Source organism: Gordonia alkanivorans NBRC 16433, from assembly GCF_000225505.1.
Lineage (GTDB): Bacteria > Actinomycetota > Actinomycetes > Mycobacteriales > Mycobacteriaceae > Gordonia > Gordonia alkanivorans.
Genome location: NZ_BACI01000117.1, coordinates 1 through 115,343, shown reverse-complemented (window position 1 = coordinate 115,343; position 115,343 = coordinate 1). Strand labels below are relative to the sequence as shown.

Annotated in this window: 103 protein-coding genes, 1 tRNA gene, 1 rRNA gene, 3 pseudogenes and 1 riboswitch (1 of these 109 running past the window's edge); of the genes and pseudogenes, 48 read left to right on the top strand and 60 right to left on the bottom strand. The window is 68.1% G+C overall.

Annotation, left to right across the window (positions count from 1 at the left end; genetic code table 11):
• A protein-coding gene (locus GOALK_RS21430; protein ID WP_035752541.1) for a PaaI family thioesterase crosses the window boundary here: on the bottom strand, positions 1–527 show its 5' portion. The gene continues 133 nt to the left of window position 1, outside the view; 527 of the gene's 660 nt are visible here — the first part of the coding sequence; the start codon lies at positions 525–527; the stop codon falls past the left edge of the window.
• 72 nt (positions 528–599) lie between these two features.
• On the opposite strand from GOALK_RS21430, the gene GOALK_RS21425 reads away from it, so the two are divergent.
• Positions 600–1,442: a crotonase/enoyl-CoA hydratase family protein gene (locus GOALK_RS21425; protein WP_006360937.1), complete on the top strand. Its 843-nt coding sequence runs from the start codon at positions 600–602 to the stop codon at positions 1,440–1,442.
• 2 nt (positions 1,443–1,444) lie between these two features.
• Here GOALK_RS21425 and GOALK_RS21420 read toward each other — a convergent pair whose 3' ends face one another.
• A complete protein-coding gene (locus tag GOALK_RS21420; protein WP_006360936.1) occupies positions 1,445–2,374 on the bottom strand; it encodes an N-acetylglucosamine kinase in 930 nt (309 codons plus the stop codon).
• Positions 2,375–2,434: 60 nt separating this feature from the next.
• Between GOALK_RS21420 and GOALK_RS21415 the strand changes: the two genes are divergently transcribed.
• Positions 2,435–2,914, top strand: coding sequence for a nitroreductase family deazaflavin-dependent oxidoreductase (locus tag GOALK_RS21415; protein ID WP_005198266.1), 480 nt, complete (start codon positions 2,435–2,437; stop codon positions 2,912–2,914).
• A gap of 16 nt (positions 2,915–2,930) precedes the next feature.
• Here the strand turns inward: GOALK_RS21415 and GOALK_RS21410 are convergent, their stop codons facing one another.
• Entirely contained in the window at positions 2,931–3,914 is a 984-nt protein-coding gene (locus GOALK_RS21410; RefSeq protein ID WP_006360935.1) for a hypothetical protein, read from the bottom strand.
• Between the two features lie 34 nt (positions 3,915–3,948).
• A complete protein-coding gene (gene htpG, locus GOALK_RS21405; protein WP_006360933.1) occupies positions 3,949–5,937 on the bottom strand; it encodes a molecular chaperone HtpG in 1,989 nt (662 codons plus the stop codon).
• A 233-nt stretch (positions 5,938–6,170) separates the two neighbouring features.
• On the opposite strand from htpG, the gene GOALK_RS21400 reads away from it, so the two are divergent.
• Positions 6,171–6,926: a PIG-L family deacetylase gene (locus GOALK_RS21400; protein WP_006360932.1), complete on the top strand. Its 756-nt coding sequence runs from the start codon at positions 6,171–6,173 to the stop codon at positions 6,924–6,926.
• A 3-nt stretch (positions 6,927–6,929) separates the two neighbouring features.
• Here the strand turns inward: GOALK_RS21400 and recD are convergent, their stop codons facing one another.
• The 5 genes and pseudogenes from recD to GOALK_RS21375 form a co-directional block, all read right to left on the bottom strand.
• Positions 6,930–8,804 carry an exodeoxyribonuclease V subunit alpha gene (gene recD / locus GOALK_RS21395; protein ID WP_006360931.1) on the bottom strand — a complete coding sequence of 625 codons (1,875 nt, stop codon included), beginning with the start codon at positions 8,802–8,804 and terminating at the stop codon, positions 6,930–6,932.
• Complete coding sequence (locus GOALK_RS21390; protein WP_006360930.1) at positions 8,801–12,250, bottom strand: UvrD-helicase domain-containing protein; 3,450 nt, start codon at positions 12,248–12,250, stop codon at positions 8,801–8,803. Before GOALK_RS21390 ends, recD begins: the two co-directional genes overlap by 4 nt.
• A complete protein-coding gene (locus GOALK_RS24685; protein WP_006360929.1) occupies positions 12,247–12,594 on the bottom strand; it encodes a hypothetical protein in 348 nt (115 codons plus the stop codon). Before GOALK_RS24685 ends, GOALK_RS21390 begins: the two co-directional genes overlap by 4 nt.
• 105 nt (positions 12,595–12,699) lie before the next feature.
• Positions 12,700–15,623: pseudogene (gene recC / locus GOALK_RS21380) on the bottom strand (exodeoxyribonuclease V subunit gamma); the annotation flags it as partial.
• Between the two features lie 66 nt (positions 15,624–15,689).
• Positions 15,690–16,166, bottom strand: a complete 477-nt coding sequence (locus GOALK_RS21375; protein WP_006360927.1) for an acyl-CoA thioesterase — start codon at positions 16,164–16,166, stop codon at positions 15,690–15,692.
• A 167-nt stretch (positions 16,167–16,333) separates the two neighbouring features.
• Between GOALK_RS21375 and GOALK_RS21370 the strand changes: the two genes are divergently transcribed.
• Both GOALK_RS21370 and GOALK_RS21365 read left to right on the top strand, forming a co-directional pair.
• Entirely contained in the window at positions 16,334–16,942 is a 609-nt protein-coding gene (locus GOALK_RS21370; RefSeq protein WP_006360926.1) for a GNAT family N-acetyltransferase, read from the top strand.
• 216 nt (positions 16,943–17,158) lie between these two features.
• Positions 17,159–18,682: an NAD(P)/FAD-dependent oxidoreductase gene (locus GOALK_RS21365; RefSeq protein WP_006360925.1), complete on the top strand. Its 1,524-nt coding sequence runs from the start codon at positions 17,159–17,161 to the stop codon at positions 18,680–18,682.
• Positions 18,683–18,718: 36 nt separating this feature from the next.
• On the opposite strand, the gene GOALK_RS21360 is transcribed toward GOALK_RS21365, so the two are convergent.
• The 7 genes from GOALK_RS21360 to GOALK_RS21330 all read right to left on the bottom strand — a co-directional run bounded on the left by GOALK_RS21360 (position 18,719) and on the right by GOALK_RS21330 (position 23,939).
• A complete protein-coding gene (locus GOALK_RS21360) occupies positions 18,719–19,462 on the bottom strand; it encodes an urease accessory protein UreD (RefSeq protein WP_006360924.1) in 744 nt (247 codons plus the stop codon).
• Between the two features lie 2 nt (positions 19,463–19,464).
• Positions 19,465–20,151 (bottom strand): urease accessory protein UreG, encoded by a 687-nt coding sequence (gene ureG, locus GOALK_RS21355; RefSeq protein ID WP_006360923.1) that lies wholly within the window; start codon positions 20,149–20,151, stop codon positions 19,465–19,467.
• 48 nt (positions 20,152–20,199) lie between these two features.
• Entirely contained in the window at positions 20,200–20,874 is a 675-nt protein-coding gene (locus tag GOALK_RS21350) for an urease accessory protein UreF (protein WP_040004408.1), read from the bottom strand.
• Complete coding sequence (locus GOALK_RS21345) at positions 20,874–22,592, bottom strand: urease subunit alpha (RefSeq protein WP_006360921.1); 1,719 nt, start codon at positions 22,590–22,592, stop codon at positions 20,874–20,876. Before GOALK_RS21345 ends, GOALK_RS21350 begins: the two co-directional genes overlap by 1 nt.
• Position 22,593: 1 nt before the next feature.
• The gene (locus GOALK_RS21340; protein WP_006360920.1) at positions 22,594–22,983 is read right to left on the bottom strand and encodes an urease subunit beta; all 390 of its coding nucleotides are present in this window, start codon (positions 22,981–22,983) and stop codon (positions 22,594–22,596) included.
• 45 nt (positions 22,984–23,028) lie between these two features.
• The gene (locus GOALK_RS21335) at positions 23,029–23,331 is read right to left on the bottom strand and encodes an urease subunit gamma (protein WP_006360919.1); all 303 of its coding nucleotides are present in this window, start codon (positions 23,329–23,331) and stop codon (positions 23,029–23,031) included.
• Between the two features lie 185 nt (positions 23,332–23,516).
• Positions 23,517–23,939, bottom strand: a complete 423-nt coding sequence (locus GOALK_RS21330; protein ID WP_006360918.1) for a PaaI family thioesterase — start codon at positions 23,937–23,939, stop codon at positions 23,517–23,519.
• 320 nt (positions 23,940–24,259) lie between these two features.
• On the opposite strand from GOALK_RS21330, the gene GOALK_RS21325 reads away from it, so the two are divergent.
• The 9 genes from GOALK_RS21325 to GOALK_RS21285 all read left to right on the top strand — a co-directional run bounded on the left by GOALK_RS21325 (position 24,260) and on the right by GOALK_RS21285 (position 35,672).
• A complete protein-coding gene (locus tag GOALK_RS21325) occupies positions 24,260–24,658 on the top strand; it encodes a BlaI/MecI/CopY family transcriptional regulator (RefSeq protein WP_006360917.1) in 399 nt (132 codons plus the stop codon).
• A 47-nt stretch (positions 24,659–24,705) separates the two neighbouring features.
• Positions 24,706–25,656: a M56 family metallopeptidase gene (locus tag GOALK_RS21320; RefSeq protein ID WP_006360916.1), complete on the top strand. Its 951-nt coding sequence runs from the start codon at positions 24,706–24,708 to the stop codon at positions 25,654–25,656.
• Positions 25,657–25,752: 96 nt separating this feature from the next.
• On the top strand, positions 25,753–27,210 hold the full coding sequence (gene gnd / locus GOALK_RS21315) for an NADP-dependent phosphogluconate dehydrogenase (RefSeq protein ID WP_006360915.1): 1,458 nt from the start codon (positions 25,753–25,755) through the stop codon (positions 27,208–27,210).
• Positions 27,211–27,226: 16 nt separating this feature from the next.
• Positions 27,227–28,660 (top strand): GMP reductase, encoded by a 1,434-nt coding sequence (guaB1, locus tag GOALK_RS21310; RefSeq protein ID WP_006360914.1) that lies wholly within the window; start codon positions 27,227–27,229, stop codon positions 28,658–28,660.
• A 1-nt stretch (position 28,661) separates the two neighbouring features.
• Positions 28,662–30,083 (top strand): hemolysin family protein, encoded by a 1,422-nt coding sequence (locus GOALK_RS21305; protein ID WP_006360913.1) that lies wholly within the window; start codon positions 28,662–28,664, stop codon positions 30,081–30,083.
• Positions 30,076–31,149, top strand: coding sequence for a hemolysin family protein (locus GOALK_RS21300; RefSeq protein WP_006360912.1), 1,074 nt, complete (start codon positions 30,076–30,078; stop codon positions 31,147–31,149). The genes GOALK_RS21305 and GOALK_RS21300 overlap by 8 nt, the downstream gene beginning before the upstream one ends.
• Positions 31,146–32,036 carry a hypothetical protein gene (locus tag GOALK_RS21295; RefSeq protein WP_006360911.1) on the top strand — a complete coding sequence of 297 codons (891 nt, stop codon included), beginning with the start codon at positions 31,146–31,148 and terminating at the stop codon, positions 32,034–32,036. Before GOALK_RS21300 ends, GOALK_RS21295 begins: the two co-directional genes overlap by 4 nt.
• Before the next feature lie 75 nt (positions 32,037–32,111).
• The gene (locus GOALK_RS21290) at positions 32,112–34,304 is read left to right on the top strand and encodes a malate synthase G (RefSeq protein WP_006360910.1); all 2,193 of its coding nucleotides are present in this window, start codon (positions 32,112–32,114) and stop codon (positions 34,302–34,304) included.
• 135 nt (positions 34,305–34,439) lie between these two features.
• Positions 34,440–35,672 (top strand): substrate-binding domain-containing protein, encoded by a 1,233-nt coding sequence (locus tag GOALK_RS21285; protein WP_006360909.1) that lies wholly within the window; start codon positions 34,440–34,442, stop codon positions 35,670–35,672.
• A 3-nt stretch (positions 35,673–35,675) separates the two neighbouring features.
• Here GOALK_RS21285 and gcvP read toward each other — a convergent pair whose 3' ends face one another.
• The 8 genes from gcvP to secA2 form a co-directional block, all read right to left on the bottom strand.
• On the bottom strand, positions 35,676–38,546 hold the full coding sequence (gene gcvP / locus GOALK_RS21280) for an aminomethyl-transferring glycine dehydrogenase (RefSeq protein WP_006360908.1): 2,871 nt from the start codon (positions 38,544–38,546) through the stop codon (positions 35,676–35,678).
• Positions 38,547–38,719: 173 nt separating this feature from the next.
• Positions 38,720–38,818, bottom strand: a riboswitch (glycine riboswitch).
• 97 nt (positions 38,819–38,915) lie between these two features.
• Positions 38,916–39,557, bottom strand: a complete 642-nt coding sequence (locus tag GOALK_RS21275) for a MerR family transcriptional regulator (RefSeq protein ID WP_006360907.1) — start codon at positions 39,555–39,557, stop codon at positions 38,916–38,918.
• 255 nt (positions 39,558–39,812) lie between these two features.
• The gene (locus GOALK_RS21270) at positions 39,813–40,325 is read right to left on the bottom strand and encodes a bifunctional nuclease family protein (RefSeq protein ID WP_006360906.1); all 513 of its coding nucleotides are present in this window, start codon (positions 40,323–40,325) and stop codon (positions 39,813–39,815) included.
• Between the two features lie 157 nt (positions 40,326–40,482).
• Positions 40,483–41,169: a transcriptional regulator FtsR gene (gene ftsR / locus GOALK_RS21265; protein WP_006360905.1), complete on the bottom strand. Its 687-nt coding sequence runs from the start codon at positions 41,167–41,169 to the stop codon at positions 40,483–40,485.
• 42 nt (positions 41,170–41,211) lie between these two features.
• Positions 41,212–41,664: a glycogen accumulation regulator GarA gene (gene garA / locus GOALK_RS21260; RefSeq protein ID WP_005199386.1), complete on the bottom strand. Its 453-nt coding sequence runs from the start codon at positions 41,662–41,664 to the stop codon at positions 41,212–41,214.
• A gap of 349 nt (positions 41,665–42,013) precedes the next feature.
• On the bottom strand, positions 42,014–42,418 hold the full coding sequence (gcvH, locus tag GOALK_RS21255; RefSeq protein WP_006360904.1) for a glycine cleavage system protein GcvH: 405 nt from the start codon (positions 42,416–42,418) through the stop codon (positions 42,014–42,016).
• Positions 42,419–42,438: 20 nt separating this feature from the next.
• Positions 42,439–43,065 carry a CDP-alcohol phosphatidyltransferase family protein gene (locus tag GOALK_RS21250; protein ID WP_006360903.1) on the bottom strand — a complete coding sequence of 209 codons (627 nt, stop codon included), beginning with the start codon at positions 43,063–43,065 and terminating at the stop codon, positions 42,439–42,441.
• The gene (gene secA2 / locus GOALK_RS21245) at positions 43,062–45,422 is read right to left on the bottom strand and encodes an accessory Sec system translocase SecA2 (RefSeq protein WP_040004407.1); all 2,361 of its coding nucleotides are present in this window, start codon (positions 45,420–45,422) and stop codon (positions 43,062–43,064) included. Before secA2 ends, GOALK_RS21250 begins: the two co-directional genes overlap by 4 nt.
• 181 nt (positions 45,423–45,603) lie before the next feature.
• Between secA2 and GOALK_RS21240 the strand changes: the two genes are divergently transcribed.
• Positions 45,604–47,145, top strand: a complete 1,542-nt coding sequence (locus GOALK_RS21240) for a hypothetical protein (RefSeq protein WP_035752284.1) — start codon at positions 45,604–45,606, stop codon at positions 47,143–47,145.
• Positions 47,146–47,339: 194 nt separating this feature from the next.
• On the opposite strand, the gene GOALK_RS21235 is transcribed toward GOALK_RS21240, so the two are convergent.
• Complete coding sequence (locus GOALK_RS21235; protein WP_006360900.1) at positions 47,340–48,527, bottom strand: hypothetical protein; 1,188 nt, start codon at positions 48,525–48,527, stop codon at positions 47,340–47,342.
• Between the two features lie 149 nt (positions 48,528–48,676).
• Between GOALK_RS21235 and GOALK_RS21230 the strand changes: the two genes are divergently transcribed.
• From GOALK_RS21230 to GOALK_RS21215, 4 genes are read left to right on the top strand one after another with little or no spacing between them, the layout of a single operon-like run.
• Positions 48,677–49,072: an META domain-containing protein gene (locus GOALK_RS21230; RefSeq protein ID WP_006360899.1), complete on the top strand. Its 396-nt coding sequence runs from the start codon at positions 48,677–48,679 to the stop codon at positions 49,070–49,072.
• The gene (locus GOALK_RS21225; protein WP_035752282.1) at positions 49,069–50,052 is read left to right on the top strand and encodes a malate dehydrogenase; all 984 of its coding nucleotides are present in this window, start codon (positions 49,069–49,071) and stop codon (positions 50,050–50,052) included. The genes GOALK_RS21230 and GOALK_RS21225 overlap by 4 nt, the downstream gene beginning before the upstream one ends.
• A 28-nt stretch (positions 50,053–50,080) precedes the next feature.
• On the top strand, positions 50,081–50,911 hold the full coding sequence (ppk2, locus tag GOALK_RS21220) for a polyphosphate kinase 2 (RefSeq protein WP_006360897.1): 831 nt from the start codon (positions 50,081–50,083) through the stop codon (positions 50,909–50,911).
• A 10-nt stretch (positions 50,912–50,921) separates the two neighbouring features.
• Complete coding sequence (locus GOALK_RS21215) at positions 50,922–51,218, top strand: DUF503 domain-containing protein (RefSeq protein WP_006360896.1); 297 nt, start codon at positions 50,922–50,924, stop codon at positions 51,216–51,218.
• Positions 51,219–51,339: 121 nt separating this feature from the next.
• On the opposite strand, the gene GOALK_RS21210 is transcribed toward GOALK_RS21215, so the two are convergent.
• A complete protein-coding gene (locus GOALK_RS21210) occupies positions 51,340–51,903 on the bottom strand; it encodes a mismatch-specific DNA-glycosylase (RefSeq protein WP_006360895.1) in 564 nt (187 codons plus the stop codon).
• Positions 51,904–51,919: 16 nt separating this feature from the next.
• Complete coding sequence (locus tag GOALK_RS21205) at positions 51,920–52,291, bottom strand: VOC family protein (RefSeq protein ID WP_006360894.1); 372 nt, start codon at positions 52,289–52,291, stop codon at positions 51,920–51,922.
• A gap of 115 nt (positions 52,292–52,406) precedes the next feature.
• Here GOALK_RS21205 and GOALK_RS21200 point away from each other — a divergent pair, with 115 nt between their 5' ends.
• A complete protein-coding gene (locus GOALK_RS21200) occupies positions 52,407–55,604 on the top strand; it encodes an ATP-binding protein (protein ID WP_035752538.1) in 3,198 nt (1,065 codons plus the stop codon).
• Between the two features lie 120 nt (positions 55,605–55,724).
• Entirely contained in the window at positions 55,725–57,152 is a 1,428-nt protein-coding gene (locus tag GOALK_RS21195) for an FAD-binding oxidoreductase (RefSeq protein WP_006360892.1), read from the top strand.
• 24 nt (positions 57,153–57,176) lie between these two features.
• On the opposite strand, the gene GOALK_RS21190 is transcribed toward GOALK_RS21195, so the two are convergent.
• On the bottom strand, positions 57,177–58,058 hold the full coding sequence (locus GOALK_RS21190; protein ID WP_006360891.1) for a LysR family transcriptional regulator: 882 nt from the start codon (positions 58,056–58,058) through the stop codon (positions 57,177–57,179).
• A gap of 153 nt (positions 58,059–58,211) precedes the next feature.
• On the opposite strand from GOALK_RS21190, the gene GOALK_RS21185 reads away from it, so the two are divergent.
• The 9 genes from GOALK_RS21185 (at position 58,212) to GOALK_RS21145 (ending at position 67,029) form a co-directional block, all read left to right on the top strand.
• Positions 58,212–59,405, top strand: a complete 1,194-nt coding sequence (locus GOALK_RS21185) for an MFS transporter (protein WP_006360890.1) — start codon at positions 58,212–58,214, stop codon at positions 59,403–59,405.
• Positions 59,402–59,797: a PIN domain-containing protein gene (locus GOALK_RS21180; protein WP_006360889.1), complete on the top strand. Its 396-nt coding sequence runs from the start codon at positions 59,402–59,404 to the stop codon at positions 59,795–59,797. Before GOALK_RS21185 ends, GOALK_RS21180 begins: the two co-directional genes overlap by 4 nt.
• Positions 59,798–59,907: 110 nt before the next feature.
• A complete protein-coding gene (locus GOALK_RS21175; protein WP_006360888.1) occupies positions 59,908–61,539 on the top strand; it encodes an FAD-dependent monooxygenase in 1,632 nt (543 codons plus the stop codon).
• A gap of 61 nt (positions 61,540–61,600) precedes the next feature.
• Entirely contained in the window at positions 61,601–62,905 is a 1,305-nt protein-coding gene (locus GOALK_RS21170) for a polysaccharide pyruvyl transferase family protein (protein ID WP_006360887.1), read from the top strand.
• A 79-nt stretch (positions 62,906–62,984) separates the two neighbouring features.
• The gene (locus GOALK_RS21165; RefSeq protein ID WP_006360886.1) at positions 62,985–64,160 is read left to right on the top strand and encodes a serine hydrolase domain-containing protein; all 1,176 of its coding nucleotides are present in this window, start codon (positions 62,985–62,987) and stop codon (positions 64,158–64,160) included.
• A gap of 25 nt (positions 64,161–64,185) precedes the next feature.
• Entirely contained in the window at positions 64,186–64,671 is a 486-nt protein-coding gene (locus GOALK_RS21160; protein ID WP_006360885.1) for a PPOX class F420-dependent oxidoreductase, read from the top strand.
• 62 nt (positions 64,672–64,733) lie between these two features.
• On the top strand, positions 64,734–65,246 hold the full coding sequence (locus tag GOALK_RS21155; protein WP_006360884.1) for a GbsR/MarR family transcriptional regulator: 513 nt from the start codon (positions 64,734–64,736) through the stop codon (positions 65,244–65,246).
• Positions 65,243–66,226 (top strand): daunorubicin resistance protein DrrA family ABC transporter ATP-binding protein, encoded by a 984-nt coding sequence (locus GOALK_RS21150; protein ID WP_006360883.1) that lies wholly within the window; start codon positions 65,243–65,245, stop codon positions 66,224–66,226. The genes GOALK_RS21155 and GOALK_RS21150 overlap by 4 nt, the downstream gene beginning before the upstream one ends.
• Entirely contained in the window at positions 66,226–67,029 is an 804-nt protein-coding gene (locus tag GOALK_RS21145; protein ID WP_035752275.1) for an ABC transporter permease, read from the top strand. Before GOALK_RS21150 ends, GOALK_RS21145 begins: the two co-directional genes overlap by 1 nt.
• A 95-nt stretch (positions 67,030–67,124) precedes the next feature.
• Here the strand turns inward: GOALK_RS21145 and GOALK_RS21140 are convergent, their stop codons facing one another.
• On the bottom strand, positions 67,125–67,562 hold the full coding sequence (locus tag GOALK_RS21140; RefSeq protein ID WP_006360881.1) for a MarR family winged helix-turn-helix transcriptional regulator: 438 nt from the start codon (positions 67,560–67,562) through the stop codon (positions 67,125–67,127).
• A 72-nt stretch (positions 67,563–67,634) separates the two neighbouring features.
• Here GOALK_RS21140 and GOALK_RS21135 point away from each other — a divergent pair, with 72 nt between their 5' ends.
• Positions 67,635–68,258 (top strand): maleylpyruvate isomerase family mycothiol-dependent enzyme, encoded by a 624-nt coding sequence (locus GOALK_RS21135; RefSeq protein ID WP_006360880.1) that lies wholly within the window; start codon positions 67,635–67,637, stop codon positions 68,256–68,258.
• On the opposite strand, the gene GOALK_RS21130 is transcribed toward GOALK_RS21135, so the two are convergent.
• Positions 68,216–69,097, bottom strand: coding sequence for a helix-turn-helix transcriptional regulator (locus GOALK_RS21130; RefSeq protein WP_035752272.1), 882 nt, complete (start codon positions 69,095–69,097; stop codon positions 68,216–68,218). The genes GOALK_RS21135 and GOALK_RS21130 overlap by 43 nt on opposite strands.
• 165 nt (positions 69,098–69,262) lie before the next feature.
• Here GOALK_RS21130 and GOALK_RS21125 point away from each other — a divergent pair, with 165 nt between their 5' ends.
• On the top strand, positions 69,263–70,117 hold the full coding sequence (locus GOALK_RS21125; RefSeq protein WP_006360878.1) for an SDR family NAD(P)-dependent oxidoreductase: 855 nt from the start codon (positions 69,263–69,265) through the stop codon (positions 70,115–70,117).
• 84 nt (positions 70,118–70,201) lie between these two features.
• Here GOALK_RS21125 and GOALK_RS21120 read toward each other — a convergent pair whose 3' ends face one another.
• Both GOALK_RS21120 and GOALK_RS24395 read right to left on the bottom strand, forming a co-directional pair.
• Positions 70,202–70,618: a DUF7715 family protein gene (locus tag GOALK_RS21120; RefSeq protein WP_006360877.1), complete on the bottom strand. Its 417-nt coding sequence runs from the start codon at positions 70,616–70,618 to the stop codon at positions 70,202–70,204.
• Positions 70,619–70,837: 219 nt separating this feature from the next.
• Positions 70,838–70,971, bottom strand: a pseudogene (locus GOALK_RS24395) (LLM class flavin-dependent oxidoreductase); the annotation flags it as partial.
• A gap of 160 nt (positions 70,972–71,131) precedes the next feature.
• Here GOALK_RS24395 and poxB point away from each other — a divergent pair.
• Positions 71,132–72,868, top strand: coding sequence for a ubiquinone-dependent pyruvate dehydrogenase (gene poxB, locus GOALK_RS21115; RefSeq protein ID WP_006360876.1), 1,737 nt, complete (start codon positions 71,132–71,134; stop codon positions 72,866–72,868).
• Positions 72,869–72,901: 33 nt separating this feature from the next.
• On the opposite strand, the gene GOALK_RS21110 is transcribed toward poxB, so the two are convergent.
• Together GOALK_RS21110 and GOALK_RS21105 are read right to left on the bottom strand one after the other, a co-directional pair.
• The gene (locus tag GOALK_RS21110) at positions 72,902–74,500 is read right to left on the bottom strand and encodes an HNH endonuclease signature motif containing protein (RefSeq protein ID WP_006360875.1); all 1,599 of its coding nucleotides are present in this window, start codon (positions 74,498–74,500) and stop codon (positions 72,902–72,904) included.
• A gap of 100 nt (positions 74,501–74,600) precedes the next feature.
• Positions 74,601–75,248 carry an MBL fold metallo-hydrolase gene (locus tag GOALK_RS21105; protein ID WP_006360874.1) on the bottom strand — a complete coding sequence of 216 codons (648 nt, stop codon included), beginning with the start codon at positions 75,246–75,248 and terminating at the stop codon, positions 74,601–74,603.
• 139 nt (positions 75,249–75,387) lie between these two features.
• Between GOALK_RS21105 and GOALK_RS21100 the strand changes: the two genes are divergently transcribed.
• The 4 genes from GOALK_RS21100 (at position 75,388) to GOALK_RS21085 (ending at position 79,297) form a co-directional block, all read left to right on the top strand.
• A complete protein-coding gene (locus tag GOALK_RS21100; RefSeq protein WP_006360873.1) occupies positions 75,388–76,659 on the top strand; it encodes an oxygenase MpaB family protein in 1,272 nt (423 codons plus the stop codon).
• 83 nt (positions 76,660–76,742) lie between these two features.
• Positions 76,743–77,795 (top strand): fused (3R)-hydroxyacyl-ACP dehydratase subunits HadA/HadB, encoded by a 1,053-nt coding sequence (locus tag GOALK_RS21095; protein ID WP_006360872.1) that lies wholly within the window; start codon positions 76,743–76,745, stop codon positions 77,793–77,795.
• A gap of 41 nt (positions 77,796–77,836) precedes the next feature.
• Positions 77,837–78,235: an ArsR/SmtB family transcription factor gene (locus GOALK_RS21090; protein ID WP_042375720.1), complete on the top strand. Its 399-nt coding sequence runs from the start codon at positions 77,837–77,839 to the stop codon at positions 78,233–78,235.
• 3 nt (positions 78,236–78,238) lie between these two features.
• Positions 78,239–79,297, top strand: coding sequence for a cation diffusion facilitator family transporter (locus GOALK_RS21085; protein WP_006360870.1), 1,059 nt, complete (start codon positions 78,239–78,241; stop codon positions 79,295–79,297).
• Here GOALK_RS21085 and GOALK_RS24755 read toward each other — a convergent pair.
• From GOALK_RS24755 to GOALK_RS21075, 3 genes and pseudogenes are all read right to left on the bottom strand, one after another.
• Complete coding sequence (locus GOALK_RS24755; protein WP_506256288.1) at positions 79,281–79,400, bottom strand: DUF8821 family protein; 120 nt, start codon at positions 79,398–79,400, stop codon at positions 79,281–79,283. The genes GOALK_RS21085 and GOALK_RS24755 overlap by 17 nt on opposite strands.
• A gap of 88 nt (positions 79,401–79,488) precedes the next feature.
• Positions 79,489–79,542, bottom strand: a pseudogene (locus GOALK_RS24750) (phage tail protein); the annotation flags it as partial.
• 142 nt (positions 79,543–79,684) lie between these two features.
• A complete protein-coding gene (locus GOALK_RS21075; protein WP_006360869.1) occupies positions 79,685–80,107 on the bottom strand; it encodes a nitroreductase family deazaflavin-dependent oxidoreductase in 423 nt (140 codons plus the stop codon).
• Between the two features lie 116 nt (positions 80,108–80,223).
• On the opposite strand from GOALK_RS21075, the gene GOALK_RS21070 reads away from it, so the two are divergent.
• A complete protein-coding gene (locus GOALK_RS21070) occupies positions 80,224–80,745 on the top strand; it encodes a methylated-DNA--[protein]-cysteine S-methyltransferase (protein WP_006360868.1) in 522 nt (173 codons plus the stop codon).
• A 13-nt stretch (positions 80,746–80,758) separates the two neighbouring features.
• On the opposite strand, the gene GOALK_RS21065 is transcribed toward GOALK_RS21070, so the two are convergent.
• From GOALK_RS21065 to GOALK_RS21050, 4 genes are read right to left on the bottom strand one after another with little or no spacing between them, the layout of a single operon-like run.
• Complete coding sequence (locus GOALK_RS21065; protein WP_006360867.1) at positions 80,759–82,489, bottom strand: dipeptide ABC transporter ATP-binding protein; 1,731 nt, start codon at positions 82,487–82,489, stop codon at positions 80,759–80,761.
• Positions 82,486–83,427 (bottom strand): ABC transporter permease, encoded by a 942-nt coding sequence (locus GOALK_RS21060; protein WP_040004406.1) that lies wholly within the window; start codon positions 83,425–83,427, stop codon positions 82,486–82,488. The genes GOALK_RS21065 and GOALK_RS21060 overlap by 4 nt, the downstream gene beginning before the upstream one ends.
• Positions 83,424–84,446 carry an ABC transporter permease gene (locus GOALK_RS21055; protein ID WP_006360865.1) on the bottom strand — a complete coding sequence of 341 codons (1,023 nt, stop codon included), beginning with the start codon at positions 84,444–84,446 and terminating at the stop codon, positions 83,424–83,426. Before GOALK_RS21055 ends, GOALK_RS21060 begins: the two co-directional genes overlap by 4 nt.
• Positions 84,443–86,110: an ABC transporter substrate-binding protein gene (locus GOALK_RS21050; protein ID WP_006360864.1), complete on the bottom strand. Its 1,668-nt coding sequence runs from the start codon at positions 86,108–86,110 to the stop codon at positions 84,443–84,445. Before GOALK_RS21050 ends, GOALK_RS21055 begins: the two co-directional genes overlap by 4 nt.
• 231 nt (positions 86,111–86,341) lie before the next feature.
• Here GOALK_RS21050 and GOALK_RS21045 point away from each other — a divergent pair, with 231 nt between their 5' ends.
• From GOALK_RS21045 to GOALK_RS21000, 10 genes are all read left to right on the top strand, one after another.
• Positions 86,342–87,724: an LLM class flavin-dependent oxidoreductase gene (locus tag GOALK_RS21045; protein WP_040004405.1), complete on the top strand. Its 1,383-nt coding sequence runs from the start codon at positions 86,342–86,344 to the stop codon at positions 87,722–87,724.
• On the top strand, positions 87,721–88,920 hold the full coding sequence (locus tag GOALK_RS21040; RefSeq protein WP_006360862.1) for an acyl-CoA dehydrogenase family protein: 1,200 nt from the start codon (positions 87,721–87,723) through the stop codon (positions 88,918–88,920). Before GOALK_RS21045 ends, GOALK_RS21040 begins: the two co-directional genes overlap by 4 nt.
• Before the next feature lie 409 nt (positions 88,921–89,329).
• A complete protein-coding gene (locus GOALK_RS21035; protein WP_006360861.1) occupies positions 89,330–89,902 on the top strand; it encodes a recombinase family protein in 573 nt (190 codons plus the stop codon).
• Positions 89,899–90,201: a hypothetical protein gene (locus tag GOALK_RS21030; protein ID WP_006360860.1), complete on the top strand. Its 303-nt coding sequence runs from the start codon at positions 89,899–89,901 to the stop codon at positions 90,199–90,201. The genes GOALK_RS21035 and GOALK_RS21030 overlap by 4 nt, the downstream gene beginning before the upstream one ends.
• Before the next feature lie 23 nt (positions 90,202–90,224).
• Complete coding sequence (locus tag GOALK_RS21025) at positions 90,225–90,512, top strand: cupin domain-containing protein (RefSeq protein ID WP_006360859.1); 288 nt, start codon at positions 90,225–90,227, stop codon at positions 90,510–90,512.
• A gap of 81 nt (positions 90,513–90,593) precedes the next feature.
• Positions 90,594–91,694, top strand: a complete 1,101-nt coding sequence (locus GOALK_RS21020) for an ATP-binding protein (protein WP_040004404.1) — start codon at positions 90,594–90,596, stop codon at positions 91,692–91,694.
• Positions 91,695–92,049: 355 nt separating this feature from the next.
• Positions 92,050–92,481, top strand: a complete 432-nt coding sequence (locus GOALK_RS21015; RefSeq protein ID WP_006360857.1) for a chorismate mutase family protein — start codon at positions 92,050–92,052, stop codon at positions 92,479–92,481.
• Between the two features lie 10 nt (positions 92,482–92,491).
• Positions 92,492–94,606: an aminodeoxychorismate synthase component I gene (gene pabB, locus GOALK_RS21010; protein WP_006360856.1), complete on the top strand. Its 2,115-nt coding sequence runs from the start codon at positions 92,492–92,494 to the stop codon at positions 94,604–94,606.
• Positions 94,603–95,484: a prephenate dehydrogenase gene (locus tag GOALK_RS21005; RefSeq protein WP_006360855.1), complete on the top strand. Its 882-nt coding sequence runs from the start codon at positions 94,603–94,605 to the stop codon at positions 95,482–95,484. The genes pabB and GOALK_RS21005 overlap by 4 nt, the downstream gene beginning before the upstream one ends.
• Positions 95,481–96,428, top strand: coding sequence for a diiron oxygenase (locus GOALK_RS21000; RefSeq protein WP_006360854.1), 948 nt, complete (start codon positions 95,481–95,483; stop codon positions 96,426–96,428). The genes GOALK_RS21005 and GOALK_RS21000 overlap by 4 nt, the downstream gene beginning before the upstream one ends.
• A gap of 50 nt (positions 96,429–96,478) precedes the next feature.
• Here GOALK_RS21000 and GOALK_RS20995 read toward each other — a convergent pair.
• The 19 genes from GOALK_RS20995 to rrf form a co-directional block, all read right to left on the bottom strand.
• Positions 96,479–96,552, bottom strand: a tRNA-Pro gene (locus GOALK_RS20995).
• 129 nt (positions 96,553–96,681) lie between these two features.
• On the bottom strand, positions 96,682–96,948 hold the full coding sequence (locus GOALK_RS20990; RefSeq protein WP_006360853.1) for a GlsB/YeaQ/YmgE family stress response membrane protein: 267 nt from the start codon (positions 96,946–96,948) through the stop codon (positions 96,682–96,684).
• A gap of 135 nt (positions 96,949–97,083) precedes the next feature.
• On the bottom strand, positions 97,084–98,523 hold the full coding sequence (der, locus tag GOALK_RS20985) for a ribosome biogenesis GTPase Der (protein WP_006360852.1): 1,440 nt from the start codon (positions 98,521–98,523) through the stop codon (positions 97,084–97,086).
• Entirely contained in the window at positions 98,520–99,215 is a 696-nt protein-coding gene (cmk, locus tag GOALK_RS20980; protein WP_006360851.1) for a (d)CMP kinase, read from the bottom strand. Before cmk ends, der begins: the two co-directional genes overlap by 4 nt.
• A complete protein-coding gene (locus GOALK_RS20975) occupies positions 99,212–100,147 on the bottom strand; it encodes a pseudouridine synthase (RefSeq protein ID WP_006360850.1) in 936 nt (311 codons plus the stop codon). The genes cmk and GOALK_RS20975 overlap by 4 nt, the downstream gene beginning before the upstream one ends.
• A gap of 36 nt (positions 100,148–100,183) precedes the next feature.
• A complete protein-coding gene (gene scpB, locus GOALK_RS20970; protein ID WP_006360849.1) occupies positions 100,184–100,888 on the bottom strand; it encodes an SMC-Scp complex subunit ScpB in 705 nt (234 codons plus the stop codon).
• Positions 100,885–101,817 (bottom strand): segregation and condensation protein A, encoded by a 933-nt coding sequence (locus GOALK_RS20965; RefSeq protein WP_006360848.1) that lies wholly within the window; start codon positions 101,815–101,817, stop codon positions 100,885–100,887. The genes scpB and GOALK_RS20965 overlap by 4 nt, the downstream gene beginning before the upstream one ends.
• Complete coding sequence (locus tag GOALK_RS20960) at positions 101,814–102,755, bottom strand: ParA family protein (protein WP_006360847.1); 942 nt, start codon at positions 102,753–102,755, stop codon at positions 101,814–101,816. Before GOALK_RS20960 ends, GOALK_RS20965 begins: the two co-directional genes overlap by 4 nt.
• A 167-nt stretch (positions 102,756–102,922) precedes the next feature.
• Positions 102,923–103,840 carry a site-specific tyrosine recombinase XerD gene (gene xerD, locus GOALK_RS20955; RefSeq protein WP_006360846.1) on the bottom strand — a complete coding sequence of 306 codons (918 nt, stop codon included), beginning with the start codon at positions 103,838–103,840 and terminating at the stop codon, positions 102,923–102,925.
• Positions 103,841–103,877: 37 nt separating this feature from the next.
• The gene (locus tag GOALK_RS20950; RefSeq protein ID WP_006360845.1) at positions 103,878–104,501 is read right to left on the bottom strand and encodes an NUDIX domain-containing protein; all 624 of its coding nucleotides are present in this window, start codon (positions 104,499–104,501) and stop codon (positions 103,878–103,880) included.
• A 5-nt stretch (positions 104,502–104,506) separates the two neighbouring features.
• Positions 104,507–106,291 carry a CTP synthase gene (pyrG, locus tag GOALK_RS20945; RefSeq protein WP_075862581.1) on the bottom strand — a complete coding sequence of 595 codons (1,785 nt, stop codon included), beginning with the start codon at positions 106,289–106,291 and terminating at the stop codon, positions 104,507–104,509.
• A gap of 163 nt (positions 106,292–106,454) precedes the next feature.
• Positions 106,455–107,390 (bottom strand): copper transporter, encoded by a 936-nt coding sequence (locus GOALK_RS20940; RefSeq protein WP_006360843.1) that lies wholly within the window; start codon positions 107,388–107,390, stop codon positions 106,455–106,457.
• Between the two features lie 3 nt (positions 107,391–107,393).
• Positions 107,394–108,581 carry a putative cytokinetic ring protein SteA gene (gene steA, locus GOALK_RS20935; protein WP_035752234.1) on the bottom strand — a complete coding sequence of 396 codons (1,188 nt, stop codon included), beginning with the start codon at positions 108,579–108,581 and terminating at the stop codon, positions 107,394–107,396.
• Positions 108,582–108,682: 101 nt separating this feature from the next.
• Positions 108,683–110,437: a DNA repair protein RecN gene (gene recN / locus GOALK_RS20930; RefSeq protein ID WP_006360841.1), complete on the bottom strand. Its 1,755-nt coding sequence runs from the start codon at positions 110,435–110,437 to the stop codon at positions 108,683–108,685.
• 2 nt (positions 110,438–110,439) lie between these two features.
• On the bottom strand, positions 110,440–111,459 hold the full coding sequence (locus GOALK_RS20925) for an NAD kinase (protein ID WP_006360840.1): 1,020 nt from the start codon (positions 111,457–111,459) through the stop codon (positions 110,440–110,442).
• 82 nt (positions 111,460–111,541) lie between these two features.
• The gene (locus GOALK_RS20920) at positions 111,542–112,402 is read right to left on the bottom strand and encodes a TlyA family RNA methyltransferase (protein WP_006360839.1); all 861 of its coding nucleotides are present in this window, start codon (positions 112,400–112,402) and stop codon (positions 111,542–111,544) included.
• 25 nt (positions 112,403–112,427) lie between these two features.
• The gene (locus GOALK_RS20915; RefSeq protein WP_040004403.1) at positions 112,428–112,760 is read right to left on the bottom strand and encodes a hypothetical protein; all 333 of its coding nucleotides are present in this window, start codon (positions 112,758–112,760) and stop codon (positions 112,428–112,430) included.
• An 11-nt stretch (positions 112,761–112,771) separates the two neighbouring features.
• On the bottom strand, positions 112,772–115,003 hold the full coding sequence (locus tag GOALK_RS20910) for an HAD-IIA family hydrolase (RefSeq protein WP_157139176.1): 2,232 nt from the start codon (positions 115,001–115,003) through the stop codon (positions 112,772–112,774).
• A 129-nt stretch (positions 115,004–115,132) separates the two neighbouring features.
• Positions 115,133–115,249, bottom strand: a 5S ribosomal RNA gene (gene rrf / locus GOALK_RS20900).
• Positions 115,250–115,343 lie beyond the last annotated feature (94 nt).

Here is a 115,343-nt window from a genome sequence, read left to right as displayed (position 1 = left end):
ACACCTTCGACGCGGTCGACCCGCGCCTCGCCACGGATCTTGCCGAGCGGCGTCGCACTCCGGTAGCGGACGCTGAGGGTGCCGGTCATTCCCGGGACGCCCTGGAACTCGGCGGTCGAGCCGAGGAGCTGGTCGAGGATCAGGGCCAGGACACCACCGTGGACGAGCCCGGCCGGGCCCTCGTAGGCGGCCCCGAGTTCGACCTCGGTCCAACTGAACTCGGACTCGTGGTGCAGCTCGACGGGCGGTGCGATCGGATTGCGCCGCCCCAGAATGGCATTGCCCCACGAGCGCTTGGTGCCGTCGGAGTTGAACCGGATGCCGTAGGCGCCGGGCAGCTGGTCCCTGCGGAGGATCTCGGTGGCGGCCTCGATGAGCCGGCGCGCCTCGGCGATGTCGGCCTCCCCGACCTCGGTGCGCACGGTCGCGTCGATCAGTTCGCGCACGCTCCCGGCGATCGACGACGCGAGCTCGGAACGATGCGCGAGCTCCTCGGGGTCGATGTCCTCCTGGATGTATCCGCTCATGGGTTTCATCTAACAGGGCGGCTCCGGCAGTCCGCCCATCGGACGTCCTGACTGCCGAGTAAGCTCCCTCGCATGACAGCGCAAGCCTGGAATGAACGCGACTGGACCGCGTTCGACGTCACCGTTGCCGACCACATCGCGGAGGTCGTGCTCACCGGCCCCGGCAAGGGCAATGCGATGGGCCCCGACTTCTGGCGCGAGCTCCCCGAGATCTTCGGCCACATCGACACCGATCCCGAGGTGCGCGCCGTCGTGCTGACCGGCGCCGGCAAACACTTCTCCTTCGGACTCGACCTCGTCGCGATGGCCGGCACCCTGGCCAACGTCCTGGCCGACAACGCCAAGGCCGCCGCGCGCACCGAGTTCCTGGAGTCGCTGCGCAAGCTGCAGGCCGGGATCACCGCGGTCGCGGACTGCCGCAAGCCGGTCGTCGCCGCGGTCTCGGGCTGGTGCATCGGCGGCGGCGTCGACCTGATCTGTGCCGCCGACGTCCGCTACGCGAGCGCCGATGCCAAGTTCAGCATCCGTGAGGTCAAGGTCGGCATGGTCGCCGACGTGGGCACTCTCGCCCGACTGCCCTACATCATCGGCGACGGCCACATGCGTGAACTGGCGCTGACGGGCAAGGACATCGACGCCGCGCGCGCGGAGAAGATCGGGCTGGTCAACGACGTCGCCGACGATCAGGACGCCGTGCTCGCGCTCGCCCGCGCGACCGCCCGCGAGATCGCCGACAACCCGCCGCTCGTCGTCCACGGCATCAAGGACGTCCTCGACCATTCCCGCAGCGCCGCCGTGCACGACAGCCTGCGCTACGTCGCGGCCTGGAACTCGGCATTCCTCCCCAGCGAGGACCTCTCCGAGGCAATCACCGCCGTCTTCGAGAAGCGCAAGCCGGAATTCAAGGGGCGCTGACCTCACAACTGGCTGCGGTGGACCTCCGCGGCCAGCGGGTGCGACTCGGCCAGCCCGGCCAGCAGCCGCACGCCGTCGAGGGGTTGCCCGTGCGGCGCCCCGATGTCAACACCGGGCGCAGCCTCGCCGATCACGACGACGAAGCGCCCGCGGAGTCGGTGGTTGGCCGTCATCACCGTGCCCATCCAGCTGATCCGCGCCTTCTCGCCGGGTCGGTGACCATTGCGTTCCAGCGCGGTGAGCGCCGACCCGGCGAGTTCGTCCGCGGCGTCGTCGATGATCTGTTGCGCGACCACGTCGCCATCCCGGGCGGCCGCGTCGACCGCGCGGGCGAATCCGGCCACCCGCGCCACGCGGTCCGGATCACCCTGGACGACCATGTACAGCTCGTCGAGCGGACCGAACATCTCGGCGGCCCGATCCCGTAGGACCGTCGCGCTCCCCCGTCCGTCGAAAGCACGCAGCGCGGCATCGATCCCGGCTCGTCCGATCCAATAGGCGCTGCCCGCGTCACCGAACAGATGGCCCCAGCCGTCCACCCGGTGGACCCCGGCGGGTCCGACGCCGAGTGTCACGACGCCGGTACCGACCGCGGTGACCACGCCGAACCCGTCCCGGTTCGCGGCCAGGTACGCGGTGACCGAATCGTGTGCCAGCGCAACCGACGTCACCCCGAGGTCGGCGACCGCGGCGAGCAACGCCGACGGGCGCGCAGCCTCAGGTGTGAGTCCGGAGACCCCGGCGGCCAACGACCACGTGGCCTCCGGTATCCCGGCGTCGTGGACGGCCTGCGCGATCTGTTCCACCACCGGCCGGTCCGTGCGGATCGCTCCGAGCTCGCAGTCGTCGGTACCGGCCGGCGTCTCGACACGCAGACGCGTTCCCGTCTGCCCGCCGTCGATGAGGATGTGTCCCGTCGTGTGGCCGCCCATGATGTGCACGCTATCCGGCACCGTGCCGACGCGGCGACGATGTCATGTCACACTGGGCGGATGAAGGTGCGGCGCAGCCTCGCGATCAAGATCGGGTCGATCCCCTGGATGCCTCGTTTTCTCCCACAGATCGTGGTGGGCGACAACGCCATTCAGACCGTCACCGGTCAACGGATGACCCTGCTCGACATCGCCGATCTCCCGAACATCACCATCCGGGTGGCGGGTCGCAAGACCGGTGCCATCCGGACCACCCAACTCCTCGCAGTTCCCGACGGCGACGACTGGCTGATCGCCGGCTCCTACTTCGGTGGACCCAAAATGCCTGCGTGGGTGTACAACATACGGGCCGCCGACACCATCGAGATCGTCGTCGCCGGAGTGGTGTCCGTCGCGGTCCCGACCGAACTCGAGGGAGCCGACCGTGATGCGGCGTGGCAGAAGCTGCGTACCGTGTGGCCCAACTTCGACCTGTACGAGAAGCGCACCGACCGCCGGATCCCGGTCTTCCGGCTCCGCCCCGCACCGCCCGCCGGGTAGCCGCACCGAGTCGAGGTCAGGACACCGGCTCGGCGGTGAACGACGGTGTGTCGGCGGTGAGATCGACCTCCCCGACCAGGTACTGGATGTCGGTCGTCTCGACGCGGGGCCCGTCCCGGTCGTAGTCCGGGGTGTAGGCCACCCGCCATTCGACCGCACCCGCGACGTCGACCGTGCCGAGGTCCTTCTCGCTCGGCGTCGCATCGTTGCTCGCATCGGGGCGTCGGAGCAGGTACCGCAGACCAGACAGGTCACGAGGGGCGGTCCAGCGCACACTGCCGGCCGCCGCCGACCGGAACAGTCGCTGCGTACAACCGGGCATGTCGGTTCCGGCGTCGGCACGGGTCGACGCCGCGCAACGGGTGAGCTGTGCCGTGACGGCGTCGCTGACCGCCGACACCCCGGTGGGGCTGAGCTCGGCCACCACCATGACCGTCATCGGTGCATGGGGACCGGTCGGCGGGTCGTCCGTCGGCCGCCCGACGAAATCGATGTCCCGGGAACCCCATCGCTGCGGACCCGGGAAGAGGTGGACCGTGTCCCCGGCCTTCACTTGGGCTCCGAACAGCGTCGGCCCGGGCACCAACAGGGACTCGATGCGCACCTTCACCGCGCCGTCGACGACCGCCCAGCCGTCCCCGGCCCGCGTCACCCTGATGGACGTGTCGACCTCACGTGACCCCAGCCGATACCGCGCCCGGACAGTCCGCGCGGACTCCCCCGGATCGTCGACCTCGATGTCGGAGATCGGCGCCTCGGCACGCTGCTGGCGCAACACACCGTCGGTGAGGAACCGGGCGTCCGGACGCGGGGCGACGACGGCGAGGGCCGCCGAGGCATCGGCGCCGGAGAGCGCGGTGAGATAGGTCCGGACGGCGTCGGCGGGCGTGCGGGCCCGCTCGTCCTGGCGGGACAGTCCCACGAGGAGAGCGGACACCAGCACGACCGCCAGGACCAGAGCCCCGACGCCGATGGTGATCGTCCACCCGCGACGGGTCATTCCGGGCAACCTGCCCGGGGCGGCGCGAACCCGATCAGGAATCCGATCCGGCCGCGAACGACTCGGTGAGGCTGCCCGCGAGCAGCTTCGCGAACTCCGCGGGGTCCTCGAGCTCGCCGCCCTCGGCGATCACGGCCATGCCGTAGACGAGTTTCGCGGTCGGCACCAGCTTCTCGTGGTCGCCGTTCGCATACGCCTTGTTCAGCGCCTCGACCAACGGGTGCTCGGGGTTCAGTTCGAGCGCCCGCTTGGACTTCGGGAACTGCTGTCCCGAGGCCCGGTACAGCTTCTCCAGCTGGGGTGACATCGAGAACGTGTCACCCACGAGGCAGGCCGGGGACTCGGTCAGACGCGACGACAGCCGGGTCTCGCTGACGTCGTCGGACAGCGTGGTGGTCAGCCACGACAGCAGGTCGGCGTAGGCCTTCTCCCGCTCGTCCTTGGACGTGTCGTCGGAGTCCTCGTCGTCGGCGTCGAGATCGACCGCACCCTTGGCGATCGACTGGAACGACTTGCCGTCGAACTCGGCACCGGCCGAGACCCACATCTCGTCGACCGGGTCGGACAGGACGAGGACCTCGATCCCCTTGGCGCGGAACGCCTCCATGTGCGGGGAGTTGACTATCTGCTGCCGGGACTCGCCGGTCATGTAGTAGATCGTGTCCTGACCGCTCTTCATCCGGGCGATGTAGTCGGCCAGCGTCGTGAGCTCCTCCTCCGAGTGGGTGCTCGCGAAGGACGACGCCTTGAGCAGCGCGTCGCGGTTGTCCGGGTCGTTGACGAGGCCTTCCTTGAAGACGCGACCGAAACCGTCCCAGAAGGTGCGGTAGTCGTCGGGCCGGCTGTCGCGCATCTCGGTGACGGTCGAGATGACCTTCTTGGTGAGGCGACGACGGATCGCGCGGATCTGCCGGTCCTGCTGCAGGATCTCGCGGGACACGTTGAGCGAGAGGTCCGCGGCGTCGACGACACCCTTGACGAAGCGCAGGTACTCCGGCATCAGCTCGGCGCAGTCGTCCATGATGAACACGCGCTTGACGTAGAGGTGGATGCCGACCTTGCTGTCGCGCATGAACAGGTCGAACGGCGGCTGAGTCGGGATGAACAACAGCGCCTGGTACTCGAAGGTGCCCTCGGCCTGCAGGGTTATGGTCTCCAGCGGCGCATCCCAGGCGTGGGACACATGCCGGTAGAACTCGTGGTACTCCTCCTCGGAGACCTCCGACCGCGACTTGGCCCAGAGGGCCTTCATCGAGTTGATGGTCTCGGCCTCGATGACCGTCTTGGTCTCGGGAGCCTTGTCGTCCTCGGCGGACTCCGATTCGGACTCGGGCTTCTCGACGGGCACCGTCTTCTCGACGTCCATGCGGATCGGCCACGCGATGAAGTCCGAGTAGCGCTTGACCAGCTGACGGAGCTTGGACTTGTCGGCGTAGTCGTACAGGTGGTCCTCGGTGTCGGCCGGCTTCAGTGCCAGGGTGACGGAGGTGCCCTGCGGGGCGTCCGGTACGTCGTCGATCGTGTAGGTGCCATCGCCGGTCGACTCCCAGCGGGTTCCGGTGGTCTCGCCGGCCTTGCGCGTCACCAGGGTGACCTTCTCGGCGACCATGAACGTCGAGTAGAAGCCGATGCCGAACTGTCCGATCAGTTCCTCGGCGGCGGCGTCCGAGACACCCTTCTCGCGTGCCTCGGCCAGCGAGCGGCGCAGCTCCGCGGTGCCCGAGCGGGCGAGCGTGCCGATCAGTCCGACGACCTCGTCGCGGGTCATGCCGATGCCGTTGTCGGCGACGACCAGGGTGCGCTTCTCCGCATCCGGGACGAGCGTGATGTGCAGGTCGGAGGTGTCGACGTCGAGGTCCTTGTCGAGCAACGACTCCAGGCGCAGCTTGTCGAGCGCATCGGATGCGTTCGAGATCAGCTCACGCAGGAAACTGTCCTTGTTGGAGTAGATCGAGTGGACCATGAGATCCAGCAGCTGCCGGGTCTCCGCCTGGAACTCATGAACTTCGGGCTGAGCGCTCATCGCAAACCTCCATGTTCTGTTCTCGTGTGTTCGGTAGTCACGTGTTCAGTTGTGGACGTGGCGTTTCGGTGCTGGGTCCGGTGTCGGACGCGGGTCCGGGCGCGACACGTCGTGACGGACACCGACTTTACCGAGCGCCGGTGTGGCTACCCTGGGTCGGGGACCGACTACCCCGGTTGCGGATGGTGCCCGAGTGAGCGCCGTCCGCGGGGAACGATCAGGAAGCCAGGTGGATGGGTACGCCTCGACTGCTGCTGGTGCATGCACACCCCGACGACGAGTCGCTGTGGACCGGCGGACTCACCGCCCGTCACGTCGACGCCGGCGGCGAGGCCGACCTGGTCATGTGCACCTGGGCCGAGGGCACGGTCCGGCACCGGGAGCTGACCGACGCCGTCGGCATCCTCGGCATGCCCCGCCCACCGATCATGCTCGGCTACGCCGACGACCGGCGGCCCGAATCGGCACCGGACGCCCCCCGGCTGTGCGCGGCGTCCTTCGACGAACAGGTCCGGGCGTTGACCGCCCACATCCGCGAGCTCCAGCCGGACATCGTCGTCACCTACGACGCCCTCGGCATCTACGGTCACCCCGACCACGTTCACGCCCACCGGCTGGCGTGCGCCGCCGCCGACGCCGCGGCCTCGACGAAGCTCTACCACCGGGCCGGGCCCGCCTGGCGGGTCCGCTCGCTGTACTTCGCGACGATCCCCGAGTGGATGATGGACCTGCTCGCCCCCAGCCTCTTTCCCGAGATCCCCCGCGATCAGCTGCCCGGCACACCGGATTCCGAGATCGACGTGACCGTCGACGTGTCGGATCTGGCGGCACGGAAGAAGGCGGGGGTCACCGCACACCGGTCGGAGGTCGACCGCAGCCGCGCGATCGCCGGATTCCTGTCGTTGCCCGACGACGTCCAGCACAAGCTGCTGAGCGTCGAGTGCTACCAGCGCCGCGACCTGGTGCCGGGTGGGTGTGAGCTGATCTGAGGGTCAGATCGCGCTGAGCGTCGACCGCAACCCGCTGGCCCGCTGCACGCGTCGGTTGACGGCCGCGGTGAGCACGTCGGCGGTGCCGACGATGCGCACCCGGCTCCGCGCGCGGGTGATCGCGGTGTAGAGGAGCTCGCGGGTCAGCAGTTCCGAGCCGGCCGGCGGCAGGACGACGGTCACCTGATCGAACTGGCTGCCCTGACTGCGGTGGATCGTCATCGCGTGGACCGACACCACGTCGGCGAGCTGGGTCGGGTGAAGCAACCGGACCTCACCGCCGCGCCGGAACGCCACCCGGACCGCATCCGACGAGTCGGGACGATTCGCGCGCTGCGGCTCCGTGTCCGGGCCGGCGATGACGACACCGGTGTCACCGTTGAAGGTCGAGGTCTGGCGATCGTTCGCCGTCACCAGGATGGGTTGTCCCACATACCAACCCATGTGTTCGGCCTCGGTTGTGCCCAGCCAGTCGGTGATCCGCGTCGTCCATCCGCGAACGCCCCACGAGCCCTCGCGGTGCGCACACAGGACCCGGTGAGAGTCGAGGGCGTCCAGGGCTCCCGCCGCGTCGCCCCGGCGAGCCGCGGTGCGCAGGCCACGGCCCCACGACAGGATGTCGCCGGCCACCCCGTCGAGGTCGTCGGGGGCGACCAGTTCGACGTCGCCGATCTCCGGTGAGGTGACCAGTTCCAGGACCGCATCGGGATCGCCGGCGTTGACGGCGGCCGCGACCTGCGAGATGCCGCCACCGAACCGGAACTGCCGCCGGAGGGTGATGACGCCGTCGGCCATGCGTGCCACGTCGTCGGGATCGAGATCCTCGGCGGCGGGATCGAGGCCCACGGCGTCGAACGCCTGCGTCGGTGTCGTCGGCGACCCGTCTGTTTCGGCGGTTGCCGGGACGTCGGTTCGTTCGACGAGATCGGCCAGTACGGCGCCCGCCTCCACCGAGGCCAACTGGTGCGGATCGCCGACGAACACGACCCGTGCGTCGGGACGAACCGCGTCGAGCAGCCGGCTCATGGCCGTCATCGACAGCATCGACGTCTCGTCGACGACGATGACGTCGTGCGGCAGGGTGCGCCCGCGTCCGTACCGGGGATTCGAACCGGGGCGCCAGCCGAGCAGAGAGTGCAGGGTGACCGCGTGGGCGGTGACCGGGAGGGTGGATTCGGCCTCGACGGAGGCCTGGAGCTGTGCAGCGGCTCGCCCGGTGGGTGCGCAGAGTCCGATGCGGAGGCCGGGTCCCTGGAGACGGTCGAGGACGGCGAGGATACGGGCGACGGTGTAGGTCTTGCCCGTTCCCGGACCACCGGCGAGGACCGTCGTCCAGCGGGTCGCCGCGACCGCGGCGGCAAGCTTCTGGAGGGCGCCGTCGTCGGGCGAGGAGTAGACCGCCGCGATGGCCTCGCGGAGTGCCGCCGTGTCCACGGAGGGTGCGGTCCGAGACCGCCGGTCGAGGATCTCCCGAATCGTCTGTTCCTGCCGGAAGTACTTCTGCAGGTAGACGAGCGGGCCGTCGACCGAGTCGCGAACCACCAGCGGGCACAACGGTCCGGCGTCGCTCCCGGCGACGAGCGGACTCGCCGCCAACGCGTCGAGAAGGTCGCCGGGCGAGGGCATCTCGATCTCCGCGGTGTCCTCCCCCGCCGCCAGCTCCCCGATCCGGTCGAGGGCGAGGCAGGTGGAGCCGAGGCGGACGGCGCGAACGGCGAGAGCCGCACCGAGACGGGCGTCGTCGGACACGGATTCGCCACACATCCGGACCAAGCGGTCGGTGATGTGCAGATCCGCAGCGGCGAGAAGGCCCGCGGCGTTCCAGTCGGCGAGCGTGCCCGTCGCCGAGTCGACACGCTGGACATCGGGTGTGCTCATCGGATCTTCCCTCCGGTACCGGCGCTCGACTCCGCACCGGCCAGTGCGTCGGACAGGTCGACGACGAGCCCGGCGGGCAGCATCCACTCGAAGACACCGCAGCCGGGCGGGGTGTCGGGCCCGGCCATGCCGCGCACGAAGTGGTACTGCACCGGTCCGAGATGCCGGGCCGGCTCGTAGTCCGGCACCCGCCAGCGCAGATACCGATGCAGCGCAACCGAATACAGCATGGCCTGGAGCGGATAGTGGGCAGCGATCATCTCGCCCGCCATGGCCTCGGCGTCGAAGTCCTCCACCACCAGGTCACCCGGTCGGATGCGGTTGGTCTTGTAGTCGACGATCACGTAGCGGCCGTCGGGGATCCTCAGCACCGAGTCGATACTGCCGGTGAGGAATCCGCGGAGGCGGCGGCCCGGCACCGCACGCAGGTGGTCGGCGTAAGCGCGCAACGGGTCCGACTCCGGCAGATGCTCTTCCATCAGGTCGGCGAGACGGTCCAGGGTCGTGCCGCCGTCGGATGCCGCCTCGCCCGCAGGGCCGAGCGGCAGTTCGAAATCGAGTTCGGCCAGGCGATCACGAGGGTCGATGCTCCAGAGATTCCCGAAACCGAGGGGCGTGGTGAGCACACCGATCAGGGCGGCGACGAGCCGGTCGGGGTCGATGTCGCCGGCGAGCGCGCCGAGTGCTCGCGAACAGAGCTCGCGGACATGGGCGTCGATCTCGGGCGCCGAGGTGTCGACGTATTCGAGAACCTCGTGGACGAGGGTTCCGAAGGCCGCACCGAACGGCAGACCGTTCATCAGCGATGGCATCCCGTGACGCATTGTGGCCGAATCGGTTTCAACATCCTCGGCGACGTCGCCGGGAAGTGCGACGGGTTCGTCGTCGAGGATGTCGGTCACCTCGTCGTCGGGTTCGCTGCCGGTCTCGACGACCGAGGTCGACGGCCCACCGGGTGAACCGTGCGCCCCGTGGGCGACATCGGCGGTGAGGGCCGAGTACGAGGTGCGACGCCAGTCCTGGTCGATCCGACGGTCGAAGTGCGCGATGTCCAGGGCGGCGGGGTTGTCTCCGTCGCCTGCGGCCGGAGGCACGGTGTCCGTGTCGAGTCGGCCGGCCGGTTCGACGGAGATCGACGGGTCCCGCTCGGCGAGGGTGCGCATGATGCCCACACAGTCGGCATCGGCCTCGGGGATCGGCACCTCTCCGGCGACCGTCCATTCCGGGTCCCCCGTCGAGGACCGAATGGCGTTCTCGCGACCGAAGATCAACCGATGCAGCGGTCCGGTCGTGGTGTTCCGCGATGGCGCCCACCAGGCCACGACCTGTGACTGGGCGCGGGTGAGCGCGACGTAGAGCAGACGCAGATCCTCGCCCGCGACCTCGTCGGCGTAGCGACGGCGTCGCGCGGCCCGGTCCGGTGCCTGCTGGCCGCCCACGTCGAGCCGACGGGTTCCCGATTCGTCGTGGTAGGTGATGTTGCCGCGGTCGTTGACCCAGGTGCCGTCCCACCCGTAGGGCACGTAGACGATCGGGAACTGCAACCCCTTGCTCGCGTGGACGGTCATGATCTGGACGGCCTGGGTGTCGCGGTCGAGGCGTCGGCTCTGGTCCTCGTAACGTTGCCGCGACGAGGTGTCGGTGATCCGTTCGGTCAGCCACTCGACGAGTGCGCTCAGCCCTTCACCGGTCTCGACGACGTGTTTGTTGCACAGCGCCGACACCTGGATGAGGTCGGTGAGGGTGCGTTCGCCGTTCTCGACCGTGAGAACGCGCGCCGCCACTTCGTGCGCGTCGAACAGGCGCTGGGCCATCGCGGCGAATCCGCCCTGCGCGAAAACCCGGGCGAGCATGGACAGTTCGGCACCGAGCGAGGCGACCTCCGGCTCGGCGGCGGTCGCCACCCGTGCGGTGGACCACCCGAAGAGGGCGGTCAGGGCGGCCATGCGCACCCGGTCCGGACGGGACGGTTGTTCGACGGCACGCAGCACCCACAGCCATTGCTGGGCAGCCGATGTCGAGAAGACGTTGACACCCGACCCGATCACCGAGTTGATGCCGCGTTCGGCGAGCTCCCGCTGCAGCGGTTCGATGGTGCTGTTGAGGCGCACGAGGACCGCGATGTCGCCGGGGTCGACCGGCCGGGACACACCGTTCAGGTCGATATGGTCGCCCACGGCCAGGACGTTGGCGATGTCGTCGGCGACGTCGGCGGCGATGCGTGACCGCACCTCCTTGACGCCCGGGAGGTTGAACGAGTTGAGGGCGCCGAAATCCCGGCGCAGGAACGCCCGGAGTCGGAACGGTGGACGGCCTTCGAGCCGGCTGCCGGCGAAGGCGGCCTGGACCGGGCGCGCCACGATGTCCGGATGCCCTAGTGTCGCTTCGCCGTACAGGTGCTGAAGGGCTCCCACGAGTGCACCGTCAGAGCGGCGGTTGACGTCGAGCGCTTTCAGCGTGTCGGCGGACGACACCGCGGCGAGGTAGCTGAGCACCTCGGCACCACGGAATCCGTAGATCGACTGCTTCGGGTCGCCGACGAGGATCATCCGACGATGGCCGTGGAAACAGCGGCGGAGGATGTCCCACTGCAGCGGATCGGTGTCCTGGAACTCGTCGACGAGCACCACGGAGAAGGTGTCGCGAATCCGTTGGCACGCACGGTCGCCGACCACGTCGTCGTTGACGATCCGGTGCAGGATCGCCTGGAGGTCGTCGTACGTGCGCACGCGGGCATCCCGCTTGCGGGTCTCGACGTGCTGCCGGACCGCCTTGGCGAAGCTCACCCGGCGCGCGGCGACATGGTCCGCGGCCGGCCCGTCGGCGAGTGCGCGCTCGTCCGGGGCGAGTGCCACCGACGCCTGGCGGACGGCGTCGCGCGCGATCTCCCGTGCCTCGGCGAAGCTGAACTCCGGTGAGTCACTGGCCCAGAAGCCGCGCAGGTAGAGGTCGAGCGCGACCTCCTCGGTGAGTTCATCGACTTCTTCGACGATGGAGTGGACGAGCTCTCGTTCGCCGAGGAAGCCCAGTGCCTCCAGCATCCGGTTGCAGAACGTGTGCGTGGTGGCGATCGTCGAGGCGTCGAAGTCGCTCAGTGCGCGGGCGAGGTTCCCGCGGCGCGTGCGGACCTCCTCCGGTGTGCCGCTCGCCAGCTGTCGCAGCAGTGCGTCGTCGTCGGCCTGCGCGGGCCCGGACAGGACCTCGGCGGGATCGGCGAGGACGTCGAGCAGTTCACGCACACGGGCGCGCATCCGTTCCCGGAGTTCGGCGGTCGCCGCCCGGCTGAAGGTGACGAGCAGCATCTCCGAGATCGGTACGCCGTCGGCGAGATACCGGGCCGCGAGCCCGACGATCGCATAGGTCTTCCCCGTCCCGGCACTCGCCTCCAGAACCGTCGTGTGCTCCGGCAGTCCGGCGGTGATGTCGAAGGGTTCCGGGCGTCTCATGTGCCCTCCCGGTGTTGGCCGACGGGAACCCAGACCGCGCGGGCCAGCCCGGTGAACAGCGGTTCGTCCTCTGCCAGAGCGAGTTCCACCCCGCCGAGGACGCGGTCGGCCGGTGCCGGCTCCTCGAGCAGGACGTCGAACTCGACGTCGGCCAGGACATCGCCGCCGAAGGCGAGCTTGAGGTACCGGTCGTGGCGAGGACCGAAGGTGTCGTCGAAGACCTTGCGCGCACTGTTCAGTGCCCAGTGGCTCCGTCGACCGGGCCCGTCGTTGTCGACGAAGGTGAACGCCGGTTCCAGCGGCAGCGGCAGCGGGCGGCGCAGACCCTCGTCCCGCAGCCTCACGAGCTGATCGAGCAGCGGTACCGGATCCTCCGGGCGCCGGAGCGTGAGCGTGGTGGTCCCGCCCCTCGGGCTGCGCGACCGACCGACACCGCGGAACCGACCCGTGCCGCGCCGGCATTGCCCTGGGTCGCGGCCGCCGCGACGGCGAGCAACGTGATCCAGGCGCTCAGCTGCTGTTTGGCCTTGAGGCGCGAGTACGTGGCGCGGACGAGGCGGGCCTGTCCGTCGCCGGTGAAGACGTCGCCGACCGTACCGTGCACGCGTCGCCCGTCCGGCAGTGTGACGAGGATGTCGAGGGTCTCCGGCGATCCCGGACGCAGCGGTGCGACGACGCCGTGCAGCCGGGTGACCGCACGCGAGATGGCCTGCAGTTCGCGGGTGCCGAAGGCGAAGGGCGGCAACGTGCCCCGACGGAGTTCGGCGGCCTCACAGTCGCCGAGGGGCACACCCGACAGCATCCGGGTGAGGAAACGGTCGCCGATCCCCCACTTGTCGAGCGGGTCGAGCTCGACGTCGAGCTGGTCGTCGTGCGGTGTCTCGTCGTCGGGAATCCGGGCGCCCAGCCGTTGGCGGACGAAAGCGGTGATCGGGTCGACGTGGAAGTCGATGAGCGACGCGAGGTCGATGTCGGCGAGCTCGGGCGTCGGTTCGGGCGCGGGGAGGGCCTCCCGGGCGGCGGGAACGACCGGGTCGGCCGGTCCGCGCAGGGCCTTGGCCCCCGCGAGCAATGACGCGTCGTGGCTGAACGGTCCGGCGATGCCGGGGACGCCGCCGTCGATGAAGTTGCGGGCGTCGAAGCCGTGCAGGGAATGTCGCCGCACGATCGTCGGCCGGTCCGGGCCGGTGAGACCGTCGAGGATGTCGATCAGTTCGCTGACCACCACGGCGGGTGGGATGTGCCGGCCCGACACGGGGTCGGCACCGCTGTAGAAGACGAGCAGATTGTCCCGCGCCGCGCCGATCGCGTCGAGGAAGCATTGCCGGTCCTCGTCCCGCGGATTACGTTCCCCTACGAGCGGATCGACGCCGAGCACGTCGTCCCCGTCGATGCGCTGTACGCGCGGGAACACCTCGGCATCGATACCGAGCAGCACGATGACGCGGTGGGGCACCGAACGCATCGGGACCATCGTGCACACGGTGAGCTCACCGGTCCGGAAGTTCGACCGGGTGGGACGTCCCGCGATCAGGGCGGACAGCAGGTCGCGCACGTCGGCGAGACGAAGTACCTCCTCGGTGGTGCCGAAAGCGTCCTCGAGCATCCGGATGGCCTGTGCGCGTTGCCAGTCGTCGGCGGGTGCGGTCGCGGTGAGCGACCCGACCGCCTCGACGAGCGTCTCGGCCCACCGATGAGCGGGTGCGGTCGTGGTCAGCTCCGCGAGTACGCGCCCGAGGCGATCGAGGAACTCGTCGAGCCGGCCGACCAGGTCGATACCGGTGCTCTCCACACCCGCGAGAGGTAGTGCGGTGCCGAGCCATTCGTCGTCGGTCTCCTCGGCGACCACCCCGAGCGCGATGCGGTCGAGACCGGCGTCGAAGGTGCCCTGGCGGAAACGTTCGAGACCGAACCGGGCACGTTCGGCCGTGCCGAGTCCCCAGCGGACATTGCTGTGGCCCAACCATTCCCGGACCAGGTCCAGGTCGTCGTCGGTCATCGCGAACCGCGTCCGGACGGGTTCGGTCCCGAGCAGATCGAGGACGTCGCCCGCGGTGACCCGGCCGGCCGCGAGTTCGACCACGCCGACGACGGTGTCGATGACCGGGTTCACGTGACGCACACCGCGATCGGCGAGGCGAACCCGGAGATCGAAGGCGGGGTGCGGCAACCCGGCCTGTCCGAAGGCACCCCGGATCAACGGCGCGAAGGTCTCGACGTCGGGGCACATGATCAGGACGTCGCGGGGTTCGAGGGTCGGGTCGTCGGCGAAGAGGTGCAGCAACCGGTCGCGCAGCACCTCGATCTGCCGTTCGGGACCGTGGCACGCGTGGACCTCGACCGACCCGTCGTCGGTGAGTTCGGCAGACGGTGCCGCGCCGGGGTCGGCGTCGTCGCGGATACCCGACTGGAGAGCACCGAGCAACGTGTCGGGCAGCGGCGTGCTCGGCTGATGACGGACGTCGCGGTCGACGACGTCGCCCAGCCGCAGCTGGAGTTCCTGGAGGTCGCGGGACAGCCCGGCCAGCAACGGGTTCCGGAGTTCGGGAACCGGACGTTCGCGCCGGCGCGGCGGGACGCTCACGCCGACCGCTCCCCCGGCGGACTCTCCCCCGGCGGCGGCTCGGAGTTCTTCCCACAGACGGGGACTCGCGTGCGGGACGAACAGATGGACGTCGTGGTGCACGCTCACCGCGGAGATGATGTTCCGGAACGACTCGGTGATCCGCGTGGGGCCGAACACCGAGAAGCGGTCGGGAAGGTCGGCGACCCCGGGGTCGGACCGTAGACGGTCACACACCTCGCCCAGGACCTCGGCCGGATGGGGCTGTCCGATCTCGGCTCGCACCGCACGCCAGAACCCCGCCTGCCAGGCCAGGTCGTCCCGCAGCGGCCCACCCGCCCCGTCGAGATCGTCGCCCGCCGCCCAGCCGGCGATCATCGACGGACGGGATCGTCCGTATCGCTCGAAGAGCTCGGCCAGATGTCGCGCGGTCGCGTAACGGCGGCCGATCCGGGGTGACGCGTCGTCGCCCGCACCGACGTGACGGGCGATCACCGTCAGCTCGGGGTCATCGATCCGTTCATCGAGGACTCGGAGCACCGGCCAGGTCAATTCCGCAGCGCGCCAGGGATTCCCGGTCGACAACGGGGTGTCGGTCGCGAAGCGGTCACCGGTGAGGACCGCCGCCGAGATCGCGTCCGACAGCCGTCCCGGACCGGTGAAATCGATGTTGGCCGCGATGCCGTCGGACAGCTCGGGACCGGAACCGAGCCGGCGGGCGAGGTGCTGGGCGAGCCAGCGTTCGACACCGGCCGCCGGTACCGAGATGATCTCGGTACGCATCGGATCGTCGAGCGGCGTGGCCAGCACCTCGGCCAACGTGTCGGCCAGGGTGTCGGTGCGCTCGGCGCGATGAAGGATCAGCACCAGGCTCGGTCAGCCGGCGGTGTTCGCGCGTGCCGAATGGAACTTCACCGGTTCGCCCAGGCTGTTGAGGAGGACCTCCCGCAGCTGATCCGGAATCGGCGTCGGCCGGCCCACCGCCGGGTCGACGACCACCAGCGTCGTCTCCGCCGTCGCGCAGAGGACGCCCTCCTTGTCGAACAGGCGCAGCGCCATCGTGAACGACGATCGACCGACCCGCCCGATGCACGAACGCACGGTCACGGGGTGGGTCGAGTAGTGGACGGGTGCGGAGAACTCGATGTCCTGGCGTGCCACGAGGAAGGAGAAGTTCCGCGGCCCGTCGGGAATCCACTCGTGGAAGGAACGCACACGCGCCTCCTCGAAGAGGCGGGAGATCTGCACGTTGTTGATGTGATTGTTGATGTCCATGTCGCCCCATCGGAGATGGACGGGGATCTCGAGGACATAGTCCGGTGCAGATCGTTCAGAGGCCACGGCAGCAACCATAACGGCGGGACACGCCCGCTGCGTACTGCGGTACCGACCGTGTCGAGACCGTAGACTCGCCTCCGGGGAAACGGCAGAGATGCGCAGGCAGGCAGTCGCCGCCCGCGTCTCCGCCACGGTGCGTCCGCGCGATTCGCGGGCTCAAGTCGGGCAGTGAGGGGCCTCGGGTGAACATCGACACGGCACGGGCACGTCTGCGCCCGGTGTCTGCGATGGACATCGACGACCTCGTCCACCTCGACAGCGATCCCGAGGTCATGCGTTTCGTCAGCGGCGGCACCCCGACCCCCCGGGCGGTCATCGAGGACTGGGTGGTGCCCCGGGCCGAGTCCGAGCGCCGGATGTACGGGACCGGCACCTGGGTGCTCTGCGATCCCGCCACCGACGCATTCCTCGGCTGGGCGTCGCTGCGTACTCCGCGTCACAGCCGACGCCCCGAACTCGAACTCAGCTACCGCATCCGCCGGACGGTCTGGGGACGCGGCCTGGCCACCGAGGCCGCATTCGCCCTGATGGCATTCGCCTTCGACCATCTCGACACCGAACGCGTCTTCGCCGGCACCGTCGCGGGCAACATGCCCTCGCGGCGCGTCATGGAGAAACTCGGCATGACGCTGTCGGGAATCCACGTGGGCGAGGAAACCGTTGGAGCAGGCATGCCCACGCATCCGCTCCATCTCGGTCCCGACCGGTACGAGGTCGAGTACCAGATCCTCAAGACCGAGTGGCAGCGACGATCTCTGCGCTGGTCATCGGCCAGCGATCTGACAGCCTGACCCCTGTGGCGACACCGTCCGCACGGCCGTGACCGCGCTCAGGGCGTCGCGCCACGCCGTCCTGGTCGCGCCCGGTCGCGCATCATTGACTACCGTTGTGGGCAAGTACGGTTTTGCCTCGATCCCCGTCACGTGGTTCGGCCACGTCACGACACGAATCCACACGGTACCGAAGCACAAACCGTCCCCCATCGAGCGAGAAGGAGATGTCTGGAGATGAGCAGCCCCGCCGTCCAGGCCCCCGCTGTAGCGGCCACCGACCGCAGGAAAGTGGTCATCATCGGCTCCGGCTTCGGCGGATTGTTCGCCGCCCAGCGTCTGGCGAAGGCCGACGTCGACGTGACGCTGATCGCCAAGACCACCCACCATCTCTTCCAGCCGATGCTCTACCAGGTTGCGACGGGCATCGTCGCCGAGGGTGAGATCGCCCCGGCGACCCGCGTCGTCCTGCGCAAGCAGAAGAACACCTCGGTACTCATGGGCGACGTCTTCGACATCGACCTCGAGGCCAAGACGGTCTCCTCGCGACTCCTCGAGCGCATCACGGTCACGCCGTACGACGACCTGATCGTCGCGGCCGGCGCCGATCAGTCGTACTTCGGCAACGACCACTTCGCCGAGTACGCGCCGGGTATGAAGACCATCGACCACGCCCTCGAACTGCGCGGCCGTATCCTCGGCGCCTTCGAGCAGGCCGAGCTGTCCCACGACCCCGCCGAGCGCGCCAAGCTGCTCACCTTCGTGGTCGTCGGTGCGGGACCGACCGGTGTCGAGCTCGCCGGCCAGATCGCCGAGATGAGCGACAAGACCCTCAAGGGCGCGTTCCGCAACATCGATCCGACCGAGGCGCGGGTCATCCTCCTCGACGCCGCCCCGGCAGTGCTGCCGCCGTTCGGGCCGAAGCTCGGCGGCAAGGCCGCAGCCCGTCTGGAGAAGATGGGCGTGGAGATCCAGCTCAACGCGATGGTCGTCGACGTCGACTACGACGGCCTGGTCGTCAAGGAGAAGGACGGCACCACCCGTCGCATCGAGTCGCAGTGCAAGGTGTGGTCGGCCGGTGTGCAGGCCAGCCCGCTCGGCCAGCAGCTCGCCGAACAGTCCGGCGTCGAACTCGACCGCGCCGGCCGCGTGAAGGTCGGACCGGATCTGACGATCCCGGGTCACCCCGAGGTCTTCGTCGTCGGCGACATGATGGCCGTCGACGGCGTGCCCGGTGTCGCCCAGGGCGCCATCCAGGGCGGCCGCTACGCCGCGGACGCGATCAAGGCCGAGCTGAAGGGCCAGACGCCGGACCAGCGCAAGCCGTTCAGCTACTGGGACAAGGGTTCGATGGCCACCATCTCGCGGTACTCCGCGGTGATGCAGGTTCCGGTCCCGGGCTTCAAGAAGCCCTTCGAGACCGAGGGCTACTTCGCGTGGCTCGGCTGGCTCGCGCTGCACCTCGTGTACCTCGTCGGGTTCCGCAACCGACTGAACACACTGATCAACTGGTTCTTCGCCTTCACCACCCGAGGCCGTTCACAGCTCGCCGTCACCGAACAGCAGGTGTACGCGCGCACCGCGATCGGACAGTTGTCGGCGCTGGAGAAGCAGGCCGCAGAAGGCAACGGCAGCGGACCCGATGCCGAGGCCGCCGAGACCGACTCCGGAACGGTCGACTCGAAGGCCACCGACGCCTCGGGATCGGTACCGACAGAAGGCAAGGACGCTGTGGGCAAGCAGTCCGAAGCGGCCAGCTGACGCCAAGACCGGCAGACCCGCAACAGCGCTGGTTCCCTATCCGCTGGGGACCAGCGCTGTTGCGTCGAGGGCATCGGTGAGGCGGCGAGTGGCCGTCACCGACGAGCCGAGCGCACTGGTGAGGGTCGCTTCGCCGACCAGCCGTAGGCGGGCCGCGAACTCGCTCGGGTGCACGTCCTCGGCGCGATCGTCCGGATAGCGGAAGACACTGCTCATCGCACGATGGCCGATCGCGGCGGCCGGTGTCGACGCGCCCAGCGCCACGCGATGTGCCAGCCACACCTCTCCGCCGACCGCCACCCGTAGACCTCCGGTCCAGGCGCCGGTGCGGTCGCGCTCGATCCGGTCGAGATCCGTGGTGGTCGCCCCGTCTATCTGCACGGATCGGCCGATCTGGACGTGTTCGTACAGATCGAGGACCGCGGACGGATCGAGGGCGGCGACGATGTCCGAGGTGTGGATCGCGCCGCCGGCGACCACCGTCGGTTGCGGATCGAGGCGCAGGCGGCCACCCGCACCCACCTCGATCTCCCATCTCACCCGGGAGTCCAGGCGGTCTCGTGCGGGCAGGGCGATCGTGGCGGCGACACTGCCGACGCTCAGATGCGCTCCGGGCTCCACGCGAATGCGGACCACGATCTCGTCACCACCCAGCGGTGTGGCCGCGGTGCCGATCAGCTGGGCGTGGCCGGGTGAGGTCACCCGGACGGCGAGACCACCCGTCGCGCGGTGCCGCACACCGCGGTCGGCGGTCGCAACGATCTCGACGTCGGTGCGCATCGCTACCTGGCCGTCACGGGCGCGGCGAGCTGCTCGCGCACCCAGGCCAGCACATCGGTCGCCGCCGGATCGTCGGTCAGCGAGATCATCGCCGTCGGACGCCCCTCGCGAACCTTGTCGGCATCGCGACGCATGACCCCGAGGTCGGCGTTGACGCGCTCGGCGAGATCGGTCTTGTTGATCACCAGCAGATCCGAGAAGGTGACGCCCGGACCGCCCTTGCGCGGGACCTTGTCGCCGCCGGCCACGTCGATCACGAAGATCTGGACGTCGATGAGGCCCGTCGAGAACGTCGCGGTGAGGTTGTCACCACCGGACTCGACCAGAATGAGGTCGAGCGGCGGGTTCGCCTCGACGAGGTCGTCGATGGCATCGAGGTTCGCGGTGATGTCGTCGCGGATCGCGGTGTGCGGGCATCCGCCGGTCTGCACGGCGGTGATCCGCTCGTCGGGCAGAACCGCGTTGCGGCGGAGGAAGTCCGCATCCTCGGTGGTGTAGATGTCGTTGGTCAGCACGGCCACCGACAGCTCGTCGCGCAGCTGGCGGCAGAGTGCCGCGACGAGGGCGGTCTTGCCGGACCCGACGGGACCGCCGACGCCGATGCGCAGCGCCTCACCGGGTTCACGCTTCCGGCGGGGCCGGTCGTGGTCGTGGCTGTGGGGCTGCCCGTCGATGAGATGCGGGGGCATCGTTGACTCCTCTTGGTCGGACCCACAAGTCAGGTACCTGCGGGTAGTTCAGGACATGAAGAGCGGCATCGGTTGCCGCTCATGACGTTCGGCGAAGATGTCGAGGACCGGGTCCGACGTATCGGCGAGGCCCACCGCCGCCTCGGCCGCGACGCGTTCACATTCGGCGCCGAGATCGGCGATCATGATCGACACATCCGCCGGGTCCAGGGCGAGCAGGCGCTGGCCGGCGGTCGCCGACCCGCTCATCGTCGTGTACACGAGGACCAGTGCGGTGTGGAATCCGGACAGCGACGACGCCGCGCCGATCGATCCGCTGATCACCGGCAGATGTGTCGTCGGCCGATGCGCCGACCAGTCGTGGTCGGGGAACATCCGGCGCGCGAGCCGGACCATCCCGCGACCCTGCGCGAGCGAGGCCTTCCGGGCCGCGGCCGACGGGGTGCGGGCGTCCATCTCTCGTTGCGCCGCGCCGACTTCGATCACGCCGTCGGCGACCGCGGCGGCGACCGATGCCGCGACGAGACCGCTCGTCGTCACGCGGCGGTACAGGAAGTCGGCGAGATCGGCTGCCGTACGGATGAATCCGTCGGCAATCGCCTGCTCGACACCACCGGAGTGCACGTGCCCGCCGACCGGCAGCCGGGAGTCCGCCAGCGACAACATCATCGCCAACGGGGCGGGCGCGGGCGAGGACGGCGGCGGTTCCGGACGGTCGGACATCAGAACAGGAAATACCGCTGTGCCATCGGGAGTTCGGACACCGGTTCGGCATCCCACACCTCGCCGTCGACCTTCACCGTGAACGTGTCGGGGTCGACCTCGATCGTCGGGCACGCGTCGTTGTTCACCATGTCGGCCTTGCCGACGCCTCGGGTGTTCTTGACCGGGACCAGACGACGATCGACGCCGATCCGTTCGGCGAGGTCGGGGTCCGCGCCGGGGGCGACGAAACTCACCGATGTCGCGGCCGCCAGTTTCGGTGCGGCACCGAACATCGGGCGAGGCAGGACCGGTTGCGGGGTGGGGATCGACGCGTTCGCGTCGCCCATCGCGGCCCACGCGATCGCGCCGCCCTTGATCACCAGATCGGGCCGGACGCCGAAGAATGCCGGATCCCAGAGGACCAGGTCGGCCAGCTTGCCGACCTCGACTGACCCGATCTCGTCGTCGAAGCCGTGCGCGACGGCCGGGCAGATCGTGTACTTGGCGATGTACCGCCGGGCCCGGTTGTTGTCGGCGCGACCGTCACCAGGAAGCGCACCGCGCTTGCGCTTCATGACGTGTGCGGTCTGCCAGGTGCGCAGGACCACCTCGCCGATGCGTCCCATCGCCTGCGAGTCCGAGCCGATCATCGAGATCGCACCGAGGTCGTGGAGCAGGTCCTCGGCGGCGATGGTCGACGGCCGGATCCGGCTCTCCGCGAAGGCCAGGTCCTCCGGCACCGTCGGGTTGAGGTGGTGGCACACCATCAGCATGTCGAGGTGTTCGTCGAGGGTGTTCACGGTGTGCGGTCGCGTCGGATTCGTCGACGACGGAAGCACATTGGGATATGCCGCGACCGTGATGATGTCGGGCGCGTGGCCGCCGCCGGCACCTTCGGTGTGGTACGCGTGGATGCTGCGGCCGGCGATCGCGCCGAGCGTGCTCTCCACGAAGCCCGCCTCGTTCAGGGTGTCGGAGTGGAGTGCGACCTGCACCCCGGTCTCGTCGGCGACCCGCAGGCACGCGTCGATCGCGGCGGGGGTGCTCCCCCAGTCCTCGTGCAACTTGAAACCCGAAGCGCCCGCGCGGATCTGCTCGTGCATGGCCGCGGCGCTGACCGTGTTGCCCTTGCCCAGCAGGGCGATGTTCATCGGCCAGTGGTCGGTCGCGGCGAGGATCGACGCGAGGTGCCAGGCGCCCGGCGTGACGGTGGTCGCCTTGCTGCCCTCGGCCGGACCGGTACCGCCGCCGATCAGCGTCGTGATGCCGTTGCCGAGTGCCTCGTCCATGATCTGCGGGCAGATGAAGTGCACGTGGCAGTCGATGGCGCCGGCGGTGACGATCTTGCCGTTGCCGGCGATGATCTCGGTCGACGGTCCGATGACGAGGTCGGGGTGGATGCCGTCCATCGTGTCGGGGTTGCCGGCCTTGCCCATCGCGACGATGCGTCCGCCGCGGATTCCCAGGTCCGCCTTGATGATTCCCCAGTGATCGAGAATGACGACGCCGGTGATGATCGTGTCGGGCGCCCCGTCGGCGCGGGTCGCCCGGCTCTGGCCCATCGACTCACGGATCACCTTGCCGCCGCCGAAGACCGCCTCCTCGCCCGCACGGCCGGGTCCGCCCGAGAGGTCGTCGGTGACCTCGATGAGCAAATCGGTGTCGGCGAGTCGGATCCGGTCGCCGGTCGTCGGACCGAAGAGCTGCGCGTAGCGGTCGCGTCCGAGTGTCGCCATGTCACTTGCTCCCGTCGGCGTCGGTCGTGCGCGCCGGCGAGCCCACCGGCCCGCATTCACCCGGCGGATCCATCGAGATCCCGTACACCTCACGGGTTCCCCCGAGCGGGACGAGACCCACGGTCATCTCGATCCCCGGCTCGAACCGCACGGCGGTGCCGGCCGGGATGTCGAGGCGCCGTCCGTGCGCGAGCGCGCGATCGAAGTCGAGGGCGGCGTTGGACTGAGGGAAGTGGACGTGGCTGCCGACCTGCACCGGGCGATCACCGGAGTTGACGACGCTCAACTCGACCACGTCCGCGCCGGCGTTCAACTCGATCGTGCCCTCGGCGGGGATCACCTCGCCCGGGACGAGCGAGGAGCGTGTGGCAGTGGGTGGCGTAGCCGACATCTCGGCCTCTCTTCGACAGCTGGAGATCGGTTGGCGGAGCGGAGTTCAGGCGATCGGGTCGTGGACGGTCACCAGCTTGGTGCCGTCCGGGAACGTCGCCTCGACCTGGACGTCGTGCAGCATCTCGGGCACGCCGTCCATCACGTCGTCGCGTCCGAGCACCTCACGACCGGAGGTCATGAGCTCGGCCACCGACCTACCGTCGCGGGCCCCCTCCAGAACATGATCGGTGATGAGCGCGACCGCCTCGGGGTGATTGAGCTTCAGGCCGCGCGCCTGCCGCCGTCGCGCGAGCTCGGCCGCATACGAGATCAACAGCCGTTCTTGTTCATGCGGCGACAGTCGCACCGAGTTCGCTCCTCGCAGATGGCCGACCGGGTGGTCGTCGTTGATGGCAGTGGAGACATCCTGCCACGCCGAGGAGGCCTCGGCTCGCCGACGGCCACCGGGTTCGCCGGTGATCGCGAGATCAGTACTCCGGCGGTGAGACCGTGACCGCTCGGACCGGGATTCGCGAGACGAGCTCCGACCGGTTACCGGGCTTCGATGTTCTGGAGTCGCACCTGGGTCCTGGCGAGCAGCGTGCCATCCTGATCAACCATGTCGACGGCCCACAGCTGCTGACGCCGACCGCGGTGGATCGGCGTCGACGTCGCGGTGACCGTGCCGGCGCTGACGGACTTGAGGAAGTCGGTGTTGTTGTTGACGCCGACCGCGTGACCGCCGATGCCGGTCTCCTGCAGCCAGATGAATCCGCTCATGCTCGCCACGCTCTCACCGATCGCGCAGTAGACGCCGCCGTGGACGATCCCGAACGGCTGATGGTGACTCTCGGTGATCTCCATGGTGGCGACGATCCGATCCGGACCCGCCTCGACGACCTCGAGTCCGAGCACGCCGTCGAGTCCCTTGCCGAAGGAGTTCCGGAGGATCTCGTCCGCACTGTTCGCAGTCATGGCGTCAACATTGGCACGGCCGTCCGGCGTTCGCGATACCGACCCGGGAACACCGATGCCGGCCCCGGCGTTGTCTGTCCAGTGAAAGCGGAAGGCCCCGCACCTCGATGAGATGCGGGGCCCTCCGTGACGTGAACCGGGGGTCTCTGCAGCCCTCAGGACTCTCGCGCGGTCCGACGTGACACTTAATGTAGGCTAGCCTTACCAACGTGTCAAGGGCTCGGGCGTAAGGCCACGTGAAAGGCGAAATCGCCTCCGCGGACGCGACAACCAGATGAAGACGTGAGCCGAGGGCGCACAACGGAAGGCACAGCAGTAAAATGCGAAAGATGAATGGGCTAGGCGACCTCGAGCGCGCGGTGATGGACACGTTGTGGGCGGGCTCCGAACCGAAGACCGTCCGGCAGGTGCATGCCGAACTGTCCCAGGATCGATCCCTCGCCTACACGACGGTCATGACCGTTCTGCAGCGTCTCGCGAAGAAGAACCTGGTGACACAGATCCGCGACGACCGCGCACACAAGTACGTCCCCACCCACCCCCGCGAGGACCTGGTCGCGAGTCTGATGGTCGACGCACTCAGCGAGGCCGACGCGCCCGGATCGCGGCACGCAGCCCTCGTCTCGTTCGTCGGACGGGTCGGTGCCGACGAAGCCGCGGCGCTCCGCCACGCTCTCGATGAACTCGAAGCCGCCCGAGGAACCCGCGACACCGGTTAGATTCGCGGCACAACCCCCAACAGCCCACCCCTGAGGAAGCCCACCGGATGACCGCCCTGCTCTTCGGCATCGTCAGCCTGGTGCTCGCCGGACCCGTACCCGAGGCATTATCTCGGGCGCAGTGGCCGATCCGAGCGCCACGCGCGGCGATGACGCTGTGGCAGGCCATCGCACTCGCCGCCGTGTTGTCGGCGTTCAGCTGTGGCCTGGCGATCGCCGCCAACCTCCTGGTGATCGGGGCCGACGGCACGCCGACGACGCATCCGCTCCGCGAGATCGACCGCCTCGGCCTCCCCCTGTGGCTGACCTGCGTGGGCGTCTTCATCCTCACCCTGCTGGTCGGCGCCCGCCTCTTCTACACGACCATCCGCGTCGGACTGCGCACCCGCGCCCGTCGCAAGGCCCACCGCCAGCTGATCGACATCCTCGATCGCTGCGACCGGACCGACGCCGATGACCCCCTCTACGCCCGCGACGTCCGCATGATCGACGTCGAGCAGCCGCTCGCCTACTGCCTCCCCGGTCTGCGCCAGCGCGTCGTCGTCAGCGAGGGTGTCGTCCACCGACTGACGCGCGACGAGCTCATCGCCGTCATCGCCCACGAACGCGCACATCTACGGGCCCGACACGACCTCGTGCTCGAGGCCTTCATCGCGCTGCACGAGGCCTTCCCGCGGTTCGTCCGTTCCAGGTCCGCTCTCGGCGCCGCCGAACTGCTCGTCGAAGCGCTCGCCGACGACCAGGCCGTCCGAGCCACCGCACCGACGACCCTCGGCCGCGCGCTCGTCGCCTGCGCCGACGCGGTGGCCCCCCGCGGTGCGATGGCGGTCGGCGGGCCGACCACGCTCACCCGCGTCCACCGCCTGCGCGACGACCGCCCCGCCCACTGGATCGCGGTCGGCGCCTACGCGACTGCCGCTGTCATCCTGGTGCTGCCGACCCTCGCGGTCGCGATCCCCTGGCTCACCGAGCTCAACCGCCTGATGTCGGCTTTCTGAGTCCGCCAACCCCCGACCGGTTGAACACCTTCCGCGCGCGGCCCGAATGGTGAGGCAGATCGCCGGATCGGATCGTGAGGCAATAGGCTGTCGGACATGAACAACGTCGAGGCATCGTCACCGTCCGGGAAAGCTCAGATCGGCGTCACCGGTCTGGCCGTCATGGGTTCGAACATCGCGCGTAACTTCGCCCGCAACGGGTACACGGTCGCGCTGCACAACCGCAGCATCGCCAAGACCGACGCACTGCTCGAGAACCACGGCAGCGACGGCAATTTCATCCGCACCGAGACGGTCGCGGAGTTCGTCGCCGCACTCGAGCGCCCGCGCCGCGTGCTGATCATGGTCAAGGCCGGCGACGCCACCGACGCGGTGATCAACGAGCTCGCCGACGCGATGGAGCCCGGCGACATCATCATCGACGGCGGTAACGCCCTCTACACCGACACCATCCGCCGCGAGGCGGCGATGTCGGCGCGTGGACTGAACTTCGTCGGCGCCGGCATCTCCGGTGGTGAGGAAGGCGCCCTCAACGGCCCCTCGATCATGCCCGGCGGACCCGCCGAGTCGTACAAATCACTCGGCCCGCTGCTCGAGTCGATCGCCGCCCAGGTCGACGGCGAACCCTGCTGCACCCACATCGGTCCCGACGGCAGCGGCCACTTCGTCAAGATGGTCCACAACGGCATCGAGTACGCCGACATGCAGCTCATCGGCGAGGCCTACGACCTGATGCGCAAGGCCCTCGACATGCCCGTCGCCGAGATCGCCGACGTCTTCCGCGAGTGGAACGGGACCGAACTCGAGAGCTACCTCATCGAGATCACCGCCGACGTGCTCAGCCAGGTCGACGCCGAGACCGGCAAGCCGCTCGTCGACGTCATCGTCGACGCCGCCGGCCAGAAGGGCACCGGCCGCTGGACCGTGAAGTCCGCGCTCGACCTGGGCATCCCGACCACCGGCATCGCCGAGGCCGTCTTCGCCCGCGCCCTGTCCAGCGCCACCGACCAGCGCGTCGCCGCCCGCGGCCTGTCGTCGGGCAACCTCGGGGACGCGCCCACCGACAAGGCGCAGTTCATCGCCGACATCAAGACCGCGCTGTATGCCTCCAAGGTCGTCGCCTACGCCCAGGGCTTCGACCAGATCGCCGCCGGCAGCGCCGAATACGGTTGGAACGTCGACCGCGGATCGCTTGCCACCATCTGGCGCGGCGGCTGCATCATCCGCGCGCAGTTCCTCAACCGCATCCGCGAGGCCTACGCCGACGATCCCGAGCTGCCCAGCCTGCTCCTCGCCCCCTACTTCCGCGAAGCGGTCGAGGTCGGCATCGACAGCTGGCGCCGCGTCGTCGCCACCGCCACCCTGCTCGGCATCCCGGTGCCGGCCTTCGCCTCGTCGCTGTCGTACTACGACGCCCTGCGCGCCGAGCGCCTGCCGGCCGCCCTCACCCAGGGCCTGCGCGACTTCTTCGGCGCCCACACCTACAAGCGCGTGGACAAGGAAGGCACCTTCCACACGCTGTGGAGCGGCGACCGCTCGGAAGTGACCGAATAGGAGCCTGCGAGAACCGGTGCGATTCATCGAAGGCCATCGGCCGACCCACGACCTGACCTACGACGATGTCTTCATCGTCCCCAACAGGTCTGATGTCAGTTCGCGATTCGATGTCGACCTGTCGACCTCGGACGGCAGCGGGACCACCATCCCGATCGTCGTGGCGAACATGACGGCGGTCGCGGGCAAGCGCATGGCCGAGACGGTCGCGCGCCGCGGCGGACTCGTGGTCCTCCCGCAGGATCTTCCCATCGAGGCCGTCGCGTCGTCGATCGCGTTCGTGAAATCGCGCCACCTCGTGGCCGACACCCCGGTCACGCTCACCCCGTCGGATTCGGTGTCCGATGCGGTCGCGTTGATCCCCAAGCGATCCCACGGCGTCGCGGTCGTCGCCGAGGACGGACGCCCGGTGGGTGTCGTCACCGAGAAGCGGTGCCGCGACGTCGACCGCTTCGCCCGGGTCCGCGAGGTCCTCGACCCCGACATCGTCACCCTGCCCGTCGACACCCCGCCCCGCGAGGTGTTCGACGCGCTCGGCGACCTCCACCTCGGCGTCGCCGTGCTCGTCGACGCCGACGGCAAGCTGGCGGGTCTCCTGAACCGCGTGGGCGCGCTGCGCCACGCGATCTACGAACCGAACGTCGACGCGTCCGGCAAGCTGCGGATCGCCGCGGCCGTCGGGATCAACGGCGACGTGGTCGGCAAGGCCCGCGCGCTCGTCGCGGCCGGTGCCGATGTGCTCGTCATGGACACCGCGCACGGGCATCAGGAGAAGATGCTGACCGCACTGAAGTCGGTCGCCGATGCGGGACTCGGTGTCCCGATCGCGGCGGGCAACGTGGTCTCCGCGGAGGGCACCCTCGACCTCATCGCCGCCGGCGCGTCGATCATCAAGGTCGGCGTCGGCCCGGGCGCGATGTGCACCACCCGGATGATGACCGGCGTGGGTCGGCCGCAGTTCTCCGCGGTGGCCGAATGTGCCGGGGTCGCAGCGAGTCACGGTGCGTCGGTGTGGGCCGACGGCGGTGTCCGTCATCCGCGCGACATCGCCCTGGCGCTGGCGGCCGGTGCGTCGAACGTGATGGTGGGCTCGTGGTTCGCGGGCACCCACGAATCACCCGGCGATCTCCTCGAGGACGAGCAGGGCCCGTACAAGGTGAGTTTCGGTATGGCGTCGAAGCGGGCGGTGGCCGCGCGGTCGACCGGCGACAGCCCGTACGACCGTGCCCGCAAGAGTCTCTTCGAGGAGGGCATCTCGTCGTCCCGGATCCGGCTCGATCCCGATCGTCCCGGCGTCGAGGACCTCATCGACCACATCTGTTCCGGGATTCGCAGCACCGCAACCTATACGGGGGCCAGGAACCTGCGGGAACTGCACGACAAGGTCGTCCTCGGAGTCCAGTCGCCCGCCGGTTTCGCCGAAGGGCGTCCCCTGCCGGGCGGGTGGTGACGTGGAGATCCTGCTTCTCGTCGCCAGCCTGATCGGCTTCATCGCCCTCACGCTGGGCACGGCGCTGTTCGTCGCTGCCGAGTTCTCGTTGACCGCCTTGGAACGCTCGACGATCTCGGCGGACGTGGCCAAGCGCGGGGACCGGCGCGCACGGCTGGTGCAGCGCGCGCATTCGACGCTGTCGTTCCAGTTGTCCGGCGCCCAGCTCGGCATCACGATCACCACGCTGATCACCGGCTACATCGCCGAACCCGTCCTCGCCCGCATCATCAAGCCGCCGCTGGAAGCGGCCGGGGTGAGTCCCTCGGTCGCCTCGGCGACGTCGCTGATCCTCGCTCTCGTCATCGCCACGTCGCTGTCGATGGTCCTGGGTGAGCTGATCCCGAAGAATCTCGCGATCGCCAAGTCGCTGGCCGTCGCCCGTGCCACATCGGGTCCGATGACGGCGTTCTCCGCGGTCTTCCGCTGGGCGATCAACGGACTCAACGGCACCGCGAACTGGATCGTCCGCCGGTTGGGCATCGAACCGACCGACGAGCTCGCCTCGGCCCGCTCACCGCAGGAACTCGTGTCGCTGGTCCGCAACTCGGCCCGGCGCGGCGCGCTCGACGAGCAGACCGCCACGCTGGTGGACCGTTCGCTGCGCTTCGGTGAGCTGACCGCCGAGGATCTGATGACGCCGCGAGTCACCATCGACACCCTCGACCGCGAGGACACCGTCCGCGATCTCGTGATGGCGTCGTCGCGCACCGGGCACTCGCGTTTCCCCGTCGTCGTCGACGGTGACCTCGACGACCTCGTCGGCGTGGTCCACATCAAGCAGGCGTTCACCATCCCGCCCGAGCGTCAGGCCACCACGCGCGTCACCTCGATCGCACGCAGCGTGCCGCGCGTCCCCGCCAGCCTCGACGGCGACGCTCTGATGCAACGCATCCGCGCCGACGGCATGGAGCTGTGCGTCGTCATCGACGAATACGGCGGGACCGCGGGCATCGTCACCACCGAGGACCTCATCGAGGAGATCCTCGGCGACGTCACCGACGAACACGACGACGAGCGCGCCGACGTCGCGATCGACGGCAACGGCTATCTCTGTGCGGGGCTGCTGCGCATCGACGAGCTCTACGACGCGACCGGCTATCACGCCCCCGACGGTCCGTACGACACGCTCGGCGGCCTGATCATGTACTGCCTCGGACGCATTCCCACGGTCGACGACGTCGTCGACCTGCCCCGCCGCTCCCCGGTCGGCGACGGCGACGACGACTCGCCCGAGATGCCCGAAGCCCGCGACGACATCACCTGGCGGGCCACCGTCGCCCAGATGGACGGCCGACGCATCGACGTCGTCGCATTGCGACCGGCCCCCGCCGGCGACTCCCTCGGCGACGAGCCACGAGACACGGAGGCCGGAGATGGGTGACCTCTGGGCTGTCGTCCTCGCCTTCGCACTGCTGGGCGGCAACGCCTTCTTCGTCGGCGCCGAGTTCTCGCTGATCTCGGCGCGCCGCGACCGGCTCGAGGCGTTGGCCGAGAGCGGCAAGAGTCGTGCACGAACCGTCATCAAGGCCGGTGAGAACCTGTCGCTGATGCTGGCCGGCGCCCAGCTGGGCATCACGATCTGTTCGATCCTGCTCGGCCGCGTCGGCGAACCCGCGGTCGCGCACCTCATCGAGAAACCGCTGGAACTCGCGCACGTGCCGCACGCGCTGCTGCACCCGATCTCGTTCGCCATCGCGTTGTCGCTGGTGGTGGTGCTGCACATCCTGCTGGGTGAGATGGTGCCGAAGAACATCGCCCTCGCGGGACCCGAGTCGGCGGCGATGCTGCTGGTCCCGGTGCACCTGATGTTCATCCGCCTGGTGCGTCCGCTCATCTCCTTCTACAACTGGCTCGCCAACATCTCGCTGCGCCTGATGCGCGTGGAACCGAAGGACGAACTCGAGTCCACGGTGTCGCTGGGCGAGCTGGCGCAGATGCTCGGCGAGTCCAAGCAGGAAGGTCTCATCGATGCCGAGGAACACGAGCGCCTCACCCGCGCTCTGCAGTCCATCGGCCGCACCGTCGCCGAGGTGATGATCCCCCTCGAGAAGATGCGCAGCGTCAAGGTCCAGGTGTCGGCGACCGGCGGGATCGGCCCGACACTCGGCGCCGTCGAGAAGGCCGTCAGCGAGACCGGGTTCTCCCGCTTCCCGGTCCGCGGATCCGACGGCACGTTCACCGGTTACCTGCATCTGAAGGACGTCCTCGACGAGATCCTCGACGAGCACATCGGCCCGGACACCATCATCGGTGTCGACAAGATCCGCCCGCTGCCGGTCATCGCGTCCAACACACCCCTCGACGAGGCGACCACCGTGCTGCGCCGCACCAGCTCGCACCTGGGCGCCGTCGTTGACGACAACGGCCGCACGATCGGCATCGTCCCGCTCGCCGACCTCGTCGAGGAGTTCGTCGGCAACGTCCGGGACGAGACCCACCGGGTGTGACGACCGTGACCGCGCACGTGGAAGAGCAGACCGTGTTGACGGGCCGCGAGTGGCGGGCCCGGCGCGACGAGCATCAGGGACGCGTCGACGCGCTCATCGGTCCGTACCTGGAGGCGCGCCGCAAGGGCGGCAAGCATCCCGTCGTCGACTTCCTGTTCACCTACTACTCGTCGCGGCCGTCCCATGTGCTGCGCTGGCATCCGGGCTTCGGCGTGCGTCTCGAGGACGCCGACGAGTTCCTGCCCCTGCGCGGCTACGAACGTGCCGACTCCGGTGTGCACGTGGGCATCGACTACGTCCGACGCCGCCGCGACGCACTGCAGGCCACGGTGGATCTGCTCGACGCCACCGCCGCGCGTCCGGCCCGGCTGGGCTGCTTCGGGCTCCACGAGTGGGCCATGGTCTACCGCACCGACGAGACCCGGCACGACATCCCCTTGCGTCTGGGTGCCGCCGGCACCGACCGGGTCGTCGAACAGATGCCGTTGCGCTGCACGCACTTCGACGCGTACCGCTTCTTCACCGAGCCGGCGCGGCCGCGCAACGAGAACGAGCTGAACCGTGCGTCGCAGATCGACCACGAACAGCCGGGGTGCCTGCACGCGACCATGGACCTCTACCGGCACTGCTTCACCCTGGCGCCGCTGTTGCCCGCCGACCTCACCGTCGACTGCTTCGAACTGGCGCTGCGCGCTCGTGACCTCGACATGCGTGCGAGTCCGTACGACCTGCGCCACCTGGGATATGAGCCGGTCCCGATCGAGACCCCCGCCGGACGAGCCGAATACGTCCGGGAACAATCGGCCATCGCCGACGCCGGAACACAACTCCGCGCGGAGGTGTTGGGGCGGTGTACGCACCTGGCCGAGATCGCTCGCCACGCCTAAACAGGACGCCTGTACGGTTCAGCGTTACCGGCTAGTAGCATGGATGTCGTCTTCATTCGCTCGAGAAAGGCAATCATGTCGGACCGGATCACCGTCAACGGGTTGCAGGTCGCTTCCGTCCTGTACGACTTCATCAACAACGAGGCGTTGCCCGGTACCGGTGTAGAGGCCGACGCCTTCTGGTCGGGTGCGGCATCGGTGATCGCCGACCTCGCCCCACGCAACCGTGAGCTGCTCGCCGTCCGCGACGATCTGCAAACCAAGATCGACGCCTGGCACCGCGATCACCAGGGCGCCGACCTCACCCCGGGCTCTGCGGATTTCGACGCCTACAAGTCCTTCCTGACCGAGATCGGTTACCTCGCCGAGGTCCCGGCCGACTTCCAGATCACCACCGGCAATGTGGACCGCGAGATCGCCGAGACCGCCGGTCCGCAGCTGGTCGTGCCGGTCCTCAACGCCCGGTTCGCGCTGAACGCCTCCAACGCCCGCTGGGGTTCGCTCTACGACGCCCTGTACGGCACCGACGCGATCCCGGAGACCGACGGCGCCGAGAAGGGTTCGTCGTACAACAAGGTGCGCGGCGACAAGGTCATCGCCTACGCCAAGGACTTCCTGGACAAGGCGGTCCCGCTCGAGCAGTGCAGCTACACCGACGTGCGGTCCTTCGCCGTTCAGGACGGCGCCCTGCAGGTGACCCTCGACGGGGGCGCGACCTCGACGCTGGCCGATCCGGCCGCCTTCGTCGGCTACCGCGGCGACGCCGGCTCACCGTCCTCGATCCTGCTGCGCAACAACGGTCTTCACCTCGACATCGAGATCGATCCCTCCTCGCCGATCGGTTCCACCGATCCGGCCGGCATCAAGGACGTCGTCGTCGAGTCCGCGATCACCACGATCATGGACTTCGAGGACTCGGTCGCCGCGGTCGACGCCGAGGACAAGGTCACCGGCTACCGCAACTGGCTGGGCCTGAACAAGGGCGATCTGTCCGAAGAGGTCACCAAGGGTGGCAAGACCTTCACCCGTGTGCTCAACGGCAACCGCGAGTACACCGCTCCCGACGGCACCGGCTTCGACCTCCACGGCCGTTCGCTGCTGTTCGTGCGCAACGTCGGTCACCTGATGACCAACGACGCGATCCTCGACGCCGACGGCAATGAGGTTCCCGAGGGCATCCTCGACGGCCTGGTCACCTCGCTGATCGGCATCCACGGCCTGAGCGCAGAGGGTCTGCAGAACTCGCGGACCGGTTCGGTCTACATCGTGAAGCCGAAGATGCACGGCCCCGACGAGGTCGCCTTCACCGTCGAGCTGTTCGGTCGCGTCGAGCAGGTGCTCGGCCTGCCCGCCAACACGCTCAAGGTCGGCATCATGGACGAGGAACGCCGCACCACGGTCAACCTGAAGGCATGTATCAAGGCCGCCTCGGAGCGCGTGGTGTTCATCAACACCGGCTTCCTCGACCGCACCGGCGACGAGATCCACACCTCCATGGAGGCCGGCGCCATGGTGCGCAAGGCCGAGATGAAAAAGCAGAAGTGGATCGCGGCGTACGAGGACTTCAACGTCGACACCGGCCTGCACGCCGGCCTGCAGCACAAGGCGCAGATCGGCAAGGGCATGTGGGCCATGCCGGACCTGATGGCCGACATGCTCGAGCAGAAGATCGGTCACCCCAAGGCCGGCGCCACCACCGCATGGGTGCCCTCGCCGACCGCCGCGACCCTGCACGCGCTGCACTACCACCAGGTCGACGTCTTCGAACGTCAGGACGAGATCGCCAAGCGCGACCCGGCGTCGGTCGACGACATCCTCACCGTGCCGCTGGCCGCGAAGACCGACTGGTCCGACGAGGAGAAGCAGCAGGAACTCGACAACAACTGCCAGTCGATCCTGGGCTACGTGGTCCGCTGGATCGATGCCGGCGTCGGCTGCTCGAAGGTGCCCGACATCCACGACGTCGCACTGATGGAGGACCGCGCCACCCTGCGTATCTCCAGCCAGCTGCTGGCGAACTGGCTGCGCCACGGCATCGTCTCCGAGGCCGACATCGTCGCATCGCTCGAGCGGATGGCCCCGGTCGTCGACCGCCAGAACGCCGGCGACAAGGCCTACAAGCCGATGGCCCCGGACTTCGACTCCAACATCGCCTTCCAGGCGGCCAAGGAGCTGATCCTCGAGGGCACGACGCAGCCCAGCGGCTACACCGAGCCGATCCTGCATCGCCGTCGCCGCGAGTACAAGGCCGCCAACGCGGCCGGCTGACACCTCGGTCACGACGCACTGATACGACCGTGCCGGTCCCCGGTGGACCGGCACGGCGTATCGTCGTACCCTGCGCTGCACATCGACCGGGTGGAGCCCGGGGACAGCACGCTCAGAGCAGGGAGGGCATCGGCGTTGGCACATCATCGGAACCGCGGCGAGAGTATCCGCAACCGTGGCGTCAGCCGAGGTGTCGTCTTCGCACTGCTGTCGATTCTGCTCGTCGCCGCCATCGTGGTCACCTGGCGCGACCTCGGTGACCGCATCAACCGGCAGGCCGACGACGCCGCCGCCCAATGCGTCGAGGGCGCCACGTCGGTGCCGATCATCGCCGACCCCGACATCGCACCCGGGCTCGCCGCGATCGCGACCTCCTTCACGAACACGAAACCGGTGGTCCGCGACCACTGCGTCACCATCGCCGTCCGGCCCGGCGACGCGAAGATCACCCTCGACGGCCTGACCGGGAAGTGGGACGCCGAGTCGATGGGTGCCTACCCCGCTGCCTGGGTGCCGCAGTCGTCGGTGTGGTCGGCGGATCTGGCCACGGCCAAACCCGATCTGATCGAGGGCAACTCCCGTTCACTCGTCTCGACACCGGTCGTTCTCGCGGTCTCGCCCGAACTCGCCAAGGCCGCCGGCGACCAGCTCGACTGGTCGCAGATCCCGCTCCTGCAGCAACGCGACGCCTCGCTCACCGAGTTCGGCCTGCAGGGCTGGGGCTCGTTGCGCATGGCGATGCCGATCGGCGCCCAGTCCGATGCCAGTGCACTGGCGGCGCAGGCCGTCGCCACCCGCGTGACACGGACGACCGGCCCGCTGACCACCGCCGACGCCGAGTCGCCGCGGGTGACCTCCAGCGTGAAGGCGATGCTCGGCGGCGCGCCGCTCTCGCCCGATGGAACCCCGCAGGGCGCGGCCACCGCGATCGCCAATGCCGCCGACCCGGCCAAAGCCGAGATCCACGCCGTGCCGATCACCGAGCAGCGGCTGTACCAGATCACCAAGACCGACCAGCCCGCGCGGCTGTCAGAGGTGATCCCGTCCGGACCGACGCCGATCGCGGACTACCCGATCATCCGTCTCTCCGGCCCGGAGGTCGGAGACGTCGCGGCCGACGCGGTCGCGGACTTCATCTCCTACGCATCACAGCCCGAACAGCTGAAGCTGCTCACCGAACTCGGCTTCCGCGGCGACGCCCCGATGCCGTCGGCCACCGCCACGGTCACCTTCCCGCGAACCCGCGATCCGATGCCCACGCCGGAGGACGGCGCGATCGTCGCCATCAACCGCGTCGTCTACGGACCGACGAGTGTGCCGGCGAGCTCTGCGGTCTCGCCGGCACCTTCGGGAACCGCGGGCGGGTAGCCCTCAGCTGCTGTAGGCCTCGATCGGCGCGCAGCTGCACACCAGGTTGCGGTCGCCGTACACGCCGTCGATACGACGCACCGAGGGCCACACCTTGGCCCGGGCACCGGCCGACGGGAGTCCCTGCGGGTAGACCGCGATCTCTCGCGAGTACGGGTGGTCCCACTCGCCCACCAGCGCCTCGGCGGTGTGCGGTGCCCCGCGCAGCGGGTTGTCGTCGACCGGCCACTCGCCGCTGCCGACCCGGTCGATCTCCTCGCGGATGGCGATCATGGCGTCGCAGAACGCGTCGATCTCGTCGAGATTCTCGCTCTCGGTGGGCTCGACCATCAACGTGCCGGCCACCGGGAAGCTCATGGTCGGCGCGTGGAAACCATAGTCGGCCAAGCGCTTTGCCACATCGTCGACCGAAACGCCGGTCTCCTTGGTGATCGCCCTGAGGTCGAGAATGCACTCGTGCGCGACGAAGCCGCCCTCGCCGGTGTAGAGCACCGGGTAGTGGTCGCCGAGCCGCTTGGCGACGTAGTTCGCCGCGGTGATGGCCGTCAGCGTCGCCCGGCGTAGACCGGCCGCACCCATCATCGCGATGTAGGCGTAGGTGATCGGCAGGATCGTCGCCGACCCGTACGGTGCCGCGGCGATGGTCGCGGTGCCGGGCAATTCGTCGGCGAGGGGGTGCCCGGGCAGGAACGGTGCGAGGTGCTCGCGTACCGCAACCGGACCCACGCCCGGGCCGCCGCCGCCGTGCGGGATGCAGAAGGTCTTGTGCAGGTTCAGGTGGCTGACGTCGCCGCCGAAATGACCCGGACGTGCCACGCCGACCAGGGCGTTGAGGTTGGCACCGTCGACGTAGACCTGGCCGCCGGCGTCGTGGACGGCACCGCAGATGTCGCGGATGTCGTGCTCGAAAACGCCGTGCGTCGACGGGTAGGTGATCATGATGGCCGCGATCCGGCCCTCGTTCGCGGCGATCTTCGCGCGCAGATCCTCGAGATCGACGTCGCCGTTCTCCCGGCAGCCGACCACGACGACGCGCATGCCCGCCATGACCGCCGACGCGGCGTTGGTGCCGTGGGCGCTCGACGGGATCAGGCAGATGTCGCGGTCGATGTCGCCCCGGCTGCGGTGGTACCCCCGGATCGCGAGCAGTCCGGCGAACTCACCCTGCGACCCCGCGTTCGGCTGCAGGCTCACGCGGTCGTAGCCGGTGACGGCGACGAGCCAGTCCTCGAGGGTGGAGATCAGCTCGCGGATGCCGACGGTGTCCTCCACCGGCGCGAACGGGTGGAGACCGGCGAACCCGGGCCAGGTGATGGGTTCCATCTCCGTGGTCGCGTTGAGCTTCATGGTGCAGGAGCCGAGCGGAATCATGCTGCGGTCGAGCGCGATGTCCTTGTCGGACAAGGCCCGCAGGTAGCGCAGCATCGCCGTCTCGGTGCGGTACCGGTTGAACGCCGGGTGCGTCAGGTACTCGCTGGTGCGGTTCTCGATGGGCTGGGCGAAGTCGAGCGGTTGCACACCGGTGGCGCCGAACGCCCGCAGTACACCGTCGAGGTCGGCCTCGGTGGTGGTCTCGTCGCAGGCGATGGAGACGGTGTCGGTGTCGACGCGGCGGAGGTTGATGCCCTCGCGGCGAGCCTGGGCGATGATCACATCGGCCTGGCCGGGAGCACGGACCTCGACGGTGTCGAAGAACGAGCCGTGTGCGACCGAGAAGCCGCCCGCCGCCAGCGAGTTCGCCAGGCGGACCGCGGCGTCGTGGGTGCGGCGCGCGATGGCCCGGAGCCCCTCCGGTCCGTGGTATGACGCGTACATTGCGGCCATCACGGCGAGCAGAACCTGCGCCGTACAGATGTTGCTGGTGGCCTTCTCACGGCGAATGTGCTGCTCACGGGTCTGCAAGGCCAGGCGGTAGGCGAGGTTGCCGTCGGCGTCCTTGGAGATGCCGACCAGTCGCCCCGGCAGCTGGCGGGCGTGCTTCGAACCGACCGCGAGGTAACCGGCGTGCGGACCGCCGAAGCCCATCGGCACGCCGAAACGCTGCGTGGTGCCGAAGCACGCATCCGCGCCCTGCTCCCCCGGCGGCGTGATGAGCGTCAGTGCGAGGAGGTCGCCACCGACCGCGACCAGGGCGCCACGTTCGTGCGCGGCGGCGATGATCGGAGCGGCGTCGACGATGCGGCCCGACGCGCCGGGCACCTGCAGGATGACGCCGAAGAAGTCGCCGTCGGGCAGGCCGTGGTCCGGCCGCTCCGAATCCAGCGACGCCTCGACGACCGCGATGCCGAGCGGCTCGGCGCGGGTCTCGATCACCGCACGGGTCTGCGGGAAGAGATCGGCGTCGACGACGACACGTGGCGACTTGGACTTGCCGGCGCGCCGAAGCAACGTCATCGCCTCGGCGGCCGCGGTGGCCTCGTCGAGCATCGACGCGTTCGCCACCTCCATGCCGGTGAGGTCGGCGACCATGGTCTGGAAGTTCAGCAGCGCCTCGAGGCGTCCCTGGCTGATCTCCGGCTGGTACGGCGTGTACGCGGTGTACCAGGCCGGGTTCTCCAGGACGTTGCGCAGGATGACGCCGGGCGTGTGGGTGCCGTAGTAGCCGAGGCCGATCATCGAACGGGCCGCGGTGTTACGGGCCGCGAGCCCGCTGAGCTCGGCGAGCACCTCGCTCTCACTCTGCGGCTGCGGCAGTGCGCCCAGCACGTTCGAGTCGAGTTCGTCCGCGATGACCGCGGGGATGGCGCGATGGGCCAGTTCGTCGAGCGACGACACACCGATCACCGAGAGCATGCGCTGCGTCTCGTCGGGGTCGGGTCCGACGTGGCGGTCCACGAAGGTGACTGGCGCTGACGACGGGTCGGCTGAGGGCATGATGAGGGCAACCTCTCGCAGGCGCCGGCGCGGTGCCGGCAGGCTCGCCCTCCCCCTCTGTCATGTCGCCGGCCGGTGGCCGGGAGGACGCCTGAGAGATTCGGTGCCACGCGACGTTGCGTGACGACCTTTCACCGTGGGCGGACGACTGATCGTCACTTTCCAGAGACGCCGTCACCACCACGGTCCGGGTGCCTGAGAGTTTGACGGAGAGGTGTTGCTCCTTCGGCGGTCACCCGTACTGCTCGGTGACGCTCTCCCGTGGCGTAGCGACGCGCGCACCAGTGTACGCAGGTCGTTGCCGTGTTGGTCCAGACGACATCGCGAGAGTCGTGAGGATCACGTGACGGGATGCTGTGAGGGGCGGTGCTAACCGGTGCGACGGGTGCGGCTCTTGCGTCGCGCCGCGAGCTCGTCCTCGGGTGCCGTCTCGCTGACGCCGCCGTCGGCGCGTTCCCCCGGGAAATCGGCGATGGTGCCGGTCAGCTCGCGCATCGCACCGCTGACCGCGATGCCGAACACTCCCTGCCCACCCTGGAGGAGGTCGACCACCTCTTCGGCGGAGGTGCATTCGTAGACGGTCGTGCCGTCGGAGAACAGGGTGATCTTCGCCAGATCCTCGACGCCACGCTTGCGGAGGTGGTCGACGGCGACACGGATGTTCTGCAGCGAGATGCCGGTGTCGAGCAGTCGCTTGACGATCTTGAGGACGAGGATGTCCTTGAACGAGTACAGACGCTGGCTGCCCGAGCCGGCGGCGCCGCGGATCGACGGGACGACCAGCGAGGTGCGAGCCCAGTAGTCGAGCTGGCGGTAGGTGATGCCGGCGATCTGGCAGGCACTCGGCACGCGGTAGCCGACGAGCTCGTCGGGCACGGTGTCGTCGGGGAAGAGACCCGGTGCGATCTCCTCGAGGCTGCCCTGGGTCGGGCCCGCGGGGCGATCGGACACAGCGTGGTCGGGTGACGGGTCGCTCGACGTCACTTCACTGTCGACCGGACGATCGCCCACTTGATGTCTCCCTCGCAAAGCTCGGACCGGATGCCGCATCACATGCCTGACATCCACGTCCACAGTACGCGGTCCAGGCCCTGCTCGGGTCAGCCGATCACATCTTCATCGGCCCGTGAGTGGTGCTCGATGTCGGGTTTGACGCTATGCCGCGCGGGACACCGGATCAACGCGACGCGCCATGTGGCTCAACCTCAAGTTGAGATTGAGACATACGGTGACCTCTCGGTTGCCGTTCCGTGACCGGGTACAGCCTCAGGCGCCGCTGGCCTTGAAATCGTCGGGCGAGACGTTGTCGAGGAATTCCTTGAACTTCTCGACCTCGTCCTCTTTGGTCCCGTCGACCGACTCGGCGGTGGCGTCCTCGGGCTCCTCTTCCGGGATCAGCAGACCGGCCTCGGCGAGGACCTCTTCGTCGGCGATGATCGGCACCTCGGCACGCATCGCGACGGCGATGGAATCCGACGGCCGCGCGGACACCCGGAGATCGCCCGAGAAGATCATCTCGGCATAGAAGGTGCCCTCTTGCATGTCGACGATGCGCACCTCGAGGAGCGTCTGGCCGAACTCGCGGATGAGGTTCACGATCAGGTCGTGGGTCAGCGGGCGGGGCGGCTCGATCCCCTTCTGACGCAAGGCGATCGACGCGGCCTCACTCTGTCCGATCCAGATCGGCAGGTAGCGCTCGCCGTCGACCTCACGGAGTAGGAGCACGGGCTGACTCTGCGGGGGCTCGACCCTGATGCCCACCACACGCATCTCGCTCATCTCGCACCTCCCAGACGCCTCGTAGGGCGATCGATTGATGACCTCGACGCTACACCGCTCAGGCGATACACGGCGGCCGACTCGCTGCTGCGCGACACGATCATTCCGGCCCGATGAGGACCCCGGGGAACGCGGAGTGTGCTGGTCGAGGAAGAGTTCAGTCGAGCACGTCGCGGACGGCCGACTTGACCAACTGCGTGTGCAGGGTCACCGACAGCGCCGCGATCTCGCGGACGAGTTCCTCGGCGCGGTCTCGCGCACCGGTCCCCTTGCCCTTGGCTATGGGGTTGGCGATCTGGGCGACCAGACCGGCCTCCCGGTCCGCGGACACCTTGAAGGCACGCAGATGGCGCGTCTCGAGTCCATAGCTGGCCAGCGCCGCGGCGGCCTCGACGAGGCGCACCGCATCCTCGTCGAAGAAGCCGGCCGGTCCGGGGGTCAGCAGTCCGTTGCGCTGCAGTTCGGTCACGAACGCCGAGTCGACGCCCGTGCGCTCGATCAGCGTCTCCCGGGACACCCGCCCGGCGCGCGCACCGAAATCGGTTGCGGGGGCCACGGTGCCGCGGGCCGTGGACAACGCCACGGTCCCGCCGGAACCGAAGCCACCGTTCCCGTTGTCGATCGCGTCGAGCTGTTCCTTGATGACCTTCAGCGGGAGATACCGGTCCCGCTGGGCGGTCAGTACGAAGCGCAACCGTTCACAGTCGGCTTCGCTGAATCGCCGATAGCCGGACGGCGCCCGCTCCGGGGTCACCAGACCCTCCGATTCCAGGAACCGGATCTTCGAGATCGTGATGTCTGGGAAGTCATCACGCAACTGGGCGAGGACCGTGCCGATGGACATCGATCCCTCGCCGCGGGGGGCTGTGGACGCCGTCACGACGTATCAGGCGTCGGCTTCGTCGCGTGGTCCGCTGAGGAAGACCAGACGGAACTTGCCGATCTGGACTTCGTCGCCGTTGCTCAGCGATGCGGTGTCGACGGGCTCCCGGTTGACGTAGGTGCCGTTGAGGCTGCCCACGTCGACGACCTGAAACTCGTTGTCGCCGAGACGGAATTCCGCGTGACGACGGCTGACCGTCACATCGTCGAGGAAGATGTCGCTGTCGGGATGCCGACCTGCGGAGGTCGTCGGCTGGTCGAGGAGGAACCGCGATCCCGCGTTGGGTCCCCGCTTCACGACAAGCAGCGCGGTCCCGGGAGCGAGTCGCTCGACTCCCGTCTCGGCCGGCTCACTCGAGGTGCTGGTTCCGGCATCGAGTTCATTGATGAACTCCTCCCGGAACACCGAGGTGGTCTCCACCGGCGCCTCGAAGTCCCTGTCGTTTTCGCTCACCACTTCTCCTTCGTCGTCGTCAGTGCAATCGCACTGTCAGTGCACACCGCACTGTTCGGCCAGCCGCACTGTCCGGCCGTCCACGTCTCCGGTCCCGATCGCGGTCTCGCGTCGGCTCGGAGTCGGCTCTCGCCACGATGGCCGGTTGAATCTACATGACATGTGCGGACGGGTAGATCTCGGTGCATGATCGCGAAGTTGGTTCACGTCACGCCTCTTTCCCACTGCCGTAACCGTACCGGTCATGTCGATCGCACCGGCGAGCGAGTCGACTCCGGCACGGTCGATCATATCGTCACCGGGGCGATCAGCCAGGTCGATCAGAGCCACCGGGGCGTATCGGCGGGAAGTCCTACCCTTCGATGACGGCGCGGTAGCCCGCGGCGTCGAGAACATCACCCAGTTGCTCGTCGAGGGTCGCCTCGTCGGCGGCCTCGATCTCCACCAGCCAGCCCTCACCGTACGGGTCCGAATTGACCAGTTCCGGTGAGGCGTCCAGTGCGTCGTTGACCGCGCTGACGGTACCGGTCAACGGCCCGAAGATGTCGGAGACACTCTTGGTCGACTCGACCTCGGCGAAGGACTCGCCGACGGTGACCTCTGCACCGGAGTCGGGCAGCTGCACGAACACCACGTCGCCGAGCGCATCCTGCGCGAAGTCGGTGATGCCGATGCGCACGGCCGTCGGCCCGATCTTCTCGATCCACTCATGTTCTGCGGTATAGCGCAGGTCTTCTGGCACTTTGCTGTCGGTCACAAGGGCCCCTTTCGTTCCCGTCAGACTCTACTGTCTGGGGAGGTGTCGGCCTGACGGCGCGACGGCATGTGTCGCATCACCAGGATCGTCTGATACCAGTACAGGACGAAGGACCACAGGTAGAGCCCCACGCCCCAGATCATGAACGCCCACCCGATCGGGTAGGCGAAGCCGCTCACCGCATCGATCTGTCCGGCGAGCAGCCACGGGAACGCGCTCATCAGCGCGAAGGTCGCCGCCTTGCCGATGTAGAGCACCGGGAGTGCGAACACACCGCGCGAGCGCAGCAGCGGTGCCGTGGCGAACAGCAGTACGTCGCGCCCGATGATGATGCCGATGAGCCACCACGGGATGAACTCCCGCACGCCGAAGGCCAGCGGGATGATCACGATGTACAGCCGGTCGGCCGCCGGGTCGAGCAGGGCCCCGATCCGCGAGGACTGATCGAGCAGCCGCGCGAGTTTCCCGTCGAGCCAGTCGGAGACCCCGGAGAAGATCAACACCGCGAACGCCCACCCGTCGGCCTTCTCGACGAGCAGCAGCCAGAGGAAGACCGGGATGAGGACGAGCCGAAGCACGCTGAGCGCGTTCGGCACCGTCACGATCCGGTCCGGAGCCGGCGTGGGTGCCGCCTCCGGTTCGGTCACCGGAAGATCCCGATGATGCCCTGCAGCGTCTTCGCCCCGCCGGAGGAGAAGAGGTTGTCGTGGACCATGTAGGTCCACGTCGTCGTCGAGCGGTGCAGATCCGAGGAACCGAGGTCGACTCCGTCCGCGGTGATCTCGGCCTCCCGGAACGTCTCCCGTGCCTTCTCGAGCGCCTTGGCGGGCAGATCGGAGAACTCCGCGAGGATCATCCGGTGGAACTCGTCGAGCGGGCTCTCCTTACCCAACGACCGCAGATGGATGCTCGCCCGGACATCGGAGACGAACGCGAGATGGTCTGCCCACGCACGGTCGAGGTGGTAGAGCACGATCTCGCGGGCCGCCTGGCTCAGCACCTCTCGCGGCACGGTCTCGGTGGCGGCCTTCGACGTTTCGTCCGACTTCTCCGCGTCGCCCGACGTCGTGGGCTTCTCCCCCGTCAGTTCGGCGTAGCGCTCCGGTTCGAGTTCGGCGAGCTCGTCGAGCGCGGTGTCCGTGGTGAGGATCTTCATGCGCCGGTCGACGATGATGTCGCGCTGCTGGTTGACGAGCTTGTTGTAGCGCCAGGTGTTGGCGTGCAACTCCAGGCGGACGCCCTCGGCGATCCGCTGCGCCTGCTCGATGAGGTCGATGCCCTTGCTGCCCATCGAGCCGTCCTCGTTGGGCGACACCGGATCACGCTTGAACGCGAGGTTCTTGGTGACGACCGGGTCCTCGAGGCTGGAGAAGAAGACCGACGTGCCGGGGTCGCCCTGGCGTCCGGCGCGACCCCGCAACTGGCTGTCGAGACGCTCGGTGTCGTGCCGTCCGGTGCCGACCACGCACAGTCCACCGAGCTCGACGACCGCGTCGCGGGCGGCGGCGTCGTCGGCCGAGCCGCCCAGCCGGATGTCGGTACCACGACCAGCCATCTGCGTCGAGACCGTCACCGCGTTCAGCGCGCCGGCCTCGGCGATGATCTTCGCCTCCTGCGCGTCGTTCTTGGCGTTGAGGACCACCGACGACACACCCGCCTTCTCGAGGAAGTACGCGAGCTCCTCGGACTCGGCGACGTCGTGGGTGCCGATGAGGACCGGCTGGCCGGTCTCGTGGATCTCCTTGACGTAGGCCACGATCGCCTCGACCTTGTTGGCCTTGGTGTCGTAGACCCGGTCGGGCAGATCGGTGCGGATGTTCTCGGTGTTCGGCGGGATCTGCGACACCCGGAGGTCGTAGAACTGCCGGAACTGCTCTCCGGCGGCGAGCGCCGTACCGGTCATGCCGCACACCTTCGGGTAGCGGCCGATGAGCGCCTGCACCGTGATGGTGTCGATGACCTCGCCCGAGTCGGTCTGGGCGAGCCCCTCCTTGAGTTCGACGGCCGCCTGGACGCCGTCCGGCCAACGCTGCAGCTGGGCCACGCGGCCGCGCGAGGCGTTGATCAGGTGGACCCCGCCGTCGCGGACGATGTAATGGATGTCGCGTTCCAGCAGGTAGTGGGCGTGCATCGCGATGCTGACGTGCACGAGCGTGGAGCCGACGTGTTCCTCGCTGTAGAGGTTGATCCCGCCGAGTTCCTCCTCGACGAAGGCCGCACCCTCGTCGGTGAGCGTCACGTTGCGGCCCTCGGCGTCGACCTCGTAGTGCTTCTTCTTCATCCGCGACACCACGTCGTGGATGGCCTGGTCGGGAACCTCGGTCTCGGTCGATCCGGCCAGCACCAGCGGCACGAGTGCCTCGTCGACGAGCACCGAGTCGGCCTCGTCGATGATCGCGACGTCGGGCTTGGGTGAGACGAGGTCGGCCTCGGACAGGGCCAGCTGGTCGCGGAGGACGTCGAATCCGATCTCGTTGACCGAACCGTAGGTGACGTCGCCGGCGTAGGCGCGTCGACGCTCCTCGCGGCTGGAGTTCTCCGAGATGGCATGCACCGCAATGCCGAAGACGTCGAAGAGCGGCTTCATCCACTCGGCGTCGCGGGTGGCGAGGTAGTCGTTGACCGAGATGACATGGACCTGGTGTCCTTCGAGGACATACCCGATCGCGGCGATCGCACCGGCGAGCGTCTTGCCCTCACCGGTGGCCATCTCGACGATGTCGCCCTCGAGGAGACGCAGCGCGCCCTGCAGCTGGACGTCGAAGGGGCGCAGGTTGATCGAGCGGTCCGCGGCCTCCCGGACGAGCGCCAGGAACTTCGCCCGGTCGCCGGGCTTGGACCCGATGTCGAGCTTCTCGGCCTCACCGACGAAGGCGTCGTCGGCGAGTTCGGCTGCCCAATCGGTGTGGGTCTCGGCCTCCTTGATCACACTCAGCGACTTCGACTGGTTGCGAGTCGACTGGGCGCCCAGAAGTCGCCACATGCTGTTGCTCAGCTTTCCCACCGAAACACTTCTCCTGATCGTTTCCCGGCCACCTACACGACCCGTCGGGCCTCGCGGCGCCGTCAGGTCAGCAACAACGGTACGCGGCCCCTGGTAGCGCAGGGTCGGCGACATTATGATCAGTCCACCGATTTCGCCCCTGACGCATTTCGCCCCTGCTCCCCTCACCCTAGGACGGCTGATGAGCGCGACCCTCTCGAGCAGGACACGCCTACGTCTGGTCCGGGCCGTCCTGGCCGGGATGCTGGTGGCGACCGGTATCGGACTCGGCGCGTTCAACGCCTGGTGGGTCGCCTTGTCCTTCGGTGTTCCGCTGGTCTTCCTGGGGATCGCGATCAGTCCGCGCGCGTCGCGGGTGTCCGAGCTGCCGGAGTTCCGGCGCGGTGTCACGCGAGACGCACCGCAGATCGAGGTCGGGGCGCTCACGCGCAGCAGCCTCGGGGCCGAGGACATGCAGCCGACGATGGTGACCGCGACCGTCAACCCGCCGAATGACACCGCCTACGAGGCGCGATGGATCACCTCGATGAGCAAGGGGCATTTCCAGGCGCTGGCGTCGAGCCCGTTCACGACGCTGCCGCCCGACCAGTTGCCGCCGCGCGATCAGACCGACACCCCCGAGTTCGACGACCACCCCGGCCGGTGGGCGGTCATCTATCCCGCGGTGACCCTCGTGACGGCCGTCGCCCTGCTCTTCGGTGTCGCCGAGAGCTGGACGATCTCGGTCCCGTCGATGCCGTCCTTCGGTTCGGCCGTCGACATCGACGACGCCGACGACGCCGAGGCCACACTCGCCGAGCGCCACCAACGACTCCTCGACGAGATCGTCGACTACCTCGGACCCGGCGCGACCCGAAATCTGTTGCGCCTGAGCTACAATCTCGATTCGACCTCCGATCAGGCCATCGTGTTCGATCCCACGAACGGCCGCGCGACGAACATCAACGTCTGGGACGGGGGTTCCAATGCGTCGGCGACCCGCACCATGGACCGGGCGGACAAGACCTTCGACGCGGCCTCGATCAACCCGGGTTCGCTGGGCGACATCGTCGGGTCCATGCACGCCGAGGTCACGCCCATCGTGCCGGATGCCCAACTCGACGGATTCGAGATCCGACGTCCGGCGGCGAACGAGCCCGTCGTCCTCACCGGTTCGTTCGATCCCGGCGACGCTTTCATCCACGACGTCGAGATCGAGGCGCGCTCCGACGGCACCGTCGCGACGTTCTTCGACCCCGCGGACTTCGACACCGCTTTCGCGGTGGGCCGCGCCGCGCTGCCGCTCGCCGGCATCGCCCCTAACGCAGCGGCCCTCGACCAGTTCGTGATCCGCGGTATCGCCGACAACACCCCGATCATCAGCGCCAGCAGCATCCAGAACAGTGGCGGTGTCCTGATGCAGTACCGGACATCCACCAGTGACGGGCAGATCGTCATCGTGCCGGGCAAGTTCCCGGCGGTCAGCGGCGTCGAGGGAAGCTACCGGCCCGACGGTTTCTCCTTCGACGCGATCTCACCGCGATTGTTCGACCGTGTGCGCGACGACGCGATGAAGCGCGGTTCGGTCCCCGACTACGATCACGGGGCCGTCGCCATCGATGTCATCGAGCCGCATCTCCGCGACGACACGGCCTTCGTGATCCGCATCGAGATGGCGCGGGTCGACGCGTCGAAGGGCATGTATTCACTCGACGGACAGTTCATCAAGGCCGCGCACTACTGACTCGGCACCGGCCGGACTCCGAGTGGGACGGCGCCGTCGACCCGAGGTCACCAGCGATCGCGATGGATGACGGTCTCCGGGTCATACCGGCTGACCGGTCCGAAACGTCCTCGCGGCCAGCCGATCGGGACGATCGCGAACGTCTTGACCCGCCGCGGTATCCCCGCATGATTCCTCCCGAGATCGTCGACGGGTCACGCGTTGGACTTGCCGGCCTCCAGCGCGCGACGCGTGACGGCGCTCAGTTCAGCGACCGCCGCCTCCGGCGGATGCAGGACCCCGCGGTCGGTCATCGTCGTGACGATGTCGCGAACCCGGCCGTAGTACGTCGCCTGCTCTGCCGGGGTGCTGCTCGCCTCGGCATGGTTGTACAGCTTGAGTGCGGTGTCGAGGGCGTTCTGGTCGGCGGGTTCGAGGTAGCCGGCCCCGATGCGTCGTCCGTGCTTCTCACAGGCGATCCAGGCACGCCGCAGGGCAGCCACCGACTGCTGGTAGGCGTCGGCGCGACCGCGATTGCCCGGGTAGGAGTCGGTGCGCAGGGCGGTGGCCTCGTCGAGCGCGAGATGGAAGGTCTGGGTCTGATCGACGGTCACGTCGGTGACCGCGGGATACTTCAACAGCAGCGCCGGATCGAGCTCATAGCTCCCGTACGCGCTGAGCACCTCGTCGTGGCGCCGCGTCGCTTCCTCCCACAACCGCTCGGCGGCCTCGTCCGATCCCGCGTCGGCGATGCGAGGCCGGCGCAGATCGACGGGTGAGTGCTCGTCGTTCGAGGGGTCGTGGTCGGGCGGCACCGTCGCCACCGACGCCTTCTCCTTCGGCGGAGCGGCCTTCGTTTCCGTCGAAACACGTTGCGGCGCATGGACTAGTAGCCTGTCGATCACCGCGGACGCTGCCGGATCGCCCTCGATGATCGCGACCCGCCAGAAGTCGGGGTCGAGATCTTCGTCGGCTCCGGTGCCGGCGCGCGGTTGTTCTCGCGCGAAGGTCAGCTTGAGGTACTTCTGTCCGAAGACGGTGAGGTGCTGGGCCCGCCGGCCGGTCATCGGCGAGGTGTCGTCCGCCGGTCCGCCGATCGCGAACGAGCGCAGCGCGCTCAGGGGGTAGGACACCAGCGTGCGGTCCTCGTTGCCGAAGTAGACGGTGTCGTCGTCGACGGTCAGCAGCACCGCTCCGCGCTCGCCCAGTCGGCCGTATGCAGCCGCGAACAGCGACAAGGCGAGCAGTCCGGCGACCACTGCGGAGATGAGCAGACCGTCGACGCCGGCGATGTTCAGCCCGACGAGCGCGATCATCGCGACCATCATGACGATCCACGCGGCCCCCGCGGAGATGTGGTGGCGCCCCGTCAGATATTCGGTTCGGCAGGTCACCGGAACCACATCTCACCTCCGATGGCCATATCGCATCCCCCATCCGGTCGGCTACCGTAGTGAACGTGAGCCTCGGGGATCGCCGACAGACGGCACGCGTACTCCGCCCAGCCCGCGAACATCGCATCAGCTTACGCATTGTTGCGCTGGTCAGCGCGGTGTTGTTCGTGTCGGGTCTCGGTGCGTTCGCCGCCGGTCGGGGTGACGCCGCGCCTGCGGTTCCGCCCTTCGTCGGCAAGTCCTACTCGTCGACGGCGGTGACCGGCCCCGAGATCCCCGGCGGCGGCCCCCTCCAGTTGACCTTCACCGCCGCCAACCGCATCTCCCTGTTCGCCGGCTGCAACCGTCACGTCGGTGAGATGACCGTGGAGGGATCGGTGCTGCGCGTCGGCTCGCTCGCCTCGACGATGATGGCGTGCCCCGGTCCACGCGCCGGCGCCGACGAGTGGATCACCGCGCTCACCCGAGAGCCCCTCACCTGGTACTCGGCGGGCCACGCACTCGTACTCTCCGGACCGGGAACCCAGGTCCTCCTGATGGAAAAGTACTCGTGAGACGTTCCGCACCGGCTGTCGTCACCGTGACCGGTGCGGCCGGGAGCATCGGGTACGCCAGCGTCTTCCGGATCGCCGCCGGCGCCATGCTCGGCCACGACCAGCCCATCGCCCTCCGACTCCTCGAGCTGCCCCAGTCGGTCCCGGCCGCCGTGGGAACCGCGATGGAACTCGACGACGGCGCGTTCGGTCTGCTGAAGTCCGTGGACGTCTTCGACGACCCGCGCAAGGCATTCGACGGTGCGAGTTTCGCTCTGCTCGTCGGCGCTCGCCCACGGTCCAAGGGCATGGAACGCGCGGATCTGCTCGCGGCCAACTCCGACATCTTCGCGTTACAGGGAGCGGTCATCAACGAGGTTGCCGCCGACGACGTCCGGGTGATCGTCGTGGGCAATCCCGCGAACACCAACGCCGCGGTGGCCGCTGCCCACGCTCCCGAGGTGCCACCCCAACGGTTCACCGCGCTGACCCGCCTCGACCACAACCGCGCGATCGCCCAGCTGTCCCATCGCGCCGGGGTCGAGGTCGGCGAGATCAGCCGGGTCACCATCTGGGGCAACCACTCGGCGACGCAGTACCCCGACATCTTCCATGCACGCGTCGGCGGCCGGAGCGGCGCCGACCTCGCCGCGGACCGCGAATGGCTCGTCGACGACTTCATCCCGACCGTCGCACGTCGGGGCACCGCGATCATCGAGGCGCGCGGCTCGTCCTCGGCGGCGTCGGCGGCCAACGCGACCATCGATCACGTCCGTGACTGGGTGCTCGGAACCCCCGCCGACGACTGGACGTCCACCGCACTCCCGTCACCGGGCGTGTACGGCGTGCCCGAGGGCATTGTCTGCTCGTTCCCGGTGCGCTCGGTCGACGGACAATGGGAGATCGTCGAAGGACTCGAGATCAACGGGTTCTCCCGGGCACGCATCGACGCTTCGGTCGCGGAACTCGAAGCCGAACGCGTCGCTGCTCTGACCTCCTGATCGCCTCCGCAGCCCGTAGTCTCTTCCCATGGCGAAGAAGGACAAGCAGAGGCCTCAGGAGATTCCGAACAATGTCTACGAGGCCGAGCTGTTCCGGCTGCAGACCGAGCTGGTCAAGCTCCAGGAATGGGTGCGCGAGACCGGCGCTCGCGTGGTGGTGGTCTTCGAGGGCCGCGACGCCGCGGGCAAGGGCGGCACCATCAAGCGGATCACCCAATATCTGAGTCCTCGCATCGCACGCGTCGCCGCGCTGCCCGCGCCGACCGATCGTGAACGCGGGCAGTGGTACTACCAACGCTACGTCGCGCATCTCCCGGCGCCGGGTGAGATCGTGCTGTTCGACCGGTCCTGGTACAACCGTGCCGGAGTCGAGAAGGTCATGGGATTCTGCACGCCCGAGGAACACACCCGATTCCTGCGGCAGACACCGATCTTCGAGCAGATGCTCATCGACGACGGCATCATCCTGCGCAAGTACTGGTTCTCCGTCTCCGACGACGAACAGCTCAAGCGGTTCCGGCAGCGGATGAAAGATCCGGTGCGACAGTGGAAATTGAGCCCGATGGACCTCGAGTCGGTGTACCGCTGGGAGGACTACTCGCGCGCCAAGGACGAGATGATGGTGCACACCGACACCGCCCTGAGCCCTTGGTACGTCGTCGAATCCGACGTGAAGAAGCACGCGCGGCTCAACATGATCTCGCACCTGCTCGACAACATCGAGTACGGCGAGGTACCCCGCCCCGAGGTGACGTTGCCGAAGAAACCGATCCAGTCGGGCAACTATCACCGGCCGCCGCGATCGCTGTCCAAGTACGTTCCCGACCACGTGGCGACGCTGATCCGCACCGACCACTGATCGCGTTCTGATGTGGATCGGGTTCGCCGAGTTCGACTATCGCCTCGGTGACGTGCACTCGCTGAAACAAAAACGGTCCATCGTCCGGCCGATCGTCGCCGAACTCCGACGACGGTTCTCGGTGTCTGCGGCCGAGGTCGGTCACCTCGACATGCATCGGCGCGCGGTGATCGGCACGAGCGTGGTGGCGGCCGACCGGACCCACGTCGTCGATGTGCTCGATGCGGTCGAGCGGTCCGCCGCCAACCATCCCGAGGTGGAGCTCCTCTCGGTGCGGCGTCGGATCCTCAACTCAGAAGACCTCTGAGACCCGGCCGAAGGTCCGGCTGAGAAGCGCCCCCGGAATCCGCCCTCCAGAAGCCGACGGACGCTGGGTCGCCCGTGGCACTGTCCAGGGTCGTTTTCGGGCAGATTTCGGCGACGCCCGCTCAGACCACGCCGGCCGCGACCGCTGCCTCCCGATACGCGGCGGCCAGCGAGTCGACGGTCTCGTGCGCGTTGAGTCCGCTGGGGTTCGGGACCACCCAGAGCTGGGCCCCGTCCCAGGTCTCATCCTGGCGACCCGACACCGCGTCGCGACGCCCGAAGGCGCTGCGGTAGGCGGTGATCCCGGCGACCGCCACCACTCGTGGCCGGATCTCACGCACACGTTCCCGCAGCCGACGACCCCCGTCTTGAAACTCCTCGACCGTGAGTTCCGCGGCGGTCGCGGTCGCCCGGGCGACGACGTTCGTGATGCCGACTCCTCGTCCGGTCAGCAACTCGGCGTCGGCCTCGGACATGCCGCGGGACGCGTCGATGATCCGGTCGACGATCCCGGCGCGTGCCAGCGCGGGATAGAAGCGGTTGCCGGGGCGCGCGAAATGGGCGCCGGTGGCGGCGGTCCACAGGCCGGGGTTGATCCCGACGAACAGCAATCGACAGTCGTCACCGACGAGGTCGTCGACGGTGCGATCCCGGAACTCGAGGAGTTCGGCCCTGGTGAATCCCATCCCCCGAGGCTAGACGTCAGTCGAAGGTCCCCTCGGCCTCGTGCCGTCCGGCGACGCAGAACTGGTTGCCGTCGGGGTCGGCCAGCGTCACCCAGCCGAAACCGGGCATCTCACGGTCGGCGATCTTCGTCGCGCCGGCGGCGATGAGTCGTTCGACCTCGGTTTCGCGATCTTCGGTCGTGAGGTCGAGGTGGATGCGGTTCTTCCCCGGGGTCGGGTCGTCGACCTGCTGGAATGCGAGGAGCGGTGCCCCCTCTTCGAGGGAGACGACGACGAAGAACCCCTCGTTCTCCTGGATGATCCGGCCACCGAGGGCCTCGGCCCACCACGTGGCGAGCGGCATCGGCTGAAGGGTGTCGACGGTGATCATGCCCACTGTGAGAGTCATGCGGACAAAGGTATCGCCGCCCACCGACATCTGGCGTCCGCGTCTGTCGGACGAAGGACCGGTCCTGGTCCTCAACCCCTCCCTCGAGGGGTTGTGGAGCATTACACTCACGCTGATGCTCGGACTCTCGTACACGGTCTTGGGCGGGCTCGGCGCCCAGATCGGTTCCGATCCCGTCGAACTCGGCACCCGCAAGCAGCGGGCCACACTCGCGCAGCTCGTCCTCGCCGAGGGTGCACCGCTACGTGCCGACCGGCTGATCGAGGGCATCTGGGGCGACTCACCACCCGACCGCGCCGAAGTGTCGCTGCAGTCCTACATCTCGGGGTTGCGCAAGGCCCTCGAACCCGACCGTAAGCCGCGTAGTCCCTCGACCGTGCTGCTCACCCACGGAACCGGCTACAGCCTGCCGACGACCCCTGACCAGGTCGACCTGCGCCGGCTGACCACGGACCTGGCCTCGGCGCGAACCCTGATGCAGCAGGGCGACACCGCCGCCGCGGCCCCACTCCTGCAGAAGGTACTCGAGTCCTACCGGCCGATCCTCCCGGAGTTCGAGGGACTGGCATTCCGCGACGAGGCCGCCGACCATCTCGACCGCATGCTCGGCGCGGCGCGGGAGATGTCCTTCGAGGCGCGGATGGCCGCGGGCGACCATCATCTCCTCGTCACCGAACTCGACGGCGCCGTCAAGAGATCGCCGCTCGACGAAGGACTGTGGGTTCTGCTCGCCACCGCGCTGTACCGGCTCGGACGGCAGTCCGATGCGCTCGGCGCGATCGCCGGCGCCCGACGCATCCTCGCCGACGAGATCGGTGTCGACCCGGGCCCACGACTCCGTGAGCTCGAACGCGACATCCTCGATCACGCACCGCACCTCGATGCACCGGCAGCGTCGCGCAGGTCCGTCACCGCTGCAACCGGTTCCCTGAGCACCGATGCCGTGGAACCCACCGCGGCGACACACGCCCCCGAACCTCTCGACGACGCGCCGACGCTGGTCGGGCGAACCGACGAACTGGCCGCGCTGCACCGCGCCGTCCTCGCCTCGATGGCCGGGCACGGCGGGGTCGTCGTGGTGGAAGGCGAACCGGGTGCGGGCAAGACGGCCCTGATCGACGAGGCGGGACGGCGAGCGGCCGGGGCCGCCGACCTACGGGTGTTGTGGGGACGGTGCGTGGACGATCCTGCGGCACCGTCGATGTGGCCGTGGGTGCAGATCCTCGGCACGGTACTTCCCCAGCTCGATCCGGCCGACCGGGAACGACTCCTCGACAGCTCGCTGGGCCGAATGGTCACCGAGGGCGTCAACGTCATCCCGCCACCGCGTCAGATGCCAGACGCCGCAGCACGTTTCCAGTTCTACGACCAGGCCGCCGACCTCCTCGACGGCGTCGCCGAGACGACCAAGCTGATCATCGTCCTCGACGACCTCCAGTGGGCGGACGGCGCCTCGCTGGAACTGTTCGCACACATGGCCTCTCGTCGGACAGCGGGCGTCACGTTCTTCGCCTCGCTGCGGTCGCCGACCCACCGGCCGGTCGTCGCCTCGACCCTCGCCACACTGGCGCGGCTCCCCGAGCACCGCCGTATCCACGTCGGCCCCCTCCGCGGGGACGACATCTCCGAGCTGATCCGCCGCGAGACGCAACAGTGGCCGGAGGTCGCGACCGTCAGTTCGATCGAGCGACGCACCGGCGGCAACGCCTTCTTCGTCCGCGAACTGGCACGCATCCTCGCCGATCGGGGCTCGATCGCGGGCAATGCCGTGCCGTCCGGGGTGCGTGACGTAGTTCGCCAGCGACTGCTCGGATTATCCCCGGAGACAACCGAACTCCTCGACATCGCCGCTCTCATCGGCACCCGGGTGGATCTGGTGTTGCTCGCGACCGCGGCCGGACGACCGGTGGACGAGGCGCTCGACACCCTCGAACCCGCCTCCGCCGCCGGGGTCGTCGACCTCGGACCCGCCGACCCGTTCGGATTCAGCTTCAGCCACGACATCATCCGCGAGGCGATCGCCGACGGGATTCCGTCGATGCGCGCGCGGCGTATCCACCTCGCCATCGCCGATGCGCTCGCCGGCAACTCCTCGCCGCATGCGGTCAGCCGGGTCGCGCGCCATCTCTGGTCGGCGGGTCCGCTCGCCGACCGGGAGCGCACGACCAGCGCGCTGCTGACCGCGGGTGACATCGCTCTGCGCACCTACGACTTCGACGGCGCGAAGCGCCATTTCGGCGACGCGTCGACCCTGGCACGGGCCACCGGCGACCAGCAGGCCGAGCTCCGGGCGATCGCCACCCAACTCGCCGGCGAGGTCTCCGTACACGGCTACTTCGCCGCCGATCCCGACCTTCAAGAACGCGCCCGCACGCTGGCCACCACGCTCGGCGACCGGCGGCTGCTGGCCTCCCTCGACTATGCGCGCTGTGCCGCGCACATCCAGGTCGCCGACGCGCACACCGGACACCGGCTCGCGAACGACCTACGCGTCCGCGCCGAACGGTCCGACGATCCCGTCGTCGTCCACCTCGGCATGCAGGCCGCCGGGATCGACGAGTTCACCCGCGGCAATTACGGTGCGGCTCATCGCATCCTGGAGACCTACGGGCCGCTCGACGACGTCGACGGGCTCCGCGACGACCAGCTCACGATGGCACGCGGCTTCCGGGCCTGGGCCGCCACGGTCCACCTCGGCCGGGATGCCGGCCGCACACTGTTCGCAAGCATCACCGACGCACGCCCCGACCCCAGGTCCCGGCTGGGCACCGCCATCTTCGCGGTCGGCGCGGCGGCGACGATCGGCGATGCGGAGTGGGCGCTCCACGCTGGACAGATCATCGACTCCGAGAGTGCGGGCCCGCTCGCCTATCTGCGTCGCGGCGGCGAACGCATGTACTGGTGGGCACGCGCCATGGCCGGCGACATCGACGACGCCCTGGTCCGCATCGACCGGTTGGAGACGGGTGACGCCGGCCCCGACCGACCCGGCAACGCCGACCGGCCGCGCACCGGCGACGGATTCTGGCTCGGACTGCATGCCGAGATACTGGTCACCGCCGGCAAGCTGACCGACGCGGCCGCCCTCCTGGATCAAGCCGACGACTTCGCCGAACGGACCGGGGAACACTACGGGGACGCACACCGTCTTCTCGTTCGCGCCCGCTACGAGTACGCCAACGGTCGCCCGGCGTCGACGTTCGGCACGACCCTCGGACGGGCTCGCGCCACCGCCGTGGCGCAAGAGGCAAAAGCGCTGGTCGAACGGGTCGACGCCGTCGCCTCGGCATGGGGCGTCTCCCCGACCGCGTAGGCCCCAAGTCCGCCTCAAGTCGCCCTCAAGAACCGTCGGTGAATCTGGTCTGACGAACCCGGCCTGCCCGGAACCAGACCGAACGCCCGGCGAAGCCGGCCACACCCGAGGACTCACCGTATGACCGCGACTCCCACCTCACCGACCGGCCGCCCCGAACGGCTGATCGTCCGCACCCGCACCTCGGTGCTCGCACAACTGCGTGACCGGATCGCCGGCGCGGTCCTCGGCCCCGGGGACGCGGGCTTCCGCGAGGCACGCGCCGGATTCAACCGACTCGTCATCCACCGCCCGTCGGTCATCGCCGTTCCCGAGAATCACTTCGACGTCGTCGAGGCCGTGCGGTTCGCCGCCGAGGAGGATCTGCGGATCACGGTCCAGGCCACCGGTCACGGGACCGGGGTGGCGGCCGATGGCGGCCTGCTCATCAACACGTCCCGGCTCACCGCGGTGGCCGTCGACCCTGTCACCAGGACCGCTCGCGTCGCCGCCGGCGCCACCTGGAAGGCGGTGCTCGACGCCGCGGTTCCGTACGGCCTTGCGCCGCTGATGGGTTCGGCAAGCATCGTCGGCGCGATCGGCTACACCCTCGGCGGCGGTTTCGGTTGGCTCGGCCGACGGTTCGGGCTGGCGTCGGACTCCGTGCTCTCCTTCGATCTCGTGATCCCCGACGGGACGCCGATCCGCGTCAGCGACGCGAGTTTCCCGCACATCTTCTGGGCTCTGAAGGGCGGGGGTGCCGGCAGCCTCGGTGTGGTCACCTCGATGGAGATCGCCCTCGCCGATGTGAGCACGGTGTACGCGGGCAACCTCTTCTACCCGGCCGCCGAGGCCGAGGAGATCATACGTCGGTTCCGCGACTGGGCACCGGCTCAGCCGGAAGCCCTGACCTCGGCCGTCACCATCCTGAATCTGCCGCCCACCGACGACGTCCCGGAACCGCTGCGCGGCGGCAGTTTCGCAGTGGTGCGCGGATGCTGGTCCGGAGACCTCGCCACCGGCCGGGCGATCGTCGACGGGTGGCGGAACTGGCGGACACCCCTGGTCGACATGTGGGACGAGATGCCCTTCGCCGCAACGGACGCGATCAGCATGGACCCCACCGAGCCGATGCCGGTCATGGTCACCACTGAGTGGTTCGACGATCTGCACGACGAGGCGATCGACATCATCGCCGGATGCGCTCGTCCGGCCCCGGGCTCGGCACCGCTCATCATGTCCGCCGAGATCCGTCACGCCGGCGGCGCGATCGCCCGAGGTGCGGCGCACGCCGCCAACGACCGGGCACGCTCCGGACGGTTCCTCCTCGAACTGATCTCGATGGTCCCCGACCCCCAGGTGGCGCTCGCCGTCGAATCGACCCAGCGCGTTACCCGCACCGAACTCGCGCCCTACGTCACCGGCGCCACGTATCTGAACTTCACCTCGGGTGCCGAGCGCGCCGGCCGCGCCGCCGACGCCTACAGCGCCGAGCACCGCCGTCGGCTGCTGGAGATCAAGGCGACGCTCGACCCGTACGACCGGTTCTGTCACGGCGACATCGGCTGACGCGGGCCGTCGATCGAACACCGGTCAGCGCGGATGGTCGAGCAGGCCGAGAAACCGCTTCGCAGCAGGATTGGTCGGTCCTCCGGTCCTCGACAACAACGCCAGGGACCGAGTGGCCGGCGGGGTCGTCTCCAATGGAACGGCCACCACCAGGTTCGCCGCGTGCGCCACCGGAGCCGGTACGACGGCAACACCGAGACCATGGTGGACGAGATCGACCAACCGACCCATGTCACCGACACGACAGGTGATCTCGCGCTGGACGCGCGCGGCGGAGAACAGGTCCGCCACAACGGTCTGCAGTCCGGGACCGGCCTCGAAGTCGATGAAGCCGTGCTCGGCGAGTTCGTCCAGGTCGACGCTGCGTTTCACCGAGATCGGGTGGTCGGGGCCCGCTATCGCGACGAGCGACTCGTCGTATCTCGCCACCTCCGTCAGGGAGGTGTGCAGTGGCGTCGCGTCGAGAGCCACGAATGCCAGATCCAGTTCCCCTTCGATCAGCGCTTCGATGAGTTGGGTGGTGGTCGCCTCGCGGAGTCGCATCTGCACCATCCGATGGTGACGATGGAACAGCGCCATCGTCGCGGGAAGGTCGATCGCGGTGAAGGTCTGCACGGTTCCGATGTCGATCGTTCCCGCATCGACGCCGGTGATGGATTCCACCGCCAGGCGCGCAGCGGCGACCTCACCGATGATCCGCCTAGCGTGATCACGTAACGCCACGCCCGCGTCGGTGAGCAGCACCCGTCGTGTGGTTCTCTCGAAAAGCTCTGCGGACAACTGCCGCTCCAGAGAGCGAATCGAGGAGCTGAGCGCCGACTGCGACATGTGCACGAGAGCTGCTGCGCGAGTGAAGTTTCCCTCGTCTGCAACCACCAGGAAGTGCTCTAACTGCCGGAGTTCCATCGACGGATGGTATCCAGCACGCCATCCATCGGTCCAGTCGCTTGGAACGATCAAGTCTATCTGTTGGACAGCTGAAAAGGCCTCGGCAACGATCGGTGCATGTCACTCTCCACGACGGCAGCACACTCGCTGAGTCGGCGATCCGTTCTCCTGATGGCACTCGCATCCGGACTCGTCGTCGCCAACAGCTACTACGCGCAACCCATCGTCGCCCTGATCGCGAACGATCTCGATGCTTCGACCACGAGCGTGGGACTTGTCGTGACGGCGAGCCAGATCAGTTATGCGATCGGTCTGGCCCTGCTCGTGCCGCTCGGCGATCTACTGGATCGGCGCAAGTTGCTGTGGGCGATGCTGATTGTCACCGGCGTGTGTCTGGCCGTCATGGCGTGCGCGCCGTCCTGGCAGGTGCTCGCATCCGCTGCGGTCCTGGTCGGCACGGGCTCGGTCGTCGGCCAGCTTCTCGTCCCTCTCGCCGCGACACTTGCCGCGGAGGCCGAACGTGGGCGCGTCATCGGGAACGTGATGACCGGCCTGTTGCTCGGGATACTCCTGTCGCGGGTGGTCGCCGGTCTGATCGCGGAGGTGGCCGGCTGGCGTACGGTCTTTCTGACCGCCGCGGTCCTGATGGCGGTCGCGGGCATCGCCGTCGCCGCGCTGCCCACCAGTCCACCGACCACCGAGCTGACCTACGGCGCCTTGCTGCGATCGGTGGTCCACTTGGTGGCCGATGAGCCGGTGCTCCGCTGGAGGATCGGCTACGGCATGCTCACCTATGCGTCGTTCGGCGTGGTGTGGACCAGCATCGGATTCGTGCTCGCCGGACCACGATACGACTGGTCGGACGCCGGCATCGGGCTCTTCACGCTCACCGGGGTCGCCGGTGCACTTGCCGCACGAGGGGCCGGCCGAGGAGTCGACCGCGGATACGGACACCAACAGACCGGTCTCATGCTGGCTGTGACGGCAGCGAGTTTCCTGCTGCTGGCCGCCGGAGAGCGTTCCATCGTGGCGATGGGCCTCGGTGTCGCTCTCCTGGACCTCGGAATCCAGGGCACGCACATCACCAATCAGAGCGTGTTCTACCCATTGCGGCCGGATGCCCGGAGTCGGCTGAACACCGCATACATGACCACGTACTTCACCGCAGGATCGGTCGGCAGCATCCTGTCGGTTCTCGTCTTCGCATCGTTCGGCTGGTCGGCCGTCTGCGTCCTGGGCGCCGCGTTTCCGGTCACCGGAGTGGGACTGTGGTTCGTGGAGACCAGGTTTCGGCGGCGTGATCAACACCGTCGAGGGACATCGGATTTGCGCGACGGCGCCGACCGTGGGCTCATGGGCACATGAACGATCCGACGCCGTCCCGCCTCGACGTCCCGCTGCTCGTCGTCGACGGCGCGAACGTCGTCGGATCCGTGCCGGACGGTTGGTGGCGGGACCGCCGGGGTGCGGCGCAGCGGTTACGGGACCGGCTCGCGCAACTCGCCGAGCCCGGGCTCGACGTGTTGACCGGCCCGATCGAGGTGGTGCTCGTCGTGGAGGGAAGAGCGCGCGGGATCGCGTCGGTTCCCGCAGTGACGGTCGTCGAGGCCCCGGCGTCGGGCGACGACACGATCGTCGACGTCGTCGGCGACCACCCCCGCCGCCGTCGAGTGGTCGTCACCGCCGATCGCGAGCTGCGCGCCCGGGTCACCGAGCTGGGTGCCGAGATCCTCGGACCGTCGTCGATCCCGCGCTGAGTCCCCAACGATGCCGTGCCACATTTACCGAGTACCGCACCGGCATCGGTGGTCCAGCGAATAATCCGGTCCGGGAACACCGCACACGACCACCGACGAAGGGTCTCTGTATGAACGACGTCGACGTACTGATCGCGGGCGCGGGCCCGATCGGCCTGACCGCCGCCATCGAACTCCGCCGACGAGGTGTGCGGGTCCGGATCGTCGACCCGCTCCTCGAGCCTCCCCAGTACGCGAAAGCCGTTGGTATCCAACCCCGCACGCTCGAGGTGTTCGAGGGCATGGGGGTGCTCGAGCACATCCTGGACGCGGGCATGGAGATGCGCGGGCAGTTCGTGTTCGTCAACGGTTCTCAGGTCTCGCGGATCGACCTGGTCACGCCGGCCGACGTGCCCTTCCGGTTCCACCTGCTGCCGCAGTACTCCACCGAGCGCGTCCTGCGGGACCGGCTCACCGACCTCGACGCCGAGATCGAGCGCGGTGTCCGCGTGTCGGCGTTCACACCGGACGACGACGGGGTCACGGTCACCCTGACCGACGCGGCAGGCGCCGAGACCTCGGTCCGCGCGGGCTATCTGATCGGTGCCGACGGCGCCCACAGCACGGTCCGCAAAGGACTTGGTCTGGGCTTCGAGGGCGGGGCTTTCACCGAGCAGTACATGCTGGGCGACGTGGCCGTGGACTGGTCGATGCCCCGCGGCTACGCGATCCGCGCGATGCACCAGGCCGACGACGGCACCACCGACGACCTGCTGGTGTGCATCCCGCTGCCGGGACGGGGCCGGTATCGGATGTCGATGCTCGTACCCGACGAACTCGCGATCGGTCCGACCTCCGGCGGCGACGGTGTCGCCCACGGGTTCGAGGGCACCCGCACTCCCGAGCTGTCGCACATCCAGGCCGTCGTCGACCGGTTGTCGCCCGAACCCGCCACCGTGTCGGACCTCCGGTGGTCGTCGGTCTTCCGCATCAGCCACCGGATCGTCGACTCCTACGGTCGCGGAAGAGTCTTCGTCGCCGGGGACGCCGCGCACATCCATCCGCCCACCGGCGCGCAGGGCATGAACACCGGCGTGCAGGACGCCCACAACCTCGCGTGGAAGCTGGCGCTGGCCGTCGCGGGCGACGCGGCTCCCGGCCTGCTCGAGAGCTACGACCTGGAACGACGCCCCGTCGGAGAAGAAGTCGTCGGGCGAACGGTCCGCGACGCGCGGGAAGGCATCGGATCCGATTCCACCGACGTCGAGTTCGTGACGCGCCGCGAAGCCCAGTTGCTGATCTCCTACGCCGACAGCCCGATCACCGCGGGCTCGACGATCCCCTCCGCGCCGGCCGCACCGCGGGCGGGTGAACGGGCCCCGGATGCCGCCGGACTCGGTCGTGACTCGGTGAATCATCCGCTCCGGCTGTACTCGCTGCTGAGCGGCGTCGACCACGCTCTCGTGCTGTACGCCGACGCCGCCGCGGGGGCCGAGGACGTGGCCGTGCTCGAGAATCTCGCCGCCGAGGTCACCAAGGCGGCCCGCGGGCACATGACCGCGCACGTGGTGGCCGCGCCGACCGCGCAGGTCGGCAGCACCGACCTGCCGCTGCTCCGCGACACCGAGAACCGCTTCGCCGCCGGATATCTCCCCGACGGATCGACGGCCTTCGTCATCCGCCCCGACGGCTATCTCGGCTACCGCGGGCCGCTCGACGACACCGCCACGGTCCTCGCGTACCTCCGTGCCACGTTCGCGTGAGGCGACCCCGGTCCCCGGACCGCCGAGTGGCGCAGCCGAGCCGTCACCGTAATCTCTCACCATGACGAAATGGGGGCAGCTGGAGCGTGTTCGCGCGCTGGCAGGTCGGGTGGAGGCATCGGCGCGACGCCGGGCGAGTGAGTCCTCTGTCGGTCGCGCCCTGGGTTCGGGCGAGGTCATCTACCTGATCGCACCGACCGGCTACCCGAACTACGGAGACGAGCTCATCGCACGCACGTGGCTGCGCCGCCTCGCGCGCATCCGCCCCCAGGCAAAGGTGATCCTGGACTGCCACAGTCCGGGATCGGCGAGCGCGCTCATGGGCGACGCCCACCCCGATCTGCGCGTCGTCGACACACTGTGGCAACTCTCGAACCACGCCGCCGAGACCGAACCCGACGCCCCGTGGTCGTGGGTCGGTCGAGCGGTCCTCGATGCCGGGCTGGCGCCACGTCTCACCGCCGGCATCGACCTCCTGCATTCGGCGACCACCATCCACCTGCTCGGCGGCGGATATGTGAACAGCGTGTGGCCGCACCACGTGTCGCTGCTCGTGGCGGCCGCCGCGGTCTCCGGCCGATCGGGGACGAAGGTGGTGGCCACCGGGCAGGGCCTGGTGCCGACGGTCGAGGAACCGGCGTGGACGGCTCTGGTCACGGCGCTGGGCGCGTTCGACATCGTCGACGTGCGCGACACCGCATCGGCGCAGGCGCTGGAGGGTGCGGTCGACGTGCGGCAGTCCGGGGACGATGCCTGGCTCGCGCTGCACCGGCCGCAACCGGCGGTCTACCGCGACGAGGTACCTGCCGAGACACCCGGGCAGGGCGGCGGCGTCGTGCTCTGCTTGCAGTCGGACCTCACCGAGAAGTTCACCGGGCCAAGCGGATCGGGCGTCGAGGCGCTCGCAGCATTCGTCCACGACACTCTCGACGCCTGGGAGGTCCCGGGATCGGCGGTCACTGTCGTCGAAGGAATCCCGGGTCATGACTACGAGGTGCCCTTCCGTCTGGGCTCGCGTCTCGACGGTGCGCGCGTCCTCAACTTTTGCGACGTCTGGTTCGGCGGGCTGCCCGCCGGGCAGGGCAGCACCTGGATCAGCACGCGTTTCCACCCGCACCTCATCGCGGCTGCGGCGGGAGACCCGGGCGTGGCGATCGTGCCGATGCCGGTCTACTACTCGACCAAGCATCGATCCCTCGTCGAGGCCGGATCGGCCTGGAGCGTCGTCGATTCCGGAGACACGATCCCCGATCGCCCCACCGCCGGCGGCTTCGGCACGACGGACCGCACGCGCGCCATCGAAGCCAAGGTCGCCACCGCACTCGACATCTATCCGGTGGCCCCGCTGTTCGCACACCGCGCCTGACACCTCCGACAGCGCGGAATCTGCGCCGGGATCGCCCGATGTGCCCGCTGTTCCGGCATCCGCGGGAGAGGATCACAAAATGACCCGTCGGCCCGCGCGCCCCACTGCCCTACGACTTCTGGTGTGCGGTGTGACCGCCGTGCTCGGCATCGCCGCCTGTTCGCCATCCCAGACGACTTCGGAGTCGTCGAGCACCACCCCGACCTCGGTGTCCGCCGAGAGCGGCGCGGCCTTCCAGCAGGTGCTCGACGACCTCCGATCATCCGGCGGATTCCCCGGCGTCATCGCTCGCGTCATCTCGCCGGCGGGCATCTGGACGGGCACGGCCGGCACTGCTGTCGAGGGCGAGGACCGGCCGATCACCGCCTCCGATCACACCCGCATCGGCTCGCTCACCAAGACGATGACCGCGACGATCCTGCTGCAACTCGTCCAGGACGGGCGGGTCTCGCTCGACGATCCGATCAGCGAGTACGTCCCCGACGCACCCAACGGGAACGCGACCGTCCGTCAGGTCGCGGACATGACCAGCGGCATCCCGTCCTACACCCTGTCCGACGCCTTCACACAGAGGTTCTTCGCCGATCCCGGATACGACTGGCCGCCAACCCAACTCGTCGACACCGCGAGGTCGTTGCCGCCAGCATTCGCACCCGGGGCGGGCTGGCAGTACTCGAACACCAACTACGTTCTGCTAGGGCTGCTCATCGAAAGGGTTCTGCGGCAGCCGATTCGCGACGCCTTCGACGACCGGATCTTCCGTCCCCTGGGCATGAACGATTCGTCGTGGCCGGGCGGGTCCGTCGAGATCCCGGATCCGCACGTCGACGGCGTGACCAGCCAGGGGCAGCCGGCCGGCAAGACGGTCGACTCAACGAACTGGAACCCGTCCTTCGCCTTCACCGCGGGCGCGGTGATCTCGACCCTCGACGATCTGCAGCGGTGGGGTGACGCCTTGTTCACCGGCCGGGGCGTGCTCAATCCTTCGACACAGCAACTGCGGCGCGACTCGATCCTGACGTCTCCCCCGCCGAACACCGCGACCGCCGGCTACGGCATCGGTATCGGCAACCGGGACGGCTGGTGGGGGCATGACGGCGACTTCCCGGGCTTCAACTCGTCGCTGTTCCACGACTACGACTCCGACACGACGATCATCATCCTTGTCAACAGCGACGACGACATCACCGTCGACGGCAAGCAGGAGTCGCCGGTGTCGGCGATTCTCGCCGGTCTGATCTCCGCTCTGCCCTGAACCGCTGCGGCGTAGGGTCGTCGGCATGGCCAGAACCGTTGCGAAAGCCGATGCCGTCGACCGCGAAGCACTGCTGGAGTTCATCCGGCCACGCCACAAGATGATCCTCGGCACCGTCCGATCCAACGGCGGGCCACAGCTGTCCCCGGTCACCGGCGGAGTCGATGCCGACGGTCGGATCGTGATCTCGACCTACCCCGGCCGGGCGAAGGCCGCGAACCTCCGCAACACCCCCGTCGCGAGCGTCGTCGTGCTGTCCGACGAGTTCAACGGCGCCTGGGTCCAGGTCGACGGAGACGCCGAGGTCCTCGACATGCCGGACGCCGAGGATGCCCTCGTCGACTACTTCCGCAGCATTTCCGGAGAGCACCCGGACTGGGACGAGTACCGCGCCGCGATGCGTCTGCAGGGAAAGTCGCTGATCCGCGTCACCCCGACGCACTGGGGACCGATCGCCACCGGCGGATTCCCCGCCGATGTCGCCGCGAAGCTCGACGCGCAGGACGACTGAAGGTAGTCGCTTCAGATGACACATATTTGTGTCATCTCAGTCATGCGCGCACACTGTGATGCATGGCACTCGACGCCCAGCTGACGTTCGCCGATCACATGGCGCGGTTCTGTGCGCGCCGGTACAGCTATCCGCCGATGGTCGGTCGCGTTCTCGGCTATCTGGCGGTGTGCGAGCCGCCCGCCCCGACGATCGCCGAACTGAGCGACGCCCTGCTGGCGAGTCGCTCGGCGATCACCAACGCCATCACGACGTTGGAGTCCGTGGGCCAGGTGAAGCGGTCGCGCGCGGCCGGTGAACGGATGGATCGCATCTCGATCGACATCACGTCGGCACGCGGCCTCGGGATGGACAACGCCGAGTACGAGGAACTGGGGGCGCTCGCACGCGAGGGACTCGAGGTCCTCCGCGACGCCCCGCCGGAACGTCGCGCGGTCCTGAGTGAGATCGCGGCGTTCACCGAGTTCCTCACCAACCGCATCCCGGCCCTGTACGCCGAATGGCAGAAGGAACGCGAGGTGCTCATCGCGGCCGGCGAGATCCCGGCCTCCCCGCCGGAGGGCACACGGTCATGACCCACAGAGAGACCACCGGCGCCGAGATCCTCATCCGCGGACTGGCGAAAAGCTATGGCGAGCACCAGGTTCTGAGCGGTATCGATCTGACTGTTCCAGCCGGTTCGGTGACCGCACTGCTGGGGCCCAACGGTTCGGGCAAGACGACGACGGTGAGCATCGCCTCGACACTGTTCCCCGCCGACTCCGGCAGTGTGACCATCGACGGCCACGACACGGTGACCGATGCCCGCGCGGTGCGATCGATCATCGGAGTCACCGGCCAGTACGTCGCCATCGACGACCTGTTCACCGGCCGCGAGAACCTGACCCTCATGGCAGATCTCCGTCACCTCGGACGTGCGGCCGGCCGGCGGCGCGCAGACGATCTGCTCGAACAGTTCGACCTCACCGGCGCCGCGGACCGGGCGGTGTCGACCTACTCCGGCGGCATGCGCCGCCGCCTCGACCTCGCGATGACCCTCGTGTCCACCCCGCGCGTCATCTTCCTCGACGAGCCGACGACCGGGCTCGACCCGCGAAGCCGACGGGTGTTGTGGGACATCATCACCGGCCTCGCCGGAGACGGGGTCACGATCTTCCTCACCACCCAGTACCTGGAGGAAGCCGACCAGCTCGCCGATCGCATCGCCGTGCTCGATCACGGCCACATCGTCGCCGAAGGCACTGCGGCGGAACTGAAGAAGCGGGTGCACGATTCCGAGGTGCGTCTCACGTTCCCCGACGACGAAGCCTTCGACTCCGCCCGACGGCTGCTCCCCTCCGCACGGCCGATCGTCGAGTCACACCGGCTCGACATCGCCACCGACGACACGGTGTCCACCATCCGCACCACACTCAATCTGCTCGACGCTGCGGACGTGGAGGTTGCCGACGTCCACGTCCACACCCCCACCCTCGACGACGTCTTCTTCGCCCTCACCGGTGCGCCGGCCGAGGAACCCGTCGAGACCGACGCCGACACGTCCGGAGCCGCGTGATGAGCACACTCACCTATGCCGTGTCCGACTCCCGGGTCATGTTGCGCCGCAACCTCCGGCGGCTCGTCAAGTACCCGTCGCTGACCATCATGCTGGTGGGTCTGCCGGTGGTGTTCCTGCTGCTGTTCGTCTTCGTCTTCGGCGGGCAGCTCGGCGCCGGGATGACCACGTCCGGCGGGGCCACCGGGCGCGCCGCATACCTCGACTACGTCGTCCCCGGCATCATCCTGGTGACGATCGCGTCAGCCGTGCAAGGCTCGGCAATCGTCGTCGCGATGGACATGACCTCGGGGATCATCAACCGCTTCCGCACCATGGACATCGGACGGTCATCGGTGCTCGTCGGACATGTCCTGGCCAGCCTCATCCAGGCGCTGTTCAGCATCGCGGTCGTTCTCGCGGTGGCGATCGCCCTCGGCTTCCGCCCCAACGTCGACCCACTCGGGTGGCTCGGAGCCCTGGGCATCACCGGGTTGTTCTCGATTGCCCTGATCTGGCTCGCGATCTACCTGGGCCTCGCCGCGGACACCGTCGAAACCGCAAGCAACTCGCCGATGTTCCTGACGATCATGCCGTTCCTCAGCACGGGTTTCGTTCCCGCCGACTCGTTGCCCGTCGGCGTCAAACAGTTCGCCGAGTACCAGCCGTTCACCCCGGTGATCGAGGTTCTCCGAGGAGCCCTCACCGCCGCAACGGTTTCCACGAGCAGTGTGATCGCCGCGATCGCCTGGAGCCTGGGGATCGGCGCGGTATCGTACGGACTCGCCCTGCGCACCTACGAACGCCGGGCCATCACCTCCTAGCCGATGACCGGACACTCATGATCATGATCCCGGAGTGGTTGCCCGACGACCTGATCGCCGCCGCGATCGAGACCGTCGGCGCGACGAGATCTACTTCAGCGATAGGGGTCAGTGACCTCACGCAGGCGCATCAACGACTTCTCCAGAGCCGCGAAGTCGTCGGCACCCAGGTGATCGCGCCACTCCTGTTCGATGGCCTCGACCTCCCGCGCCGCGATCTCACACAGCTCGACGCCACGGTCGCTGAGAGTCACCAGCCGGGCCCGGCGGTCCGACGGGTCGGGGACGCGGACGAGGTATCCCGCGGCTTCGAGCTGGTCAACGATGCCACCGGCGGTCTGCTTGGTGACGCCCGCCTGCTCGGCGAGGTCGGTCAGCCGCATCGGCTCGGGCGCGAGCCGTTGCACCACGCGACTCTGCGCGAGGGTGATGTCGTCGGCCCCGACGGCGGCGAGCCGTGCCATGACCCGCCGTTCGATGGACCGGTGGGCCACGAACATCAGGACGCCTAGGGCCGGTCGTTCGTCGGTCACGCCGTTGACGTTAGTACGGATTCCTGACTAATATGGTCAGGCACCCTGACTAATTCGGAACGGGAGCCCGTCATGGACAGTGACACCCTGTGGAAGCACATCGACGAGCAGCGGATCGACCTCGCCGCACTGATCGAATCCCTGTCCGAAGAACAACTCGCGACACCGTCGCTCTGTGCCGGATGGACGGTCCGCGACGTTGCAGTGCATCTCACCCAATCACACGCGGGCGCCCGCCAGGTCATCCCGGCAGCCGTTCGGTACGGCTTCCGGTTCAACACGATGATCCGCGAGATGGCCGTCCGCGATCAGACACCACCGCGCGAGGCCGCGGACAAACTCCGCGCGATGGTCGGCTCACGACGTCACCCGTTCGCGACCAACGAGCGGGCGCCCCTCATCGATTCCCTCCTCCACGGCCAGGACATCGCCGTTCCGCTCGGGATCGATCGACCGATGCCGGTCGACGCCGCCGCGGCCGCGGCACAGGAGATCTGGGATGTCGCCTTCCCGTTCTTCGCCCGACGCCGCAACCGCGGGCTCCGGTTCGAGGCCACCGACGTCGACTTCGCAGCCGGGTCGGGTCAGGTCGTCGAGGCTCCGATCCGCGACATCCTGATGTGCTTCAGCGGGCGCGTCCCGGCGAGTGCACCTCAGCCGTCCGATGGTTCGGACTCCGGTTCGCGCGCGGGCTGACTCCAGCTCGCCAGGATCGCGATCGCTTGGCGGGACGACGATCCCGGCTCGGTCGTGTAGATGTAGAGGGCCTGTTCGTTGTCTCCGGGCAACTCGAAGGTCTCGTAATCGACGGTGAGGTCGCCGACGACCGGGTGGACGAGTCGCTTCGAACCGAAGGTCCGCTGGTGGACCTGATGTTCCGACCACCACCGCCGGAACTCCGGACTCGACACCGACAGCTCCCCGACCAGTTCGATGAGGTCGCGATCCTCCGGCGCGCGTCCGGCCTCGAGCCGGAGCGCCTCTACTGCGTTGCGGGCCTGCACCTCCCAGTCCACGAAGAGGCTGCGCGCGTCGTCGGAGAGCAGCATCCAGCGGGCGTAGTTCCGTTCGCGTCCGGGCATGCGCTCGAAGTCGGCGAACAACGCACACGCCATCCGGTTGGCCGCCAGCACTTCGGTCCGGCGGCCGAGGACCAGCGCGGGATGCGCGTCGAGTGAGTCGAGCAACCGGCGCAGTCCGGGTCGCACGCGCTGCACCGCTGAACGCGACCGTACAGCCGCCCGCGAAGTCCGCGTCGCCGAGACGAGGTCATGCAGGTGGGTACGCCCCACGTCGTCGAGCCCGAGGGCACGCGCGACCGCGTCGATGACCTGCGTCGACGGGACGATGCGCCGGCCCTGCTCGAGACGCGTGTAGTAGTCGGTGGACACCCCGGCGAGCACGGCCACCTCTTCGCGCCGCAGTCCCTTGACGCGGCGAACCCGCCCGTCATCGGGGAGGCCGGCCTGTTGCGGATCGCGCGCGGCCCGAGCACGGCGGAGGAAATCCGCGAGTTCTCGATTCAGATCGGCCATGACCACATCATGCGCGTCCGGTGCGGACCGTGCCTGGGTCTCTCAATCCCAGGTTGCGCGGTCCTGGGTTCGACGTGATCAGTTATGACGTCCCACAGGGCCTTTCGCGGCGCGATTCTGGTGCCACCGGTTCGAGAGACGAGCCGGAGCACACAGGAGGCAATCATGAGCTACCCCACCGATCGTCCGGCCACCTGGTTCGTCACCGGCGCCTCGCGCGGCCTCGGCCTGGAGCTGGTCACGCAACTGCTGCAGCGCGGTGACAACGTCGCCGCCACCACACGCTCGACGGATCGACTGACCGAGGCCCTCGCCGGCATCGACACGAGTCACTTTCTCCCCCTGCAGGTGTCGCTCGCCGACGAAGCCGAGGTCACCGCTGCGGTCGCGGCCACGCACGATCGGTTCGGCGGCATCGACGTGGTGGTCAACAATGCGGGCTACGGCTTCCTCGCCGCAGTCGAGGAGGTCACCGACGCCGAGGCCCGCGACATGTTCGACGTTCAGATCTTCGGGGTCTGGAACGTGCTGCGGGCAACGCTCCCCCAGATGCGGGCACGCCGCGGTGGCCACATCATCAACGTGTCGTCGATCCTCGGCCTGACCACGTTCCCCGGTTGGGGCCTGTACAGCGCAGGCAAGTTCGCACTGGAGGGCCTCACCGAGTCGCTCGCCGCCGAGATCGCCGACTTCGACATTTCGGTCAACCTGATCGAACCCGGGTACCTGCGGACCGACTTCCTGCGTGCCACCTCGCTGGGTCTGCCCGAGTCCACGGTCGACGCCTATCCCGCCATCCGCGAGATGACCCGGGCACACCAGGCCATGCCCGGCACCCAGCTGGGCGATCCGGTCCGCGCCGCGGCGGCCATCATCACCGTCGCCGTGGAGGGCGACGCGCCGCTGCACCAGCTCCTGGGTTCGGACTCACTCGAGTTCGCCGACGCCCGGCTGAACACTCTCCGGGCAGAGTTCGACGCCGCGAAGGACCTCGCGGTGACCTCGGATCACCAGGGCTGAGTCCATGGGACTTCGTTTCGGTGATGCGACCTCGACCGAGGACGCATCACCGAAATACTGTCTGCCGGCGAGCAGGCGTGGTGATCAGCTCGCCACGGCGTACTCCCACGCGTCGGCTCTGCGGTTGTAGGCGACCCGGATGATGACTCCGGGATCGAGTTGCGCGGCCAGCACCAGCGTCGGCACCAGCAGCTCGAGGGCGTATGCCGCAACCGGGTCCGCCGGCTCTTCGGGCACGACATCGGACCTGAGCAGATCGGCCCATCCTGCGGACTCCAGATATCCGAAGGCGGCCGCCACCAGATCCTCGACGGTCAGGTCGAGGTCGCGGACCATGATCGTCGTGGTGGCCTGGTGAGAGTTGAGTCCGCCGAACGCGCGGTCGCATCCGCAGGTCCGGGAATCGCACACCACCGACGGCAGCACGATCTCGCCCTCGACGGCGTGGCAGAAGTCATCCTCTCGGGTGGCACCGGAGGAGGTGGCGGTCAGGACTTTCATGAGCGACTCCCGTGTGTCGATCCACCTCGCAGAACACGAGGCCCACGCCGCCCGGCGTGGTGCGATCCACTGTGACGACGGACCCCGACGAGAAGCGTCGTGGCCGACGACGCCATCCACAGCCCGGCGGCATCCACAGGCGCCGGGGCTACCCCGCCAGCACAGGTCCGAGTCGTCGGGCGAGGTCGCCGAGTCCGTGGGATGACGACGAGACCCTGGGACGACGCGATCCTTGGAGAAGTTCTCGATGTCATGGGTTTCCGGGTGGAGTGGGGCCTGAAATCGTCGTAGCGCATCGAAACACTCACGGCGACGCCGGGATTGAGGCGTCCGCCGCTGAGGAGGTCGACGGAGTCTCTGCAGTGGTTCACCGCGCTGTGCCGGACAGCTGGTGTCATCGGCGAAACCGAACGCCACGCCGCGAATCATCGCGCACGAAAGTTGAACCAGGTCGGTACCGCTGGCGTCGCGTCTATAGTCGGGGTTCACACGGACTCGACCGAATGGATCGCCATGTCGACAACAGTCGCCGAGAGGATCGTCGAAGAGCTCGATCGTTCCGGAGTGCAGCGTGTATACGGGCTTCCGGGCGATTCCCTCAACGGTCTCACCGACGCCCTACGCAGCGCCGAGGCCATCACCTGGGAGCATGTCCGCCACGAGGAAGCCGCTGCTTTCGCTGCCTCCGCCGAGGCTGCTCTCACCGGCGAACTCGCGGTCTGCGTGGGCAGTTGCGGTCCCGGCAACCTCCACCTGATCAACGGACTCTTCGACGCCCATCGCAGCCGCGTCCCGGTGCTCGCCATCGCCGCCCACATCCCCGGCCCCGAGATCGGCAGCGGTTACTTCCAGGAGACCCACCCCGAACAGCTCTTCCGTGAGTGCAGCGCATTCTGCGAGATGGTCAGCACCCCCGACCAGATGCCGCGACTGCTCGATGTGGCGTTGCGGACCGCGGTCGAGCGACGCGACGTGGCGGTGCTCGTGATCCCCGGCGAGCTGTTCCTCAAGCCGTGCCCCAAACGCCGTGCGGGAGCCCCGATCCGGCAGGTTCGGCGCGTCGTGCGGCCCACCGATGCCGACCTGACGCGCACCGCGGACACCCTGAACGCCGCCCAGCGCGTCACCATCCTCGCGGGCGCCGGCGTGCAGGGCGCCCACGATGAGGTCGTCGAACTGGCCCGCACACTACAAGCACCGGTCGTGCATGCGTTGCGCGGCAAGGAGTTCATCGAGTACGACAATCCCTACGACGTCGGAATGACCGGGCTGCTGGGCTTTTCGTCGGGCTATCGCGCAATCGAGAAATGCGACACCCTGCTGATGCTGGGCACCGACTTCCCGTACGAGCAGTTCTACCCGTCGAAGGCGACCATCATCCAGGTCGACATCCGCGGCGAGCAGATCGGCCGCCGGTGCCCGGTCGACGTACCGCTGGTCGGAGACGTCGGCGACACCGTGCGCGCGTTGATCCCGCTGGTCTCGACCGGCCGCGATCCGGAACACCTGACGTCCTCTCTCGCGCACTACACCAAGGCGCGTCGACGTCTGGACGAACTGGCCGACAACGACCGCAACCGGGCACCCATCCACCCGCAGTACCTCACCCGGCTGATCAGTGAGAAGGCCGGTGCGGATGCCGTGTTCATCCCCGACGTCGGCTCCCCGGTCGTGTGGGCGGCGCGCTATCTGGTGATGAACGGCGCCCGCCGCCTGATCGGTTCGTTCACCCATGGGTCGATGGCGAATGCGGTCTCGCAGGCCATCGGTGCGCAGACCGCCTTCCCCGGGCGCCAGGTCATCGCACTCGCCGGCGACGGCGGACTCGCGATGCTGCTCGGCGAGCTGTTGACCATCACCCAGAACAAACTGCCGGTGAAGATCGTCGTCTACAACAACTCCTCACTGAACTTCGTCGAGGTGGAGATGAAAGCGGCCGGGTTCGTCAACTACGGGACAGATCTGGAGAACCCCGACTTCGCGAAACTCGCCGAGGCCGTCGGGATACGCGGACGCAAGGTCGAGCAGCCCGACGATCTCGCCGGGGCCATCGACGAATTCCTGGCCCACGACGGACCGGCGCTACTCGATGTCACAACCGCCCGCCAGGAGCTCTCGATCCCGCCGACGGTAACTGCCGCCCAGGCCAAGGGATTCACGCTCTACGCCCTCCGCACCGTGTTGTCGGGCCGGGGCGACGAGCTGGTCGATCTCGCCGAGACCAACGTGTTCCGGCGACTGTTCGACTGACTGCCACCAGTTCTGGATACTCGGCAGGCCGTCTCAGTTCAGGTAGGCAGCATTCAGCAACACCGAGGCAATGGCGAGTTCGGCGGGTGACGCCTCCTGCAGATCGATGACCTGCCGTAGTTGTGGGCGTGGTGCATCGACGGACAACGGTTCGAGTTGTCCGTGGATGGCGTCACGAATGTCGGTGAGGACTTCGCGGAACCGTCCGGCTATGTCGGGTCGCCGGTTGATGCGTTCGGGGTTGGGTGGCGCCCCTGGTTCGGCGTTCAACTGCCAGACACATCTGCCTTCGTCGGCGCCGTCGGCGATCATCCGGGTCGAGTATTGACCGGGTTGGTCACCGACCATGTGGTGGTGGCGGGTGCAGGCCGGAGTGAGATTGTCGATGTCGGTGAATCCGCCATCACCCCAATCGGTGTGGGCGTGATGCATTTCCACGTGTGTGGTGGGCATGTCGCAGTCCGGGTTGGAGCACATCTCGCCGTCAGGTCTGGCAAACGAGACGAGCCGCTGTTCCATGGTGGCGAGTCGTTTGCCGCGTCCGAAGTACAGCGGGACCGCGGTGGCGTCTCTGAACACCGCCAACCAGGGCTGCACGTCGGCGCCGATGGCGATGAGGTCTGCGATGGGGATCAGGGTGCCGTCGGCGCTGGTGGCGGACCCGGTTTCGCGGATGAGGTCGTCGAGCTCGGCTTTGGCGATCAGCTGGACCGGCAGGCCTCGGTGGGTCTTGCCGAGCATTCCGTCGTCGAACACCGCTTCCAGCAGTGCGTTGAGGGCGTCGTGATTGCGCTGTGCGGGGGTGCGGTGGTCGCGGTCGGCTGCTGCCGCGACCACCTCGGGGTCGGCGTCCTCGATCGAACCGCACGGCGATTCGGGATCGGTGGGGTTGTTCATGCCCGGTCGGGCCCAGACGGCCAGGAAAGTCATGATCCGCGCCCGCGCCAGAGGGGTGAGGTTGGCGATGAGTTTGGAGGTCCCGTCGGCGCGTTGCCGGTTCACCTGCAGGTTGCGGCGGCGTACGCGGTCGTCGTGGTCGGTGAGGGTTCCGTCGGGGTCGAGGTGTGCCAGCAGTCGGGCACCGACCTGACCGATCTCGGCGGGCGTGAGCGTGGCGGCGTATTCGGCCAGGGTTTGCTCGGCGGCGGCGCGCACATCGTGTGGGACGGCATGTGGGATCTGGTCCACGACGTCCATCACCGCATGAACGTGGGCAGACCCCACCCGGCCGTCGGCCAATTCTCGGGCGAGCGTCGGCAGTTCGGGTTCGAGTGGTTGTCCGGTGGTGAGGTCGGTGTAGGTGGCGGTGGCTTTCACCTCGGCGTGGCGTCGGCCGGGGAAGGCGATCCGCAGGCGGTGTTGCATGTACTGGATGATGCTGCGGTGACCGGTCTTTCGGGCCAGGCTGCGGTTCTCGACCTCGACGATCTGCTGGTTGCCGGCGTAGGTCAGGCGGGCGATCAGACGCTCGTTCTCGGCGGCCACCTGGTCGACCTCGACATCGGACAATCGAGAGAGGTCAACATTCTGCAACCGGTCGGTGAGGGCGTGCATCTGCTCGATGATCGCGACCGCGTCAGAGGGTGCCGGGTCGGCGGCGTCGACAGTTGCAGCAACGGCCACGACGGTCACCCCCCAAGATTCCGCGGTTCGAATGCATGTTCGATGTTACACACGAATCCGTCGTCACGCAGGAAAGCTCCACAGGCTTCACCAGCAGATCACCCGCACATCAACGTGTTGTTCCGGACGCGATTGCCAATCTTTCGAGCGCCTGCTCGATGTAGCCCGACCAGTCCTGCGCGGCAACCTGATTCACCGCCGACTCCCCGGCGAATGCGCTCGAGATGACCACGTCGGGAGCGAGGGTCGCCAGCAGATGCAGGCTCTCCGCGAGGGTATTCGCATTGCTGAACGGTAGGTATCCGGCGGCCCATTCCCCGGATGCGCTCAGATACAGGGTGTCCCCGGTGAAAAGGTACCGAAGACCGTCATCACCAGGCACCAGGTAGCACGTGCTGCCGGGCGTGTGCCCCGGAGTCGGGATCACCTCGACCCCGTTGTCGTCGACGTACCGTTCCGCGACCGCGATGTCCACGCGCGCAAAGCGGCCGATCCGCTCGGCCTCGGGAGCGGGCGCGTGCAGCGTCGCCCCGAACCGGTCTTCGACACGACCGAGAATCGGGCCGGCCTCGTCCTGATGGGACAGGTACTGGTCGTCGACACCGCCCAGCTTCTCCAGATCGTCGAACTCGGCATCCGATGCCATCGAGTAGAACAGCGCGTTGCGGTCGGACGTCCACAGATACGCATGGGTGGTGAGACCGGGGAACGGGTTGTCGGTCGTTGTCTCCCAGAGGTCGGGTAGCACCTGTCGCATCGGATCTCCTCGTTGAGTGGTGACGGCTCCGCCCCCACCGTGCAACTTCAAGTGAACTTCAGGTCAAGGGCGAACGTGCGCTGGTCAACCCTCGAGTGATACACATGATTCGATTCGTCTCAAACAGTTGGGGGTTCCCGTGTCCGCAGTGCTGCCGAGTCGACCGATCGACGACGCCCCCGGCTTCCCGAGGGCCGTCAGCTACGACGCCGCGATGTCGAACCGAAAGCTCCGGCGTACGCGCGCCCTCGTCCGCAAGGTCACCGGCAAGGACCTCTACCCCGAGCCCGAACACCTGCACACCTTCGCCGAGGACATGTTCCGCACCGATCCCGTGGCCGAGCGGTTCGTCGACGAGGTCTACGGCACGCTCGGCCCCGAAGCCGCGCGCACACTGCTGGACAAGGCCCTGACCGACGGACTCGACAGCGTCGAGAACCCGCCGCCCGCACTCGTCGAACTGTTCGAGGAGTTCGAGACCGTTCCCGACTGGGTCGATCCGCATCTCATCGCCGAGGGTGAGGCGATCTGGCGCCGCTGGGGTACCGGCCTGTTCAGTGTCGCCGGTGGGATCACTCTCGAGATGTACACCGAGGCCGCGGTCGCCAAGCCGTTGTCACTGGCAGGCGGATATGCCGGCGACAACGCGCTGCGCCGATTCCTGGAGACCTCCCGTTTCTGGATCGACGTGTCCCAGCCCGGCGCGCTGCTCACCCCGGGATCAGCCGGCCGGGCGACGGCGATGCGGGTCCGCGTGATGCATGTGTGGGTCCGACGCACCGTCGCGAAGCACCCCGAGTGGGACGTCGAACGGTGGGGCGAGCCGATCAGCCAGTCGTATCAGCTGCTGACCCTGCTCGGCGGCAGCGTCGTGCCGGCGTCGGCGCTGTGGCTGACCGGGGTCCAGACCACACCCCGAGAGATCCGGGTGCTGCTGCACTACCAGCGCTACCTCGGGCACCTCCTCGGCGTGCGGACCCAGTGGTTCCCCGAGACCATCGCCGACTCACTGCGATTGCTGGCCCTCGTCAACACCACCCGCAGCTACGACGCCGGCGCCGACGGCGCCGAACTCATCGAATCGTTCCCGGCCGCGTTCGCCAACGAGAGCGCGACGGGCCTCGAGCGCATCCGCGGCAAGTACAACGCCATGATGTACGCCGCCTACTCGACGATCTACATGATGCCGACGACGCGCTTCCGCTACGACATGCCCAACCCGATCCCGGGACTCGCACTGATCCTCCTGCGGTTGCCGGCCGTGACGCTCGTCGAGACGCTGCGCCGGATCTCCCCGACGTTCCGTCGGCTGCACGAGAAGGTGATGTGCCGGCACCGGGAGAACTGGCACGCCTGGCAGTCCTCGGGACGCCCCGCGGAGTTCGCGCACGGCAAGGGATTGCGACGGTGACCTTCCATCCGACACGGTCGAGTACGTGACAGGACACCGACCACGGTTTTGCCGACGGAACCCGCGCGATTAGCGTTGTCAAAATGACCCAACCCCCGATCACGGAACCGACGGCAGCCGGCGAGGCGCCAGACCTCGAGACGCGCGTCGGCCACTACTACGTCCTCGACGGCTCCTATGAGGTGGGACGCGAGAAGGTCCGCGAGTACGCCCGCGCGGTGCAGGACTACCACCCCGCCCACTGGGAGCCCGAAGCTGCTGCCGCACTCGGGTATTCGGGACTCGTCGCGCCGCTGACGTTCACCTCCATCCCGGCGATGGCGGCGAACCGCGAGCTGTTCGAGTCCGTGATCGTCGGCTACGACACCTACGTGCAGACCGAGCAGGCCTTCGAACAGCACCGGCCGATCGTCGCCGGCGACGAGCTCGTCACCGACGTCGAACTGTCGGGCGTGCGCAAGGTCGCGGGCCGCGAACTGATCACGGTGACCAACACCATGACCGACGCCGCGGGCGAGAAGGTGCACACGATGCACACCACCGTCGTGGGCGTGACCGCCGAAGAGGTCGATCCGGGCCTCAGCGCCGCGGTACGCAAGGTGATGATGCACGACGTCAACATCTTCAGCCACGAGGACACCCACCACCTGTACGAGAAGACCGTCCGGCCCGAAGGCGAGATCCGCGTCGCCGACGGCGCGACGCGCCCGTCCGGCGCCCGCTCCTTCGACGATCTGTCGGTCGGCGACGAACTGCCGATCCACACCGCCCGCATCTCCCGCGGCGACCTCGTCAACTACGGCGGTGTCGCCGGCGACGCCAACCCGATCCACTGGGACGAAGCCGTGGCCAGGCTCGCCGGCCTGCCCGACGTCATCGCCCACGGAATGTTCACCATGGGTCTCGGTGCAGCATTCGTCGCGTCGTGGTCCGGCGACCCCGGCGCTGTCACTCGCTACTCGGTCCGCCTGTCGCAGACCGTTCCCGTGTCGGCCGTCGACGGTGGCGAGATCGAGTTCAGCGGACGCATCAAGTCGCTGGACCCGGAGACCCGGACCGGCGTCGTCATCATCGTCGCGAAGTCGGGCGGCCGAAAGGTGTTCGGCCTCGCGACCATGAACATCCGCTTCTCCTGACGCCGGTTCCGCCCCTCATCGGAACCCGCTACTATCTGCATATGAATGCAGATAAGCATTCACCGAACGCCCACCCTCCCATCGCGGAGGACCAGGTGCGATTGGTGGTCGAGGTCTTCCGGATGCTTGCCGATCCGACCCGTATCCAATTGCTATGGGCGCTGGCCGACACCGAGATGTCGGTCAGCGAACTCGCAGAAGTGGTCGGCAAGCCCGGGCCTTCGGTGTCACAGCACCTCGCCAAGCTCCGGATGGCGCGGCTCGTCCGGACCCGACGCGCCGGGACCACCATCCACTACTCCCTAGAGAACGAGCACGTCCGACGGCTCGTCACCGATGCGGTCTTCAACGCCGAGCACGCCGGGCCGGGTGTGCCGCCGCACCATCGTGGTGACGCCGCTCTGCGCGCCGTCGATCACGACACCGAGCGGGAGGCCTGAGCGATGACGCACCTTCGCCGTGAACAGGATTCACACGATCACCCGCATGACCATGCCCACGGCCATTCGCACGACCACGGCCACTCGCACCGCCGCGGACTCGCCGGAGTCGTACGCGAGATCTTCGCGCCTCATTCCCACGACGCCGCCGACAGCCTCGACTCGGCGCTCGAATCGTCGCGAGCGGGTATCCGGGCCGTGAAGATCAGCCTGGTGGTCCTGGGCGTCACCGCGGTGGCGCAGGCCGGGATCGTCGCCGCATCGGGCTCGATAGCGCTGGCCGCGGACACGATTCACAACTTCTCGGATGCGCTCACCGCGCTACCGCTCTGGATCGCGTTCGCGATGGGCACCCGGCGTGCCACTCGCCGCTACACCTACGGGTTCGGACGGGTCGAGGACCTGGCCGGTCTGTTCGTCGTCGCGATGATCGCGCTGTCGGCCGTGATCGCCGGATACGAGGCCGTGGGCCGACTCGTCGATCCCCGCCCCATCGACCACGTCGGATGGGTGGCACTGGCCGGACTCGTCGGCTTCATCGGCAACGAGTGGGTGGCGCTCTACCGCATCCGGGTCGGCCGACGCATCGGCTCGGCCGCACTCGTCGCCGACGGACTCCATGCGCGCACAGACGGTTTCACGTCGCTGGCGGTGCTGCTCAGCGCAGCCGGCGTGGCACTCGGGATTCCACTCGCTGACCCGATCATCGGCCTGCTGATCACCGTCGCCATCCTCGCGGTGCTCCGCACGGCAGCGCGCGACGTCTTCCGCCGCCTCCTCGACGGCGTGGACCCGGCCCTGGTCGAGACCGCGGAGAGAACCCTCGCCGAACGTCCGGGAGTGCTCGCCGTCCGGAGCGTCCGCATGCGTTGGATCGGCCACCGTCTCCATGTCGACGCCGAACTCGACGTCGACCCGAATCTACGGCTGACCGAGGCGCACTCCATCGCGCACGACGCCGAACACGAACTGACCCACGCCGTTCCGAAACTCGCCGGCGCTCTGATCCATGCTTATCCCGCACACGACGATCATGAGAGCGCGGTCAGTACTCACCCTTGATGACGAAGTACGACCCGCGGATGGTGCCGGCGAGTTTCGACTTCTGGCGCGCGAACTCGAGCCTCGATTCGAGTTCCGCGGGGACGTCCGTGCCGTCGGACAGTGTGAAGCCGACGGCGCGTTTTGATAGCCGGGTCGATGCTGTACACGACGTTGATCGCGAGTCCCGAGTCGTAGAACACGTACGACACGTGGAGGCCGTCGACCTCGAAGTCGCTGACCTCGAGCGGACGTGAGGCGATCATCATGTCGCCCTGCGTGGAGACGTTCGTGAAATCGACGACGTGTCTCATGCCCACTCCCGCTTCGCTGACGCACACTCGGTGGCCACAACACCAGAGCCCCCGACGTCGTGGGGGGCTCTGGTGCCTGCGGGCTGCAGAAGGATCACTCCAGGATGAAGACCGGGATCTCTCGGTCGGTCTTGGTCTGGTACTCGGCGTAGGGAGGGAACGCCGCCACCGCGAGCTCCCACCAGTGAGCGCGCTCGTCGCCACTGATCTCGCGCGCGGTGAGTTCCTTGATCTCGGTGCCGTCCTGCACGGTGACGTGCGGGTTGGCCTTGACGTTGAAGTACCAGGCGGGATGTTCGGGGGCGCCGCCCTTGGAGGCGACCATCGCGTACTTGCCGTTCTCCTCCACCCGCATCAACGGGACGTACCGCTTCTTGCCGGACTTCGCACCGGTGGTGGTGAACAGGACGATCGGGCGGTCCATGACCTGGACCCCGTCGGTGGTGCCCTGCTCCAGGATCTTCTCGGTCTGCTCGCGGACCCAGCCTTCAGGACTCAATTCAGCGTTGGCACTCATGGGCTCGGAAACGCCGCAGAGTCCGCGCTTATTCCCGCGAGCACGGCTCCGGACACTGCCATGAATGTCGGGGTGGCCGGTTACCGTGGGTTCGCACGCTCGCGAAGGGCAGACCCATGACCTCACCTCGGGTAGACCGCGACCCCACGTCGACGGCCACCGTCTCGACTCCGGTCGGCCCGGTCACGATCACCGGAAACGGACGGGCAATCGTTCGTGTCGCCTGGCGGGAGACACCCGAGCCAGGAGATGGGGCACCGACGGAACCACTCCTCGTCGAGGCGGTCGGTCAGCTCCACGCCTACTTCGACGGCTCGTCGACCACGTTCGATCTCCCGATCGATCTCTCCGGGGTGTCCGGAGCGGCCTGTGCGGTCCTGAACGCCCTCCACCGTGACGTCCCGTATGGCGCGACCGTCACCTACGGGGAGCTCGCGACAATGAGTGGCGCCGGCATCCCGGCGCGTAGCGTCGGCTCGATCATGGGCGTCAACCCGGTCCCCCTGCTGATCCCGTGCCACCGCGTCGTCGCGGGCGACGGCCTGGGCGGTTTCTCCGGCGGCCTCACCGGGGAAGGTCCGGCGACCAAACGATGGCTCCTCGAATTCGAAGGTGCGCTCCCGCCGACGCTGTTCTGAGCGGGGCGTGGTCTCACGCGATGGGCTCCCCGTCACCGATCGTCGGAACCGCGGCGAGCAGTTCCCGCGTGTAGGGATGCTCCGGGCTGCCGAAGACGCGATCGGCCTCGCCGTATTCGACGACCTCTCCCCCGCGCATCACCAGGATGTCGTCGGCGACGTGGTGGATGACCCCGAGATCGTGCGAGATGAAGACCAGCGAGACACCGGTTTCCACCTGCAACATCGCGAGCAGGTCGAGGATGCGGGCCTGGATCGAGACGTCGAGAGCCGACACCGGTTCGTCGCACACGATCACCGACGGTTCCGGAGCCAGCGCACGGGCGATGGCGACTCGTTGTCGCTGCCCGCCGGACAGGTGCAGCGGGTGACGCCGGCGGAACGCGTCCGACAGTCCGACGCTGTCGAGCAACTCGGAGATGCGGTCGTCGAGTGCTGTGCCGCGCAGATTCCGCGAACGCAGGCTGTCGCGCAGGATGCGTTCGACGTTCCAGCGGGGATCGAACGAGCTGAGCGGGTCCTGGTAGATGACGGAAATCTGGTGACGGTTCGCGCGTCGTCGGACATCGGACAATGCGCTCCACGGTCGCCCGTTCAGCTCGACGGTCCCGGTGTCCGGGGTCGTGAGCCCGAGGACCATGCGGGCGGTGGTCGTCTTGCCCGATCCGGATTCGCCGACGATGCCCAGTGTCTTACCGGGCAGGACGTCGAAACTCACGCCGCGCACCGCCGGTCGTGCCGTCTTGTCCTTGCTGTCGAACGACTTTCGGAGATCCCGGACACGCAGCGCGGGCGGCGCCTCGGTATGCGATGGCACGAGGGTCTCCGGGAGCGTCTCACCGCTCGTCAGGAGCGTGCCCTTGGAGGTGCGCGACGGCACCGACGCGAGCAAGCTCTTCGTGTAGTCGTGGGTGGGATTGCGCAGCACGTCGTCGGTGGAGCCGTACTCGACGATCTCACCGTGCCGCATCACCGCGACGCGGTCGGCGAGACGTGCGACGACCGCGAGGTCGTGGGAGATGAGGATGACGCCGTTGCCACGATCCTTGGCCTCGCCGAGGACGTCGAGGATCTGGGCCTGGACGGTGGCGTCGAGGGCGGTGGTCGGTTCGTCCGCGATGAGCAGCTTCGGGTCCTGCGCGAGAGCCGACGCGATCAGCGCGCGCTGACGGAGACCACCGGAGAGCTCGTGCGGGCGCTGCGCTGCACGGACTCCGGGCTCGGGAACCCCGACCAGGGTCAACAGTTCTTCGATCTTCTCGTCGCGTTCGGCGCGTCGGCGCGGTGATCGATTCCGGAAGAGACCGCCGCCACGGGAGTCTGAATGGGCGGTCAGGGCCTCCCCGATCTCGCTGCCGACGGTGCGCAGCTGATCCAGCGACACCAGGGCGTCCTGGAGGACGAATCCGATGTCCCGGCCGCGCAGACGGCGCCAGTCCCGGTCCTTGTACCCGAGCAGCGACCCACCGTCGAAAGCGATTGTCTCGGCGCTGATACGGGCGCCCTCACCGGTGAGCCCGATGAGCGTGCGTGCGGTGACCGACTTGCCCGACCCGGATTCTCCGACGATCGCGAGGCATTCGCCGGCGCTCACCGAGAACGAGACGCCCCTGACCACCTCGCGGCCGCCGAAGGACACGTGCAGGTCCCGGATCTCGGCGAGTGGGGCCGTCGAGTCGTCGGTGCCGGTGGGGTCGGCGACGTCGTCGGTCCGGTCCTCGAGGGGAGTCGCGACTACGGTCATCGGGTGGTTCCTTCCAGACGGGCGCCGAGGTGGCGTCCCACGGTGGTGAATGCCAGGGCGGTGATCACGATGACGAGACCGGGGAAGATCTCGAGCCACCAGGCCACGGTGATGTAGGTGCGTCCGGCGTCGAGCAGGGCGCCCCACTCGGGCGACGGGGGCGCAACGCCGAGACCGAGGTAGGCCAGCCCCGACGCCCAGATGATCGCCTGACCGATACCCAGTGTCGCGGTGACGATCATCGGCCGCAGCGCGTTGGGAGCGATGTGCTGCAGGAGGATTCGCGTCCGCGAGTGCCCGAGCGCCGTCGCCGCCTCGATGTAGGCGGCATTTCGGACCGTCAGGACCTGGCCGCGGATGATCCGCGCATATCCCGGGGCGATGCCGATCCCGATCGCGAAGATCAGCGTGTACGGCCCTGGGCCGAACACCGAGGTCAGCAGGAGTCCGAGCAGGATCGTCGGGAAGGCGAACAGCACATCGATCCACCGATTGGCGAGGGCCTGCGCGATCCGTCCAGACAGACCGGCGGTGATTCCCAGCACCACGGCGAGGACGAGTGCCACCGCCACCGCGCCGAGGCCGATCGCGAGGGACTGCTTGGTGCCGAAGATGATCCGGCTCAGAAGATCTCGGCCCGACAGGTCGGTACCGAACGGATGCGCCCACGTCGGCGGTGACAGCGTCACATCGAGATCGATGGCGAGCGGGTCGTACGGAGCGATCAGCCCCGGCACGACCGCTGCCAGGAGCAGCAGGACGAGGAAGCCGAACGCGGCGATCAAGGTGGGTGGCAGCGCCCACGGCCGGCGCGACGCCTCCGGGAGCGCGGTGACCGTGCTTCGTGAGGTCTTGATCGACGAGGTCCTGTGGGATGACGTCGAGTCAGACGACGCCGCGTCGGGTGCCGTCCCGGCGGACGGTTTCTGGATGGTCACGGGACCTCGATCCGGGGGTCGATGACGGTGTAGAGGAAGTCGACCAGCAGGTTGGCGACCGTGTAGATCGCGGCGACGAGCACGACGATGCCGCTGACCAGTGGGACGTCGCGCGAGCTGGCGGCTGCGACGAGGGTCTGTCCGATACCAGCGCGGGCGAACACGGTCTCGGCGATGACCGCACCCGAGAGCAGCGCACCCATGGCCCAACCGGAGACGGTGACAGCGGGAATGACCGAGTGTCGCAGGACATGTCGAGCACGAACCGCCAGGTCGCCGAGACCACGGCTCCGCGCGGTGAGAACGAACGGCTGGTCAAGTGTCCGGGCGAACTCGTCGCGAGCGATGCTGCCCAGGAATCCGGCCAGCGGTATCGCCAGCGTGAGCACCGGCAGGACCAGTCCGCGCAACGAGTCACCACTCTCGACCGGGAACCAGGCGAGATTGATCGCGAAAACCACCAGCAGGATCGACCCCAGCCAGTACTGCGGCAGTCCGGCGCTCACGGTCTCGAGCAGGGCACCGAACGCTCCGCCCGGGCCGCGGCGGCCGGCGGTCAGCGTCGTGGTCACCAGGACCAGCAACCAGGCCACGATCAGGGCGCTGATGGTCAGCACGAGTGTGGGACCCAGCTGCGCGGCGATCACCTCGGTGACGGGTTCACTCAGCTGGTACGACGTCCCGAGGTCACCGCGCAGCAGACCCTGTAGGTAGTGCAGGTACTGCTGCCAGATCGAGTCGGTGAACCCGAACTGCTCGTTGACCGGCCCCAGTTCGTCGGGGGTGCGCTCGCGACTCTCCCCGGACGACAGGTTCAGCAGCAGCGTCGCGCGGTCACCGGGTGCGAGCACCTGCAGGAGAAACGTGATCGTCGCAGCCGCCCACAGCACGAACACGGCCGAGCCGAGTTTGCCCAGCCACCGCAGCCACACCGCAGAACCCCCACGGCGTCGACTCCGGGCCGGATCGGTCGCCGACTCCGGGTCGATGATCCTCGTCTTGTCGACCTGAATGGTCATCGAACAAACCTCGCATCCGCGAACACCGGTTCACCTTGGGACTTCTCGACCCACACGTCGTGCAGCTTGGGGTTGGCCGCGATCGAGGTCGTCTGTGTGTACAGGCCGATCGACAGCGCCTGGTCGCCGATCAGCTTCTGGGCCTTGCTGTAGAACTCGCGCTGCTCCGCCGGGTCCGCCGAACTGTTGGCCTTCTCGATGAAGCCCTGCAGGATCGGGTCGTTGTAGTAGGCCGTGTTGTGCGGGTTGGGCGAATCCTCCAGACGCTGACGCCAGTTGATGTGGAGCAGCCCCGGGGTCGGACTCGTCCAATACCCGACGTAGGCGTCGTAGGTGGGTGCCTTTGCGTAGTTGCCGCCGAAGTACTCGCTCTGCGTCGCCGGGACGAGTTCGATGTCGAACCCGACGTCGCGCGCCTGGTAGGCGATGTTCTGCAGGATCGCCGCCCCCTCGGGTCCGACGATGGCGTCGGCCGCGTAGACGACACGTGCGATGAGACGTCGACCGTCCTTGGTGCGTATGCCGTCGGAGTCGCGCGCGGTCCAACCGGCCTGGTCGAGCAGCGCGTTCGCCTTGGCCGGATCACGGGCGTAGGCGCCTGCGGCCGGGTCATAGTCGGGGGTGCTCTGGCTCAGCGCGCCGTTCGAGTTGAACGGCACGACACCGAGAAACGCGGTCTCCACGGCCTTTTCACGATCTGCCGAGTAGGCGAACGCCTGACGCACGCGGACGTCGTCGAACGGTGCGTGATCGACGTTGAGCGTGATCGCGTTTGGACGTCCCGGCGTCACATACTGCTTGGTCTGGAACCGCGTTGTCGCGTCGGCCCAGTTGATGGCCGGGACGTTGTAGATGACGTCGGACGATCCGCTGGTCAGCGAACCGTACCGCAGCACCGGGTCCTTGAGGAACTTCCAGATCACCTTGTCGACGTAGGCCGGCCCCTGGTGCTTCGCGTTGGCGGGCGCCGAGTTGTAGTCCGGGTTCCGCACAAAGGTGATGCTGCGGTTACGATCCCAGCGCTCGATGATGAACGGACCGGACCCGACGGGTTTCGAGCAGTTCTCCTTCTTCCCGCGCGCGAGAGCGGTCGGCGACTGAATCCCGAAGTACCCCTGGGTGAGAACCGTCAGCAGCGGACTGTACGGCCGCTTCAGATGCAGCGCGTAGGTATTGCGATCGAGAACCTCGCCGCCGGCGTAGTACTGTCCGATGTAGGCCATGACCGTTCCGTTGGGAGCGTCCGGATCGAGGTACTTGTCGAAGTTGGTCTTCACCGCGGTTGCGTCGAGATCGGTTCCGTCGCTGAACTTCACATCGGGCTTGAGGCGGAAGGTGTAGGTCTTGCGGTCGGGAGAGATCTCCCAGCTGGTCGCCAGCCACGGCACCGGTGTCCCGTTGTCGTCGAGCGAGACGAGGTTGTCGAGGTACTGCCGTGCGAGATAGGCGTTCTGGACCCAGCCGCCGTGGATGCACGGCGGTTCCTGCTCATGCCCGTATTCGATGACGCCGCCGTCGACGTAGTCACCGGCCGCCGCGGGCACGCCCGTCGACGTTCCGTCTCCGGTGGCCGGGCGCCCCCCGCACGCCGACAGCAGCGCAGCGGCCGACAGGCCGACTGCCAGTAGGGCTCGGGTCCGTCTGGAACGGACAGATCTGAACACGCCAGGTACTCCTCGATATCGAGAGTCGTGATTCGACAGTGATGGAAAGCAGAAGAACAAGCTCGGACCACGGGGGTCGGCGGGTCGGCGCCGATGTCGCGGCACGCTGAATCAGCAGTGATGACCCGCGGTCAGCTCGTACGGTAGCGATCGACGCCGTCGACGTCAGTCATTGGATTCACCCTGAGCACAAGGACGCACGGATCGAGGGGCGAAAGTACCGTCGTCCGGGTGTCAGAGCCAAAACCCTTGCGTTTCGCCGCATTTGTGATGAACACGACGTCCCACATCCTGCACGGGGCGTGGCGTGCCCCCGATGCGCGACAGACGGACTTCAACTCCCTCCAGCACTGGATCGACCTCGCAAAGACGCTGGAAGAGGCCAGATTCGATTTCATCTTCTTCGCTGACGTCGTCGGACTCTACGACGATTACCAGGGCGACTGGAAGAAGTTCGTCGACACCGGCCTGCAGATCCCGAGCAACGATCCGCTGGTTCTCGCCTCCGCGCTCGCGTCACACACCGAGAACCTGGGCATCGCCATCACCAGTTCGATCCTGCAGGAACACCCCTTCGATTTCGCCCGCAAGATCTCCACGCTCGATCACGCCTCCAACGGACGCATCGCGTGGAACATCGTCACCAGCCTTTCCCAAAACGCCTGGCGCAACTTCGGATACGACGGCATCACCGCGCACGACGACCGCTACGCGTGGGCCGAGGAGTACGTCGATGTCGTCTACAAGCTCTGGGAGGGCAGTTGGGATGACGGTGCCCTCATCCAGGACAAGGTCCGTGGCATCCACGCCGATTTCGACAAGGTCCACAAGATCCATCACGTCGGCGACCGTTACCGCGTCGAGGGACCGCATCTGGTCGCACCGTCGCCGCAACGCACACCGGTGCTGTTCCAGGCCGGCTCGTCGCCCACGGGCCGTCGGTTCGCCGCACAGAATGCCGAGGCGCAGTTCATCGTGTCGCCCGCACCGCAGGCGGCCAAGGGCCTCGTCGAAGACACCCGTCGTTTGGCCGCCGGGGCAGGTCGCGATCCGCAGGACATCCAATTCTTCCAGGGTCTTTCGTTCGTCATCGGGAGCACCGAGGAGGAGGCACGGCGGAAGGCTGCCGAGCTCGATGAGTACATCGACCCGAGCACGATCATCGCCCACTCGGCGGGTGGTCTCGGCTTCGATCTCGGGTTTTACGACCTCGACACCCCGATCGGCGAGATAAAGACCGAGGGCACGCAGAGCACGCTGCTGTGGCTGCGCGAGGCCGTACCCGATCGTGAGCCGACCGTCCGCGACCTGGCCGAACTGCGTAGCCGCAGCGGACGCGTCGTCGGCACGCCGGAGCAGATCGCCGATCGACTGGCGGAATGGCGCGACGCCGGCGTCGGGGGCATCAACGTCATCAACGCGACGATCCCGAACAGCTACATCGAGTTCGCCGAGCATGTCCTGCCGGTGCTGCGAGAGCGCGGACTTGCCCAGCACGAATACGCGCCGGGCACGAGCCGGCGCAAGCTGACCGGCCGGGACACCCTTCCGGACACGCATCCCGCCGCGGCGTACCGCGGCGCGTTCGCCGAGAAGGTCGAGGTGCCGGCATGAGTGTCCTGACCCGCGTCGTCTCCGATCGTTCGACGATCCTGTCCGAGATCGCAGCCGATGCCGCCGTGCGCGAACTGACCGGCATCGACCCGCACGCCCAGGTGCGATTGCTGAGTGAATCCGGTTTGACCGCTGTGGCTCTCGACGAGTCGTCCGGCCCCGGTGCCGGCGCCCCCGAGCTGTTCGATTTCCTCATCGATCTCGCCCGTGCCGATCCGATCGTCGCCCACATCCTGCGGGCGCACTTCTGGTTCGTCGAGCAGATCCGCCGGTTCCCCGACGGCCCCGTCCGCGACCGCTGGGTCGCAGAGATCGCGGCGGGCAGGGTGTTCGGCAACGCGACCAGTGAACGCACCGGCAGCGCGGGTTCGCTCTCGTTCCAGACCGAACTGCGTGCGGTCGACGGCGGGTGGTTGCTGACCGGGGCCAAGTTCTACAGCACCGGCACCGCATTCTCGGACTTCGTGTCGGTCACCGCGACGGTTCGCGGCGGCGAGTTCGACGGTCAGGTCGCTCGGATCGTCCTGCCCGTCGACCGCGACGGCGTCACCATCGTCGACGACTGGGACGGGATCGGACAGAACCGTACCGGTACCGGCACCACCACCTTGGACAGCGTCCGGGTGACCGCCGACGACATCCTGGCCTTCACCGACCCGGCGTCGACCGCCGCGATCGCCAACGACGGACCGTTCCTGCAGCTCTACCTACAGGCGCTGATCACCGGAATCCTGTTGTCGGTCAGCGACGATGCGACCGCACTCCTGCGGTCACGGACGCGGACCTTCGAACACGCGCCCGCCGAGTCGCCGCGCCACGACCCCGTGCTGCTCGGCACCGTCGGTGAGATCGACGCGGCCGCCCACGTCGCGCGGGCCGCGGTCCTCGATGCCGCACGGACGATCGAGGAGGCGTTCGCGCCGGCACGCAGCGGCGTGATCGAGCCGGACCTGTTCGTCCGGGCATCCACGGCGGCCGCGCGAGTGAAGGTCCACGTCGACCGCGTCGGGTTGCGTGCTGCCGCCGATCTGTTCGACGTCGGCGGCGCGTCGTCGGCCAGCCGGGCCAAGAACCTGGATCGGCACTGGCGCAACATCCGCACGGTCACGCTGCACAACCCGACGTCATACAAGGCGATCGCGCTCGGTGACCTGCTGGTCAACGGCACTCCCCTCCCGGCGAACGGGTACTTCTGACATCTTGCCTGCAAGAGAGGGAACGGCAGCAACAATCCCTCGCTCCCTGCGGTGTGAGGAGCCATAGCGACGAACCTCGAAGGGCCTGGTGACATTCCGTCACCAGGCCCTTCGTGCTGTCATGCCGAGATGAGGTCGCGCGCGATGTCGATCAGGGTTCGACGACTTCGGCCGATGACGCTCAGCCGGATCCGCGTCGGCGACCGGGCCCGGATGCAGTCCAGCCCCCAAGGTCACGTCTCGAAACTTATGAGACCCCTATTTTGCGACAGACGATCTCGAAATGGCTCCTATCGCGAGACTTTTGCAACCGACGTCTCGAATTCCCGGCGCGTCTCAGAATCAGTATCGAGACTTTTGAGATAGAGTCCCTCTCGTGACGGACCAAGCGAGAGGTGGCGCACCGGGGATGTCCCTCGGATACGCGCGCGAGACCCCGGGAGCGCACGCTCTCGGACCACAGATCGATGCACTGACCGAGGCGGGGGTGGATCCGGGTCGGATCTACACCGACGCCGCCGATCGGGCGCAGCCCGCGGACCGTCGGGCGGGGATGAACGCCTTACTCGACTATGCGAGAGCCGGTGACACGACGGTGGTCGTGGGCATCGACCGACTGGGCCGTAACATCCGCGAGGTCATGGCCATCACACGTGAACTCGCGAAACGACGCATCGGTCTCCGCTCGTTGCGCGAGGGCATCGACACCGACGATCCGACCGGCGCGATGGTCGTCGGCGTCCTGGCTTCACTGGCCGAACTCGACGACCCCTCCCCCGCGCTCACCTCGGCGCGACCACTGACGACGCGCCGGCGGTCGGAGTCGACGGTCGGACGGCCCCGCGTCCTCGACGACGAGCAGGTGCTCCGCGCCGAACAGATGCGTGCCGCAGGCGAATCCGTGCCGCGGATCGCCCAGGCACTGGGGGTCAGCCGTGCGACGCTCTACCGCACGCTCGCCGAAAGGCGCACGGTCCGTTGACGAACCACGAAAACGAATTTCCCGAACTCGACATCGTCACCGAATACGGAGTCGTCACCCGGCTACCCACCTCCTTCCCGATCTACGATGCCGACCTCGACGAGCACCTCGATCCCGATCTGTTCCAGAAAGGATTCGAGGATGCGGAGGCCGCGCTGTGCGCTCTCCCGGCACCGTGGGCACGTCAGCTCGCGTCGTCGACCCTCGACTGCCCGCCCGACCCGGACGACGAGGAACCCAGCTACACCCGCGGCTACCGCGCGGCCCTGTACGGGCACCTGCGGCACGCCGGCAGGTGAGCATCGACGACACGGAGGACGCAATGGGCACGGGTTCACACGCCGAGGTGCAGCAGGACGACGGACGGTTCCGAGTCACCCGGTGGACCATCGAGCCGGGTGGAGCCATCCCCATGCACCGGCATGAGCACGACTACGTCGTCGTACCGCTCGTCGACGACACGATGTATGCCGTCGCACCGGACGGTTCGGAGATCGCCGCAGAACTCCGGATCGGCGAGAGCTACACCCGGATCGCCGGTGTCGAACACCGCGTGGAGAACCGGGGTTCGACGAACACGATTGTCTTCGTCGAGGTCGAGCGGCTCTGACGATCTCCCGGCGAAAGTCCGGCACACATCGCGCGGCGCTGCGAGTCGGTGCCGTGTCCCTCGACGCCGTATTCTTCAGGCGTGGTTCAGCTGACAGTGGGAAGCCATCGCGACGACGCGACGTCCGACGTCGTCCTCTCCGCACACAAGTTCAACCGGCACACCTTCTGGTGCGGCCAGAGCGGTTCGGGAAAGACCTACGCACTCGGGGTGGTGCTGGAGCAGTTGCTGCTGAACACGCGCCTGCCACTGCTCATCCTCGATCCGAACGCCGACTTCACCCGGCTTCCGGAGACGCGTGACACCACCGATCCCGAACTCGCCGCGGCCATCGCCGCATCGGACATCCAGGTGCTGCATTCGACACGACGCGATCTCCCGCAGTTGCGGGCGCGGTTCACCGATCTGCCGTTGACCGCGAAGGCCGCCGTCCTGCAGCTGGATCCGATCGCCGATGCCGACGAGTACAACGTCCTGCTGCACGCCGACGCCACCCTCAGCGGCGGCGCCGGCGACACACCCGACCAGAGCACCTACATCTCGGCGCTGCGGGCGTCCGACGATCCCGGTCACCAGCGACTGGCCAAGCGGATCGAGAATCTCCAGGTCCTCGACTGGGACCTGTGGGCTCGAGGCGAGGTCGCGGCCACCGACATCATCGACGAACGCCCCCAGGCGACCGTGCTCGACCTGGGCGGTTTCGCCCACCCGGCAGAACCCAAGGTGGCCGCCCTCTCCGCGCTCGAACACCTGTGGGCGCGTCGCGAAGAGCGGCGACCCGTGCTCATCGTGATCGACGAGGCCCACAACATCTGTCCTCCCGTCGCCACCAGCGCGGTCGAGCAGGCCCTCATCGACCGCGTCGTGCAGATCGCCGCCGAGGGACGCAAGTTCGGACTCTGGCTCCTCCTGTCGACGCAACGGCCGACGAAGATCCACCCCAACGTGCTGTCCCAGTGCGACAACCTGTGCCTGATGCGGATGAACGCGCCGCGCGATCTGGCCGAACTTGCCGACACCTTCGGGTTCGTCGGTGAACACATGCTGGCGGAGTCGCCCGAGTTCCGTCAGGGCGAAGCGCTCTTCGCGGGCGGGTTCATCACCACGCCCACCTTCACCCGGATGGGAGGCCGGATCACCGAAGAGGGCGGAGCCGACGTCGGGGTGCCGCTGCTCGCCTGAGCGTCTTCTCCCTCTGTCACACCGCGAGCGGCGCGCGATCGGAGCCGGATCCCGGGCCGTGACACAACGTTGCCGTCGGTGGAGGGTGGACGGGATCGTCGAGGACCGAGTGCGAAAAAACGGGCATCCAACCATCCGAACGGATGACGGTGACGGCAGTGTCGTTGGTGAATCGTGATCTCCTGGTGACGCTTACGCCCTCGTGGTGCGCATGGTCGGTGCGACCATGGACCGAGTCGGGGTTGCGGTTCGCGAGCGCGGACCGGGCGCAGTGTCAGTTCGGGCCCGCGTCGCGTTTCAGCGGTTCAAGTCGGCGGGCCGCACTTCCCTTCGGACAGTGCAAGGTGGTCGAGCGGTGAGCGAATCGACGGGCAACAACGGACAGACGGTGACCGAGGGCGACCTCGGCGAGCGCGAGCTCGCCGACCTCCGAGCGGAACTGGACACAATCGACAACCGGCTGCTCGACGATGTCCGCGCCCGGCTGGAGGTCTGCACTCGCATCGCGTACCTCAAGGAGCGCCACGCCATTCCCGTGATGCAGCCGCGCCGCGTCGGAGCGGTGCACGATCACGCCCACCGTTACGCCCTCGACCACGGACTCTCCCCACAGTTCCTGCACGACCTCTACGACCTGCTCATCTCGGAGACCTGCCGGGTGGAGGACCTCATCGTGGCGACCGATGAACTGCGGACGAACGGGGCTCCGGTCGCGCATGCGGGCCCTGATCGCGTCCTCGTCCAGCGGACAGCCGTGGACGGCGCCGCCGACGCCAGCGTGGACTGAGGCGGACGCGGTGCGGACACTTCTGATCGACAACTACGACTCGTTCACCTACAACCTCCATGCCCTGTTGACGGAGGTGAACGGCTCGGAGCCGGTGGTCGTCGCCAACGATGCGCCGTGGTCGTCGGTGAACCTGACGGCATTCGACAACGTGGTGGTCTCCCCCGGTCCGGGGCGTCCGGACTGCGCCCGCGACTTCGGGATCAGCGGGCGGGCCCTGACCGACAGCGGACTTCCCGTCCTCGGAGTCTGCCTGGGCCACCAGGGACTGTGTCACCTGTTCGGCAGTCCGGTTGTCTCGGCCCCGGAGCCTCGGCACGGACGGATCAGCGCGGTGCACCACGACGGGCAGGGCCTGTTCGATGGTCTTCCGTCCCCGTTCCGGGCAGTCAGGTACCACTCGCTGGCGGTCCTGGAGGTCCCGGACGGGTTGGAGGCCCAGGCGTGGTCGGACGACGGCGTCCTGATGGCGGTGCGTCATCGGAAACTCCCGCTGTGGGGGGTGCAGTTCCATCCGGAGTCGATCTGCACCGAGTACGGGCGGGAGCTGCTCTCGAACTTCGCCGCGGCCACCCCGGTGCGGATGCGGCGACCGATACCGGCGGCGCCGAGGAACACCTCCACGGAGCGGCCGGCCGAGGCGGCACCGATGAGGCCGGAACACGACTACCGGGTGCGGTCGGAGCGGGTGGACCGGGTCGTCGACCCGGCTGCGGTGTACGAGCGACTGTTCGCTGATGGACCGAACAGCTTTTGGCTCGACGGGTCGGCGGCCAACGAATCGGGGAGCCGGTTTTCCGTGATGGGTGACTGCTCGGGCCCGCGCGCCGAGTACGTGACCTACCGGATTCCGGAAATGACCGTGCGAGTGGAACATTCGGACGGGGCCGAGGAGGAGATCCGCAGCACCTTCTTCGACTATCTCGACGCCCGGCTACGGGAGCGGTCGGTCGCGCCCCGGCCGGATCTGCCATTCGGGTTCTGTCTCGGCTACGTCGGTTATCTCGGCTACGAACTCAAAGCGGACACCGGCGGCCAGTTGGCCCACGCATCTGAACAGGCCGATGCGGCACTGGTGTTCGCGGACCGGGCCGTCGTGATCGATCACGAACGCGGGTGCGCATACCTGCTCGCACTCGAACCGGTCGATGACGCGGAGCCCGGCACCGTGGACCCTGCGACCGCGCGGTGGTTGCGCGACACGGCGTCGGCCATCCGGGAGCTGCAGGATCATGCCTCCGAACCGATGGTCGCCGCTCCCCCGCTGGTCCAGGAGTCGCACGAGGTGCCGATCGTGTTCCGGCACGACCACCCGACCTACCTGAGGCTCATCGAGCAGTGCTTGGCGGAGATCCGGTCCGGGGAGTCGTACGAGGTGTGCCTGACGAACTCGGCAACCGTGCACCGCGGCCTCGACCCGGTGTCCGGGTACTCCTGCCTCCGCGAGATCAGCCCGATGCCCTACAGCGCGCTGCTCCAGTTCTCGGGGTTGTCGGTGCTCAGCGCATCCCCGGAACGGTTCCTGAAGGTGGGGGCAGATCGCACGGTGGAGTCGAAACCGATCAAGGGCACTCGGCCACGGTCCGCGGATCCCGTGCAGGACGAGGGGTTTCAGTACGACCTGCGACACAGCGAGAAGGACCGGGCGGAGAACCTGATGATCGTCGACCTGGTCCGCAACGACCTGTCGCGGGTCTGCGAGCCCGGCTCGGTGCACGTGCCGTCGTTGTTCGCCGTCGAAACCTATTCGCCGGTACACCAATTGGTGTCGACGGTGCGCGGAACGTTGCGCGCGGGTGTGTCCGCGGTCGACTGCGTGCGGGCCGCTTTCCCGGGCGGCTCGATGACCGGGGCGCCGAAGATCCGCACGATGGAGATCATCGACAAACTCGAAGCCGGTCCGCGCGGGGTGTATTCGGGAGCGATCGGCTACTTCTCGCTGACGGGAACCGCCGACCTGTCGATCGTGATCCGCACGATGGTCGCGACCGATTCCGAGGTGACGTTCGGGGTCGGGGGCGCGATCGTCGCCTTGTCGGATCCGGACGACGAGTTCGAGGAGACGATGGTGAAGGCACTGTCGATGCGGCGCTGCCTGTCCGTCGCCGATGAGAAGGAGCCGTGACCGGGTCGCCCGCCCCCGGTGCTCGGTCGGTGGTCGTCGCCGGAGGCGCGGGGGCCGTCGGGACGATGCTCGCCGACCGGTGGCGCGCTGACGGGAACACCGTGCACGTCCTCGATGCCCGCTGCGGCGACGACATCCGATGTCCGGACCGGGGGGCGGAGTCACGACTGCGGGAGGCCGATGTCGTGGTGCTTGCGGTCCCGGAGGGTGTGGCGTTGGAGGCCGTGAAGTCGGTGATCCCTCTGCTGAACGCGGCGGCGCTGCTGGTGGAGACGTTGTCGGTGAAGACGCGGTTCTCCTCGGCCGTCGCCGAACTCGACGGGGACGACGTAGACAGGGGCGGTCCGATCGTCGGGATCAACCCGATGTTCGCTCCGTCCCTCGGTCTTTCGGGCCGGGCGGTCGCGGTCGTCGTCCATCGTGACGGTCCGGGTGCGGATCGCTTGCGCGACGACCTGTCTCGGTGGGGCGCGCGGGTCGAGATCACGACCGCCGATCGGCACGACCGGGTGTGCGCGGCGGTGCAGGCCCTCACCCACGCGACGATCCTGGCGTTCGGGTGCGCGCTCGCCGACCTGGGAATCGATGCCGACGAGGCAGCCGCCCTGGCCACTCCGCCGTTCACGACGATGTCGGCACTACAGGCACGGATCACCGGCGGGACACCAGAGGTGTATCGGGACGTGCAGGCGTCAAACCCGTGTGCACCCGCCGCACGAGAGGCGTTGGCGCGGGCCGTGTGCCGGGTGTCCGCTGCGTCCGCGGGCGACACCGACGACTTCACGGCACTGCTCACCGAGGCCGGTGGTCCGTTGGGCGGCCACGCGGACGACTACGCGCGACTGTGTGCGCGGATGTTCGAGAGGCTGTCCACGTGACCGGCCACCTGCCCGAGCACGACGCGTCCGACCCGGTGGAGTCGGCGGTCATCGACGGCCTCGTGCGGAGCTGGCCACGGCGGGCGACGGTGCGGCGCACCGAACCCGAGCTCGACATACCGACGATGGACGACCTCTACGACGACACCCGCGAGGACTATCCCGAGGTGCTGCTCCCGTTCGCCGGGCATCCGAGCTGGGAGCGGCTCGACGAGGACGTCCGGACCCGGGTCCGGGCCTGGGCGTGGATCGCCTACAACAAGAACGTCGTCGACATCGAACAGGACGTCGTGACACCCGGTTTCGGGTTGCTGTTCCGGGACGTGTTCGGCACCGGCTTCTCTGATGCGGACCGGGCGGCGGTGGTGCAGTCGATGGTCGACGAGGAGTACCACACCCTGATGCACCTGAACGCGTCCGCGCTGACTCGTCGTCGTCGCGGCTGGGCGTTGCCGGACACGACATTGCCGGAGTCGTCGACGGTGCGGCGACACCGACAGGCCCGCGCACAGGCGGAGTCCCCACGAGCGGCCGCGCTCACGACACTGGCGTTCGCGACGGTCGCGGAGACGTCGATCGCGGACTACCTGAGCCTGATCGCCGGGGACCAGACGATCCAGCCGGTACACCAGGCCACCATCGCGCTACACCGCCGCGACGAACGCGCTCACGCCTCGGTTGCGACCGAGATGATCGCGATGGTGCACGACAAGCTGGATTCGGACGACCGGAGCTTCCTGGCGCGCGCGCTGCGGGACGGCGTCGACGCGTTCACCGCCACCGATGGGGCTGTGTGGTCGGCGATCCTCGCCGCCGAGCAGGTCCCGGATGCAGATCAGATGCTGCGTGACGTCGCCGAGGACCCCGACCGCCGGCACTTCCTCCAGGACTGCAGCGCGATCAACCGGTTGCTCGCCCGGTTCGGTGAGCTCGAGCATCGCTGAGGCCGGAGGCACAAACGACAATGGCCAGCACCGTCGGTGCTGGCATATTGTCGGGCTGACAGGATTTGAACCTGCGACCACTTGACCCCCAGTCAAGTGCGCTACCAAACTGCGCCACAGCCCGTTGTCTTCGGACCTCTCGGTCTTTCGACTGCCCACCGGAGCGGGCGGATTAAAGACTAGCCGACGAGTGCTGTTCTGTACCAATCGCCTGGTCAGAAGGGGTGTTCCCCGACTCGTCGGCCGCCGCCGGTCAGTTGGTCGAGGAGCGCTTCTTGAACCAGATCCAGCCGCCGGTGACGATGAGCGCGCCGACGAGCGAACCGATGATGCCGCTGGCGTGGAGTTCGATGCCGTGACCGGTGATCAGGCTGATCAGCAACCCGCCGATGAAGGAGCCGACGACGCCGGCGACGAGCGCCAGACCCCAGTCGATACTCCACATGTTCTTGCCACCGATGATGAGCTGAGCCAGAGCACCGATGACCATTCCGAAGACGATGATTGCCAAGATGAGCACGAGAGGCAGTATCTCACAGCGCCTCCCACATCAGTCACAGCCGCACCAGGAACGCACAAACCCACCAGTTTTCGGCAAACGCACCACCCGACGCGGTGGTGGGTATGCCGAAAAAGGGTGGGTTTGTGGCGGCGGTCAGCGCTTGCGGCGCTGCTCCCGCTTGTCGCGGACACGCACGTTGATGCGCACCGGCGAACCGTCGAAGTTGAACTCCTCGCGCAGACGACGCTCCAGGAAGCGGCGGTAGCCGGCCTCGAGGAAGCCAGTGGTGAACAGCACGAAGGTCGGCGGACGCACTGACGCCTGGGTCGCGAACATCACGCGCGGCTGACGACCACCGCGCAGAGGCGGCGGGTTGGCCGCGATGACGTCCTTCAGCCAGCTGTTCAGCGGCCCGGTCGAGATGCGCTTGTCCCACGCCTCGAGCGCGCTCTCCATCGCCGGCACCAGCTTCTGCACCGAACGACCGGTCGACGCCGAGATGTTCACCCGACGCGCCCACGGCACGCGGGCGAGCTCGCGGTCGATCTCCTTGTCGAGCTGATAGCGACGATCCTCGTCGACCAGATCCCACTTGTTGAAGGCGATGACCAGGGCACGGCCGCTCTCGATGATGAGCGAGAGCACGCGCAGATCCTGCTCGGTGATCGGCTGCGAGGCATCGATCAGCAGGATCGCCACCTCGGCGGCGTCGAGGGCCGCCCGCGTGCGCAGCGAGGCGTAGTACTCGTGACCACTCGCGGTACGCACCTTGCGGCGCAGGCCTGCGGTGTCGACGAAATTCCAGACCTTGCCGCCCAGTTCGACGATCTCGTCGACCGGGTCGACGGTCGTACCGGCGACGTTGTCCACCACCGAACGCTCGGTGCCGGCCAGCTTGTTCAGCAGCGAGCTCTTGCCCACGTTCGGCTTGCCGACGAGTGCCACACGACGCGGGCCGCCCAGCACCGGGGTCTCGCGCGGAGTCGCGGGCAGCTTCTGCAAAATGACGTCGAGCAGGTCACCGGCACCACGGCCGTGCGCCGCCGACACCGGGTGCGGTTCACCGAGTCCCAGCGACCACAGGGCAGCCGTGTCGGCCTCCATCCGCTCGCTGTCGACCTTGTTGGCGCACAGGATCACCGGCGTCTTGGACCGGCGCAGAACGCGCGCCACGGCTTCGTCGGTCGCGGTGGCACCGACGGTCGCGTCGACGACCACGACGATCGCGTCGGCGGTCCGCATCGCGAGTTCGGCCTGGGCCGCGACGGCCTGCTGCAGGCCCTTCGCGTCGGGCTCCCAGCCGCCGGTGTCGACGACCGTGAAGCTGCGTCCGGACCAGCTCGCCGAGTAGGACACGCGGTCACGCGTGACACCCGGGATGTCCTCGACCACGGCCTCACGCCGGCCGAGGATTCGGTTGACGAGAGTGGACTTGCCCACGTTGGGGCGTCCGACGATCGCCAGCACCGGCATGTGCTCGACCTCGGCGGCGCCGTCGGCGCCCTCGATATCGGTCAGCTGCCAGTCGGATTCGTCCGACCAGATACCGTCTCCGGGCAATGCCGCCAGGTCGGTCTCGAAGTTGTCGCTCACCGTTCTGATACTCCGATCCGGGTCTCGACGAGGCCGCTCAGTTCGTCGAGCACCTCCATGAGGGTCTTGTCACTGGTGTCGACGACGACGGCGTCAGCGGCGGCACGCAGCGGAGACACCGCGCGCGTCGAATCCAGATGGTCGCGGCGGTTCACGCTGTCCAGGACCGCTGCGTAATCGCTGTCGCGTCCCGCGGCCAGATTCTGCTTGTGCCGCCGGTCGGCTCGTGCCTCCGGCGTGGCGGTCAGGAAGATCTTGACGTCGGCCGCCGGGAACACCACGGTCCCGATGTCGCGACCCTCGACCACCACGAAGCGCCCCTGCGCGTTCTGTCGCTGCAGCGCAACGAGTTTGGTGCGCACCTCGGGAACCGCGGACACCGCCGACACCGCACTGGTGACATGGTCGGTCCGGATCGGCCCGGACACGTCGCGACCGTCGAGCAGCACCGTCGACGACCCGTCGCCGTTGGGGATCAGCTCGATGTCGACCGCGTCGACAACCCGGGCGATACCGGCCGGATCGTCAAGTGCCACACCGGCGTCGAGAACCGCCAAGGTCACCGCGCGGTACATCGCCCCGGTGTCGAGATAGCTGGCGCCGACCTTGTCGGCGAGCAGCTTCGACACCGACGACTTGCCCGTACCGGCCGGCCCGTCGATGGCGACGACGCGCGTCGTGCCAGCGGTCACAGTCCGACCGCCTTGTACAGGCCGCCGACCTCGTCGCTGCCGAGGACACGCAGGCTGCCGGGTCGCTGCTCGCCCAGCGCGACCGTACCCACATGGGTGCGAACGAGTTTCGTGACCGGGAAACCGACCTCGTCCATCATGCGGCGCACGATGCGGTTGCGTCCCTCGTGCAGGGTGATGCGCACCAGCGACTGTCCCTCGTGGACCTCGATGACGGTGAACTTGTCGACCTTTACCGGGCCGTCTTCGAGTTCGATGCCCTCGCGCAGGTGACGAGCGATCCCGCGCGGCACCTCACCCTTCAGGGTCGCCAGGTAGGTCTTGGGCACCTCGAACGACGGGTGCATCAGCCGGTGGGCCAGCTCGCCGTCGTTGGTCAGGAGCAGCAGGCCCTCGGTGTCGGCATCGAGCCGGCCGACGTGGAACAGGCGCTGTCCGGCCATCACGCGTTCGGCGACCACGTCACCGACGCACGGCCGGCCCTGGTCGTCGGCCATGGTCGACTGCCAGCCCTTGGGCTTGTTGAAGGCGAGATACTGCTTGGTCTCGTCCATGATCACGCGCGCATCGTCGACGTGGATGATCGCGGTGTCGGGGTTGATGCGCAGACCCTGCTCGGTGACGACCTTGCCGTCGACCTTCACACGTCCGGCGGCGATCATCTCCTCGGCGCCGCGGCGCGAGGCCACACCCGCCTGTGCCAGGACCTTCTGGAGTCGGACACCGTCGGCAACGAATTCCGGCCCGTTGCCGCTCACCTGCTCCGGTGCCACCTGGTGGCGTGCGGGCCGGGCGTTGTTGAGCCGGATCTTCCCGACGTCGGCGTTGGGTTTCGACGACCCCTTGCGGTGCGTCTTCTTCGTTCGCGGTTGCTGTGCGGGGGCGCCCTTACGGCGTTTTCCCGGTGAGCCATCTCGGCCAGCGGAAGCCATTGTTCTCAATCCTGTGTTCGGCAGATCCATGCGGATCTAGTCATCGTTCAGGTCACCGTCGGTGACCAGTACCTTCGAGTCTGACGGCTGAGGTGACAATTTGGCGAATCGGGGATCCGACAACAACTCCTCGTCGAGGTCGTCGATGAGGTCGACGTCGGGCAGCAGCGGCGCCAGATCGGGCAGTTCGGACAGCGAGGCCAGGCCGAGCCGCTCCAGGAACATCTCGGTGGTCGCGTAGGTCGTGGCGTTGGTCTGCGGGTCCTGGCCGACCTCGTTGATCAGGCCGCGGGCGACGAGCGTCCGGATCACACCGTCGACGTTCACACCACGGATCGCGCTGACACGCGCACGCGTCACCGGCTGCCGGTAGGCGATCACCGCGAGCGTCTCCAGGGCCGCGCGCGTCAGCTTGGACCGCGCTCCGTCGAGCAGCAATCGCTCCACATACGGCGCGTAGTCGGCCCGCGTGTAGAAGCGCCAGCCGTCGCCGGCGAAACGCAGGTCGAAACCGCTGCGCGCCGCGGTGAACTCCGACGACATGGCATTGAGCATCTCGCGCACCCGTGTCCGGTCCTGGTCGACGGCATTGGCCAGCTCCTCGGTGGTCACCGGGGTGTCGACGACGAGCAGCACGGCCTCCAGCGCCGACCGCAGGGTTTCATCGTCGAGGACCTCGGCCTCGTCGGCCACCGCCTCGTCGTTCACGTCGTCCGCGTCGTCGATCGGTCCGTCGGTCATCCGTAGTCCTCTGCCTTGTCGATGCGCAGGTCGTCGATCTGGCGCTCACCGGTCCACATCACGGCGAGATCGCCGAGCGCCTCGGGTTGTTCGAAGGTAATGGCCTGCTCGCGGTAGAGCTCCAACAGACCCAGGAAGCTACCGACGATCTCCAGCCCACTTTCGCAGTCGGCGGTGAGATCGCGGAAGTGGACCCACTCCCCGACCGACGCGCTCAGCAAAGCCGCCATCCGCCGGGCCTGACCGGGCACCGACACCGACTGGACGTCGTGGAGATGGTCGAGTCCGACGGTCGGCACCGGCCGCGGGGTCAGCGCGGTCGCGGCCACCTGCACGAACCCGTTCGCGTCGACGCCGAGCGTGACCTCCGGCAGCAGGTCCTCGAACCGCTGCTCCAGCGAGACTGCGCGCGGATAACGTTGCAACGCAGCGGCTTCCAGCTCGCCGAACAACTGTGCCACCTGCTTGTACGCACGGTACTGGAGCAGTCGCGCGAACAGCAGGTCACGGGCTTCGAGGAGTGCGAGGTCCTCGGGGTCGTCGACCTCGCCCGACGGCAGCAGCCGTGCCGCCTTGAGATCGAGCAGCGTGGCCGCCACGACGAGGAACTCGGTGGTCTGGTCGAGCCCGACCTCCGGTCCGAGCTCGCGGGTGTAGGCGATGAAGTCGTCGGTAACCACGTGCAGCGCGACCTCGGTGACATCGAGCCGGTGCTGCGAGATCAGGTTCAGCAGCAGGTCGAACGGGCCCTCGAAGTTGCGGAGTTTGACGCGGAAACCGGATTCGGGGGCCTCGGATTCAGCCGCGTCGTCGTTCTCCGCGGGGGTGTCGCCGACCGGCTCCGACACCTCGACCGGAGCCGGCGCATCGGGTCCGTCCACCTCGGGTGCAGAAGGATCGGACACGGCCGGGTCGGTGTCGACGGTCATGCGCCCTTGAGGTTGCGCGCGATCACCTCGCGCGCCAGCGCCCGGTACGCCTTCGCGCCGGCCGAGCGGGGTGCCCAGGATGTGATCGGTTCACCGGCGACGCTCGTCTCCGGGAAACGGACCGTACGGGAGATCACGGTGTCGTAGACGGCCTCGCCGAACACCTCGACGACACGTGCCATCACCTCGCGGGAGTGCAGCGTGCGGGCGTCGAACATGGTGACGAGGATGCCGCCGAGGTCCAGGCGCGGGTTGAGTCGGTCGCGCACCTTGTTGATCGTGTCGGTGAGCAGCGCCAGACCGCGCAGTGAGAAATACTCGCACTCCATCGGGATGAGCACGGTGTCCGAGCAGGCGAGGGCGTTCACGGTGAGCAGGCCCAGCGACGGCTGGCAGTCGATGAGCACCACGTCGTAGCGGTCCAGGACGGGGTGCAGCGCACGGCCCAGGGACTGTTCGCGCCCCACCTCGGTGACGAGCTGGATCTCCGCTGCCGAGAGGTCGATGTTGCTCGGCAGGAGGTCGAGTCCCTCGACGCGTGTCCGCATCAGCACCTCGTCGGTGGCCACCTGCGGCGGGACGAGGAGGTTGTAGACCGTCTGCTCGAGTTCGTGGTGCGGCACACCCAGACCCGCGGACAACGCACCCTGCGGGTCCAGGTCGACGAGCAGGACGCGACGGCCGTACTCGGCGAGCGCGGCACCGAGGTTGATGGTCGAGGTGGTCTTGCCGACCCCGCCCTTCTGGTTGCAGACGGCGATGACCGTCGCCGGACCGTGACGGTCGAGGGGTCGCGGTTCGGGAACCTCGCGATAGGGACGTCCGGTGGGGCCGATCTCGTCGGCCGCGTGGTGGTCGACCTCGTCGGCGTCATGACCCGGTGAGACCTGGATCCTGTACTGATCCCCCGCGGAGGTCACGACCGCGTCCCCGAACACTCGAGGCGGGTGCCAGACCGCGGTGCGCTCGGAGTGGTCACGTGCCCGCCGCTCCCTTCACTCTTCGGTGTCCGATGCGTGTCGGCCGGGCGGCGGATGCCGGTCCCTGGTCGACGACTCGTATCAGCCTAGGACATCGCGGACGTTCACCCGCGGTCGGCGCGCGGTCAGCGGGCACGCGGATGTGCGACGGCATAGACCTCACGCATCGTGTTCACCGTCACGAGTGTGTACACCTGCGTGGTGGTCACGGATGCGTGCCCGAGGAGCTCTTGGACGACGCGGACGTCGGCGCCGCCGTCGAGCAGATGCGTCGCGAAGCTGTGCCGCAACGTATGCGGGGAAACCGCCTTGTCCAGCCCGGCACGTTCGGCGGCGGTGACCAGTACCTGCCAGGCCGACTGCCGGGAGAGGCGCCCACCCCGGGCGTTGAGGAACAGGGCCGGCGTCGCCCGCGACACCAGCGCGGGACGACCGCGGACCAGGTAGGCGTCGATGGCGTCGATCGCCGGTCCGCCGAGCGGGACGAGACGTTCCTTGCCGCCCTTGCCCCGCAGACGCACCGCCCGAGTGTCGAGGTCGAGGTCGTCGATGTCGAGTGAGGTCGCCTCGGAGATGCGGGCTCCGCAGCTGTAGAGGAACTCCAGCAGGGCACGGTCGCGCAGGGCGCGGGGATGGTCGTCGGCGCCGGCGGCCTCCAGGATCGCCAGCACCTCGTCGACCGGTAGCGACTTCGGCAGACGCCGCGCCGGACGCGGCGGACGGACCGCATGCGCGACGTCGGTCGTGACGATCCCCTCCTCGACTGCGAACTTGTGAAAACGCCTCGTCGCCACCAGGGTTCGCGCAATCGAGCTGTCCGCGAGTGGCGTGAACCCGGCATCGGGATCACCTCGACGAAGATCGACGAGGAACTCGCGCACGTCCTCCTCGGCCACCGCGTCCAGCGACGCGATGTCGCGCGATTCGAGATACCGCTTGTACCGCTCGAGGTCCCGGCGATACGAGGACACCGTGTTGGCCGCCGCACCCCGTTCGACGGTGAGGTGATCGAGGAAACGCGAGATGTCGGCGGCGATCGTCACAGGCGACCCACCGCTCGGGTACTCACGGCTGGGGTACTCACGAGCGGCGCCGACGATCGCGAAGCGCGGTGGGTTCGTCGGTCCACGGCGCGTCGACGCCCCGTAGACCGGTCCCCGACCGTTCCGCCGCCGTGGCGGCCAGGATGCCCGCGACGCTCGTGGCGTTCACGATCTCCCCGGCCAGCACCATCGCGACGGCGTCGTCGAGCGGCACCCATTCGACCTCCAGGTCGGCTTCCTCGTCGACGCGCTCCGCCTCGTCGAGGTGATGCAGGTCCTCGGCGAGGTAGAGACGGAGCGCCTCGTCGGTGAACCCCGGCGACAACGCCAGGTCGACGAGCACGTGCCAGGTGCCGGCGGCCAGGTCGGCCTCCTCGGCCAGTTCGCGCTGCGCCGCCGTCAGCGGTGCCTCACCGTCCTGGTCGAGAAGGCCGGCAGGCAACTCGAGAAGTCGACGGCCGATCGGATGCCGGTACTGACGCACCATCGCGATCCGGCCGTTCTCGTCACGGGCGAGGACCGCCACCGCACCGAAGTGCTCGACGACCTCCCGCTCCGCGATACGTCCCCCGGGCATGGCCACGTCGTCGACGCGCAGCGTGATGATCGCCCCGTCGTAGACGGTGCGGGTGCCGGTGACGTCGAACTCGTGGCCACCCAAGCCCGTCAGCCCTCGGTGCCGGTCTGGTCGATCCCGGCGACCGGCTCGACGGTGACGTCGTTGACCGCCGCGACGGTGTCGGCGGGCGCGTCGTTCGACTCGTAGTCGTCACCGAGATCCACCGGAAGCCGTTCGGCTGCCTTGTATTTCAGTGCCGCCTCGATGAACGAGCGGAACAGCGGATGGGGACGGGTCGGCCGGCTCTTGAGCTCCGGGTGCGCCTGGGTGGCGACGAAGAACGGATGAACCGACTTCGGGTACTCGACGAACTCGACGAGGTGCCCGTCGGGCGAGGTGCCCGAGAAGACCAGACCCGAATCGGCGATCTTGTCGCGGTAGGCGTTGTTGACCTCGAAGCGGTGACGGTGACGCTCGGACACCTCACGGGAGCCGTAGGACTCGGCCACGACCGAACCCGCCTTCAGGACGGCGTCGTAGGCGCCGAGGCGCATCGTGCCGCCCAGGTCCGCCTCGCCGGCGACCGCGTCGGCCTGGTCGGCCATGGTCGAGATGACCGGATGCGGGGTGTCGGGATCGAACTCCGTCGAGCTGGCCTCGTCGAGACCCACCGAGCGTGCCGCCTCGATGACCACGCACTGGAGACCCAGGCACAGACCGAGCAGCGGGATGCCCCGGCGGCGTGCATACGAGATCGCGCCGACCTTGCCCTCGATGCCGCGGATGCCGAAGCCGCCGGGGATCAGGATCGCGTCGACGTCGCCGAGTGCGGCCTGCGCACCCGCCGGGGTGTCGCAGTCATCCGACGGCACCCATTTGATCTCGGTGCGCGCCTTCCAGGCGAAGCCGCCGGCACGGATGGCCTCGGTGACCGACAGGTAGGCGTCGGGCAGGTCGACGTACTTGCCGACCAGCGCGACCCGCACCGTCTCGCGCGGCTCGTGGACGCGGTGGAGCAGCTCGCCCCAGACCGTCCAGTCGACATCGCGGAACGGCAGCCCGAGCTTGCGGACCACATAAGCGTCGAGGTGCTCATTGTGCAGCACCTTGGGGATGTCGTAGATCGACGGCGCGTCGGGGGTCGAGATCACGCCGTCGAGCTCGACGTCGCACATCAGCGCGATCTTCTTCTTGAGTCCCTCGGGCACGTCGCGGTCGCAGCGCAGGATCAGCGCGTCGGGCTGGATACCGACGTTGCGCAGCGCGGCGACCGAATGCTGGGTCGGCTTGGTCTTCAGCTCACCCGACGGCGCGAGGTACGGGACCAGCGAGACGTGGAGGAAGAAGACGTTGTCGCGACCGACCTCGTGGCGCACCTGGCGCGCAGCCTCGATGAACGGGAGCGACTCGATGTCGCCGACCGTGCCACCGATCTCGGTGATGACGACGTCGGGAACCTCGCCGTCGGCGTCGGGCTCGCCCATGGCCAGCACACGGGACTTGAGCTCGTCGGTGATGTGCGGGATGACCTGCACGGTCTCACCGAGGTACTCGCCGCGTCGCTCCTTGGCGATGACCGTCGAATACACCTGTCCCGTGGTCACATTCGCCGACTGCGAGAGATTGCGGTCCAGGAAGCGCTCGTAGTGTCCGACGTCGAGGTCGGTCTCGGCGCCGTCCTCGGTCACGAAGACCTCTCCGTGCTGGAACGGGTTCATCGTGCCGGGATCGACGTTCAGATAAGGATCGAGCTTCTGCATCGTGACCCGTAGGCCCCGAGAAGTGAGAAGTTGACCCAGGCTCGAGGCCGTGAGGCCCTTACCCAGTGAAGAAGCGACGCCACCAGTGACGAAGATGTGCTTGGTGTCGTGAACGTGTCGCAAAGGTCGCAAAAGCGTGTCTCCCGTCGGCCGAATCGGGGCGGATGCCCTGATTACCTACGGGACTCCAGGGTAACACCACTGTGCCGCCGCGCTGTACCGCCACACCGACGCGCGGCGTGGCGGTACTCACTCCGACGACGTGATCGGCTCGATTGCGGCGGTCCCGATGGTGTCAGGCGGCCGGCTTGCCGTCGGCCCCGACGGTGACCGCGGTGGCGCCGGCGCCGGTTCCGTAGGACCCGGTCGCACCCTTGCCCTCGGCGGCGAGCGCCAGGACGGTGGTGATCAGGCCGGTCGGCTGATCGACGTTGTCGACGGTGGACACGGCGTTGGTCAACGACGGGTCGGCGCGGACCACGGCGATCGGTGAGCCGCCGTTCGCCGAACCGGTCCGACCGACGAGCACTCCGCCCACGCCACGGACGGATGCCGCCGCGGCCAGGCGTGCGACCACAGCACCCTGGGCGCCCGAGTCGGGGCCGAACTCGTCGCCGGTCACGACAACCATCAAATCGGCCGGTGTGACGGCGTTGTTGGCGTAGTCGATGAACCCACCGTCACGCAGGGCGGCCAACCCGGTCCGGCGGTCCGCGGACGACGCTGGGCGGGTCGTCTTCCCGGAGAGCACGAGTGTTCCGAGCAGGTCGCCGGCCCGGCTGCCCGAGTCGGTCAGCTCGGCACGCAGGATCGCTCCCGGCGGGATCGTCTGGTCAACGATGGTGCGCAGCTGCTCGGCGTTCTGTTCGCTCAGGAGGGACTCGGTCAGCGCGATCTGACCGGCGAAGCGCGCGCCGGCGCCCGAGATGTTCTCCTTCACGGCGTCCACGTCGGCCTCGGCCGCGTTCGGCGCGGTCACCACGAGAACCGACTGGCCGCGCAGAGTGTTGGCGATGAGCCGGGGCCCGATCGCCAGGTCGAAACTGTTGGCCGCGTTCAGTTTCGCGTTCAGGTCGTCGCGCTGGTTCTCGAGATCACCGATGCGGTCCCGGCTGGTGCCGGTCATCGAGTTCACGCGATCGCCGACGAACCCCGAGCCGAGGAACAGTCCGAGCGCCAATGCCAGGAATACCGCGACCAGTGAGATCGCATGCTGTCGTAGCGAAATCATCGCCTATCGGTTCCAGACCTCTCGTGCCCAGTCGAGCAGCGCATTCCACTGCGTGACAATCCAATCGGTGACGTCGGCGCCGGTGTTGGACAGCAGCAGCGCCGCGATCACGGCGACCAGTGCGGCCAGGACGACACATGCGATCGCGGCACCTGAGACGCGGCTGCGGTACAGCGTCGCAACGGCTTTCGCGTCGACGAGCTTCTGTCCGACCTTGAGGCGGGTCAGGAACATCGACGGGTTGCTCTCGCGACGCGAACGGTCGAAGAAGTCGTCGAGCGTGCCGGGGTAGCCGACGGTGACGATCAGGTCGGCACCGTGGTAGTCGGTCAGCAGCAGGGCGAGGTCTTCCGCGGAACCGGCCGCGGGGAAGGTGGTCGCACCGATACCGAGATCCTGGATGCGCTCGAGGCCTGCGGCGTGGCCATCGGTGTCGGCCGGAAGGACCAGCTGGGCACCGGATTTCAGCGTCGGGGTCTTGATGTTCTCCGGATCGCCGACGATGATCGCGGGCTTGTAGCCGGCCTTGGTCAGGGTGTCGGCACCGGTACCGACGCCGACCATCACCGGCTGGTACTCCTTGATGAACGGCTTGAGTGCGCGCAGATCTGCGGCTCGGTCGGCGCCTTCGCCGACGATGATCACGTGCCGGCCGGCGAGGTCGACGTCGATGTCCGGCACGCCGACACCGTCGATCAGCAACGGGGACTCGCTGCGGATGAACTCGATCGTGTTGCCCGAGAACGCTTCCAGATGATCGACGAGGCCCGCCTTGGCGCCGATCATGATGTCGGCGATGTCGCGCTCGTCGAGCTCGGTGCCCAGGGCCAGTCGACGCTCACCGACGAACAGGCGGTCGTCGTGGACGCGCACCTTGGCGCCGTCCTTGACACGCTTGAAGATCTCCGGACCCACATCGTCGAGGAGCACGATGCCGGAGGCGACGAGCACCTCCGGGCCGAGGTTCGGGTAGCGGCCGGTGATCGAGCGGGAGACGTTGACCACCGCGACCACGTTGGCCTCGACGAGGGCGTCGGCGGTGACGCGGTCGAGGTCGACCTCGTCGAGGATGGCGATGTCACCCGGGCCGACCCGACTGAGCAGCCGCTTGGTGTTCTTGTCGATCCTGGCGATACCGGTCACGCCAGGCAGTTCTTCGGTGTTACGCGCGAGCAGTGCAGGCATCTTCATGCCCGCAATGATTGACCGAGGACACGACGGAGCCCGGGAGGCGCGCCGTAACACGAGAAACTTTTGTCACACAAGCAACACGGGCACCAGCCCGTCCGAGGTCAGTGCGCGGCCCGTTCGGCCTCCGCGGTGGCCAGCAGTTCCTCGGCGTGGGCGCGTCCGGTGTCGGACTCCCCCAGGCCGGCGAGCATCCGTGCCAGTTCGGCGACGCGCTCGTCTCGGTCGAGAGTCCGCACACTGCTCGTGACCAGCGAACCCTTCTTGGACTTGCCGATGACGAGGTGGTTGTCGGCGAAGGCCGCGACCTGCGGCAGGTGGGTGACGACGATGACCTGATGAGCTCGGGCCAGCCGAGAGAGACGCTTGCCGATCTCCACGGCCGCACGACCGCCGACACCGGCGTCGACCTCGTCGAACACCATGACCGACCCTGACGTCGGCGCCGCGAGGACCACCTCGAGCGCGAGCATCACCCGCGACAGTTCACCGCCCGACGCCGACTTCGCGATCGGGAGCGGCGTGGCCCCGGGGTGCGCGACGAGCGCGAACTCCACCTTGTCGGCGCCGTCGGCACCGGCGTGGGCGCGGGTGCCGTCGATGGTGATTGCGAGTCGGTCCTCGGGTGAGGCGGGGTCAGGGCTGACGGAGACCGCCAGAGCAGAGTCGCCCATTGCGAGGCCCTTCAGCTCCTTGGACACCTTGTCCGCCATCGACGACGCCGCTTTGACACGCAGCGTGTGAAGTCTGGTCGCGGCGGCCTCGACCTTCTCGAGCGCCGTGGCGGCCGCTGATTCGAGTTCCTCGATGGATGCCCGTGGGTCCTCGATCTCGGCGAGCCGGGCCTGCGCCTTGTGCCGCCAGTCGATGACGCCGTCGACGTCGGGTGCGTACTTGCGCACGAGCGACTTGAGTTCTGCCTGACGTGCCAGGAGTTTGTCGAGCTCGTCGGCGTCGGCCGGGAGGCTCGAGGTGAACGCGGTCAGTTCGGCACCGACGTCGGTGATCACGGTGAGCGCCTCGGAGACGCGTGGGACCAGTCCTCGCAGGGTGTCGTCGGCGGCGCCCTCAAGGAGGGTGCGCACGGCGCCCAACCCCTCGATGACCGACGATCCCGAGTCGCCGGCGACGATGTCGTGGGCCTGATCGGCGGCCCCGCGGATGGATTCGAGGTCGGACAGGCGCCGGATCGTGGCGGTGAGTTCCTCGTCCTCGCCCGGGACCGGGTCGACCGCGGCGATCTCGTCGATGCCGAAGCGGAGCCGGTCGGCTTCCTGGGCGAGCTCGCGGTAGTTGGCGCGACGGGCATCGAGTTCGTCGAGGATGTCGACCCACGCGGTCCGCGCCTTGCGGTAGGCGTCCAGCGCGGCTGTCGCCTTCGTCCCGCCGAACGTGTCGAGAGCTGCACGCTGATGCTCCGGGCGCAGCAGGCGCAGCTGATCGTTCTGACCATGAATGGCCAGGACGGCGGTGGTCAGCTGACCCATGACCCCGACGGGGACCGAGCGGCCACCCAGGTGAGCGCGGGAGCGTCCGTCGGCGCGGACCGAGCGCACCGCGATCACGGTGTCGTCGTCGTCGAGTTCGGCTCCGGTGGAGTCGAGGATGTCGGCGACCACCGGGTCCTTCTGCACACCCTCGGCGTTCGCCAGCCGGAAGCGACCTTCGACGATCGCCTTGGCGCTACCTGTTCGGACGCGGGTCGCGTCGGCGCGCGCACCCGACAGCAGGTGCAGGCTGGTGACGATCATCGTCTTCCCCGCGCCGGTCTCACCGGTCAGCACCGTGAAGCCCGGGTGGAAACGCGCCTGCGCCTCCTCGATGACACCGAGTCCGGTGATCGACAGTTCTTCGAGCACCCCTATGCCTGCCTCCCTCGCCATCCCGTGACCGGGAGGGCGAACTTGGTCACGAGCCGGTCGGCGAACGGATCGGAGTCGATCCGGATCCAGTTGACCGAACGATCGCTGCGTACGACCTCGACTCGGGCGCCGGCCGGCACGTCGAGTGCTCGACGGCCGTCGCACAGCGCGACCGCCGAGCGTCCGTTCTTGTCCACTTCCACGGCGATGCGCGACCGCGGGCTCGTCACCATGGGCCGAGCGAACAGCGCGTGGGCGTTGTTGGGCACCACGAGGATGGCCTCGAGGTCCGGCCACATCACCGGGCCGCCCGCGGAGAATGCGTAGGCCGTCGACCCGGTCGGGGTCGCGACCAGCACGCCGTCCGCGCCGAATGCCGATACCGGGCGACCATCGACCTCGGTGACGAGTTCGAGCACACCGTTCTTGCTGGTGTTGAGGATCGCGACCTCGTTGAGCGCCCAGCTGCTCGCCGTCGGCGGGTCGGGGTCGGCCGGGTCGACGATGTCGATCTCGAGCGTCATCCGCGGTTCGATGCGGTAGTCGCGGGCGATGAGCTGATTCATCACCTCGTCGACCTTGTGCGCCTCCGATTCGGCGAGGAAGCCGATGTGCCCGAGGTTGATGCCCAGCACGGGCACCCCCGCCGGACATGCCAACTCGGCGGCGCGGAGAAACGTCCCGTCGCCGCCGAGGACGATGACGAGCTCACATCCCTCGGCCGAGGCGGACTCGGCGGTGGTCACCTCGACCACGGCGCCCAGGGACCGGAGGTACTCGGGATCGACGGGTACGTTTCCGGGTCGCGACTGCTGATCGTCGCGGTTGCGGTAGATCACGTCATGATCGGGGGCGTCCCGGTCGAGGGTGTCGTGGTCGACGACGCGCAGCGCGACACCGGCGGCACCGCAGTGGCGGGCGATGGCCTCGATCGTCTCGAGGACGTTCTCGCGTCCGGTGTGGGCGACCACCAAGAACTCGCGGGCACCGGCGGACTCGGCTACCGAATCGTCGGTCACTGGTGGTTCCCTCCCAGAGAAGTGTGGTCGGACGTGTGTGGTCGAGCAGGAACGAGATGAGCAGGCGCCGGCCGATTCGGACTCAGCTCGGCCCCTCCGCGACCGCACGCTCGATCATGGAGCGGAGTTCGTCGGACGATGCCGACGGGTCGACCCTATCGCTCTCCCCCGACTCCTCGCCCGTCCGGCCACCGGGCTCGTTGCGCAGCCAGAGGAAGAACTCGACGTTGCCCGACGGGCCCGGCAGCGGACTGGCCACGACGCCACGGGTCACGAGCCCGAGTGCGGCCGCCTCTGTCGCCACCGCCAGCACGGCCTCGGCACGCAGAGCGGGGTCGCGCACGACGCCGCCGGAACCGACGCGGTCCTTGCCCACCTCGAACTGCGGCTTGACCATGGGCAGCAGATCGGCACCCGGCACCGCGCAGCGCGCGAACGCCGGCAGGACGAGTCCCAACGAGATGAAGGACAGGTCGGCCACCACGACGTCCACCGGACCGCCGATCGCTTCCGGTTCGAGGTGCCGGACGTTGGTGCGGTCGTGTACGTGAACGCGGTCGTCGTTCTGCAGACGCCAGATCAGTTGTCCGTAACCGACGTCCACGGCGACGACCTCCCGGACGTCGCGACGCAGCAGGACATCGGTGAAGCCGCCGGTCGAGGCACCTGCATCGAGGCATCGGCGACCTGCCAGGGACAGCCCTTGGGGCTCGAACGCCTCGAGAGCACCGAGGAGTTTGTGGGCGCCGCGCGACGCCCAGTCGTCCTTCGGTGCTTCCACCACGACGATCGGGGTATCCCTGGTGACACCGGTCGCGGCCTTCGCCGCCACCGTTCCGTTGACCTTCACGACGCCGGCATCGACGAGTTCGCGCGCCTGCTCCCGGGATCGGGCCAGGCCACGCCGGACGAGTTCCGCGTCGAGTCGTGCTCTGGTGGCCATCGTCAGTGCCGCGTCCGGAGTCGGATCATCGGCGGTCCACCGCGTCGAGCGCCGCGGTGAGGGCGTCGTGAGCCTGCTCGAGGAGGTTGGCCTGACGCTCGAGGGCAGCGAGCGAGAAGGTGTCACCGACCGACTCCCGGAGATCGTCGACCTGCACGAGGAGCTCGGAGACGGTGGCCTCGACGTCGGGCAGGTCGAGTGCGGCGTCTGCGCCCGACGAGGGATTGTCGTCGAGTGCTGCCATCGGGTCGTACTGACGACGCGGCATGGCGCCCGGACCGGGTCGGGGCGCCATGCTGTTCGGTGTCGGAACGCTGCTCAGGCCCGAAGGACTGCTCTCGTCACTCGGATAAGTCATCGTCACCCACGCTAGCCGACGAGGGTGACACCCAGCGACGCCAGCTTGTCGCGCGCCGGGCCCTCGGCACGGATCCGCAGTTCCTCCGGATCAGCGGTGCCCGCATCGACCGCGGCCCAGGTGGCAGCTGCCAGAGCGGGAACGAGTCCGATCACGTCGCCCGAGCCGGAGACAGTCACGGTGGATGCCTCCACGCTCACGGTCCAGCCCGGCTGATCGGCCACGCGAACCGCGTCGATCTCGTCGAACACGCCGGCCAGATCTTCGATGACGTAGGTGGGACGCTGCTCCGGCGGTGCGGCCAGCAGGTCGGTGACCGTGCTGACGCCCGTGAGAACCAGTGCACTCTCGATGCCGACGGCGTGTGCGCCCTCGATGTCGGTGTCGAGACGGTCGCCCACGACGAGCGGTGAATTCGCCGCAGCACGGGCGATCGCGTCCGCCATCAGCGGGGCAGCCGGCTTGCCTGCGACGAGCGGCTCCTTGCCGGTGGCGTTACGCAGTGCGGCGACCATCGAACCGTTGCCGACGAGCAGACCGCGCTCGGACGGCAGTGTGGCGTCGACATTGGTGGCCACCCACAGGGCGCCGGCCCGGATCGCCAGCGCGGCCTCGGACAGCTGGGCCCAACCGGTGTCGGTGGAGTGTCCCTGGATGACGGCTGCGGGACGGTCGTCGGCACTGCGCGTGACGCCGATGCCGACCTCGCGCACCTCTTGCGCCAGCCCGTCGGTGCCGATGACCAGCGCCCGCGACCCCGGAGGGAGATGCTCGGACAGCAACCGCGCCCCCGACTGGGCACTGGTGACGACGAGGTCGTCGGTCGCATCGAAGCCGAGTTCACGAAGGTGGGCGGCGACCTCTGCGGGACGACGACTCGCATTGTTCGTCACGAAGAAGCGGGGGATGTCGAGCCGGTCGAGGGTGTCGACTGCGTTCGGCAGTGCCTGGTGGCCCGCGAAGACGGTTCCGTCGAGGTCCAGTAGCAGCGCATCGTATCGATCGACGAGTGCCTGCGACCCGGTACTGCCCTCTTCTATGTAACTCGACGTCGCCGACAGATCGGCAGTGCCTTCCAGGCTGTCGATCGTGTCGGTGTCGGCCGGCTCCGAAGAGGCGACCCGTTCGGGTGCAGTAACCGGCTCAGGAGCAGCGATCGGCTCAGGTGCGGAGACCGGTTCAGGTGCAGCCACCGGCTCAGGAGCAGCAACGGACTCGGGAATCGCGCTCGTCTCGGCCGGAGCAGGCTCGGCAGTCACAGGCTCGGCAGTTACCACCTCCGGCTTGGCCTGCTCGGAGGCCGCCGGAACCTCGGACACCGCGCTGTCGGCGAGAACATCGACTCCGTCGACGTCCGGCTCGCCGTTCCCGACGGGTGTGTCGTCGTTCGCGAGCTCGGTCAGGCGGAACTCGGCGTCGGTGACGTCGTCGATGTCGGCGGCGGCCGCATTCATGAACCAGGTGATGGCCTCGTCCCGACGACCGGACGCGTACAGCGCCGATGCGTAGGCGTAGAACAGGCGTGCGGGACCGGTTCCCACCTGTCCCGGCTTGAGGTTCTCGGCCTGCAGCGTCACCACGGCCTTCTCCGGCTCGCCGAGGTCGATACGCGCACCGGCTTCGACTATGCGCATCTCGGTGGCTTCCTCACCGGTCAGCGCACGGCCCTCGTCCCCGCGGGCGATCTCGACGGCACGTTCCGGACGTCCCAGCCCACGCTCGCAGTCGGCGATGAGGGGCAGCAGCGCGTTGTTGCCGGTGATACGACGGGCAGCACGCAGTTCGGTGGCGGACTCCTGCCACTCGCCGGCGTTGTACGCGGCGATACCGGTGGTCTCCCGGACCACGCCGACACGGGACGCACGGCCTCGTGCGGCACGGGCATGCTCGAGGGCGAGAGCCGGCTCTTCGAGAAGTAGACGCGAGGCCATCACCAGGTGTTTCGCGACGATCTCGGCATTCGCCTTGTCGAGGGTCAGCAGGTCGCGACGAACTTCCGGATCGAGATCCGACGCATTGAGGTCATCGGGTAGCGGCGGACCCTGCTGCCGTCGGCCACCGTCGCCGCGCTCACGCCCCGGACGGTCCGGGCGGCGCCCCCGGCCCGAATCACCACGGCTGGAGTCGCCCTGGCCACGGGATCCCCGCTGACCTCGGGGGCCACCCTGGCCCCGCGACTCGCGCTGATCTCGCGTATCACGTTCACCGCGTCCGTCACGACGCGGACGATCACGATCACTCATAGCTGCCAATCTATGCCCTCGAACCTTGATGGGAAGCATCGCCGGCCACGTCGAGACGACGTGCGCGAACGAGAAAAGCCCCGTATTCGACGAAAGAAATCATCGAATACGGGGCCCTTCTGAAATTGTGTTCGGCGGTGTCCTACTCTCCCACACTGATTAAGGTGCAGTACCATTGGCGCTGGAGGGCTTAGCTTCCGGGTTCGGAATGGGGCCGGGCGTTTCCCCTCCGCTATGGCCGCCGTAACTTTATGAAACAACCACACACACAGTTGTTTATTTATGTGTGTGTTGTTTCAGAAGTGTCATAGTGGATGCGAACACACCAGAAGTTTGAATT

Excerpts from the sequence above, each read along its gene's own strand:
- GOALK_RS21120 (WP_006360877.1), bottom strand. The coding sequence starts at position 70,618 with ATGAAAGTCCTGACCGCCACCTCCTCCGGTGCCACCCGAGAGGATGAC.
- GOALK_RS21135 (WP_006360880.1), top strand. The coding sequence starts at position 67,635 with ATGGACAGTGACACCCTGTGGAAGCACATCGACGAGCAGCGGATCGAC.
- GOALK_RS21410 (WP_006360935.1), bottom strand. The coding sequence starts at position 3,914 with ATGACCCGTCGCGGGTGGACGATCACCATCGGCGTCGGGGCTCTGGTC.
- GOALK_RS21330 (WP_006360918.1), bottom strand. The coding sequence starts at position 23,939 with ATGACTGCGAACAGTGCGGACGAGATCCTCCGGAACTCCTTCGGCAAG.
- GOALK_RS21170 (WP_006360887.1), top strand. The coding sequence starts at position 61,601 with ATGACGAAATGGGGGCAGCTGGAGCGTGTTCGCGCGCTGGCAGGTCGG.
- GOALK_RS21185 (WP_006360890.1), top strand. The coding sequence starts at position 58,212 with ATGGCACTCGCATCCGGACTCGTCGTCGCCAACAGCTACTACGCGCAA.
- GOALK_RS21300 (WP_006360912.1), top strand. The coding sequence starts at position 30,076 with ATGGGTGACCTCTGGGCTGTCGTCCTCGCCTTCGCACTGCTGGGCGGC.
- GOALK_RS21270 (WP_006360906.1), bottom strand. The coding sequence starts at position 40,325 with ATGAGCGAGATGCGTGTGGTGGGCATCAGGGTCGAGCCCCCGCAGAGT.
- GOALK_RS21085 (WP_006360870.1), top strand. The coding sequence starts at position 78,239 with ATGACGCACCTTCGCCGTGAACAGGATTCACACGATCACCCGCATGAC.
- GOALK_RS21390 (WP_006360930.1), bottom strand. The coding sequence starts at position 12,250 with ATGAGACGCCCGGAACCCTTCGACATCACCGCCGGACTGCCGGAGCAC.
- GOALK_RS21360 (WP_006360924.1), bottom strand. The coding sequence starts at position 19,462 with ATGCGCACCGACGTCGAGATCGTTGCGACCGCCGACCGCGGTGTGCGG.
- GOALK_RS21155 (WP_006360884.1), top strand. The coding sequence starts at position 64,734 with ATGGCACTCGACGCCCAGCTGACGTTCGCCGATCACATGGCGCGGTTC.
- ftsR (WP_006360905.1), bottom strand. The coding sequence starts at position 41,169 with ATGTCCATCGGCACGGTCCTCGCCCAGTTGCGTGATGACTTCCCAGAC.
- GOALK_RS21195 (WP_006360892.1), top strand. The coding sequence starts at position 55,725 with ATGACCGCGACTCCCACCTCACCGACCGGCCGCCCCGAACGGCTGATC.
- GOALK_RS21090 (WP_042375720.1), top strand. The coding sequence starts at position 77,837 with ATGAATGCAGATAAGCATTCACCGAACGCCCACCCTCCCATCGCGGAG.
- GOALK_RS21165 (WP_006360886.1), top strand. The coding sequence starts at position 62,985 with ATGACCCGTCGGCCCGCGCGCCCCACTGCCCTACGACTTCTGGTGTGC.
- GOALK_RS21425 (WP_006360937.1), top strand. The coding sequence starts at position 600 with ATGACAGCGCAAGCCTGGAATGAACGCGACTGGACCGCGTTCGACGTC.
- GOALK_RS21320 (WP_006360916.1), top strand. The coding sequence starts at position 24,706 with ATGACCGCCCTGCTCTTCGGCATCGTCAGCCTGGTGCTCGCCGGACCC.
- GOALK_RS21200 (WP_035752538.1), top strand. The coding sequence starts at position 52,407 with ATGCTCGGACTCTCGTACACGGTCTTGGGCGGGCTCGGCGCCCAGATC.
- GOALK_RS21190 (WP_006360891.1), bottom strand. The coding sequence starts at position 58,058 with ATGGAACTCCGGCAGTTAGAGCACTTCCTGGTGGTTGCAGACGAGGGA.
- ureG (WP_006360923.1), bottom strand. The coding sequence starts at position 20,151 with ATGCCCCCGCATCTCATCGACGGGCAGCCCCACAGCCACGACCACGAC.
- GOALK_RS21345 (WP_006360921.1), bottom strand. The coding sequence starts at position 22,592 with ATGGCGACACTCGGACGCGACCGCTACGCGCAGCTCTTCGGTCCGACG.
- GOALK_RS21365 (WP_006360925.1), top strand. The coding sequence starts at position 17,159 with ATGAGCAGCCCCGCCGTCCAGGCCCCCGCTGTAGCGGCCACCGACCGC.
- recD (WP_006360931.1), bottom strand. The coding sequence starts at position 8,804 with ATGAGCACACCCGATGTCCAGCGTGTCGACTCGGCGACGGGCACGCTC.
- GOALK_RS21205 (WP_006360894.1), bottom strand. The coding sequence starts at position 52,291 with ATGACTCTCACAGTGGGCATGATCACCGTCGACACCCTTCAGCCGATG.
- GOALK_RS21375 (WP_006360927.1), bottom strand. The coding sequence starts at position 16,166 with ATGGTTGCTGCCGTGGCCTCTGAACGATCTGCACCGGACTATGTCCTC.
- GOALK_RS21145 (WP_035752275.1), top strand. The coding sequence starts at position 66,226 with ATGAGCACACTCACCTATGCCGTGTCCGACTCCCGGGTCATGTTGCGC.
- GOALK_RS21420 (WP_006360936.1), bottom strand. The coding sequence starts at position 2,374 with ATGGGCGGCCACACGACGGGACACATCCTCATCGACGGCGGGCAGACG.
- htpG (WP_006360933.1), bottom strand. The coding sequence starts at position 5,937 with ATGAGCGCTCAGCCCGAAGTTCATGAGTTCCAGGCGGAGACCCGGCAG.
- GOALK_RS21035 (WP_006360861.1), top strand. The coding sequence starts at position 89,330 with ATGTCCCTCGGATACGCGCGCGAGACCCCGGGAGCGCACGCTCTCGGA.
- GOALK_RS21400 (WP_006360932.1), top strand. The coding sequence starts at position 6,171 with ATGGGTACGCCTCGACTGCTGCTGGTGCATGCACACCCCGACGACGAG.
- GOALK_RS21415 (WP_005198266.1), top strand. The coding sequence starts at position 2,435 with ATGAAGGTGCGGCGCAGCCTCGCGATCAAGATCGGGTCGATCCCCTGG.
- GOALK_RS21130 (WP_035752272.1), bottom strand. The coding sequence starts at position 69,097 with ATGGCCGATCTGAATCGAGAACTCGCGGATTTCCTCCGCCGTGCTCGG.
- GOALK_RS21040 (WP_006360862.1), top strand. The coding sequence starts at position 87,721 with ATGAGTGTCCTGACCCGCGTCGTCTCCGATCGTTCGACGATCCTGTCC.
- GOALK_RS21350 (WP_040004408.1), bottom strand. The coding sequence starts at position 20,874 with ATGTCCGACCGTCCGGAACCGCCGCCGTCCTCGCCCGCGCCCGCCCCG.
- GOALK_RS20915 (WP_040004403.1), bottom strand. The coding sequence starts at position 112,760 with ATGACTTATCCGAGTGACGAGAGCAGTCCTTCGGGCCTGAGCAGCGTT.
- steA (WP_035752234.1), bottom strand. The coding sequence starts at position 108,581 with ATGAAGATGCCTGCACTGCTCGCGCGTAACACCGAAGAACTGCCTGGC.
- GOALK_RS21210 (WP_006360895.1), bottom strand. The coding sequence starts at position 51,903 with ATGGGATTCACCAGGGCCGAACTCCTCGAGTTCCGGGATCGCACCGTC.
- GOALK_RS21025 (WP_006360859.1), top strand. The coding sequence starts at position 90,225 with ATGGGCACGGGTTCACACGCCGAGGTGCAGCAGGACGACGGACGGTTC.
- GOALK_RS21125 (WP_006360878.1), top strand. The coding sequence starts at position 69,263 with ATGAGCTACCCCACCGATCGTCCGGCCACCTGGTTCGTCACCGGCGCC.
- GOALK_RS21340 (WP_006360920.1), bottom strand. The coding sequence starts at position 22,983 with ATGTCGGCTACGCCACCCACTGCCACACGCTCCTCGCTCGTCCCGGGC.
- GOALK_RS21290 (WP_006360910.1), top strand. The coding sequence starts at position 32,112 with ATGTCGGACCGGATCACCGTCAACGGGTTGCAGGTCGCTTCCGTCCTG.
- ppk2 (WP_006360897.1), top strand. The coding sequence starts at position 50,081 with ATGGCGAAGAAGGACAAGCAGAGGCCTCAGGAGATTCCGAACAATGTC.
- GOALK_RS21070 (WP_006360868.1), top strand. The coding sequence starts at position 80,224 with ATGACCTCACCTCGGGTAGACCGCGACCCCACGTCGACGGCCACCGTC.
- GOALK_RS21175 (WP_006360888.1), top strand. The coding sequence starts at position 59,908 with ATGAACGACGTCGACGTACTGATCGCGGGCGCGGGCCCGATCGGCCTG.
- GOALK_RS20910 (WP_157139176.1), bottom strand. The coding sequence starts at position 115,003 with ATGAGTGATCGTGATCGTCCGCGTCGTGACGGACGCGGTGAACGTGAT.
- GOALK_RS20920 (WP_006360839.1), bottom strand. The coding sequence starts at position 112,402 with ATGGCCACCAGAGCACGACTCGACGCGGAACTCGTCCGGCGTGGCCTG.
- GOALK_RS20940 (WP_006360843.1), bottom strand. The coding sequence starts at position 107,390 with ATGATTTCGCTACGACAGCATGCGATCTCACTGGTCGCGGTATTCCTG.
- GOALK_RS21055 (WP_006360865.1), bottom strand. The coding sequence starts at position 84,446 with ATGACCATTCAGGTCGACAAGACGAGGATCATCGACCCGGAGTCGGCG.
- poxB (WP_006360876.1), top strand. The coding sequence starts at position 71,132 with ATGTCGACAACAGTCGCCGAGAGGATCGTCGAAGAGCTCGATCGTTCC.
- GOALK_RS21095 (WP_006360872.1), top strand. The coding sequence starts at position 76,743 with ATGACCCAACCCCCGATCACGGAACCGACGGCAGCCGGCGAGGCGCCA.
- GOALK_RS20975 (WP_006360850.1), bottom strand. The coding sequence starts at position 100,147 with ATGGCTTCCGCTGGCCGAGATGGCTCACCGGGAAAACGCCGTAAGGGC.
- GOALK_RS21105 (WP_006360874.1), bottom strand. The coding sequence starts at position 75,248 with ATGCGACAGGTGCTACCCGACCTCTGGGAGACAACGACCGACAACCCG.
- GOALK_RS21325 (WP_006360917.1), top strand. The coding sequence starts at position 24,260 with ATGCGAAAGATGAATGGGCTAGGCGACCTCGAGCGCGCGGTGATGGAC.
- GOALK_RS21160 (WP_006360885.1), top strand. The coding sequence starts at position 64,186 with ATGGCCAGAACCGTTGCGAAAGCCGATGCCGTCGACCGCGAAGCACTG.
- GOALK_RS21240 (WP_035752284.1), top strand. The coding sequence starts at position 45,604 with ATGAGCGCGACCCTCTCGAGCAGGACACGCCTACGTCTGGTCCGGGCC.
- GOALK_RS20965 (WP_006360848.1), bottom strand. The coding sequence starts at position 101,817 with ATGACCGTCGACACCGACCCGGCCGTGTCCGATCCTTCTGCACCCGAG.
- GOALK_RS21065 (WP_006360867.1), bottom strand. The coding sequence starts at position 82,489 with ATGACCGTAGTCGCGACTCCCCTCGAGGACCGGACCGACGACGTCGCC.
- gcvP (WP_006360908.1), bottom strand. The coding sequence starts at position 38,546 with ATGCCCTCAGCCGACCCGTCGTCAGCGCCAGTCACCTTCGTGGACCGC.
- GOALK_RS21215 (WP_006360896.1), top strand. The coding sequence starts at position 50,922 with ATGTGGATCGGGTTCGCCGAGTTCGACTATCGCCTCGGTGACGTGCAC.
- scpB (WP_006360849.1), bottom strand. The coding sequence starts at position 100,888 with ATGACCGACGGACCGATCGACGACGCGGACGACGTGAACGACGAGGCG.
- GOALK_RS21075 (WP_006360869.1), bottom strand. The coding sequence starts at position 80,107 with ATGAGTGCCAACGCTGAATTGAGTCCTGAAGGCTGGGTCCGCGAGCAG.
- GOALK_RS21150 (WP_006360883.1), top strand. The coding sequence starts at position 65,243 with ATGACCCACAGAGAGACCACCGGCGCCGAGATCCTCATCCGCGGACTG.
- gnd (WP_006360915.1), top strand. The coding sequence starts at position 25,753 with ATGAACAACGTCGAGGCATCGTCACCGTCCGGGAAAGCTCAGATCGGC.
- GOALK_RS21180 (WP_006360889.1), top strand. The coding sequence starts at position 59,402 with ATGAACGATCCGACGCCGTCCCGCCTCGACGTCCCGCTGCTCGTCGTC.